The 115,343-nt window shown below is 42.1% G+C and carries 107 protein-coding genes, 2 tRNA genes, 2 pseudogenes and 1 CRISPR repeat array (2 of these 112 only partly in view); of the genes and pseudogenes, 53 read left to right on the top strand and 58 right to left on the bottom strand.

The genetic code is table 11. From position 1 onward, the window contains the following. The 4 genes from HWQ23_RS30855 to HWQ23_RS30840 form a co-directional block, all read left to right on the top strand. Positions 1-96 carry the 3' portion of a hypothetical protein gene (locus tag HWQ23_RS30855; RefSeq protein WP_292837266.1) on the top strand. The gene continues 441 nt to the left of window position 1, outside the view, so 96 of the gene's 537 nt are visible here — the last part of the coding sequence; its start codon lies off the left edge, out of view; its stop codon occupies positions 94-96. A 124-nt stretch (positions 97-220) separates the two neighbouring features. Then, on the top strand, positions 221-379 hold the full coding sequence (locus HWQ23_RS30850) for a hypothetical protein (RefSeq protein ID WP_292837264.1): 159 nt from the start codon (positions 221-223) through the stop codon (positions 377-379). A gap of 96 nt (positions 380-475) precedes the next feature. After that, positions 476-1,312, top strand: a complete 837-nt coding sequence (locus HWQ23_RS30845) for a CheR family methyltransferase (RefSeq protein WP_292837262.1) — start codon at positions 476-478, stop codon at positions 1,310-1,312. Between the two features lie 357 nt (positions 1,313-1,669). Then, the gene (locus tag HWQ23_RS30840; protein ID WP_292837260.1) at positions 1,670-2,449 is read left to right on the top strand and encodes a hypothetical protein; all 780 of its coding nucleotides are present in this window, start codon (positions 1,670-1,672) and stop codon (positions 2,447-2,449) included. 143 nt (positions 2,450-2,592) lie between these two features. Here HWQ23_RS30840 and HWQ23_RS30835 read toward each other — a convergent pair whose 3' ends face one another. The 5 genes from HWQ23_RS30835 to HWQ23_RS30815 all read right to left on the bottom strand — a co-directional run bounded on the left by HWQ23_RS30835 (position 2,593) and on the right by HWQ23_RS30815 (position 7,076). Further along, positions 2,593-3,195, bottom strand: a complete 603-nt coding sequence (locus HWQ23_RS30835) for a cytochrome c oxidase subunit 3 (protein WP_292837258.1) — start codon at positions 3,193-3,195, stop codon at positions 2,593-2,595. A gap of 97 nt (positions 3,196-3,292) precedes the next feature. Then, entirely contained in the window at positions 3,293-4,954 is a 1,662-nt protein-coding gene (gene ctaD / locus HWQ23_RS30830; RefSeq protein WP_292837256.1) for a cytochrome c oxidase subunit I, read from the bottom strand. A gap of 13 nt (positions 4,955-4,967) precedes the next feature. Further along, positions 4,968-5,888: a cytochrome c oxidase subunit II gene (locus HWQ23_RS30825; RefSeq protein ID WP_292837415.1), complete on the bottom strand. Its 921-nt coding sequence runs from the start codon at positions 5,886-5,888 to the stop codon at positions 4,968-4,970. Positions 5,889-5,961: 73 nt separating this feature from the next. Beyond that, positions 5,962-6,579, bottom strand: a complete 618-nt coding sequence (locus HWQ23_RS30820) for a DUF2231 domain-containing protein (RefSeq protein WP_292837254.1) — start codon at positions 6,577-6,579, stop codon at positions 5,962-5,964. Continuing rightward, a complete protein-coding gene (locus tag HWQ23_RS30815; RefSeq protein WP_292837252.1) occupies positions 6,576-7,076 on the bottom strand; it encodes a DUF2231 domain-containing protein in 501 nt (166 codons plus the stop codon). Before HWQ23_RS30815 ends, HWQ23_RS30820 begins: the two co-directional genes overlap by 4 nt. 1,032 nt (positions 7,077-8,108) lie before the next feature. On the opposite strand from HWQ23_RS30815, the gene HWQ23_RS30810 reads away from it, so the two are divergent. Together HWQ23_RS30810 and HWQ23_RS30805 are read left to right on the top strand one after the other, a co-directional pair. Further along, positions 8,109-8,681, top strand: a complete 573-nt coding sequence (locus HWQ23_RS30810; RefSeq protein WP_292837250.1) for a chemotaxis protein CheB — start codon at positions 8,109-8,111, stop codon at positions 8,679-8,681. A gap of 4 nt (positions 8,682-8,685) precedes the next feature. Then, the gene (locus HWQ23_RS30805) at positions 8,686-10,932 is read left to right on the top strand and encodes a hybrid sensor histidine kinase/response regulator (RefSeq protein WP_292837248.1); all 2,247 of its coding nucleotides are present in this window, start codon (positions 8,686-8,688) and stop codon (positions 10,930-10,932) included. 168 nt (positions 10,933-11,100) lie between these two features. On the opposite strand, the gene HWQ23_RS30800 is transcribed toward HWQ23_RS30805, so the two are convergent. Further along, positions 11,101-12,258, bottom strand: a complete 1,158-nt coding sequence (locus tag HWQ23_RS30800) for an extracellular solute-binding protein (RefSeq protein WP_292837246.1) — start codon at positions 12,256-12,258, stop codon at positions 11,101-11,103. A 355-nt stretch (positions 12,259-12,613) separates the two neighbouring features. On the opposite strand from HWQ23_RS30800, the gene HWQ23_RS30795 reads away from it, so the two are divergent. Continuing rightward, complete coding sequence (locus tag HWQ23_RS30795; RefSeq protein WP_292837244.1) at positions 12,614-12,982, top strand: hypothetical protein; 369 nt, start codon at positions 12,614-12,616, stop codon at positions 12,980-12,982. 342 nt (positions 12,983-13,324) lie between these two features. After that, on the top strand, positions 13,325-15,286 hold the full coding sequence (locus tag HWQ23_RS30790) for a di-heme oxidoredictase family protein (protein WP_292837242.1): 1,962 nt from the start codon (positions 13,325-13,327) through the stop codon (positions 15,284-15,286). Between the two features lie 133 nt (positions 15,287-15,419). Here HWQ23_RS30790 and HWQ23_RS30785 read toward each other — a convergent pair whose 3' ends face one another. The 5 genes from HWQ23_RS30785 to HWQ23_RS30765 form a co-directional block, all read right to left on the bottom strand. Continuing rightward, the gene (locus HWQ23_RS30785) at positions 15,420-15,566 is read right to left on the bottom strand and encodes a PEP-CTERM sorting domain-containing protein (protein ID WP_292837240.1); all 147 of its coding nucleotides are present in this window, start codon (positions 15,564-15,566) and stop codon (positions 15,420-15,422) included. A gap of 44 nt (positions 15,567-15,610) precedes the next feature. Beyond that, positions 15,611-16,744 carry an RNA-guided endonuclease InsQ/TnpB family protein gene (locus HWQ23_RS30780; RefSeq protein ID WP_334883169.1) on the bottom strand — a complete coding sequence of 378 codons (1,134 nt, stop codon included), beginning with the start codon at positions 16,742-16,744 and terminating at the stop codon, positions 15,611-15,613. A gap of 249 nt (positions 16,745-16,993) precedes the next feature. Then, entirely contained in the window at positions 16,994-18,220 is a 1,227-nt protein-coding gene (locus HWQ23_RS30775; RefSeq protein ID WP_292837411.1) for a nicotinate-nucleotide--dimethylbenzimidazole phosphoribosyltransferase, read from the bottom strand. A 126-nt stretch (positions 18,221-18,346) separates the two neighbouring features. Beyond that, the gene (locus HWQ23_RS30770; protein ID WP_292837238.1) at positions 18,347-19,084 is read right to left on the bottom strand and encodes a DUF2232 domain-containing protein; all 738 of its coding nucleotides are present in this window, start codon (positions 19,082-19,084) and stop codon (positions 18,347-18,349) included. A 13-nt stretch (positions 19,085-19,097) separates the two neighbouring features. Then, positions 19,098-19,799, bottom strand: coding sequence for a Crp/Fnr family transcriptional regulator (locus tag HWQ23_RS30765; RefSeq protein WP_292837236.1), 702 nt, complete (start codon positions 19,797-19,799; stop codon positions 19,098-19,100). Between the two features lie 647 nt (positions 19,800-20,446). Here HWQ23_RS30765 and HWQ23_RS30760 point away from each other — a divergent pair. Together HWQ23_RS30760 and HWQ23_RS30755 are read left to right on the top strand one after the other, a co-directional pair. Continuing rightward, positions 20,447-24,460, top strand: coding sequence for a hypothetical protein (locus HWQ23_RS30760; RefSeq protein ID WP_292837234.1), 4,014 nt, complete (start codon positions 20,447-20,449; stop codon positions 24,458-24,460). Between the two features lie 294 nt (positions 24,461-24,754). Continuing rightward, positions 24,755-25,408, top strand: a complete 654-nt coding sequence (locus HWQ23_RS30755; protein WP_292837232.1) for a sugar transferase — start codon at positions 24,755-24,757, stop codon at positions 25,406-25,408. A gap of 25 nt (positions 25,409-25,433) precedes the next feature. On the opposite strand, the gene HWQ23_RS30750 is transcribed toward HWQ23_RS30755, so the two are convergent. The 9 genes from HWQ23_RS30750 to HWQ23_RS30710 form a co-directional block, all read right to left on the bottom strand. Beyond that, positions 25,434-26,270, bottom strand: a complete 837-nt coding sequence (locus HWQ23_RS30750) for a carbohydrate ABC transporter permease (protein WP_292837230.1) — start codon at positions 26,268-26,270, stop codon at positions 25,434-25,436. Between the two features lie 46 nt (positions 26,271-26,316). After that, positions 26,317-26,658 carry a hypothetical protein gene (locus HWQ23_RS30745; protein ID WP_292837228.1) on the bottom strand — a complete coding sequence of 114 codons (342 nt, stop codon included), beginning with the start codon at positions 26,656-26,658 and terminating at the stop codon, positions 26,317-26,319. A 110-nt stretch (positions 26,659-26,768) separates the two neighbouring features. Further along, positions 26,769-27,047 carry a hypothetical protein gene (locus HWQ23_RS30740; RefSeq protein WP_292837226.1) on the bottom strand — a complete coding sequence of 93 codons (279 nt, stop codon included), beginning with the start codon at positions 27,045-27,047 and terminating at the stop codon, positions 26,769-26,771. A 287-nt stretch (positions 27,048-27,334) separates the two neighbouring features. Next, entirely contained in the window at positions 27,335-27,937 is a 603-nt protein-coding gene (locus tag HWQ23_RS30735; protein WP_292837224.1) for a 5-formyltetrahydrofolate cyclo-ligase, read from the bottom strand. Positions 27,938-28,009: 72 nt separating this feature from the next. After that, positions 28,010-28,954 (bottom strand): GDP-L-fucose synthase family protein, encoded by a 945-nt coding sequence (locus HWQ23_RS30730; protein ID WP_292837222.1) that lies wholly within the window; start codon positions 28,952-28,954, stop codon positions 28,010-28,012. Between the two features lie 24 nt (positions 28,955-28,978). Next, positions 28,979-30,058, bottom strand: coding sequence for a GDP-mannose 4,6-dehydratase (gene gmd, locus HWQ23_RS30725; protein WP_292837220.1), 1,080 nt, complete (start codon positions 30,056-30,058; stop codon positions 28,979-28,981). Positions 30,059-30,545: 487 nt separating this feature from the next. Continuing rightward, positions 30,546-31,304, bottom strand: coding sequence for an undecaprenyl-phosphate galactose phosphotransferase family protein (locus tag HWQ23_RS30720; RefSeq protein ID WP_292837409.1), 759 nt, complete (start codon positions 31,302-31,304; stop codon positions 30,546-30,548). A 112-nt stretch (positions 31,305-31,416) separates the two neighbouring features. Then, positions 31,417-32,559: a glycosyltransferase gene (locus HWQ23_RS30715; protein ID WP_292837218.1), complete on the bottom strand. Its 1,143-nt coding sequence runs from the start codon at positions 32,557-32,559 to the stop codon at positions 31,417-31,419. Between the two features lie 74 nt (positions 32,560-32,633). Then, positions 32,634-32,792 carry a hypothetical protein gene (locus HWQ23_RS30710; RefSeq protein ID WP_292837216.1) on the bottom strand — a complete coding sequence of 53 codons (159 nt, stop codon included), beginning with the start codon at positions 32,790-32,792 and terminating at the stop codon, positions 32,634-32,636. 100 nt (positions 32,793-32,892) lie between these two features. On the opposite strand from HWQ23_RS30710, the gene HWQ23_RS30705 reads away from it, so the two are divergent. After that, entirely contained in the window at positions 32,893-33,834 is a 942-nt protein-coding gene (locus tag HWQ23_RS30705) for an NAD-dependent epimerase/dehydratase family protein (RefSeq protein ID WP_292837214.1), read from the top strand. Positions 33,835-33,874: 40 nt separating this feature from the next. On the opposite strand, the gene HWQ23_RS30700 is transcribed toward HWQ23_RS30705, so the two are convergent. Then, on the bottom strand, positions 33,875-34,600 hold the full coding sequence (locus tag HWQ23_RS30700; RefSeq protein WP_292837212.1) for a Uma2 family endonuclease: 726 nt from the start codon (positions 34,598-34,600) through the stop codon (positions 33,875-33,877). A 376-nt stretch (positions 34,601-34,976) separates the two neighbouring features. Here HWQ23_RS30700 and HWQ23_RS30695 point away from each other — a divergent pair, with 376 nt between their 5' ends. After that, positions 34,977-35,111, top strand: a complete 135-nt coding sequence (locus HWQ23_RS30695; RefSeq protein WP_292837210.1) for a hypothetical protein — start codon at positions 34,977-34,979, stop codon at positions 35,109-35,111. A gap of 468 nt (positions 35,112-35,579) precedes the next feature. Here HWQ23_RS30695 and HWQ23_RS30690 read toward each other — a convergent pair whose 3' ends face one another. The 3 genes from HWQ23_RS30690 to HWQ23_RS30680 form a co-directional block, all read right to left on the bottom strand. Further along, complete coding sequence (locus HWQ23_RS30690) at positions 35,580-37,352, bottom strand: ABC transporter ATP-binding protein (protein ID WP_292837208.1); 1,773 nt, start codon at positions 37,350-37,352, stop codon at positions 35,580-35,582. A 68-nt stretch (positions 37,353-37,420) separates the two neighbouring features. After that, positions 37,421-39,100, bottom strand: a complete 1,680-nt coding sequence (locus HWQ23_RS30685) for an ABC transporter ATP-binding protein (RefSeq protein ID WP_292837407.1) — start codon at positions 39,098-39,100, stop codon at positions 37,421-37,423. A gap of 228 nt (positions 39,101-39,328) precedes the next feature. Further along, a complete protein-coding gene (locus HWQ23_RS30680; RefSeq protein WP_292837206.1) occupies positions 39,329-41,503 on the bottom strand; it encodes a DEAD/DEAH box helicase in 2,175 nt (724 codons plus the stop codon). A 513-nt stretch (positions 41,504-42,016) separates the two neighbouring features. On the opposite strand from HWQ23_RS30680, the gene HWQ23_RS30675 reads away from it, so the two are divergent. The 3 genes from HWQ23_RS30675 (at position 42,017) to HWQ23_RS30665 (ending at position 43,694) form a co-directional block, all read left to right on the top strand. Next, positions 42,017-42,454 (top strand): DoxX family protein, encoded by a 438-nt coding sequence (locus tag HWQ23_RS30675; RefSeq protein WP_292837204.1) that lies wholly within the window; start codon positions 42,017-42,019, stop codon positions 42,452-42,454. A gap of 23 nt (positions 42,455-42,477) precedes the next feature. Continuing rightward, complete coding sequence (locus tag HWQ23_RS30670; RefSeq protein WP_292837202.1) at positions 42,478-43,044, top strand: DUF2808 domain-containing protein; 567 nt, start codon at positions 42,478-42,480, stop codon at positions 43,042-43,044. A gap of 140 nt (positions 43,045-43,184) precedes the next feature. Beyond that, positions 43,185-43,694, top strand: coding sequence for a Uma2 family endonuclease (locus HWQ23_RS30665; RefSeq protein ID WP_292837405.1), 510 nt, complete (start codon positions 43,185-43,187; stop codon positions 43,692-43,694). Positions 43,695-43,697: 3 nt separating this feature from the next. Here HWQ23_RS30665 and HWQ23_RS30660 read toward each other — a convergent pair whose 3' ends face one another. Then, positions 43,698-44,276: a Uma2 family endonuclease gene (locus HWQ23_RS30660; protein ID WP_292837200.1), complete on the bottom strand. Its 579-nt coding sequence runs from the start codon at positions 44,274-44,276 to the stop codon at positions 43,698-43,700. Positions 44,277-44,572: 296 nt separating this feature from the next. Between HWQ23_RS30660 and HWQ23_RS30655 the strand changes: the two genes are divergently transcribed. Beyond that, the gene (locus HWQ23_RS30655; RefSeq protein ID WP_292837198.1) at positions 44,573-44,740 is read left to right on the top strand and encodes a DUF433 domain-containing protein; all 168 of its coding nucleotides are present in this window, start codon (positions 44,573-44,575) and stop codon (positions 44,738-44,740) included. 36 nt (positions 44,741-44,776) lie between these two features. On the opposite strand, the gene HWQ23_RS30650 is transcribed toward HWQ23_RS30655, so the two are convergent. The 3 genes from HWQ23_RS30650 to HWQ23_RS30640 all read right to left on the bottom strand — a co-directional run bounded on the left by HWQ23_RS30650 (position 44,777) and on the right by HWQ23_RS30640 (position 49,289). Further along, complete coding sequence (locus HWQ23_RS30650) at positions 44,777-45,118, bottom strand: XisI protein (RefSeq protein WP_292837196.1); 342 nt, start codon at positions 45,116-45,118, stop codon at positions 44,777-44,779. Then, entirely contained in the window at positions 45,106-45,522 is a 417-nt protein-coding gene (locus HWQ23_RS30645; protein WP_292837194.1) for a XisH family protein, read from the bottom strand. The genes HWQ23_RS30650 and HWQ23_RS30645 overlap by 13 nt, the downstream gene beginning before the upstream one ends. Before the next feature lie 95 nt (positions 45,523-45,617). Next, positions 45,618-49,289 carry an nSTAND1 domain-containing NTPase gene (locus HWQ23_RS30640; protein WP_292837192.1) on the bottom strand — a complete coding sequence of 1,224 codons (3,672 nt, stop codon included), beginning with the start codon at positions 49,287-49,289 and terminating at the stop codon, positions 45,618-45,620. A gap of 336 nt (positions 49,290-49,625) precedes the next feature. Here HWQ23_RS30640 and HWQ23_RS30635 point away from each other — a divergent pair, with 336 nt between their 5' ends. The 4 genes from HWQ23_RS30635 to HWQ23_RS30620 all read left to right on the top strand — a co-directional run bounded on the left by HWQ23_RS30635 (position 49,626) and on the right by HWQ23_RS30620 (position 53,365). Then, positions 49,626-50,027, top strand: coding sequence for a CU044_2847 family protein (locus tag HWQ23_RS30635; RefSeq protein ID WP_292837190.1), 402 nt, complete (start codon positions 49,626-49,628; stop codon positions 50,025-50,027). Further along, entirely contained in the window at positions 50,024-50,734 is a 711-nt protein-coding gene (locus tag HWQ23_RS30630; RefSeq protein WP_292837188.1) for a TIGR04283 family arsenosugar biosynthesis glycosyltransferase, read from the top strand. Before HWQ23_RS30635 ends, HWQ23_RS30630 begins: the two co-directional genes overlap by 4 nt. A gap of 85 nt (positions 50,735-50,819) precedes the next feature. Then, positions 50,820-51,593 (top strand): TVP38/TMEM64 family protein, encoded by a 774-nt coding sequence (locus tag HWQ23_RS30625; protein WP_292837186.1) that lies wholly within the window; start codon positions 50,820-50,822, stop codon positions 51,591-51,593. A 221-nt stretch (positions 51,594-51,814) separates the two neighbouring features. Beyond that, positions 51,815-53,365, top strand: coding sequence for a mercuric reductase (locus HWQ23_RS30620; protein WP_292837184.1), 1,551 nt, complete (start codon positions 51,815-51,817; stop codon positions 53,363-53,365). 842 nt (positions 53,366-54,207) lie between these two features. Here the strand turns inward: HWQ23_RS30620 and HWQ23_RS30615 are convergent. Further along, positions 54,208-54,465, bottom strand: a complete 258-nt coding sequence (locus tag HWQ23_RS30615) for a hypothetical protein (protein WP_292837182.1) — start codon at positions 54,463-54,465, stop codon at positions 54,208-54,210. Between the two features lie 204 nt (positions 54,466-54,669). Next, positions 54,670-55,533: an SDR family oxidoreductase gene (locus HWQ23_RS30610; protein WP_292837180.1), complete on the bottom strand. Its 864-nt coding sequence runs from the start codon at positions 55,531-55,533 to the stop codon at positions 54,670-54,672. A 988-nt stretch (positions 55,534-56,521) separates the two neighbouring features. Between HWQ23_RS30610 and HWQ23_RS30605 the strand changes: the two genes are divergently transcribed. Then, entirely contained in the window at positions 56,522-58,117 is a 1,596-nt protein-coding gene (locus tag HWQ23_RS30605) for a peptide ligase PGM1-related protein (protein ID WP_292837179.1), read from the top strand. 2 nt (positions 58,118-58,119) lie between these two features. Further along, the gene (locus HWQ23_RS30600) at positions 58,120-58,260 is read left to right on the top strand and encodes a hypothetical protein (protein ID WP_292837177.1); all 141 of its coding nucleotides are present in this window, start codon (positions 58,120-58,122) and stop codon (positions 58,258-58,260) included. Positions 58,261-58,458: 198 nt separating this feature from the next. On the opposite strand, the gene HWQ23_RS30595 is transcribed toward HWQ23_RS30600, so the two are convergent. Beyond that, entirely contained in the window at positions 58,459-59,262 is an 804-nt protein-coding gene (locus HWQ23_RS30595; protein WP_292837175.1) for an SAM hydrolase/SAM-dependent halogenase family protein, read from the bottom strand. A 113-nt stretch (positions 59,263-59,375) separates the two neighbouring features. On the opposite strand from HWQ23_RS30595, the gene pirA reads away from it, so the two are divergent. Next, positions 59,376-59,531: an arginine synthesis PII-interacting regulator PirA gene (gene pirA, locus HWQ23_RS30590; protein ID WP_292837173.1), complete on the top strand. Its 156-nt coding sequence runs from the start codon at positions 59,376-59,378 to the stop codon at positions 59,529-59,531. 166 nt (positions 59,532-59,697) lie between these two features. Here the strand turns inward: pirA and HWQ23_RS30585 are convergent, their stop codons facing one another. From HWQ23_RS30585 to HWQ23_RS30570, 4 genes and pseudogenes are all read right to left on the bottom strand, one after another. Next, complete coding sequence (locus HWQ23_RS30585) at positions 59,698-60,072, bottom strand: hypothetical protein (RefSeq protein ID WP_292837171.1); 375 nt, start codon at positions 60,070-60,072, stop codon at positions 59,698-59,700. 115 nt (positions 60,073-60,187) lie between these two features. After that, a pseudogene (locus HWQ23_RS30580) lies at positions 60,188-60,607 on the bottom strand (Uma2 family endonuclease); the annotation flags it as partial. Positions 60,608-60,971: 364 nt separating this feature from the next. Next, positions 60,972-61,427 (bottom strand): pentapeptide repeat-containing protein, encoded by a 456-nt coding sequence (locus HWQ23_RS30575; RefSeq protein WP_292837169.1) that lies wholly within the window; start codon positions 61,425-61,427, stop codon positions 60,972-60,974. A 307-nt stretch (positions 61,428-61,734) separates the two neighbouring features. Further along, a complete protein-coding gene (locus tag HWQ23_RS30570; protein ID WP_292837167.1) occupies positions 61,735-62,598 on the bottom strand; it encodes an alpha/beta fold hydrolase in 864 nt (287 codons plus the stop codon). A gap of 208 nt (positions 62,599-62,806) precedes the next feature. Here HWQ23_RS30570 and HWQ23_RS30565 point away from each other — a divergent pair, with 208 nt between their 5' ends. From HWQ23_RS30565 to HWQ23_RS30540, 6 genes are all read left to right on the top strand, one after another. Then, entirely contained in the window at positions 62,807-63,625 is an 819-nt protein-coding gene (locus tag HWQ23_RS30565) for a DUF1206 domain-containing protein (RefSeq protein ID WP_292837165.1), read from the top strand. Between the two features lie 33 nt (positions 63,626-63,658). Continuing rightward, the gene (locus HWQ23_RS30560; RefSeq protein WP_292837163.1) at positions 63,659-64,813 is read left to right on the top strand and encodes a glycoside hydrolase family 10-like protein; all 1,155 of its coding nucleotides are present in this window, start codon (positions 63,659-63,661) and stop codon (positions 64,811-64,813) included. Positions 64,814-64,825: 12 nt separating this feature from the next. After that, a complete protein-coding gene (locus HWQ23_RS30555) occupies positions 64,826-65,245 on the top strand; it encodes a DUF2358 domain-containing protein (RefSeq protein WP_292837161.1) in 420 nt (139 codons plus the stop codon). A 140-nt stretch (positions 65,246-65,385) separates the two neighbouring features. Continuing rightward, positions 65,386-65,622 carry a hypothetical protein gene (locus HWQ23_RS30550; RefSeq protein WP_292837159.1) on the top strand — a complete coding sequence of 79 codons (237 nt, stop codon included), beginning with the start codon at positions 65,386-65,388 and terminating at the stop codon, positions 65,620-65,622. Further along, positions 65,592-66,023 carry a type II toxin-antitoxin system VapC family toxin gene (locus tag HWQ23_RS30545; protein WP_292837157.1) on the top strand — a complete coding sequence of 144 codons (432 nt, stop codon included), beginning with the start codon at positions 65,592-65,594 and terminating at the stop codon, positions 66,021-66,023. The genes HWQ23_RS30550 and HWQ23_RS30545 overlap by 31 nt, the downstream gene beginning before the upstream one ends. Positions 66,024-66,066: 43 nt before the next feature. Then, a complete protein-coding gene (locus HWQ23_RS30540) occupies positions 66,067-66,468 on the top strand; it encodes a helix-turn-helix domain-containing protein (RefSeq protein WP_292837155.1) in 402 nt (133 codons plus the stop codon). Positions 66,469-66,473: 5 nt separating this feature from the next. Here the strand turns inward: HWQ23_RS30540 and HWQ23_RS30535 are convergent, their stop codons facing one another. The 3 genes and pseudogenes from HWQ23_RS30535 to uvrA all read right to left on the bottom strand — a co-directional run bounded on the left by HWQ23_RS30535 (position 66,474) and on the right by uvrA (position 70,015). Beyond that, positions 66,474-66,692, bottom strand: a complete 219-nt coding sequence (locus HWQ23_RS30535; protein ID WP_292837153.1) for a DUF4926 domain-containing protein — start codon at positions 66,690-66,692, stop codon at positions 66,474-66,476. A gap of 17 nt (positions 66,693-66,709) precedes the next feature. Beyond that, positions 66,710-67,048: pseudogene (locus HWQ23_RS33525) on the bottom strand (DUF6883 domain-containing protein). Positions 67,049-67,126: 78 nt separating this feature from the next. After that, positions 67,127-70,015: an excinuclease ABC subunit UvrA gene (uvrA, locus tag HWQ23_RS30525; protein ID WP_292837149.1), complete on the bottom strand. Its 2,889-nt coding sequence runs from the start codon at positions 70,013-70,015 to the stop codon at positions 67,127-67,129. 182 nt (positions 70,016-70,197) lie between these two features. Between uvrA and HWQ23_RS30520 the strand changes: the two genes are divergently transcribed. Together HWQ23_RS30520 and HWQ23_RS30515 are read left to right on the top strand one after the other, a co-directional pair. Next, entirely contained in the window at positions 70,198-70,965 is a 768-nt protein-coding gene (locus HWQ23_RS30520; RefSeq protein WP_292837147.1) for a Uma2 family endonuclease, read from the top strand. A 63-nt stretch (positions 70,966-71,028) separates the two neighbouring features. Continuing rightward, positions 71,029-71,757 carry a Uma2 family endonuclease gene (locus HWQ23_RS30515; RefSeq protein WP_292837145.1) on the top strand — a complete coding sequence of 243 codons (729 nt, stop codon included), beginning with the start codon at positions 71,029-71,031 and terminating at the stop codon, positions 71,755-71,757. On the opposite strand, the gene HWQ23_RS30510 is transcribed toward HWQ23_RS30515, so the two are convergent. The 4 genes from HWQ23_RS30510 to HWQ23_RS30495 form a co-directional block, all read right to left on the bottom strand. After that, entirely contained in the window at positions 71,754-71,939 is a 186-nt protein-coding gene (locus HWQ23_RS30510; protein WP_292837143.1) for a hypothetical protein, read from the bottom strand. The two genes, HWQ23_RS30515 and HWQ23_RS30510, sit on opposite strands and share 4 nt — an antisense overlap. 304 nt (positions 71,940-72,243) lie before the next feature. Further along, complete coding sequence (locus HWQ23_RS30505; RefSeq protein ID WP_292837403.1) at positions 72,244-73,299, bottom strand: serine/threonine protein kinase; 1,056 nt, start codon at positions 73,297-73,299, stop codon at positions 72,244-72,246. Positions 73,300-73,447: 148 nt separating this feature from the next. Beyond that, positions 73,448-74,341: an alpha/beta fold hydrolase gene (locus tag HWQ23_RS30500; RefSeq protein WP_292837142.1), complete on the bottom strand. Its 894-nt coding sequence runs from the start codon at positions 74,339-74,341 to the stop codon at positions 73,448-73,450. 138 nt (positions 74,342-74,479) lie between these two features. Then, a complete protein-coding gene (locus HWQ23_RS30495) occupies positions 74,480-76,120 on the bottom strand; it encodes a purple acid phosphatase family protein (RefSeq protein WP_292837140.1) in 1,641 nt (546 codons plus the stop codon). 937 nt (positions 76,121-77,057) lie between these two features. On the opposite strand from HWQ23_RS30495, the gene HWQ23_RS30490 reads away from it, so the two are divergent. From HWQ23_RS30490 to HWQ23_RS30470, 5 genes are all read left to right on the top strand, one after another. Next, a complete protein-coding gene (locus HWQ23_RS30490; protein WP_292837138.1) occupies positions 77,058-80,090 on the top strand; it encodes an Eco57I restriction-modification methylase domain-containing protein in 3,033 nt (1,010 codons plus the stop codon). Positions 80,091-80,181: 91 nt separating this feature from the next. Next, positions 80,182-80,421: a hypothetical protein gene (locus HWQ23_RS30485; protein ID WP_292837136.1), complete on the top strand. Its 240-nt coding sequence runs from the start codon at positions 80,182-80,184 to the stop codon at positions 80,419-80,421. A gap of 119 nt (positions 80,422-80,540) precedes the next feature. Beyond that, positions 80,541-80,855: a type II toxin-antitoxin system VapC family toxin gene (locus HWQ23_RS30480; RefSeq protein WP_365743311.1), complete on the top strand. Its 315-nt coding sequence runs from the start codon at positions 80,541-80,543 to the stop codon at positions 80,853-80,855. A 42-nt stretch (positions 80,856-80,897) separates the two neighbouring features. Further along, positions 80,898-81,269 carry a four helix bundle protein gene (locus HWQ23_RS30475; RefSeq protein WP_292837134.1) on the top strand — a complete coding sequence of 124 codons (372 nt, stop codon included), beginning with the start codon at positions 80,898-80,900 and terminating at the stop codon, positions 81,267-81,269. A gap of 45 nt (positions 81,270-81,314) precedes the next feature. Further along, positions 81,315-84,680: a helicase-related protein gene (locus HWQ23_RS30470; RefSeq protein WP_292837133.1), complete on the top strand. Its 3,366-nt coding sequence runs from the start codon at positions 81,315-81,317 to the stop codon at positions 84,678-84,680. Positions 84,681-84,772: 92 nt separating this feature from the next. On the opposite strand, the gene HWQ23_RS30465 is transcribed toward HWQ23_RS30470, so the two are convergent. The 5 genes from HWQ23_RS30465 to HWQ23_RS30445 form a co-directional block, all read right to left on the bottom strand. Then, a tRNA-Pro gene (locus HWQ23_RS30465) sits at positions 84,773-84,846 on the bottom strand. Positions 84,847-84,896: 50 nt separating this feature from the next. Continuing rightward, positions 84,897-85,262, bottom strand: a complete 366-nt coding sequence (locus HWQ23_RS30460; RefSeq protein WP_292837132.1) for a DUF1818 family protein — start codon at positions 85,260-85,262, stop codon at positions 84,897-84,899. A 56-nt stretch (positions 85,263-85,318) separates the two neighbouring features. Beyond that, positions 85,319-85,927 carry a hypothetical protein gene (locus HWQ23_RS30455; RefSeq protein WP_292837130.1) on the bottom strand — a complete coding sequence of 203 codons (609 nt, stop codon included), beginning with the start codon at positions 85,925-85,927 and terminating at the stop codon, positions 85,319-85,321. A gap of 23 nt (positions 85,928-85,950) precedes the next feature. Next, positions 85,951-86,187, bottom strand: coding sequence for a DNA-directed RNA polymerase subunit omega (locus HWQ23_RS30450; RefSeq protein WP_229550577.1), 237 nt, complete (start codon positions 86,185-86,187; stop codon positions 85,951-85,953). A 140-nt stretch (positions 86,188-86,327) separates the two neighbouring features. Continuing rightward, positions 86,328-87,461: an RNA-guided endonuclease InsQ/TnpB family protein gene (locus HWQ23_RS30445; protein WP_365743237.1), complete on the bottom strand. Its 1,134-nt coding sequence runs from the start codon at positions 87,459-87,461 to the stop codon at positions 86,328-86,330. A gap of 452 nt (positions 87,462-87,913) precedes the next feature. Between HWQ23_RS30445 and HWQ23_RS30440 the strand changes: the two genes are divergently transcribed. Beyond that, positions 87,914-88,333: a fasciclin domain-containing protein gene (locus tag HWQ23_RS30440; protein ID WP_292837126.1), complete on the top strand. Its 420-nt coding sequence runs from the start codon at positions 87,914-87,916 to the stop codon at positions 88,331-88,333. Between the two features lie 74 nt (positions 88,334-88,407). Here HWQ23_RS30440 and HWQ23_RS30435 read toward each other — a convergent pair whose 3' ends face one another. The 3 genes from HWQ23_RS30435 to HWQ23_RS30425 all read right to left on the bottom strand — a co-directional run bounded on the left by HWQ23_RS30435 (position 88,408) and on the right by HWQ23_RS30425 (position 91,662). After that, positions 88,408-89,868, bottom strand: coding sequence for a glycoside hydrolase family 13 protein (locus HWQ23_RS30435; RefSeq protein ID WP_292837124.1), 1,461 nt, complete (start codon positions 89,866-89,868; stop codon positions 88,408-88,410). Positions 89,869-90,118: 250 nt separating this feature from the next. Next, complete coding sequence (locus HWQ23_RS30430) at positions 90,119-90,886, bottom strand: SDR family oxidoreductase (protein WP_292837122.1); 768 nt, start codon at positions 90,884-90,886, stop codon at positions 90,119-90,121. 380 nt (positions 90,887-91,266) lie between these two features. Continuing rightward, positions 91,267-91,662, bottom strand: a complete 396-nt coding sequence (locus tag HWQ23_RS30425; RefSeq protein ID WP_292837120.1) for a hypothetical protein — start codon at positions 91,660-91,662, stop codon at positions 91,267-91,269. A gap of 155 nt (positions 91,663-91,817) precedes the next feature. On the opposite strand from HWQ23_RS30425, the gene HWQ23_RS30420 reads away from it, so the two are divergent. The 7 genes from HWQ23_RS30420 to HWQ23_RS30390 all read left to right on the top strand — a co-directional run bounded on the left by HWQ23_RS30420 (position 91,818) and on the right by HWQ23_RS30390 (position 97,729). Then, positions 91,818-92,123: a hypothetical protein gene (locus HWQ23_RS30420; protein ID WP_292837118.1), complete on the top strand. Its 306-nt coding sequence runs from the start codon at positions 91,818-91,820 to the stop codon at positions 92,121-92,123. A gap of 236 nt (positions 92,124-92,359) precedes the next feature. Continuing rightward, entirely contained in the window at positions 92,360-94,087 is a 1,728-nt protein-coding gene (locus tag HWQ23_RS30415) for a S8 family serine peptidase (RefSeq protein ID WP_292837116.1), read from the top strand. 45 nt (positions 94,088-94,132) lie between these two features. Beyond that, entirely contained in the window at positions 94,133-94,408 is a 276-nt protein-coding gene (locus HWQ23_RS30410) for a hypothetical protein (protein WP_292837114.1), read from the top strand. A 25-nt stretch (positions 94,409-94,433) separates the two neighbouring features. Continuing rightward, positions 94,434-94,631 carry a hypothetical protein gene (locus tag HWQ23_RS30405; protein ID WP_292837112.1) on the top strand — a complete coding sequence of 66 codons (198 nt, stop codon included), beginning with the start codon at positions 94,434-94,436 and terminating at the stop codon, positions 94,629-94,631. 34 nt (positions 94,632-94,665) lie between these two features. Then, entirely contained in the window at positions 94,666-95,955 is a 1,290-nt protein-coding gene (locus HWQ23_RS30400; RefSeq protein WP_292837110.1) for a glucose-1-phosphate adenylyltransferase, read from the top strand. A gap of 96 nt (positions 95,956-96,051) precedes the next feature. Further along, a complete protein-coding gene (locus HWQ23_RS30395; RefSeq protein ID WP_292837108.1) occupies positions 96,052-96,600 on the top strand; it encodes an AAA family ATPase in 549 nt (182 codons plus the stop codon). A gap of 121 nt (positions 96,601-96,721) precedes the next feature. Next, positions 96,722-97,729 carry a DnaJ C-terminal domain-containing protein gene (locus HWQ23_RS30390; protein ID WP_292837106.1) on the top strand — a complete coding sequence of 336 codons (1,008 nt, stop codon included), beginning with the start codon at positions 96,722-96,724 and terminating at the stop codon, positions 97,727-97,729. A gap of 144 nt (positions 97,730-97,873) precedes the next feature. On the opposite strand, the gene HWQ23_RS30385 is transcribed toward HWQ23_RS30390, so the two are convergent. The 3 genes from HWQ23_RS30385 to HWQ23_RS30375 form a co-directional block, all read right to left on the bottom strand. Then, positions 97,874-98,527, bottom strand: a complete 654-nt coding sequence (locus HWQ23_RS30385) for a glutathione S-transferase family protein (RefSeq protein WP_292837104.1) — start codon at positions 98,525-98,527, stop codon at positions 97,874-97,876. A gap of 57 nt (positions 98,528-98,584) precedes the next feature. Beyond that, positions 98,585-99,121 (bottom strand): peroxiredoxin family protein, encoded by a 537-nt coding sequence (locus tag HWQ23_RS30380; RefSeq protein ID WP_292837102.1) that lies wholly within the window; start codon positions 99,119-99,121, stop codon positions 98,585-98,587. A 245-nt stretch (positions 99,122-99,366) separates the two neighbouring features. Beyond that, positions 99,367-99,978 carry a peroxiredoxin gene (locus HWQ23_RS30375; RefSeq protein WP_292837100.1) on the bottom strand — a complete coding sequence of 204 codons (612 nt, stop codon included), beginning with the start codon at positions 99,976-99,978 and terminating at the stop codon, positions 99,367-99,369. Between the two features lie 189 nt (positions 99,979-100,167). On the opposite strand from HWQ23_RS30375, the gene HWQ23_RS30370 reads away from it, so the two are divergent. Both HWQ23_RS30370 and HWQ23_RS30365 read left to right on the top strand, forming a co-directional pair. Next, the gene (locus tag HWQ23_RS30370; RefSeq protein WP_292837098.1) at positions 100,168-102,321 is read left to right on the top strand and encodes an amylo-alpha-1,6-glucosidase; all 2,154 of its coding nucleotides are present in this window, start codon (positions 100,168-100,170) and stop codon (positions 102,319-102,321) included. Positions 102,322-102,343: 22 nt separating this feature from the next. Continuing rightward, positions 102,344-103,321 carry a DUF4351 domain-containing protein gene (locus HWQ23_RS30365; RefSeq protein ID WP_292837399.1) on the top strand — a complete coding sequence of 326 codons (978 nt, stop codon included), beginning with the start codon at positions 102,344-102,346 and terminating at the stop codon, positions 103,319-103,321. Between the two features lie 65 nt (positions 103,322-103,386). On the opposite strand, the gene HWQ23_RS30360 is transcribed toward HWQ23_RS30365, so the two are convergent. The 3 genes from HWQ23_RS30360 to HWQ23_RS30350 all read right to left on the bottom strand — a co-directional run bounded on the left by HWQ23_RS30360 (position 103,387) and on the right by HWQ23_RS30350 (position 107,170). Beyond that, positions 103,387-103,460 (bottom strand) — tRNA-Met (locus HWQ23_RS30360). A gap of 167 nt (positions 103,461-103,627) precedes the next feature. After that, the gene (locus tag HWQ23_RS30355) at positions 103,628-105,919 is read right to left on the bottom strand and encodes a peptidoglycan DD-metalloendopeptidase family protein (protein ID WP_292837096.1); all 2,292 of its coding nucleotides are present in this window, start codon (positions 105,917-105,919) and stop codon (positions 103,628-103,630) included. Between the two features lie 789 nt (positions 105,920-106,708). Next, positions 106,709-107,170: a tRNA (cytidine(34)-2'-O)-methyltransferase gene (locus HWQ23_RS30350; protein ID WP_292837094.1), complete on the bottom strand. Its 462-nt coding sequence runs from the start codon at positions 107,168-107,170 to the stop codon at positions 106,709-106,711. A gap of 436 nt (positions 107,171-107,606) precedes the next feature. Between HWQ23_RS30350 and HWQ23_RS30345 the strand changes: the two genes are divergently transcribed. The 3 genes from HWQ23_RS30345 (at position 107,607) to purB (ending at position 110,667) form a co-directional block, all read left to right on the top strand. Further along, entirely contained in the window at positions 107,607-108,623 is a 1,017-nt protein-coding gene (locus HWQ23_RS30345; protein WP_292837092.1) for a YihY/virulence factor BrkB family protein, read from the top strand. A 156-nt stretch (positions 108,624-108,779) separates the two neighbouring features. After that, positions 108,780-109,331, top strand: a complete 552-nt coding sequence (locus HWQ23_RS30340) for a DUF421 domain-containing protein (RefSeq protein ID WP_292837090.1) — start codon at positions 108,780-108,782, stop codon at positions 109,329-109,331. A gap of 40 nt (positions 109,332-109,371) precedes the next feature. After that, positions 109,372-110,667 (top strand): adenylosuccinate lyase, encoded by a 1,296-nt coding sequence (purB, locus tag HWQ23_RS30335; protein WP_292837088.1) that lies wholly within the window; start codon positions 109,372-109,374, stop codon positions 110,665-110,667. 81 nt (positions 110,668-110,748) lie between these two features. On the opposite strand, the gene HWQ23_RS30330 is transcribed toward purB, so the two are convergent. Then, the gene (locus HWQ23_RS30330) at positions 110,749-110,985 is read right to left on the bottom strand and encodes a type II toxin-antitoxin system HicB family antitoxin (RefSeq protein WP_292837086.1); all 237 of its coding nucleotides are present in this window, start codon (positions 110,983-110,985) and stop codon (positions 110,749-110,751) included. Positions 110,986-111,147: 162 nt separating this feature from the next. Here HWQ23_RS30330 and HWQ23_RS30325 point away from each other — a divergent pair, with 162 nt between their 5' ends. Next, positions 111,148-111,687: a DUF4126 domain-containing protein gene (locus HWQ23_RS30325; protein ID WP_292837084.1), complete on the top strand. Its 540-nt coding sequence runs from the start codon at positions 111,148-111,150 to the stop codon at positions 111,685-111,687. A 130-nt stretch (positions 111,688-111,817) separates the two neighbouring features. Here the strand turns inward: HWQ23_RS30325 and hemH are convergent, their stop codons facing one another. Beyond that, positions 111,818-112,984, bottom strand: a complete 1,167-nt coding sequence (hemH, locus tag HWQ23_RS30320; protein WP_292837082.1) for a ferrochelatase — start codon at positions 112,982-112,984, stop codon at positions 111,818-111,820. A gap of 93 nt (positions 112,985-113,077) precedes the next feature. Between hemH and HWQ23_RS30315 the strand changes: the two genes are divergently transcribed. From HWQ23_RS30315 to HWQ23_RS30305, 3 genes are all read left to right on the top strand, one after another. Next, positions 113,078-113,701 (top strand): class I SAM-dependent methyltransferase, encoded by a 624-nt coding sequence (locus tag HWQ23_RS30315; protein ID WP_292837080.1) that lies wholly within the window; start codon positions 113,078-113,080, stop codon positions 113,699-113,701. 196 nt (positions 113,702-113,897) lie between these two features. Then, entirely contained in the window at positions 113,898-114,416 is a 519-nt protein-coding gene (locus HWQ23_RS30310) for a DUF29 family protein (RefSeq protein WP_292837078.1), read from the top strand. A 5-nt stretch (positions 114,417-114,421) separates the two neighbouring features. Next, positions 114,422-114,943 carry a DUF29 family protein gene (locus HWQ23_RS30305; RefSeq protein WP_292837076.1) on the top strand — a complete coding sequence of 174 codons (522 nt, stop codon included), beginning with the start codon at positions 114,422-114,424 and terminating at the stop codon, positions 114,941-114,943. Between the two features lie 36 nt (positions 114,944-114,979). Further along, positions 114,980-115,343: direct repeats of the CRISPR family, unit length 37 nt; unit sequence GTTTCAATCCCTGATAGGGATTTTGATGAATTGCAAT (it continues 1,287 nt past the right edge of the window).

Here is a 115,343-nt window from a genome sequence, read left to right as displayed (position 1 = left end):
GAGATTAAAAATCTACGCTCTCAAGTCAGATTGCTAGCTGGGATTTCAATAACAGCGATCGGTATTTTAGTAGTAAGAGCCACTTGGTTAAACTGAAACCTATAAGTAGCACCGTGAGCAAATTTAATTGATTCAGCAAGCTATTTTAGGCGTAAAATCTACTTGAGTTTTACAGCAATCTGAAATTGTTTGTAAACATATTCTCTATTTCTTTCTTCTGGTGCCTCCACTGCGCGTAGCTTACTTATCCATAGAAGTAGGCGATTATTGTGATGATTTTTCCTTTATGACCTATCTGGGATTGCTATATAATCAATTATTAATTGATGCTAACGAGCAACTAAATTTAGTTATGGAAATTACCCAAAGTCCGGCATGATTATTTCAAAAAGCCCATTTATACCTGGGGTAATAATTATGAATTATGAATTATGAATTATGAATTATGAATTATGAATTATGAATTATAAATATTATGCCTTTGCCCAAACCGACCTTGGAGGACATCGAAATACATCTGCTCTTGGAAGGGCTGTATCAATACTACGGTTATGATTTTCGTGATTATGCTCTTTCCTCACTCAAGCGCCGCATTCAGGGGTTCATGCAATTAGAAGGGTTAGCAAATGTCTCTGCATTGCAAGAGCAGTTACTCCACAATCGTGCCTATTTGGAAAGATTTTTGCTTGCTCTGACGGTGAATGTCACATCAATGTTTCGTGATCCCAGCTTTTATAACACCTTCAGAAATCAAGTTATCCCCTTCTTACAAACCTATCCGTTTATTCGCATCTGGCACGCTGGATGCTCGACCGGTGAAGAAGTCTACTCAATGGCAATTTTACTGCAAGAAGAAGGACTTTACCACCGTTGCCGCATATATGCCACTGATATGAATGAGAAGGTATTACAAAATGCCAAAAGTGGTATTTTTTCTTTGAAACTAATGCAAGAATATACTCACCTTTATCTGAAAGCAGGCGGCAAGAAGTCTTTTTCAGAATATTATACAGCAGCTTATGATAACGCTATTTTTCGAGCATCTCTAAGAGAAAATGTTGTTTTTGCCCAGCATAATTTAGCAACTGACAGTTCTTTTAATGAGTTTAATGTCATCCTTTGCCGTAACGTCCTCATATATTTCAATCAGGTACTTCAAAAGCGGGTACACGAACTGTTTTATAATAGCCTTTGCACCTTTGGCATCTTGGGTTTAGGACGACAAGAATCTATCAGGTTCACCCCTTATGAGCAGTACTATGAAGAGATAATTAAGGGTGAGAAAATATATAAGAAAATTGCAGGTGCTTAAAATCTAGACCGTTTGAACCACTAGATGAACGTGATTGAACGTGAGTTCGACAAACCTCTCCCTGCTTTTACTACGCTTTCACCTGTCCCTCTCCGACTCAAAGAGGGACAGACTTGAACTTTAATTCAAGGCAGGGAGAGGTCTTTTGATTTAGGTGGATTTAACCGTAAAGATAGAGTGAGTGTAACTAAAAGTGTATTCAAATTAGCACTAAGTATTTTCCAGAAAAAATATTATGAGTAAAGTTACGATCGCTGTCAAAAGACAGTCTGTCAAACATTTTTAATTGTGTTCAGAAGACAGATACAGCGATCGCTTAAGGTAAATTACAGATTAAAGTCTTAAAGGAGATTGTCGATGCAACTTCTCGAATGTCCTCCTGTTGCAGTCATTGCTGGAGAAAATGCGGTTCAGGTTTCTCAACTACCTTCTACATGGCAAGACATTGCTAGAGGAAGCGCGAGTGTTGGACTTGACCATCCCCAAAGCTATGTTGAGATGGCACAGTTGTTCTTATATAAATTAGAGCATGGTGATGTTGACTTGTTTAGCGATCGCCCCCAACTAGCTCACTTGATACCGTCATTCTCGCAGCTATTTGCACAACTGGCATGGGAAACTCTAGAGTTTTTTGGGCAAGACTTTCTCAAACACAGCTATCCGAACTTTGCAGAAATTCTCCGTGATGTGGAATCAAAGGGAATCGAGTTCGCTGATGAAGTAAAAGTGGCTCGCATTGGTATAGATTTATTTAATGAGTTTGGTTGTGAACTACCAGCCAGCTTCTATCATGTGCATCTAGCACCAATTTACCGCGATCATGTTTTTGAAGAACGCGCCTTACGATTTGATCAGCGCGATATCGAACACAAACGCGCTTGGGATGCGATACTCCATGCAGGTAAGGTGTTTGCTATCCAGATGAAGGTGCAAAGTATTGCTTCTAAATACGGTTTTACTTATCAACACGGCTGCGGTTGCAACTCTCACCTATCTTCCATTGATGTATCTCGTGGCGCGTTTGAATATGAATTGAGTCCCGAAAAGCGTCAGCGATGGCTTCGCAGTTTCATTTGGACTGCTTGGTATGAGTATGCCTTCTTTGCGATCGTGCCAAATACGAGTTATTTAGTCTAATACCAATTTGAAAAAAGAATGGGACAAATACCATTTGTAGAGACGCGATTCATCGCGTCTTTACCCAAGGATGTGTTGCAATCATTAATTGAATTGGAATAAAGAGAAATAAGTAGAGGGAGAAGTTACTCCCTCATTCTTATTTATTGCCAAACATAGATGAGGATAAACAAAATAATCCAGATAATATCGACGAAATGCCAGAACAACGAAGTCGCATTCACGCCGAAGTGACCTGTGTCGTAATTGCCAGGAATGAACGATCGCACTAAAATTATCAACTGTAACAGGATACCTGTGAAAACGTGCAAACCGTGGAAACCTGTTAGTAGATAGAATGTACTACCAAATACCCCTGATGTGAACCCAAAAGCGAGGCCGTTCCATTCAATCGCCTGTCCAACTAAAAAGTAAGTTCCCATCGCCATTGTTGCCAACAGAAACAGGCGATATTTCACTAAGTCATGACGTTGAAGGGCGCGCTCTGCTAAGTAAATCACAAAGCTACTGGCAACAAGAATTACTGTGTTGATTGCCGGTTCTTTTACTTCTAGTCCAGTAACACCAGCTGGTAGCCAGTTAGGGGTTGTTGTTTTGTAGATCGCATATCCGGCGAAAAAACTCAGGAAAATGACGCTTTCTGAGAGGAGGAAGACGATGAAGCCAAACATCTTGTTGCCTTCTTCGTCGTGGGTATGTTCTGCGCCTGTGTGGTGCAATTCATGGGGATTGATATAAGTGTCCATTTTGCTGTTAGTTTGAGGGGAATTTGAAACGCAGAGGAACGCAAAGGGAAGCGCAGAGGGACGCGGAGGGTTTTTGCGTCTTCCCGATAGTTTGCGTTTATTCTGGGAGGTTGGCTGTTAAGGGTTCTGATTTGCCGTAGCCGTAGGGTTCGGAGATGATGATCGGGATTTCTTCAAAGTTTTCTACTGGGGGGGGTGAAGAAACTAACCACTCTAATCCAATTGCCCGCCAAGGATTAGCAGGTGCTTTCTCGCCTTGCATCCAAGAAATTACCATGTTGAATATGAAGGGCAAGGTGGACATTCCTAAGAGAAATCCACCGAGGCTAGCGATGACATTCCAGAATTGATACTCTGGGGCGTAGGAAGCAACTCGGCGTAGCATTCCTTGCAATCCTAATGGGTGCATGGGCAAAAAGTTGAGGTTGGTGCCAATGAAGGCTAACCAGAAGTGGATTTTACCCCAGCTTTCGGAGTACATCCGCCCGGTCATTTTGGGGAACCAGTGATAGATGGCAGCGAATAAGCCCATCGTCACGGTGCCGTAAAGGACGTAGTGGAAGTGTCCCACTACAAAGTAGGTATTGTTAACGTGGACATCAACGGGCACGGAGGAAAGCATAATGCCTGTGATGCCGGCGAAGACAAACATGATTAATCCGCCCAAGGCAAATAGCATCGGGGTATTTAGCCGCAGTTTACCGCCCCAAATAGTTGCTACCCAGGCAAATACTTTAATTCCTGTGGGTACAGACACGCACATTGTCGTCAGCATGAAAATCAACCGCATCAAGCCTGATGTACCACTGACGTACATGTGGTGTACCCAAACAATGCCGCTCACTGCTGCAATCAAGATGGATGAAATAGCAACTACTTTGTAACCAAATAAAGGTTTACGTGAATAAACTGGGAAGATTTCTGAGAAAATCGCAAAGACAGGCAGAATGATCACGTAAACCGCGGGGTGGGAGTAGAACCAGAAGTAATGCTGGAACATAACTGGATTGCCACCCTTGGCGGGGTCGAAAAAGGCGGTGCCAACAGTGAGGTCGAGTAGCAACATCACTGCACCAGCTGTCAGTGCAGGTAGTCCGAATAGCTGGATAATCTGGGCGCTAAACACTCCCCAGACAAACAAGGGCATCCGAAAGAAGCCCATTCCTGGGGCCCGCATCTTCACGATTGTGGTGACAAAGTTCACTGCCCCCATAATTGAGGATACGCCGGATATTGCCACCGCTAAGAGCCAGATAACTTGACCATTAATTAAGTTACCTGTGGGATTCTGGAGACTGACTGGCGGGTAAGACCACCAACCGGCTTGGGCTGGGCCACCAGGGACAAAGAAGCTACCCATCATCAGAATTCCGACTACTGGCACCATCCAAAAGGCGACGGCGTTAAGGCGGGGAAATGCCATATCTCGCGCCCCAATCATCAGTGGCACTAGATAGTTGGCAAAACCAACGAGGGAGGGAAATGTCCACAAAAACAGCATCACGGTGCCGTGCATGGTGAACATCCCGTTATAGACGGTGCGATCGACTAAATCTGATTCGGGTGTCATCAGTTCTCCCCGCATCACCATCGCAAAGATTCCGCCGACGAGAAAGAAGAAGAAGGAGGTAACGAGATACTGAATACCAATTACCTTGTGGTCAGTACTAAAGCTGAAGTATTCTTTCCAGTTACTTGGAGATTCGTGGTTAGGCTTCTCATTAGGTAGAAGAATGCCTTCAATAGGAACATTAGTCATGGTTACTTTCCTTTCAACCAGGTGAATTGACTAGAGTCGGTGCAGCAGGTGGAACTGTAACCCAACCAGTTTGGACTGATTGATTGGATGTTTGGGCATACTCAGAAGCCGCTTGATTCTTTGCTGGGGATGGCTTTTGGGTTGCAGCTTGGGCCAGCCACTGCTGATAATCTTCAGGAGATTCGACGACTACATTCGCCTGCATCGTCGCAAAGTATGTGCCGCTATATTGGGAATCGGTCAATCGGTATTGTCCGGGGCGGATAGGAGTAAATTCAAAGTCGATCGCATGGTTGGGAATAATATCCTGCTTGAGGCGAAATGCAGGAATATAGAAGCCGTGTAGAACATCTTGCGATCGCAGCGCTAAACGTATCCGGCGATCGCTCGGTAAATGCAATTCCGTACTGGTAATATCTTTTTCGGGGTAATGAAAAACCCACGCCCACTGTTTAGCTAGTACGTCGATTTTCTCAACGGATTCTGCTATAGCTGGTACATCTTTTGGTTCTGCATGAGCCGATTGCATTGCTAGCGGATTATGCAAGTGAACTAATTCTGATGGGCCTTGAATTCCCATTTGTTCGTAAACTTGATAGCTGTAACCCCCAATCCAAAACACCAAAAGAATTGGGATTGCTGTCCAGACAACTTCTAAGGTGACATTGCCATGAATTGGAGGGCCGTCGGTGAAGTCATCTTTGACTGCCCGATGGAAAATAACAGAATACATCAGAGTACTTGTTACTCCCAAGAAGATGAAAGCACCGAGGGTTACTAAGAAGCTAATCAAATCATCAATTAGTAGGGATTCGGCTGCTGCTTGCGGAGGAAGCCAAAAGTAAGCTTGTTTGCCGATCCAGAGACTACTAATAGTCACTGCGATCGCGCCTGTAAGCAGCGTCAAAATACTTAAAATCTTTTGGATTTTCATGGTCATTAGTTATTGGTCATTGGTCATTGGTCGATGGTTAGTAACTTTAAACAAAGGAATTTTGACAAATGACTTATTTGAGTGTTGTGTTGAGGTCTTGGTGCGATCGCAGCAAATTATCTGCTGTATTGTGTACGCCAAACTCAGCAGCCATTTGCGCCCCTAGTGTCCCGTGGACGTACAGAATGAACATGATTGCTATGCCTGCAAACAGATAGATCCATTGCACTTCTCTATCTGTCTGTTTATATTCTTGTTTGGCCCAAACGAAGCGCTGCCATGCTCTCCAGATGGTCAGGACAACAATCAGCGCTAATAAGAACACACCACCTACACCATGCCAAAGCATAGTTTCCATTGCCTGCAATCCCCAGGCACTTTTCATATCAGCTGCTGGTGTTGCCAACAGCATTTCGTAAAAGCCTGCTGCCACTGTGAAAAATGTGATGATGCTCGCAGCTAGCATGTTGTACCAGCCAACATCAAATAAGTTCTCACGTTCCACAGTAATTGCTAAAAATTTGAAGACCCATTTTTCAAAGGGGAACAGAACACCAACAATATCAAAGGTCATCCCAATGATGAACAAACCTATTGTCAGATGGACTAAGTTGGGATGAATGGGAATTGTGTAAGGTAATCCGTTTGCGCCTAGAGAGCCGCTCAATTGGTCAATTAATTCTGAGTTCATCGCAACAGACCATCCTTTACTGCTTCCACTACTGGCACTGTATGCAATCCATACACCCAAACAAGTTCATCTCCGAGATATACCTGCAAGCCAATTATCAAAGTCAAAATTAACCCGGCTCCCAAATAATAAATTGGTACTTTTTGCGGGTTGCGGGCACGAATTACATAACGCCAAGCTGTAATTGCCGTGATGATTCCCGAAAGTGACCAACCAATCAGCGTATGCAAATTCAGCACCGATTTAGCGAGGCTGTAAGGTTGTGCTAAACCCGCTTCAAACTGACCAAAAATGATCGCGACGAAGATGGCGATCGTGGCAACTACCATATTCCACCAACTCACCTCAAAAAGACTGGCTTTACCAGTAAAATAGCCAACTACATCGCAGAAAAAGGAAAACAATACCATCGCAATTACGAAGTGGACAACGATGGGATGAATCGTATCTGGATAGGGTAAATTGTGGTCGTTCAAAGATGTCAAATACTCAAGCATTGTATTCTCCTGGACATATCTACCGCACTTTGGTCAATCAATGCAAGGATTTTGGATTGCCAATTTTGGATTTTAGATTTATTCCGCCCCTGACGAGAGATAAACCAGAAGACCCTAATCCCAAATCTAAAATCCCAAATCTAAAATCGCTAGTCAAACTTCAATGATTCATGGATACTCACTAACATCACCACAAGTATCCATCCATAATTGACCAGAATCTGTTCAATATCTGCGCGGTGCAATACGCTTAATCATCTCTTAGCTTTTTGTAGACAAATATAGTAAACTTGCCTACATTGAATAAATTTGCTTGCGATTAATTTTTTCATACCAATAGTCTGCAACAGCAATTTTTGATGTAGCTAAACCAAATCGCTGTCGTTTGTTGATTTGCTTAACCTATCTTTTAGCTTAGGTAAATTTTTATGAATTGTCAAAACAATAAAGATTAAACTTTTAAAAGTCAATTATTTAGCAAATAAATATTTTCACAATGTATCGATTCTGTCATTAATGGAGATTTTAAAAAGCCTAAATATAATATTTAGATGTCAGGTAATTTACAATGATAAAATATTTAATTGTAATGCAAATGACAAAAATATTTAAAGAAGTCGTTCAAAGAAGTACAGTTTTGTAACGGGGATAAAGACAAGAGCCACAAAACTTAAAGCCGTCCTAGAAGGGCAGGGTTTTAGACCCATCTTTTTGATAATTTTGAGTATTTGGTATAAAAGCGAATCAAGGCAAGTTAGTAGCTGTGGTAGAACTGGAGAATGCTGAAAGAATGTTTATAAGCCATCAAGTCACACTAAGAAGATTGGAAAGTCTCAATTCATACTAGCCCTGGCGACTAGAAGTCGCGGCTATACAAACAAAACCCACCTCCGTGGGTTAAAAACCCTTGATTTTATCTTTAGTCCGCGGAGGTGATGAGAGTTTACGTAGTAAAGAATTACACTATTACAATACTTTTCAAACATCCTCTAAGATTAAAACCCACATTCTACAGGTGTGAAGACTAAACAAGTGTCATTTAAAATTGTGGTGATTGGTACTTCTTTGGGCGGATTATCAGCATTAAAAATTATCCTGGGGAACTTACCAGCAGACTTCCTAGTGCCGATCGCGATTGTGCAACACCGTCACAAGGAGTCTAACAATACACTCCTGGAGTTATTACAAGAATCCGCTTTGTTGCCGATTCGAGAAGTGGAAGACAAAGACGAAATACTATCAGGACATATCTACCTAGCTCCAGCAGATTATCACTTGCTGGTTGAACTAGATCACTTTGCTCTCTCGACTGATCAGCCTGTTTCCTATGCCAGGCCATCTATTGATGTGTTGTTTGAGTCAGCAGCCGATGTCTACAATGAGGAAGTCATCGGTGTAATATTGACAGGAGCAAATCAAGATGGTGTGCAAGGTCTTAAGAAAATAAAAGCACGGGGAGGGCTTACGATTGTACAGGAACCGGCCACAGCCCAGAGCGATATTATGCCAGAAGCAGCAATTTCTGCTGTTGCAGTAGACTGGATTTTGACACTCTCAAACATTGCTTCCCAAATGGTCAAGCTTTGTCACTCATCACGGAAATAAACCCATGCAGATGGAACCCAAAGTAAACATCCTCCTAGTGGATGATAAACTAGAAAATTTGCTAGCACTAGAAGCAATCCTAGAAAAACTAGGGGAGAATCTGGTGAGAGCTACTTCTGGGGAAGAAGCTTTGAGGTGTCTGCTGCATCAAGACTTTGCAGTAATTTTGCTGGATGTGCAAATGCCAGGGATGGATGGCTTTGAAACTGCAACCTTGATTCGCAATCGGGGGCGATCGCGTCACACTCCAATTATCTTTCTCACCGCTTTTAGCACCAGCGACCAAATGCTATTTAAAGGCTATGCCTTGGGTGCAGTTGATTATTTGCTCAAACCATTAGACCCTAATATTTTGACTTCTAAAGTCACAGTATTTGTAGAACTATTTAAGAAAACAGAAGCCGTCAAGCAACAAGCAGCGCAGCTGGTAGCTGTGAATGCAGAACTCAGGCAAAGTGAAGAACGATTGCGATCGCTGAGTACCTGTTCACCCGTTGGCATTTTTGAAATTGATACTGAAGGAGGCTGTAGGTATACTAATCCTCGGTATCAGGCAATTTGTGGCTTGAAAGCGGCAGAGAGTTTAGAAAAGAGATGGCTAGAATCTGTTCATCCAGAAGATAGAGAACGAGCAGTTACTAGTTGGTCTGTGTACATTTGTCAAGGTCACGACTACTCTGAAGAGTTTCGGTTTCAAACAGCTCACGGTAGCATCCGTTGGGTTCAGGTTCGCTCATCACCGATGCTTTCTGGTCAAGGAGAATTGCTGGGATATGTAGGCACCCTGGAAGATATTACTGAACGCAAACAAGCAGAAGAAGTCCGCGCTCAAGTGATTCGAGAACAGACGGCAAGACAGGAAGCAGAAGCAGCAAATCGGATGAAAGATGAGTTTCTCGCCGTTCTCTCCCATGAACTCCGCACACCCCTAACCTCAATGCTGGGCTGGTCAAAAATCCTCCGCTCGAAGAAACTTGACGACAAAGCCACTTCCCGCGCCTTGGAAGCGATCGAACGCAATGCTACATCTCAGATGCAACTAATTGAGGATATCTTAGATGTATCCCGGATTATCCGTGGTCAACTGCGGTTAAATGTCGCTGCGGTGAATCTGATCTCAGTGATGGAAGCAGCCTTAGAAGCAGTGCGTCCCCTTGCAGAACCAAAAGATATTAAGTTAAATACTGTCCTGGATACTTCGATAGGGTCAGTTTATGGCGATCCAGCCCGTTTACAGCAAGTTGTCTGGAACCTACTAACTAATGCGATTAAGTTTACCCCTAAGGGTGGCAGAGTAGAAGTCAGGCTATCTGCCCATTTTGGATTTTTGATTTCAGACTTTCCTGCGGAACCCTACGCGAACGGCGTGAGCGCTCAGTCGAAAGATTTTGGATTGGGTTCTGCTGGTAAAAATTTCGATTCAAACACTGATGAAAGCAGTAATCTAAAATCCGTCGTGGAAAGTTCTGATGGTCGGGAGCCGAGCCTCAGACTTCCCGCAAAATCTCAAAATCTAAAATCTCAGTACGCCCAAATTGAAGTTATCGATACGGGTATTGGCATCAGTTCCGAGTTTTTACCCAAAGTATTTGAGCGTTTCCGGCAAGCAGACAGTACCACAACGCGATCGCACAATGGACTAGGACTCGGACTAGCCATAGTTCGCCATCTAGTGGAACTGCACAAAGGTACAATTTTTGCCCAAAGTTTAGGCACAGGACAAGGAGCAACCTTTACTGTGAGACTGCCACTGCTACAAGATAATAGGGGTAGCAGGTGGAATGGACAAGCAGCAGGAGAAATTTCTTCCCCTGTGGCTTCGATGCCCCTTGCTGGATTAAGAGTTTTAATTGTAGATGATGAAGCAGATACCCGTAACTTTCTCAGTTTTATGTTTGAGGAGTATGGGGCAGTTACCACTGCGGTAGCATCAGTTGAGGAAGCGCTAGCAGTAGTTGAACAAGCAAAACCAGATATCCTGATTAGCGACATCGGCATGTCAGAGCAAGATGGTTATACGCTGATTCGGAAACTGCGCTCTTTGGAACCAGAAAAAGGCGGACGGATTCCGGCGATCGCTTTAACAGCATACACGCGAGAGGAAGACCGCCTAGAAGCGCTAAGAGCAGGATTTCAGCAGCATTTATCTAAGCCAATTGACCCCACTAAATTGATTGCTATGGTTGTGAATGTATTAAACGAAGAAGAATTCAAAATTCAGAATTCAGCAATCTTTGAGTGGGGGATTTAGCTCAAAGTGCGGTCTTCTCCCTACAGCCATTCTTTTAACGCTCATTCTACCGTAGGCGCTAGCCACGCGCGTGAGGGAGAACGGGAGACGCTAAAAGCGATCGCCCGACTCGTATATAATACCTTTCCCGTATTCTGAATTCTGACTCCTGAATTCTGAATTCTGATATTAAACCTTAATTTTGGCGAATAAAGACTCGTATTGTTTTATTGCTAATGGAGGTAAGGGAAGCAAAAATTCACTTTTATTGAAAACTTTGCGATCGCTCTCCAACAGACTCCATAATGGTTCTTGGATATCGGAAGCGGCAATATTTGTAGAAATTGGCGAATTACTTTTGGTCAGCACCGATATTTGTTTAGCTGTGCTTGATTGCCAACAAAAATCAATCCATTGATCTGATAAAGTACTCGTAGTAATACCTGCCGGACGTACCCACAAGTCTGCCCAGATTGCTGTTCCTGACTGAGGGATAACTGCGGCAAGTTCGGGATAACGTCCTAGAGCTGGCAGTACATCGCTTGACCAACCAACGGCTAGCCAAGTGTCTCCCATAATTAGAGGTTCCAAGTAGTTATTGGAACTGTAGAACTTCACCTGTTGATTTAATGTCTGTAATTCCTTTTCCAAGTCTGGTACTTGTTCAAGATTCTCTGTATTGTAAGATTTTCCTAGCTTCTTTAAAACCAGACCAATAACTTCTCGTGGTTGATTAAGTAAAGAAATGTGCTGCTGCATTCCATCGCGCCACAAATCACTCCAATCTTTGGGTGTCCATCCCAATTTTCGCAATTTGTCACGGTTATAAACAATCACCGTGCTACCCCACCGATAAGGCGCACCCCAGACCTTTCCTTGAGTGTCCAAGTTACCTTCGTCGTTACGCACTACCAGTTTCTTCCACCTTTCATCTAAAGCAGACCACTGCTTTAATTGGTTTCCCTCTAACTCTTGGAGTGGTTGAATCAATTTCTGCTCAATAGCTGCTTTTAGCCAGTAATCTCCCAATGTCATTAGGTCTACGTCAGCCGTTTTTTGACCTTGCCTAAAGGGTATAAAGCGGCTCCATCCCTGCTCATCGGTGGCTTTTGGTTTCTGCTGCCAATTTTGTAATTGCTGAAATAAATCCTGTATCTGTTCGACTGGAGCAAACTTTAACTGCACCTGGTGCTGCAAACCTTTGTGGAACTGATTCACCACCTGACCAGGTATAGAACCTTTTAATAACTGTACTTTTAGTTGCGTCTGCTTGTTTCCACCACAGCCAAAAAGCAGTTGTGAAAGTGCCAATGTACTTGTACCTAGCAAAAAAGTCCGTCGATCCATTGATTTGGGATTTGAGATTTTTGATTATACCTAATATTAAGCAGAGATTCATCAGAGGCTGACTAGCTGAAAAACTGGAGTTGGAAAATTATCGGTATTTTCTGTTGGTAATACCGATAAATCTGAGATTTGACTCAAATTAGGGAGTTTTTCGGCAAATCACTACCTAAAGATGAATTTTTCTCCATAAATTTCCTTAGTGGTACTTATAGTAAATCTTTACTTGTATTTAGAAATAATCATTTAAATGTCACATTTGCACCAAAAATTATCAATACTTAAATAATCCCTAAGTATAGTTAAGGTTGCAAGTAAATTGAATAACATAGAGAAAATGTACGGATAAAGGTATTAAATGGAGCCATTACAGCAGCAGATCCTGACTTTAAGCAAAAAACTGGATGCCCTCTGCCAAGTGATTGAGCAGCTTGATAGTAAAGTCACTCAAGCTTTCTCAGAGTGTTCTTTAGCGAATACACAAGCAAAAGATAATTATCAGGAAAATAGCGCAGTTGGTGGCTACCAGTTCAGACGTAACAATTTAAATCCAGAAATGGAACACAAGGATGTCTTGATAGATGGCATTTATCTAGATATGCATCGTCAAGGTGGAGATAACATAACACCAGAAATTCAAATACAACGACTGACAGCGCAATTAACAGCAGCATACAATCGCATTGCTGCTTTAGAAGAACAATTACTCAAAGAGAGAATTCATTAAATTTAGCCTGAGTTAAACGAATTAAAAAATGGCTGGAGGTAGCGAAAGCAAGCCTTTAGGTTCAATGTCGAGCGATCGCTTTATGGGCAGATATAATATAAGTATAAACAACTAATTAAGCGATCAAATTGATAAAAAATTAAACACACTATTACATATATTTACGTAAGAGTGTGATATACCTACCTATAGGCTTTTAGTCACTACCTCACAATGAAACAAAAAAACAAGAACCCTAAGACTAGTGTCTTTAGGATATTGTATAGTTCAAAAAACAAGATTTTCTTATTAATCTGCGTTTTTATCATTAGTGTTTTTGGCATCTTGTTATCAAATTGGTTGATGACAAGCCAAACAGCTTTCGCAAAAATTGACTTTTTGCAACCTGCTCCGACTCAACCGCTAGGCTATTACGACTATTTCGGCAAACTGCTGAGTCCTCAAGAAGCATCACAACTAGTTGTAAATAAGGGACTCGATCCTAATAACCCCATTTCCTATCAACGGGTAGGAGCAGTTAAAATTACTCAGGAATTAATCGCGCAAGGTGAAAATATATTCTTTAACCGTAAGATTGGCGACACATTTGGTTTGCAAGGCGTATTCGGTCTTGGGCAAGGCTCTGCTATTCTTGCAGAAGAATATGCTAGAGCAATTTATAATTTGCAAGGTCAGCCAACGAACAACTTACAAATTACCCTCTTGAAGGATATCCCCTTAGGTAGCCGGACTTTTATCAAAGGAACTGTGATTAATACAGGCTTAAAAGTGGACAAGGGAGGAAATATTGTAGGAAGTGCGCCTAATGGTGACTTTACCTGTGCAATTTGTCATGTAACTCTTTCCAAAGAAGGTAAACGTCTTCCGGGAGTCCCGAATAGCGAAATTGCCTTTCCCCTTTTTCTTGCCTTAGCGCCAAATTCAGCGGCTGCGTTTGCACGCGCAAAATTCAACCCCCTAGACCCACAATACCAAGGTAATGGCAAAACTATTATTGACAGTAAAGGTAATGTAGTAAGATTACCAGATCCTGAAAAATTTGAAAAAGCTTTTGATGATGCCTTATTAGGTTTACCTTTTGGTAATTTTGAGAGTTCACCAGATGGCATTAATAACACCACCCAAATTCCCAGTTTATTCACATTTAAGAATCAGCCTTATGGTGCAGATGGAACTTCGGCTGTTGGTCCCTTTGCTGGACTGACTTCTCTCACCAGCGCTGTCCATTCTTCAGAAATTAACTTGTTGGCAGCTGCTCAATTAAGTTCAAAAACTCTTGGTATTGACCCAGAAGTTTATATTGGTACATTTCTTCAGAATGCTGCCGTTCCAAGCCTACGTTTACCAGAAGGAGTGACACTAAAACCCTCGGAGTGGCTACGCAAAGTGATTGCACCGAATCCTATACAAGCAGAATTAGAAGACCAAATTCCTGCTCCTGGCACAGGAACTTATCCAAATCTGCAAGTCAATCTATTTACAAGCAACGGTTTGATTTTCAGCCCGAATAGTGGAAAGTCGGGCGATATTGCCAGTGGCTCTTTCTTATTTGCTGACAACGCTATGTCTGCTTTCCAAAATAGCTTAGTACCACCTGCTAACCAGACTTCGGACAACTGGCAAGCGTTGAACAGCAATTCTGTTAAACGTGGCGCAAAAATATTTGAGAAAGCCAATTGTGCAACTTGCCATATTCCACCCTTCTTTACTGACAACAAAGTTCATCCAATTGATGAAATTCGTACTAACCCAGCCCGTGCCCAGTCTCACTTGGCGCTGAATAAATTGTTAGTACCACCCAAGCTATACACTTTTAACACTCCTGTTCCCATACCTGCGAATGCTGAAGTGCTGGATTTACCAACGCAGGGTATTTCCGATACTCCCACAACTCTACCCAAAGGTATATTGCCAAAAGGCGGTTATAAAACTGCTTCCTTGCGTGGTCTTTATGTAAGCGCACCATATTTGCATGATGGTGGTGCAGCAGTACGGGCAGGAAGCCTAAAAGTTGACTCAAATGGTAGTTTCACAGTTGTTAACAAGAGTGGCTTAGGGCTTTCTGGCACTCTAAGCCTTGGTATACCCGCCGATGCAGCTAGCAGCTTGCGTGCCTTGCTTGATCGTGATCTTCGTGCCTTAGTTGTGAAAGCCAACAAAGCTAACCCTAGTTTAGTGCGTAGTAACCTTGATGGCACAGGTCATTACTTCTACGTAGATAGACAGGCTGGGTTTAATTCCAACCAGCAAACAGACCTGATTAACTTCTTGCTGGCACTTGATGACAATCCTGGAAGTTTTTAATAAACTTACGGCTGATATCCTATGTTAATACCAAGTCCTCTAGTGATATATCATGAAGGCGACTTGGTATTACTGTAAGAGTAAGATGGCAAGCGGATTCTAACGCAATCTAGATCGGAGATCCACTATGAACCTACAGATAAATCCCTTTGTGGGGCTTCTTCTCAAAAGCTACTGCTTGCTTTCGCTTTGTCCACCAGCCAAAACCAAGAGCAAGCAATGAGCCAGTTACTGTGTAGGGTTCGGGAACAGGACGTGGTATAACAGTGACATACTCCACACACTCCCCTTTCTTTCTTGAGTGTGGGCTTCTCAGCGACTCCTCTATGAGGACATTGACTGAGCTTTAAGATCGTGCGTCCCACGGTTCTTTATGTTTATAGCGGCGTTTAAATCCCTACACAAGCTCGTATGACATACGGGACAATTGTGAATCCTTTGAGATAGCGGCTTTATTACCTTAGTACCACAACTAGAGCATTCTTGACTGGTTCCGTTAGGGTTTACAGCTATTACTTTCAAACCAGCATTTTCGGCTTTGTTTGAAAGTATTGAAATAAATTGTCCCCAAGCTGCATCGTTCACACTTTTAGCCAGTCTAGATAAGCCAAGTCCTTTGATATTTAATTTCTCAACAGCTACTACGTCGTATTTATTCAGAAGAGTTTTAGCTGTTTTAAAATGAAAGTCTTTTCTAGTATCAGCAACTTTTTTGTGCTGAATACCTAATTTTTTAATAGCTTTCTTACGGCGATTAGACCCTTTTTTTCTTCTAGAAACACGACGCTGCGCTGACTTTAATTTACGTTCAGTATGCTTTAAAAACTTTGGCGCAGCAATTCTAGTATTATCAGATGCTACATAGAAATCTATTAAACCAACGTCAATACCAACAATATTATCAGCATCGAAATCAGGTTTAGTAGTTGGAACTGTTTTATCATCAAGACTTAAAGTGACATAATAGCCATCTGCTTTTTTAGTGACAGATACAGTTTTAATATCAAAGCAGTCTGGTATTTGACGATGAACAATCACCTTTACATCACCTATTTTTGATAGCGTAATTTTACTGGCAGTAAAATAATGGTGCTTAAACTGAGGGAAAGTGAATGTTTTATATTGCCCCACGCCTTTAAATCTAGGTCTACCAGATTTCTTCCCCTTAATATCACCTTTTAACCATCGTTCAAAAGTTATTTCAACTTTCTTGGGGACTTCCTGTAGCACTTGAGAGTGAATCTCTTTGTACCAAGGTCTATCTATTTTAAGTTGGGTCAGTGATGCTTTTTGACTGTAATAGTTAGGCTTATCTTTTAGTTCTGGCAAATAACAAATTAAGGGACATCTATCGATTGGACATTTATTCTGTTCATACCAGTCAAATCTCTGAGCAAGCAGATAGTTGTACTGATATCTCAACATTTCAAGTGTTTTATCAATCTTTTCAGCTTGCAGTTCAAATTGCTAGAAAGAAGCTCTGACGCACAGATATACAGATAAGTTAGGAGCTTCTGGCTTCCTGAGATCAAAAGTTCGGGAGACACGCAGATGCAATTTGAATGACGATTAGCTTATTAACTATTAATTTGCCTAAGTACGGCTTTGGTAAAATTGTACCGAATTGAGGGTTAAAATTTAAACCCATAACTTTACGCGCCTTCCCGCAGGTAGGAGCGCAGAGTTATGCAGAGAATTCGCTACAAATCAATGAGATGCTGTACTTAGCCGTTCAAGTTGGGCTTCAATGGCTGCCAAAAGTTGGTGTTGCTGCCAATCTTGGCTAAGATGGGCGGCTATGCAAGCGGCTCCAGCACCCATACCTTCTTTGACAAAACCCTGCTCATAAGCTCTCAGTTGGGGGTAACGAGAATCAGCAAAGCTCAGATGAGTTGCTAATAGGGGAGGGGTTCTTCCACTCTGAGTTAAGCTGCCTTTTCCTAAGCTGAGGGCTAAGTCAACTGTAGCCCCAGTAGGGTCTTCTGCCACCCAGCGAGTTGTGCCTACAACTACTGCTTCTGGTCGCCATGATAAAGTGTAAACTTGAGCGATCGCACTGATCAGCGCATAAACTGCCAGCATTTGCGTCCCACCAGCCAGCATTACACCACAACTACGACTAGCTGCGATCGCCATCCCAGCTACCACCACTTGCATGGGATCACCCACAGCAGCGACAAGTTTTAGAGGATCTATAGAATTTTTGATTTTAGGTCGCACCTTTGGTGCGCTTTCAGCGCAACTTGGATTTTGGATTGGAGATTGGAAGTTTATCTCCCTGTGTTCGCTGCTTTCGATCATCTTCTCCAGCCCAGATTGCACTAGTGCCCACTTTTGCGCGTGGTTACAAACAGGGTGGCTACTGTTAACTTTTCCGGCAGCTTCTATACCCAAACCAGTTAAGATTGCCAGGGCAGTTGTAGTGCCTCCGACGACGCACTCACCGACAATCAGATATCCCTGTTGGATATTGGCAGCAAGGCGTTCTCCCCAAAGTAGCCCTTGTTTAAACAAGTGGTGTACCGTTGTGATTTCCATAGCAGCACCTCCACTTAAACACTTAGCAGGAGCGCCACCCAAATCAATTACTGGTACAGCAGGAGGCTGGGGTAAACCAGCATTAAACAAATGAACTGGTATCTTGAGTGACTCAAATACAGCGCGAGAAATCAGCACAGGCGAAGCCCCAGCCGCTAATGGTGGTAGGGGATATTGGGCTTTATGTTCCGGGCCGTAATACAAAAACTCGGCATCAGCACAAGCGGTATATTTCCGATCTTCTGGAGTGCGACCAGCCGCCGAAATTCCTGGAATTAAACCAGTTTCAGTAAATCCTAAAACACAAGCAAATACGGGTAGATAACCACGATACCGTCGCAGCCATTCTTCACCCTGTTCTTTTTGGGTATAAATACGAATTTGGGCATTGGGCATTGGGCATTGGGCATGGGACATTGGGCATGGGGCATGGGGCATTGGGCATGGGGCATGGGTGATTAGTTAGGACTCATCATTTAACCAAAGACTAATGACAAATGACTAATGACAAATAACAAATGACTATCCTTCATAATCCATCAGGACTTCCACCCAGCGTGGTGCACGAGGAATAGGGTTGCCCAGGCGGTCAAAAAGGAACCATGCTGCTAGGTGTACCACAAAAAGGTAGATAAAGTTGTTGAGTACAATTAGAGCGATCGCTCCCACTTGAATCAAAAACACACTGGGACTCGCCAACAAACTCAAGCTAAAAAATACCCACTCAATGAACTCAGTCACCTGGGTAATCACATAAATCCACAGGTCTTCACCCGACAAAACAGACAGCAACCACAGCCGAAAAAAGACTCCCAAAGTACCCAACAGCGTACCCAAGGTGATAGAAACAATCCAGGGAACACGACGATACCACGTCGCTCCTAAAAGCACGCCCATGAACCCGTAGGGCATGACAAACAGCAAACTGCGGGCTGGCCCCATCAGTACCGTCAGCAGTAACCCGGAGGTGAGTGCTGCCATCCATGCCGCACGTTTGCCCCAACGCAGATAAACTAGAGCGATCGGCACCGGAAAAAATATCCGCAAAACTGGGCCTAAGGGAAAGTAGAAATTAATAAACCAAATTAAGCTAGCGGTACTGGCTAAAAATGCCGTTTCCACCATCCTCAAAGGCGCATCAGCCTTGAGTTGAGGAGGCATTAACTGCTGTTCTTTGTCTAACCAATGATTGTGGGGAGTTGGAGATTCAGGGGATGGATCTTCCTCCGGCTGATCTGGCAGAGAATCTAAAATACTCATATTTGACAAGTTATTAAACGATCATTCTTTCCAAGGCTGACAAATCGGGAATACAAAGAGTGTCTTGATCCCGTTTAATCAACCCTTTTTTTTCTAGCCTTGTCAACACTCGTGTCACCGTTTCCCGCGCCAGTCCGCTCAAACTACTCAATTCCCGATGAGGTAAATTGGGGATTTCGGTTCCTGTTTGCCCTTTTTTTCCCTGCCCTTCTGCCAAAAATAGCAATGTATCTGCCACCCGTGACTGGCTATCAGATTCCCGCAACCGCAATCGCCGATTTACTTGCCGTAATCGTCGTGCCATTAGTTGCGCCAATCGAACTCCTGCTAAGGGTTCTATTTGAAGTAACTTGACAAAATCCTGAGCAGGCATACTGCCAATTACCGTCGGGGCTAAGGTAATCACATCTGTGGATCTAGGTACTTCGTCTAGTGCCGCCATTTCACCAAACAATTCCCCTTTGCCAAGAATATTCAGCGTTACCTCTTTTCCTTCCAGATTGTAGGTGCGAATTTTTACCCATCCGTCCAGAATAAAATACACAGAACCGCCCCAGTCATTTTCGAGCAGAATCACCTGATTGGCTGGGTGAGTGCGGGTGACAAGATGGATGAGGGCTGATTCCACAGCGTTTTCTGGCAACCCTTGAAAAAAGGGAGCCGACGTGATCATCCAGGGATTAGCCTGTGCTTGCAAGCTATATCGGTCTTCCATTACGACATTTTTATTTAAGCTGCTATATACACACAACAAACAAGAGCGCCATTTTCAGCCTCAACTATCATTGCACAGCTCCCTTTCAAAAAGAAAACTAAACTATGCTACATAAGAAAGCGACAAGAACATTTTTCTAAATAATCTTTACCTATAAGTTTAAACGGGTAAAAGTTTTGCAAAAAGTAGTTTATAGCCGACGGTTGTATTGCTTCGGGGCTAGCTGCACTGCAAAGTTGATTAATTAAGAATATAAGCAAACAACATTAATGATACTAAAGGGAGTAAATTATTGCTCAGGTATTTTAGCGATTTTCAAAAATAGGCAACCAATGACCTGCAAAATTATGTACAGCATTTCCGAAATTCGTAGTTTTTTTAAACGCTCCAGGTAGCTGAGGGAAGCGCAGAGGGACGCAGAGAATATGAAATTCTGTAATAAGCTTCTCAAACAAACGTTGACTGAAGATTGCCACGACTTCCAGTAATCCATAACATAATGACAGTCATAACTCCAAGCAGCGGCTTTTGCCACTCAAAACTTCTCCTATGGTCGATGCTGCGCGTAGCAAGATCCCCATAGGGGTACGGTGATGTAAAGTAATTGCCACATTCGTTGACATACATTTATAGGTAAGGTAATAAAAGTGACTTTCAGTACAGATGAAATTCAAAAGCTGATCGCAGACATTGACAACTTACTTGCCAACGGTGGCAAGCGTCTGTCTAGATTTCTGTCTGGTCAGGCGCAAGAGCCTAAAGAAGTTTTAGAACGAATTCGCTACTTCTTGGTGAGGTTACAAGAAAAAGAAGCGTTAGAGAGCGGCATCTCAAATCAGTCTTCTGAAGAACCGCGTTCGCCTCTACTAACAAAATTACTTGATCAAGGTAATCAGTATCCACTACCGCAGCTCGAGCCTAGTCAAGAACAGAGTACTGTTGGGGCAGGACAATTAAAAAATGAATTTTCGAGATTGATCCAGCCATTGCGATCGGAATTAGAAGGGCTATTGCAAGAGCGAGCCACTCTCATACAAGAAATTCGGCAGCTAGAGCAAAGGCGATTGCAAAACTACTCCTTAGCGCAGCAGTTGACAAACCAGGATCAGATGATTAACGAGTTTTTACAGGTACTCATGAGTCGTCTTGTGCCAACTTTAACGCCACTGCTGGCACAGACGGGGGAAAATTCGGCCAGTTCTTCAGGAGTAACTAATCACGCCACCTCTGCAACTCAACCTTTTTTAGAATCACCAGACGGTGTGGAGCGGTTAACCCAGCTGGCCAGGGAGTTGGATCAACGCCTATTATCACTAGATGGCACGGTGAATGTAGTCTTTGAGGCGCTACAGCGCAACATTAATACCTATTATGAATCCCTGTCGCAAGCACTGGCAAGAATGCATAGCAAGGGGATGCAAGGCGAAGAGCTGATGGAGAGCTTTCTGAATAATTTCACCCAGCATTTGCAGCAACAATCCCCTAGTCCCCAGTCATCTTTGTTGGGGGTAGAATCTGAAACACTACCATCATCGGCTGATACAGCCGCGATCGCTGCTGAAGTTGCGCCCCAACCCTTGGAGCTTATACAGCCAGAAACTTCATCTTCACTCCCAATTAATTCTGAGCAACAGGAGACTACCCTCACAGAGGATTTAGATGCAGCGCTGTTGCAGCTTGGTTTACACCCGTCTCAATCTTCTGAAACTGCGACCGAATTACCGGAAGATATTTCTGCGTTAATTGGTGATGAAGTAGACCAACTTTACGCCAGTTTGTTTGGTACTGATGATGTTAATAATTCCAGCCTCGATCTTGACTTATCTGCTACAGCCTCCCCATCAACGTTGAACATCGCTGAGGGCGCACCTGTTCCTCCAATAGTGGATATGAATCTTTCAACCCAAGAGACTTTAGTAGAAACCACAGATTCATCATCACAGCCACAGTCAGAACTATTTTTTGAAGAGGATACTGACCAAGACTCGCCTGTTAGCTTGTTTACGCCACAAACAGACAGTTTCCCGGTGCAATTCGACACTCAGCCAGCTAGTGTTGATACAATTAATACCCTAACTGACCTATTGCCTGATACAGGTAGTGAGCAGCAACTCCTGGAAGTATCACCCTCTGTGGATAATGGCACAACTACAGCACCAGTTACTCCAGAAGTAGCAGAAATGACCTTGGCATTCCCCTACGGGGAAGTAAGCTACGCGCAGCCCAAGGTAGACAAGCCTACCTCTGCCAGAGAAGGTATCGCCACATCGGAAGTATTAATTAACGATGATCAGCCAGAACCGTCTTCAGATAACTACATTACTGCTTCACCCCAGGAAAACTTGCTTTCTGGTGAGTCAAATCAGGCTTCAGTTGTACCTGATATTTCTTTAGATGAGGAGCAGTTAGAGCAATTAGATCGAGATTTGGCTAATTTTGATCGGCAACTAAATTCTGAGTTGCAGCCAGATACTAACTTGAATATTTCCCCGGAAGTGATTGGTAACACTCAAGACACGATCCCCACAATTTCCCCTGAGCCGGAAACAGAAAATCTCCAAATAGCAGAAAATACCTCAACTGCTGCTTTCTCTAGTTTGGCAGTTCCCCAGGTAGAAACTGAAAAAAAAAAGGAAGTCACAACTCCTATTCAAGAAAGTTCTTTACCTGCAATTGGAAACTCCATCAACAATCCAGAAGTTTCGCCCAATGTTCTAGAATCAGTCTGGTATTTAGGAATTGATTTAGGTACAACAGGAATTTCTGCGGCATTATTAAATCGCTCAACTTTTGTTGTATATCCTATCTACTGGTCAGCAGAAAATCCGCCGGAAACAAGTTCGTTTCAGCAATCGTTTCGTTTACCAACAGAGGTTTATCTGCCTACAGCTTCTATACCCCACGGTGAAAATGAAAGTATCGAAGCACATGAGCAGACAGCACCTGCGGCTGTTGCCCAAGATAAAGTGCCCGATCGCTTGGCTACCACTCCTGCAACAGCGACAACAGCAGATCCGAGGACAAATAATCTCTACTCGGCGCAGTTGAAGCCCTATTTACAAGTAGCTATTCCCTACAAGAGTGAACGGCAAAAATGGGAACCTGTTTTGCAATTAAATGAATTTTCGGCAGGGCCTTTGATTTGGGTTGTGCGATCGCTCTCTAAGCTACTATTAACCCTCAAATCCGATCATACTAGTACTACCCCTAGTTTAATCGCTGCTGCTGTTGGAATCAGCGAAGAAAATTTCCCCGATATTATCAATAATATTGCTGGTGTAATTTGTACTTGTCCATCTAGCTGGTCGGAACAATACCGCTTTAATGTGCGGGAAGCTTTACTCACTAGCAAACTGATCCAACATCCGCAACAAGTCTTTTTTGTCGAAGAAGCGATCGCTAGTCTACTCCCAGAACTCGATGCTGCTAACGGTGAGCAAGTAAAATTAAGCGATAGTCAAGGTTCTCATCCGGCAAAAGCCAGCGAACATTCGATTGTTGGCAACACCCTTGTAATTAACATTGGGACAACAGCCACAGAAATGTTGCTGGTCGATATACCAGAAACATCGCTGCAATTGACATACAATGATTTCATGCTCCACAGTTTTGCCTATGCTGGCAAGGGAATTGAACAAGATATAATCTGCCAGCTGCTATTGCCACCTAAATCTCGGCAATCACGCCCCAAAACAGCAAGCGATTGCAAAACTGTTACCAGTAATCCTTGGCAATGGCAACCGTCAATTCCCGGTTTAGACCAAATGCATTGGCAGAGTTTAGGGTTGGAAGAATTAGAACTACCCAGAGTCGGGGAACCAGATATCATCGCTCGGATTCGCCTCCAGCAGCGTCTAGAAAGTTCTCTGCTGGGACAGGCGGTATTAGATGCCGCACTAGCCCTAAAACTGATTTTGCAACACCAAGACTCTTTTACCCTGGAATTGGCTGATCAGCAGTGGATTTTGCAGCGACGAGACTTAGAAAGCCAGGTATTTATCCCCTTTGTGCGCCGCCTGAACCGAGAACTCAACAAGTTATTGGTAGCTCGTGGCATCCCCACAGAAGCAATTAATCAAGCTATCCTGACTGGTGGGGTGGCTTGTATCGGGACGGTGAATCGGTGGCTACGGCAAAAACTCCCCAACACTAAGATTATTCAAGATTTATATCTCGGCGAAAACGGCGCTCCTAATTGCAGTCGGGTTGCCTATGGTTTGGCAATGCTGCCTCTACATCCCCAGATATTAGATATACCCAGGCAACAATACACTGATTATTTCCTATTTACAGAATTGCTGCGCCTGCTACCAGATAGACCCTTATCTTTCGGTGAAGTTATCCAGTTATTTGAGGGTCGTGGGATCAATACTCGCACTTGTCAGCAACGCCTGCTAGCTTTTTTGTCAGGTGAATTGCCTTCGGGTTTGATACCTTCAGTTACAGACTCTACCTGGCTTACCCAGAGTTCGCAAGAAAATCCCGACTATCAGGCGATCGCTACAGCACCACTTTTTGAAAAACAAGGGAGTCTCACTTATCGTCCCAATTCCCAACAACTGTTGTCTTTGCGTCGCTATCTAGATGCGATCAAGACTAGTAATCAGCAATCACTCGAAGAACCATATACGGTGAATTTCGCCTTAGAGGTTCCTCATTGAGATTAGTAGATCACGCTGGAAATATAGAGAAGGCGGCTTGCCTGGAAAACGAACCGCCTTTCTATTCCGATTATTCAGATTATTTTTATTTGATGGAAAAAATACTGTAAATTTACAATATACTACCTTAATTAAAAGATTCTGTAAACTTTGGGTTTTCGGTTTTTATATTGTTGGAATTTTATGTATGTTAGCACTCGGTAGTAGCGACAAAAGCAGTAAAAATCGCCTAAAAATTATGTCCATGTCTACACTACTCATGCAAAAAGTCCTGTTGTAGATAAGTTAGCCTTTGTGGATCATCTTTATGTTTATTCAGTTAATTGCTCGGAACAGCCTTTACACCCGTCAACTTTAAGCGTGAGAAAACGATTAATTGACATTGTAGGAGCCATTCTGGGGCTGATAATTACATTTATCGTCGCAATTCCCGTAGCAATTGTTACCTTTATACATGAGCCAAGTCCAATATTTTATTCCCAAATTCGCTGTGGTTTGAACGGAAAAACTTTCCGCATGTGGAAATTCCGTTCTATGATCGTCGATGCTGATAAACTCAAGCATTTGGTTGAAAACCAAGCCAAAGGTCACATCTTTAAATCTGTTGACGATCCTCGTATTACTCATGTGGGTAAATTTTTGCGGCGTACCAGCTTGGACGAATTACCCCAATTTTGGAATGTTTTGTTAGGCGACATGAGTTTAGTTGGTACTCGTCCACCTACTCTTGATGAAGTCAGCCATTACGATCTACACCACTGGGATAGATTGCGAGTCAAACCAGGCATTACCGGAGAATGGCAGGCTAATGGTCGTTCCAGCATTACAGACTTTGAAACCATTGTCAAGATGGATATAGATTATCAACGTAAGTGGTCTGTAACTTATGACCTAAGTCTGATTATGAAAACTATCTGGGTGGTATTGAAAAAGACTGGTGCTTATTGAATTGGGCATTGGGAGAAAGATTTTTTTATCCCTTGACGCCGCTACCAGTTTCCGTGGGTACGATGTAACGTTGTAAAAATAGAAATAGTAATAATACTGGGGCGATCGCAATCACTGAGCCAGCAGCTACCAACCGCCAATCAAGGGAAAATGTCCCTGCTAGCTTTGCGACTCCCAAGGGAAGAGTGTATAAATTTTCGTCTTGGATGACAATTAAAGGCCACAAAAAGTCACTCCAAGCACCAATGAATACAAAAATAGCTAAAGTTACCAGTGCTGGGCGAATTGCTGGTAACATTATATGCCACCACAAACCTAACTCCGAACTGCCATCCATCCGGGCGGCTTCTTCTATCTCTTTGGGGACACTCATAAAAGCTTGGCGCAACAGAAAAATGCCAAAGGCAGAAGCTAAACTCGGAAAAATCATTCCCAAATAACTATTTGTCAAACCCAACTGGACTGTCAAAATATACAGGGGAATCATCACGATTTGGAAGGGAATCATAATCGTGGAGACAATCGCTACAAAAATCCAGTCTCGCCCGACAAACGACAATCTTGCCAACGGATAGGCAGCTAAAGCGCAAAACAGCAGATTTAAGCCCACAGTTAGCACTGACACCAAAGTACTGTTATACAGGTATTGTCCAAAAGGTAGAGAGTTCCACACACTAGAGAAGTTATTTAGTGTCGGTGACGCAGGCAATAACTGTGGCGGCGACTGAAAAATATTTTCCGTAGGCGATTTCAATGATGTACTAATTAGCCATAGTAAAGGAAAGAGCATCAACAGTGCGATCGCTCCCAATAGCGCATACATTAGCAGACTTTGCGATCGTGATTTTTTCCAGTTCAGCATTTGATTTTGCAAATTTTATTTTGTAATTCAACAGGAATGTAAACACTCACGCTACTTGCTGTTTATTTTGAAAAATGTTTAAGGTATATTTAGCTCTAGTTTTAAGAATATTTAATTGGTCAACTTGTGCCAATAATCTATCTAAAGTTTCAGTTTCTTCATTTGATAAATGATTTTCAGAATTTTTGATTAATAACTCCTGTAATTGTATCTGAGCTTTGGGAGATAAAGAACTTTCTGCCAAAGCTTGCAACTCATCTAGATTTAAACCAATCAATAATTCAGAATCTACAGATAAGTTGGTTAGCTGTTGGTAAGTTTCTAAATCTAGCAGTACCCCAACTTTCTCTCCCTGTGCGTTAGTGACATACTGAACTGAGTCAGACATCGCTTTACTTGAGAATTTGATTGATTTTATGCTAACCTATCATCAAAAATTTGGTTAAATAAAGTAATTCACCTAATTCTGTTATTCAATTTATTCAGATATTAATATAATTAAGTTTTTTCACTTTCCGAACTCCCTAATTCTTCCAGAATATCAAAGAAGTCATTCATTATTTTTGCGTCAAATTCTTTTACATCACTCCATGTTTGACTATTGTGAATTATATCTTGTGCTTCATAATAATAAATACCAAAAGCCTTTTTTAAAATTTCAATTGATTTGGTTTTTGAATAATTACTCAATCTGAAGAACTTAATAACAGATTCTTTATCTGCGGATTCAGTCAACATATTATTCAGCTTTTCAGTTAGTTCATTATCTTTATCCATAGTTTATCTTCAATTGAGAAAAGGCATTGTGTTGCATAAATTGAAATATTATCAGATTTTTTGAGCCATTGCTTCCTGTTCAGTAGACGTAGTAGACGTAGGTTGGGTGGAGCGGAGCGCAACCCAACATATATCAGGATGTTGGGTTACGCAAAGCCTCCACCCAACCTACACCTACAATCGATATTTTGCAAGTTCGCTGTAAAGCCTCTTGCGAGAGAGATTCACACTTCCAACAGGCTCATGCTCTAGCAGTGTATGCCAAGGGGAAAACAATATGCCCTCATCTAAACGTTTGCGTTCTTCAAAGTCAAATTCCTCCGAGTCAATCCGGTTTCGGTAGAAACAGCTTGTAGTGGTTTATCCCAAGGTTCAATCGGTATTTGAGACAAATAGGCAAAATCAAAGACAATTCCGATAGTCGGCTTTGTCTGCCACTGCGGTAAACTGAGCAAGCGATCGTAATATCCACCGCCATAACCTAAACGATATCCTTGATAGTCACAAGCTACACTGGGGACGAGAATTAAATCCACTTCGCCCGGATCTAAGATTGGAGCGTCGGGGTGTGGTTCAATAATGCCATAAGCGCCGCTTTGGATAAAATCACTCGGTGTCCAAATATGCCAAGATAGGGATTTTTTATCAACGCAGCGAGGAAATCCCCAACGGTATTTGCTGTCTGCAAATAGTGGACTGAGGTCAGGTTCTTGACGAAAGCTGAAATAAGCAAGTATTGTTTTTGCTTGGATGAACAAAGTAGAGTTTTGTAAATGAGAGCAAATGCGATCGCTTTTTTCTCTCCACTCTCCAACGGACATTGATTGACGTGTTTTGAGTAGAGTACGGCGTAGTTCTGCTTTATTTAGTTGATAATTAACTTTGTCCATAAAAATTTATTGGGTCAAACAAATAAGCTGGGTGATGCCCAGCTTAAGTACCCTATACTCACGAGTACATCGTTATGTAGAGTGTTGACGATACCACTCAATGGTATTCTTTAACCCTTGCTCAAAGCTCACCTGAGCCGTGAAATTAAAGGCAAGCTTGGCTCTTTGAGTATCTAAACAACGGCGGGGTTGACCATTTGGCTTGTCAGTTTGCCAGACAATTTCACCCTTAAACTCCATCAAGTCGCAGATTATAGTTACTAAATTAAGGATGGAGATTTCCTCACCCGTCCCCAAGTTAACTGGTTCGGATTCGTTATAGAATTGAGTCCCCATAACAATCCCCCGCGCTGCATCTTCAGAATAGAGAAACTCGCGGGTAGGACTGCCATCACCCCAAACTGGAAGTTGCTTTTCTCTCTTAATTTGGGCTTCGTGAACTTTGCGAACTAATGCTGGAATAACGTGGGAACTTCCGGTGTCAAAGTTATCTTCTGGCCCATATAAATTTACTGGCAGTAGGTAAATCCCATTAAAACCGTACTGCTGGCGGTAAGATTGCAATTGGACTAAAAGTGCTTTTTTAGCAATTCCGTAGGGGGCGTTGGTTTCCTCTGGGTAGCCATTCCAAAGATCATCTTCTTTGAATGGCACTGGGGTAAATTTAGGATAGGCGCAGATTGTGCCAACACATACGAATTTTTGTATTCCAGCTTGATAGGCAGCGTGAATTAGCTGCGTACCCATAATCAAGTTATCGTAGAACAACTCTGCGGGTTTTTCGCGGTTTAGACCGATGCCACCGACATGAGCTGCTAGGTGAATGATTATGTCTTGCTGGTCAACTGCACGTTGGCTATTTTCCCAAACACGCAAATCCCAATCGTGCGATCGCGGTATTGTAATCTTCTCACGATCAGCCCCTGCTTTACAGAGTTGATCTATCACCTGACGACCTAGAAATCCCGACCCACCAGTAACCAGAATGCGTTGATTTTTTAGTTCTAAGGCGGTCATATTTTTATCCTCTGTGGTGCGAAATCAGAAGTGCAAAGCACCCAGTTCTTGACGAGTAGTAGCAATATCATGTGGAAATTGCGAACCATTTCCATTAGGTGAAGTGTGACCCAATGCTTGTAAGTCTGCTTCTACCATTAGGGAAACTAGTTCTTCAAAGGTTACTGATGTTGTCCAGCCCAACTTCTGCCGTGCTTTGGTAGAATCGCCAATCAATAACTCTACCTCAGATGGACGGAGGTAACGCTCATCAAACTCTACATAATCTTGCCAATTCAGATTCACATAATTAAATGCCAGTTCCAAAAACTCCCGCACCGAGTGAGTTTCACCAGTAGAAATTACGTAATCCTCTGCTTGGTCTTTCTGCAACATCAACCACATGGCTTTAACGTAATCCTTCGCATAGCCCCAATCTCGCTTGGCATCTAGATTACCCATATAAATTTTTTTCTGCTTACCAGCAACGATACCAGCCACGGCTCTAGTAATTTTGCGGGTTACAAAGGTTTCACCGCGCCGTGGTGACTCGTGGTTAAAAAGTATGCCGTTACAAGCAAACAAACCATAAGACTCACGGTAATTTATAGTTTGCCAATGGGCGTAAACTTTAGCACAGGCATAGGGACTGCGGGGATAAAAGGGCGTTGTCTCATTTTGAGGTATTGCTTGTACTAAACCGTACATTTCTGAAGAACCCGCCTGGTAAAATCGCACCTGAATTCCGGTACGCTGTTGGTAGTCTCGAATTGCTTCTAACAGGCGCAGTGTGCCCATTCCTACAGCATCCACTGTATATTCTGGTGAATCAAAACTGACTCTGACATGGGATTGAGCGCCCAGGTTGTAAATCTCTACTGGCTTGACATCTTCTAAAATCCGCCGCAACGTCGTACCATCGGTTAAGTCGCCGTAGTGTAGAAACAACCGTACTCCCTCTTTGTGGGGGTCTTCATAAATGTGATCGATGCGGTCTGTGTTGAAGGTAGAAGTCCGGCGAATGATGCCATGAACCTCATAACCTTTTTCCAGCAAAAATTCACTCAGATATGAACCATCTTGACCAGTAATACCAGTAATCAACGCTCGCTTTTGTTGCGTCATGCTCAATTATACCTTATCGTCTTTGATTAAAAAGTTACAGTCAATCTGATACAACCTAGCAGCTAATTGCTAAATTGCCTAATGGGAAACCTACGAGGTTTTGTTGTTAAGAGACTTATTTCCTAAGTATATTTAGCAAAAATTAATTTAACACGTCAGCCAAGCTGAGATAGATGAAGATTGTTTAATTATCTATATTTTTTTAGGTCAAGATTCTTTTTGTGTACGTTGTTTTTTGTCAAAACTTCATATATCTCTGGTTTTGTGAAGACTAAATAAAATAGGGATTTTAAATTAAACTTCTGGCAAAAATCCAAATATGAGCAAAACCAGCCAAGAATCCACACTTAAAGAGGTCTTAGCTAAGTAGAAAGGCACAAATATAGATAACTATAAGAAAGATGAACAGTCAGTTAGTCAGTTTTACAGGAAGAATTTGGTACTTAGGGGCAGTTAATGCCCCACAGAATCGGCCCTAAGTAGTTACTCAGTATGCCCCGTTATTTTTGGGCAGAATGACCACATCAACAGTTTTCAAGATGATCCATAAATCAAGCCAGAAATTCCTAAATTTCACATAATGCAGGTCTATTTGGACTCGCCGAGGGTAGGGAATGTCATTACGCCCAGACACCTGCCACAAACCAGTAATTCCTGGACGGATTGTTAAAATCTCATTAATGTGACAACCGTATTTTGGCAGTTCTTCTGCTACTAAGGGTCGGGGGCCGACTACACTCATGTCCCCTTTTAAAACGTTCCAGAACTGGGGAAATTCGTCTAAGCTAGTAATTCGCAAAAATCGACCAATTTTGGTAATCCTGGGGTCTTGTTTCAGCTTAAAACTGCTCTCAAATTCTTGTCGCAACTGGGGCGATGTTTCCATCATTTGCACGAGGACTTCGTCCGCATTGCTCACCATTGTTCGGAATTTAATACAATTAAACGCTTTATAATTTTTCCCCACCCGTTCGTGGACATAAAAAATTGGGCCTTGTGAGCTGAAAGCAATCAGCAAGGCCAAGATTAAGTAGACGGGGAAGAACAAAATTAACACCGACAGCGAAAACACTATATCGAATAGTCGCTTGGCAAACTCTCCGTTTAAACCCTGAAAAGATAAACCTTTGGGTTTAACTTTTGGCGTCTTTGTTTTTTGACCGCGTTTTAAGAAAGTACGCGTAGACGCTCTAGTGTCTTGCCGTACGCCTCGCTTGCCGGAGAGGAGTGAGCTCTGGGCAGTCATCATACTCCTTAATAATCCACACCACACATAGTCCCAATATTAAAGCCAAAATGAGGTGCTTCTGGGGGGAAATTGCCAAAAGCCTAAAAAAATAAGACATTAACCAAGACAATCATTCCAAAAACGGTCTTTTTTCGTTGCACTTGTTTACAAAGTCTAGATAACGAGCTGCAAAGATTTGCGGTGAAAACTGCGCGGCGTGCGATCGCATATACTCGGAACTGAACGAACCCTCATAGACTTCAAATTTTTCTACTGCCTCCACCAAAGCCGCCTCTGTTTGTGTCCTGAAGAATATACCTGTCCCTGTATCCACACAAGAACGGATATCTCGCACTGTTTCTAAAGCACCTCCTGCACCATAAGCAATCACTGGCGTGCCACAAGCCTGTGCTTCCACTAGGGCAATACCAAAATCTTCACAAGCTGCATACACAAAAGCCTTAGCCCTTGACATATATTTTTTTACCACATTATCGGGTTGCCATCCGAGTATTTGGATATTGGAGTTTGCCATCTCGCGAATCTTGATCATTTCATCTCCTGTACCAATTACTACTAATGGTCGTTTTAGCTGATTAAAAGCGTTGACAATCAACGATACTTGCTTATAACTCACTAACCGGGAAACTGTCAGATAAAAGTCCTCTTTCTCAGACAGAAACGGAAATTCCGCAATATTCACTGGTGGGTAAATGACTGTGGCTTCTCGCCGATAGCAACGCCAAATCCGCCGAGCTGTATACTGCGAGTTGGCAATGAAGTAATCAACGCGATTGGCACTCAATACATCCCACTGGCGCAAACGATGTAATAAATATCGCGTTACCCACCCAGGTAAACCACTACCCAGTTTGCTGTGGCGCAGATAATCAAAGGTCAAGTCCCAGGCATAGCGCATCGGGCTATGGCAGTAGCAAATATGCATCTGTTCGGAAGTGGTAAGGATTCCTTTGGCAACAGCGTGGGATGAAGACAGAATTACGTCATAATGGCGCAAATCCAGTTGTTCAATTGCCAACGGCCACAAAGGCAAGTATTTTTGTATACCGTTGCGGGCATAGGGAAAGTCCTGGAGAAACGTCTTGCCAATCTGACGCTTGTATAAATAACTTTCTCTATTGCTGGATTCAAAATCGATCAGGGCATACAAATCAGCATCAATATGATTCAAAATTTCTCGGACAACGAGTTCTGAACCACCGGTGGCTTTGGGTGTCAGCCACTCATGAACTAGAGCATATTTCAAGGGCACAGCTAACTTGAATAAATGGAAAATACAAAGGCCAACTTGATGACGTTAACTGAAGAGTTTCTCCTTGTGATTAATTAACGCGAAGCGCCCCAGATTAGCAGATAGGACGCAATCTTTTTCTCAGAGGTTCCAGATGGGTGCTGCAACCTGATAATCTCAGAATGGGGAATGGGGAATGGGGCATTGGGCATTGGGCATTGGGCATTGGGCATTGGGCATTGGGCATTGGGCATTCGTTATTTTCTCCTTGTCTCCCTGATCTCCCCCACTCCCTACTCCCCACTCCCCACTCCCGAGTCCCTTGACGACAACTGATATAGAAAGGGGAAATTTATGCGAATTCTAATTATGGGTGGTACTCGGTTCATTGGTGTCTATTTGACTCAACTACTAGTGGAACAAGGACACGAGGTGGTGCTGTTCAATCGTGGGAATCGGCCAGCACCTGCTTTACAGGGAGTAGGACAAATTATAGGCGATCGCACGGATGCTACTCAATTAAAAGCAAAATTATCACAAGAAAACTTTGATGTCATTTTTGACAATAACGGGCGGGAACTTACTGATACTCAACCACTGGCAGAAATTTTTCAAGACCGAGTGCAACATTTTGTGTATATGAGTTCTGCGGGGGTGTATCTCAAATCTGACCAATTGCCCCATGTAGAAGGTGATCGAGTAGATCCCAAAAGTCGCCACAAGGGTAAACATGAAACAGAAGCTTATCTGACTCAATTGGGATTGCCTTTTACCTCTATTCGTCCTACTTATATTTACGGGCCTCGTAATTATAATGAGTTGGAAGGCTGGTTTTTTGACAGAATTGTACGCGATCGCCCGATTCCCATCCCTGGAAATGGCTTGCATATCACACAGCTAGGTCATGTAAAAGACTTGGCAAAAGCTTTGACTCAGGTTTTGGGTAATAAACAGGCAATAGGGCAGATTTATAATATCTCTGGCGATCGCTTTGTCACTTTTGATGGTTTAGCCCGTGCTAGTGCTGTAGCGGCTGGCAAATCACCTGATGCTGTAAAAATCGTCCATTACGACCCGAAAAAGTTTGATTTCGGTAAACGCAAAGCTTTTCCGATGCGAGTACAGCATTTCTTTGCTTCGGTGAATAAAGCGCAAACAGAATTAAATTGGCATCCTGAATATGATTTAATTTCTGGGTTACAAGACTCTCTGGAAAATGATTATTTGGCTAATGCAAAAGACAAAGCCGAAGTAGATTTCTCTGTAGATGAGGAGATTTTACAAGCTGTTTCATAATCAGATTTCCGACTTCTCTAAAAAGTCGGGAATCTAAGCCTTATATTTCATCTGGATTAATACCCAATTCGCGCAATTTTGCTGCTAATTTATCAGCCCGTCGTCTTTCTTGTTCTAGCTGTGTAGAAATCCAATTTCCTCTTTCATCGTACCAACGTAACCACAAGCGATCGATACCTTGGTAAGCGCCTTGCCAAAGCCCCAAACCTAATTGTATTCCTGGCATCCACACTCTAGAAGTAGTTACATCTATTTCGTGATAACTATCTGCAACTAGTTGAAATGCTTGCAGCTTATCAGTGTAGCGGTCAAAAAGAATATAATAGGGAACTCTTAAAATTCGTTCATAAACTTCCCATTTGGTCGGTGGTTGGTTAACTTCTCTGAGAGTTTGTCCCAAGTCTTCTTTTTCTGTCCCTGGAGACAAAAGTTCTACCATTACGAAAGGCGCAACCCCTTCTTGCCAAATCACATAACTTAAACGTAAATCTCGCTGTTCATAAAGGCGGGAAACTCCAACCACTGCAAACCAATCTGGGCGTTTGTACCACAGTGGATGGTGGAGGTCATAATAGATATTTAAGTCAGAGGCAACCAATACCTGATCTGCTAGATATGTGGGAGGAGAGAAGGTATCGCCTAAAAGTCGGGGTTGCAAAATGTGAAATTCGTCAGGCAAGCCAGAGTCCTCCGGGTATTCACTGGGAAGATCATACATGGTAGGTAGGACTTCTTTGGGGGAGAGAGGCGGATCTGTTTGGTACATAAGGGGAATCTTGACCGACTAACTTTAAGTTAACGGATCAGGGTAAAGGTTTGGTCAAAGTCAAAAGAAAAAATATTTTCTTATACCTGGGAAAGATGCGATAAATTGTGTCTTTAGTTTTTTCTGGAACAGAAATGAAAATTTTATCTATTAGACCTATCCACAAATAAAGCTCAAAATAGCTGAAATCCTTACCTAGTAAGCTTTTTAGCTAAAATAAAACAATAATCTCTAAAACCCTCTCCAGGGCTAGGTTTCAGGCAAATAAAGTTCTCATTTCCGGATAGGTCTATTAGTCAGGCAAACCTTTTTTATAATTCAATAGGGTTCAGTTAAGGCTTAACTCTTTCTCAAAGTCAATTTTTTTAACGAAGATTTGCAAACACTGTACATCACTACTGCTTCAGTTGGACTCAGCCAAGCAGAGATTGAAAAAAGTTTCTACTCTGGTGATTTGTTTGCTCTCCAGACTGATGTTAGTGGATTACCTGCATATACTTTTCAGGGGTAATTAATACTAATTCGTGATTATAGCTAGTAAGTTGGGTTGAACAAAGTGAAACCCAACCTTTACAGAGAATTATCATGGGTTTAGCTATTGCTTTATTTATCCTACAAATAATTATGATGACATACTTATCAGCACTCATAATTAACTTAATTATTTAACTCGAATCCTTCTATATTTTCGTTGCTGATTCCCAAAAAATTGGTTGATTAAACTACCTATAGACCATATGTATAACGAAGATACTACCCTTCCATGTAAACCATCTTGGATTAGTTTTTCTATTTGATAACTCTTCTTAATACCTGTTTTAAAAAAGAAAGCAATTATAAAGGAGAGGGAAGCTAGAGAAAGGATGAAGTTTTCCATTTTATTTAATCTACGTTCCTAAGCAAGACTCAAAACGTAGCCTGAAAACATAATTATTTGGTTGAATTATAAAAGTTTTCGATTTACTGAATTTTGGGAAAACTAAACAAATGTCCCAAATTGTAGACCATATAAATTGGCGTATACACCCTGTTTAGCAATCAACTCTGCATGGGTTCCACGCTCAACAATTTTACCTTGCTCAACTACCAGTACTTGGTCGGCGTTAATCACCGTGCTGAGGCGGTGAGCAATGACAAAGCTGGTGCGATCCTTAAACAGCCGAGCAAGTGCTTCCTGAACTAGGGCTTCGGTACGAGTATCAATGCTGCTGGTGGCTTCATCCAAAATCAAAATTCGAGGGTTAATTAAGACCGCTCGCGCAATGCTAATTAGTTGTTGTTGTCCTTGACTCAGGCTAGTTCCCTGCTCTCCCAAACGAGTTGCATACCCTTGGGGTAAGCTAGTGATAAACTCGTGAACATTGGCAATTTGTGCTGCTTGTTCAATCTCTGCTTGGGTGGCATCTTTTCGACCAAAGGCGATATTTTCCGCAACTGTGCTACTTAACAATATCGTGTCTTGCAAAACTACCCCAATCTGACGCCTTAAACTTGCTTGTGTGACACGCCGGATATCAATATTGTCAACAGTAATCATACCACCCAACACATCATAGAAGCGCAAAATTAAGTTTATGATTGTGCTTTTCCCTGCTCCAGTTGCACCCACCAAGGCAATCATTTGTCCTGGTTTGGCAAGAAAATTAGCGCCCTTAAGAGCCAACTGGTTAGAAGCATAGCCAAATGTCACATCCTTAAACTTGACTTCACCCTGAATTCGTGGCATTTCTATTGCATCAGGCGCATTTTGCAGCAATGCAGGTTCATCCAATAGGAGAAAAATTCGTTCTAATCCAGCGATCGCTGATTGTGCTTGGGTGTAAAATTGACTAATAATTTGAATCGGCTGAAAAAATTGCTGAACGTAAATTAGGAATGAAGTTACAGTTCCTACTGTTGCTTCACCTTTTACTGTCAGATACCCCCCATAAACTAGCACCCCTGCTGTTCCTACGGTGTTAAGAAAATCAATTGAGGGTAAAAAGGCAGAGGTAATTGCTACAGCTTGTACATTCGCATCCCGATTCGCAGCATTGAGAGCATCAAATTGCTGAATATTATGTTGTATTCGATTAAATGCTTGTGCTTCCCGAACAATGTTAATATCTTCCTCGAACCTCGCTGAAAGTTGACCGATAGTTTGTCGCGTTACCCGAAATCTTGTTTTTGCCCATGAAGCAAACAATCCTGTGGCAAAAATCATCAAGGGTACAACTAAGTTGCTGATCAATCCCAATTGCAGGTTGAGCAAAAGCATGGCGACGATAATGCCAATTAAGCTAAATACAGTGCCAATAATTTGGGCGATCGCCATTCCAAATGTCTGCTCTACAGTACTGACATCATTCAACAAACGACTCATCAAATCACCCGATTGGCTACGATCAAAAAAGCCCAAGGGTAAGGTTTGAATTTTTGTGAAAATATCACGACGTAATTGACCCAAAAGACGCTGCATAATCCAGCCAATCTGTCTAATTTGACTTCTGATGATCAAACTACCAGTAACATAGACAACTGCTAGCAGAATTAATATCTGCATTAAACCCCGCCAATTTCCACGTATAATCAAATTATCAATTGACCAACCGACAATAAATGGGCCTGTGGCTTGACACATAGCACCAGCAATTACCAATCCCATAGTGATCAAAATATCTTGGCGATAAGGGAGATAGTATTGCAGAAATCGTCGCAGTGTTTGGTAAGAAGGCAAAGTATCTTTTGATCTAAAAATATTTTTGTTAATCACTTTAAATTCAATATTTCTACTAGAACTAGAACTCCATAAACCCGATTTATTTAAGAAACCGAGTTTATTTATTTAACTTGTGATTCTAAAATAGAACCGTATAAGGGACTTTGCAGCATCAACTCTTCATGGGTTCCCTGAGCAACTAGTTCTCCTCCATCAATCAAAAGAATCCGGTCAGCATTCTTGATTGTACTGATACGTTGAGCGATCGCAAATACTGTACAAGTTCGACTCTTCATTAATTTATCAAGAGATGCGTAAATTTGTGTTGCGGTTTTGGCATCGACCGCAGATGTGCTATCATCTAAAACTAAAATTCGATAATCAGTGAGAAAGGTGCGAGCGATCGCTATCCGTTGTTTTTGCCCTCCTGATAAACCTACCCCACGTTCTCCCACAATTGTTTCATAGCCATCTGGCAAACTGATAATAAATTCATGAATATGGGCAATTCTAGCGGCTTCTATGACTAGTTCCAAAGGAGCATTGGGTATAGCATAGGCAATATTATCGCGGATGGTGCCTGAAAATAGCCTCGTTTCTTGGAAAATCATCCCAATATGCGTGCGTAAACTATGAAGCGTAAAATCGCGTACATCATTACCGTCGATGCGAATTGCTCCCGTCGTCACATCGTAAAAGCGGGGAATCAGGTTGACAAGGGTACTTTTACCTGAACCTGTCTTCCCTAAAATTGCAATCAGTTCGTTAGGTTTGGTTTCAAAGGAAACGCCTTTAAGGGCATAATTAGTCGCCCCAGGATAGCGAAAAGACACATCCTCAAAGGTAATTCTGATACTGCTGGTGTGAAAAGGAATCGCCTGGGGGCGATCGCTAATTTCCTCTTCAGTATCAATTACCTCATATACTCGTTTAGCCGAAGCCGCCGCCTGGGCAATTCCTGCCGCAGCGAAGCCCAACTGAAAAATTGGTTGGAGAACCACAGCTAAATAGGAATTAAAAGCGACTAATTCACCAACCGAGAATTGTTTCCCAATAACAGCGCTACCACCATAACCAAGCACCCCTAGCGTTACTAAATTGTTTAACAAAAATATAAACGGGAAAAGATTAGAAATTGCCCAAATTGCTTTCAGGTTAGCAGCGATTACTTCCTGATCTCTGTGGTTATAACGTTCAATTTCAGCGTCTTCTCGAACAAAAGCTTTGATTAAACGAACACCGATCAGGTTCTCTTTCAAAACTGCATTTAGTTCTCCCAATAGCTGTTGTACCCGACCAAATAGCATTCCAGCTTTAGAGAAAAACCGGATCAATAAAAACGCGGCGATGGGTACAGCAGTTAGTGTAATTAATGCCAATTGCCAGTTCATGACTAGCAAAATTACAGTAATTGTAACTAAAGTCAAGAGGGAACTGATGACCTGAAGTAAAGTAGTACCAATGAAGGTGCGTATTTGTTCAATATCTCTGGTAATCCGCGTCAATAGTTGTGAAGTTGGGGCGCGATCGTGATAGCTGAAACTGAGGTTGTGAATTTTGTAGAAAATCTGATTTCGCAATCTGTAGGCGACTCCTTGAGCAACTGCTTCTGCCCAAAAACCCTGTCCAAAATTGGACACTCCTCTAGCGATCGCCACACAAATTAACAAACTGCCTGCTTGAAAAACAATATCTAAGTCTTTTTTAGCAATACCTTGGTCAATTCCCCACCGGAAAAGCTGTGGAGTCAAAGCATTGGCAGCAATCAAAAGCAACAAACTCAGCAAAGCACCTATACCCATCCACCGATACCCGTTCAGATATCCTAAAGCCCGTTTGAGTGATTGGATTTGTGAAGGAGAAGCGACATCTTTTTTAAGCAACGTTGTACCTCGTTTATTTTGTAATTAATTCTCTAAACCGTAAAATTTCATCTGCTGCTTGCTGATACCCACCTATTCCAATACTGCGTAGGTTTGTCCTAAAAAATAAAAATGTGACGAATATTTTTAACTGAGCAGTATTGCCACCTATTCTCTCCAGAGTGCTACTTGCTGTTTGAGTTCTCTCATATCTAAATAATCGCTAGCAAAAGCTTTTCGTAAAAGTGGATGAGGAATAAATCTATCATACTTTTGGATTTCCGGTGCTTCTGAAGTACTAACTAAATCTTCTTGGCTAATTCTTTGTTCACACAATGAAGCAATTTCATGATAAAGATATTTAAATTTATTCTTGCCTAATTTAATTGTTAAATAATAGGGATTTACTCCGCTAATACTTGTAATTTCCAATGATTCTCGACAGTAGGAGTTAAGTAATCTTTCTAAGGTGCGATAAGCAACCGTACCCATCCAGGGGAAAATACAGCATTTACCTTTTTCCAATTGTAAGATATTTTGTTGATCTAATCCAACCTGCTGCACTAATTGGCGAACTTTACGTAAACGTTGCAAAGCATTTTTTTGCAAGTAACTATATTCGACATTCTCAAATAGAACGTGCTGCATTCGTTGCAAAACTTTGGTATGAATAGTGCCACCACTACCACGCCAATAAATACTAGCTTTACCCTCGGCTTGTTTAACAAAAATAGCCTTATTTTTAAAGTCAACTTCTACGACTTCCCAACTTCTCCCAGCTAAACCAAATTGATTCCCAACAGCAGGCGGCGTGACGATACTGCCAATTTGCGTTGCACCTTGCTTAACAATATATTCTTGTTGTTCAGCAAAGACAGCATAAAACTGAAATTTTCTCACGATCTTTTCTCCTGCCAAACCCAGGATTAATTTACCTTGCTCAGTATGCTGAATATGACCAATATCAATTAAATAACGTAGCAATAATAGGAAATCTTCTTTGGAAATAGCAGCAAAGGGCGGCAGACTAAAAATTTGTTTAGCTAGTGCATTAGGTGAAATTTCCCCCGTTGCTGTTAAAATACTCATTGTTTGGTGATAAAGCAAACTCAAAGGATATTTAATCGGTCTGATTGGTTCAATCCATTCTTCCTCTAAATAAAGCTGAATGATAGCGATAGACTGCAAAAGTTGCCAGGGTATTTGCTCTGGTAGAGAAGCTTCTGGTAATGGTTTATCTTCGGCACAGATAAAGCGCATATCGGCAGCTTCACCTCTTCTACCACTACGTCCTAAGCGCTGTAAAAAGCTAGCTACAGACAAGGGCGATTCTAACTGAATAACTCGCTCTAAATGACCGATATCTATGCCTAATTCTAAAGTCAGAGTGGCGGCAGTAACAGCTGGATTGTTGGGTTCACGCATCGCATTTTCAGCTGCTTGCCGCAAGCTAGCAGATATACTGCCATGATGCACATGATATATATCTGGTAGTCCTTGTTTTGTGGCAATTTGTCGCAAAGATGCGATTACAGATTCGGTACGCGTCCGATTATTAGCAAATATCAGGCATTTGCGAGATTTGCTGAGGTTGAAAATATATTGTTCATCAGCTGTCGCCTCTGATTCATCTACTTCATCAGTAATATAAAAATGTTCTACAGCTAGTTTTATTTGACGTTTTATCCCGTCAGTTGGCGGTGTAATTACTGGCTTATCTGTTCCAGAACGCAACCACTCTTCAGCTATTGAGTAATCCCCAAGAGTCGCCGACAAACCAATACGGCGCGGTTGTTTTTGCGTCAACTTTGCTAAACGTTGTAATTGGCAAATAATTTGACAACCGCGTTCTGAACCCATAAAGGCGTGAATTTCATCAATGATCACAAATCTTAAATCACCAAATAAACGAAGTAGGTCGTTATTTTTGTTGATTAACAAACTTTCTAGAGATTCTGGTGTAATTTGTAAAATTCCTTGAGGATTCTTTAAAAGCTTGTTTTTTCGACTTTGAGAAACATCACCGTGCCAGTGCCAAACAGGAATATCTGCTTCTTTGAGTAAGTCGTTGAGGCGCTCAAATTGATCATTAATTAAAGCTTTGATTGGACTAATATATAATGCCCCTATAGTTGCAGCCGGGTTAGTATGTAATAGAGTCAAAACTGGCAGAAAGGCTGCTTCTGTTTTACCCGCAGCAGTTGCAGCAGTAACTAGCAAGTGAGCATCAGTGTCAAATATAACTTGACAAGCGGCAATTTGAATTGGTCGTAATTCAGTCCACTGGTGATGATAAATATATTCTTGGATGAAGGGTGCAAGTCGGCTAAAGGCATCGCTCATGTTTTTTATGAATAATTAGTAACAGGTAATGAATTGACTATTAAATTATTACTGATTATTTATAGTGTTTTCTAATTGAGGTACAGCTTAACCTAACCCCGATAAAGCTGTGCTTTATCTCCCCTGTCTTAACTCACACAGAGGGGTTGGGGGTGAGGTTTTGATATGTACTTCATGCACCTGGGAACCGCTTTATTACACCAATAAACTTGAAATAATATTATACTAAGCGACTTCCAAATAAAAAAATATCCAATTATTTATTGTGGGGTGGGCATCTTGCCCGCCTTTGGTTATTGGGCGGGCAAGATGCCCACCCCACAAGATTGAATAATTTATTTCTTGGAAATCCCTAAGCGACGTGAACATTAAAGAATCGCTCACATACCTGAATATGGGCTGTACGGTAATTATGCAAAAGTTTGTCAATTTCTCCTCCTATTGACTCAAGGCAGATTAACATTTATAAATGAAACTTAAGTAATAGGACAAGTATATAATCAGGCAAAACCCATGAATAAGTATAAGGAAATATTACGTGTTTTCCTTGCTATATCGATCATTGTGGTTGGAGTGACACACTTTATTGTTCCAGAAGAATATGTCAAAATTGTGCCGCCGCAACTTCCTTACCCTTTAGGATTAGTTTATCTCAGTGGCTTTTATGAAATTTTGGGTGGTATCGGCTTATTAGTCCCGCCTGTAAGCCAAGCTGCTGCTTGGGGACTTCTTGCTCTTTTTATTGCTGTTTACCCTGCCAATATTAACATGGCGGTTAATCTTATTAAAATTGAACATATACCAAATTCACCTTGGGTACACGTATTTAGACTTCCCTTTCAAGCAGTTTTAATTGCTTGGGCTTGGTGGTACACGAAATCTTCTGATTGGGAAAAACAAGCTTCTATCATTCCCAAATCACTGATTCCCAAAGGACTAAAATTGAAATAAGTGCGTTTTTTATATCTAAAGTTATGCGCGTTGCAACTTTGTTTGGGATAACACTCTCGTTAGCAATAAGTATTGGAGGAGTTCCCGTGAGGGTGACTCAAGCAGTGCAGCTTAGAGATGGTACTGTCTACTTTGTCGAACCGCCGAAACTTGTTAAAGCGACAACTACTTACAAAGATGTGAATGTTTGGGGCGCGACTTATTATTTTACTATTAATTTGCCGGAGAATGCTGGAGAACCTCTCCAGAAGGTAACGATCGCACAGAGGGAGGGAGCGGAAAACATCGACTACAATCTTAATGATACCCGCGCCTTTGTCGGAACAAGCGACCGCAAAGAATCTCGGCTAACACTAGGCGCAGTCACAGCAGAACGCGAGACACGAACAGTTAATGTGAATTTTGATCCGCCTGTAACTCCGGGACAGACTATTACAATCGCCCTCCGCCCTGTAAATAATCCCAGCTTTTCTGGTGTCTACTTATTGGGTGTGACAGCGTTTCCGGTGGGTGAGAAATCCCACGGCCAATTTCTTGGCTTTGGACGGTTTCAGTTTTACAGCAATAGGGGAAGCTGGTGGTTTCCATAGGGTGCATTACGTCAATATCGAAAAAGTAGAATTAGTGCGCGTATAAGGAAAGTGTTTTTATGAGCATCCCACCTGTAGACCAGCCTACAGAAGAAAAACTGGTAACTCTCAAGGATGTTTCTTAGGAGCAATTCAAAGGGATTGAGGCACAACTTCAAGACAACCGCAATGTCAGACTGTCTTATTTGTCAGGAATATTAGAAATTATATCGCCCATTGGAGATAAACATGAAAAAGTGAAAAGTACTGTTGGCTTACTACTAGAAGCTTACATGAAAGAGTTGGGCATCCGATTTTACAGACGTGGTGGTTTCACTCTAGAAGAACCTGGGTATGCTTCTGGCACACCAGATGAGTCTTACAGTATTGGTAGTGAAAGAGAAGTTCCTGATATTGTTATTGAAATTATCGTCACCAGTGGAACCATTAACAGGAAGGAGTTATACAAGTCTAAAAAAGTGCCGGAAGTTTGGTTTTGTAAATCTAATGAAATAAAAATATTCCGTCTTAGCGAGAGTGGCGAGTATGAAGAAGTTAACCGGAGTGGCTTTTTTCCAAATTTAGACCCCGCTTTACTACTGTGTTATATCGCAATGCCTGAGCAGTACGATGCTATTATTCAATTTGAGCAAGTGAACCGAAATCAATAATATTTATCTCCAGATTATTTGCAAATTTAAAATAAATCCTGGTAAAACATCTTCTCCTGATAATTCTTCTGGGGATGTTAATATTTCCACTGGTTGGCCAAGACGATAAATTTCTACCTGACGCATTTTGGGATTAATTAACCAACCTAATTTCACTCCATTATCGATATATTCCTGCATTTTCTCTTGCGTTTCTCTCAAAGTATCGCTTGGTGACATTAACTCTAAAACAAAATCTGGGGCAATTGGGGGGAACTTTTCTTTTTGTTCAGGTGTGAGTGCATCCCATCGCTCTTGTCTAATCCAAGCAACATCAGGAGAACGGTTTGCACCATTGGGAAGTTTAAAGCAGGTGGAAGAATCAAAGCAAATTCCTAAGTGAGTTTGGCGATTCCAAATTCCGAAGTCAACAGAAATTTCAAAATTACGATTTCCAGTTTCTCCGCCTGTAGGTGGCATGATTAGAAGTTCTCCGGCTGCATTGCGTTCAAATTTGACTTCCGGGTTTTCCCGACACAACTGATAAAATTGGTTGTCGGTGAGTTGGATGATGGGGTTTAAATTAATGGCGATCGCTGTCATAGTAATTATGTTGAGATAGTAATTTCTGCCGTGTTGTAGTATTACTGTGGCAGAAGTTTGCCTACTTTTTACAAGGGCTTAAACGGCTTAAGCCCCTTGTCTAGTTAATTAATTGAGATGGTAGCTGGATTTACGCCGTGTTGTACTAGTACAATATTCCTTAATGAATAGAGATTTAATTATGGTTCAAGCTACAGAGCATATTTACATAGTTAGGGATGATGCAATTCTGGGTGGTGAACCGATTTATTCGTGGAACACGCACACCTGTGAGAGCAATTGTAGAAACTTAGCGCATGGGAGTTGCACCGGAAGAAATTCCCCAAGGCTTACCACATATTACTTTAGCTCAAGTGTTTGATGCTTTGAGTTACTATCTTGATCACCAAAATGAAATCAATAGTTATATTCAGCGTAACCGAATTCCAGATGAGCTCATTGACCCGTTGCTTCAATACCTATGAGCCAAATTTTTATTAGCCTCTATTTGGAAATAATATTTAAACCGTTGCAAACTCAGTATATTTCCTCACTTCTGGAGGCTGAAAAGCCAAGACAATATCACTTGCAGGAACATTTAAACGCATTAACTCAGTTGCCATTCCTTCCTCAGTCAAATCTTCTTCAATGTAAAATTTTTCATTTTTAATGCGAATATAGACAGAAACTCCTTTAACTCTTTTCCCTTCTTTCCAACCAATATTGAACCACAAATATTGACTTCTGTCATCATCAAACATTAATACTTCATCCACATCAGCAACAGGAACTTGTGAAGAAATTCTTTGGTACTCTGTTAAAATTTGCTTGATCAGATTTTGATATTGAGTTAACTTGTCCATTTGATAATCTCCTGTTTATTCATATCAATAACCAATAGTGAGACTTGATATTTCGCTACAACTAATTGAATTGCAACTTTTTGAAAGAAATCTTCATAGATTATTTCTCCTATTGCCAAATATAATTCCTGTTCAGGATTTTCAAGAGAAAGAAAAGCTTTATAAATGAGATACTGACCTAATGCGGTTTCAAAATCACGCATCGGAGAATGGCTCAGAAAACTTTTAATTTCAATAACAATTTGTTTTCCTTCTCTACTCGCCGCAATGTTTTTTTCTCCAGCAAGATCGGCAAACAGTTTAACTTCTTCATATTTAATTGGATAAGGATCGGCTGTAATTATCCAACCATCGTTAATTAATGCGTTTTTAACCGCATCATGGTATAAATCTTTCGCTGGCATTTTCTCTCTGGCAATCCAGACAAAGTAACTATTAGGGCTAGTTAATATAATTGTACTAAGAGCAGTTATATTTGCGATAATTCATTCTTTAGAATTCACTTAGCTGGTTTGAGTTGTTTGAGTTTGAATAGTAGATTAGGCTGGAAAGTAAAATCAAGTGGTTCGGGTGGTAAACCAAGCTTAGTACGAAAATCCTTGTCATATTTTGCTTGTTCCCAATTTTTAGTAGATTTAATTTGTTCAACAATCAGGTTTTTCACACCTCTAAGGTCAGCAAAGCTGAGGTTAGCACCACTGAGGTTTGTAAAAAAGCTGAGGTTGGCACTACTAAGGTTGGCACCGCTGAGGTTAGCACCACTGAGGTTTGTAAAAAAGCTGAGGTCGGCACCACTAAGGTTGGCACCCCTGAGGTTAACACCACTGAGGTCAGCACCTCTGAGGTCGGCACCTCTGAGGTCGGCATTAGGAGCAATTAAGTACATTTGTTGCTTAGTAGGATCGAACTTCTCAGGAAACTTAGTTTCGTGAGTGTAAATAGCACCTTTGAGGTTGGCACCTCTGAGGTCAGCATCACTAAGGTTGACACCTCTAAGGTCAGCTTTGCTGAGATTGGCACTACTAAGGTTGGCAAAGTTGAGGTTGACACCACTAAGGTTGGCAGCGCTGAGGTTAGCACCACTGAGGTTTGTAAAAAAGCTGAGGTCAGCACCTCTGAGGTCGGCACCTCTGAGGTCGGCATTAGGAGCAATTAAGTACATTTGTTGCTTAGTAGGATCGAACTTCTCAGGAAACTTAGTTTCGTGAGTGTAAATAGCACCTTTGAGGTTGGCACCTCTGAGGTCAGCAGCACTAAGGTTGACGCCTCTAAGGTCGGCTTTGCTGAGGTTGGCACTGCTGAGGTTTGTCCAAAAGGAGAGGTTAGCACCTCTAAGATTGGCACCACTGAGGTCAGCACGGCTAAGGTTGACCAAGATGAGGTTAGCGCCGCTAAGGTCGGCATCTCTAAGTTTGGCATCAGGAGCAATTAAATACATTTGTTGCTTAGTAGGGTCGAAATTCTCAGGAAACTTAGTTTCATGAGTGTAAATAGCACCTTTGAGATTGACTTTGCTGAGGTTGGCACTGCTGATATCGGCACTGCTGATATCGGCTTTGCTGAGGTTGGCACTGGTAAGGTTAACTTTGCTGAGGTTGGCACTGCTGATGTCGGCACTGCTGAGGTTGGCTTTGCTGAGGTTGGCACTGGTAAGGTTAACTTTGCTGAGTTTGGCACTGTAGAGGATGGCATCGTTGAGGTTGGCATCACTGAGGTTGGCATCACTGAGGTTGGCATCATTGAGTTTGGCACCGTTGAGGTTGGCATCACTGAGGTTGGCACCGTTGAGGATGGTACTGTTGAGGATGGCACCGTTAAGATCAGCAGAACTGAGGTTTGCACGACTGAGGTCATTACGGCTGAAATCTTGGTTAGCTAGACTGTCACCAAGTCTTACAAGCGTTTCCAGTGCCTTAATTTTTTCCCGGCTGTACTCATTTCCTTTAACAGTATCGACTGTATGCCAAAGAATCCGTTTGGTAACTACAATACCCACAATTACAGACATAATCAGTGGAATAATTAAAACAAAACCAACGAACTTAAGACGATTATTTCGTTTTTGTTTAATGCTTACTTGAATAAACTCAATAGCCAAGTCAGATAATTTCCAGTCTTCAGCTTGTTGCTCATGAAAATCCTTTGCACTTCTCAAACGGTTTCCCTGAAAGAGGTCATCTTCTGCCTTTCCCCGATCTCGCCATTCAACAGCTGCCGCTTCAATTTTCCGCTTTTGTCGTAATATATCCCGATTTTCCTCAATCCACTGGCGCAATAGCGACCAATGGCGAATCAGTGCTTCATGGGCTACATCTATGACAGCAACTTGATCAAGACCTGACCCCTTCTTAAGCAAGCTACTGCTAACAATTAACTTCTCATCTGTTAACCGTTGAATTACGCTATTAATCACAACCTCTGGATACTGTAATGTGACGAAATCTCGTTGCAAAACCTGCTTGCGGGTATCTTCTGTTCCTTCTCCCAATTGTGTCAGTTCTAAAAAAATCCGCTTTGTTATCTGCTGTTCTTCAGGTAATAATGACTCATAAACTTCTGTAGCGCGTTTTTGAAGTGTTCCTCTGACCCCACCCAGTCGAGTGTAGGCATTAAGGGTTAAGCGTTCCTCAGTCCTTTGCTTCCATATTTCTGTCAGCGTGTACTGCAATAATGGTAAACTCACCGGAGAGCTTTCTACATCTACAATCATCTGAAGAATTAACTCAGGTTCGACTTCTAAGTTCACCTGTTTTGCAGGTTTGAAAATTGCTTTTGTTAATTCCTCTCGACTCATTGTTGTTACTGTCACCAAATTATCCTGAATCTTCTTGGCTAGTCCCCCATATTCCTGTTTAATACGCATGTCAAAGAAATCAACTCGCATCGTTATTACTAAGCAAAGTTTATTGTCATGTCTCTGCAAAGCACCTAGCAAACATTCAAAAAACTTCTGTCGTTTTGCAATGTCTTGACACAGGGTAAAAGCTTCTTCAAACTGGTCTACCACTAGCACAACGCGCTGAGTTTGCCTACCTGTAATTAACTGTCCTAAACCAACTGCACCTCTAGCTATTAATTCTTCAGCTTTTGCTAATTGAGATGCGCGTTCAATATCTGATAATTCTGATTCTACAAATGCCAGTGCTAAATTTTGTAAGGGGTTAATCCCTGGCCGAAATATTTTCAACTGCCAAGTATCGCTACCTGATAATCTGCGTCCTAACTTTAATTGATAAAGTAAACCAGCTCTGACAACACTAGATTTACCACTACCTGATGCTCCCAACACAGCGAGGAAATTACCCGATCGCACTTTTTCTAATAATTCGTCGGTTAATGCTGTTCTGCCATAAAATAATTTAGCATCTGCTTCTGTGCAATCAAAATATGACAACCCTTTGTAAGGACAAATAGCTGATATTTGTACTGTGGAGTAAACAGGAGAGGAATTCCATTTGCGAGTGAGATTAATTGCTTCACCAGAGTTAGCAAATATGGGACGCTGGGGGAACGGGTGATGTTCTTGATTGAGCAAGTCTACTAAGGTGTAGTTACTCACCCAACGGTCTTGTTTTGGTTCTAAACCTTTCAGCAGTGCAGCAGTGAGAACGCTGTGTTGGCTGTTAATCTCTTCAAAAGCTACTTCAAAATCACGAGAAGCCGCAATAAAACACCTGTCTCTGCCTTTACCCCGATCGCCTGGATCAGCCTCTACAAAATTTAGCACTTCTCCGCTATAGCAGCAATCCAAAATCACAATTTGTTGTCTTACCTCACTTTCTTGCAGCAATCGCCGCAGCCATTGTAGAGATAATCCCCAATTACCTGCATCGGGGTTGACTTCACTTGTCGCTAAAAAACCTTCCTGAATCCCTTGATTTTTCCGTAATCCATGACCAGAAAAATACAGCAGTGCTGTGTCTGGCGGCTTCCCATCTGGCTTAAACAATTGAACGATCGCTTTTTCTAACTGAGTTAAACTAACTTTAGTTTGCTTACCAATGCGAATCGTCTCATTTTCCTTGTCTTTGACTGCTGGGAGCCGCGTTACCCGAAGCTCCCCATATTGTTGTAAGATTTGAGCGATCGCTTCAGCATCGGCAGCTGGTGCGTTGAGACATTTTAAGCGGTCATACGTATTAATTCCCACCACCAAAGCGTCTCGACTCATCTTAGAAAGCCTATGATAGTTGTGCCGAATTATTTTCAGCTTATACAAGAAATTTACTGCATTTTCCGTAAAAATGTTTAGCACACTTAAGCCCTGGCGAATAGAATTCGCGGCTACACAGGCAAAGTCCGCCTCCGCGGACTAACAAAAACAAGGGGCTTAATGACTTGTTGAAACCCACGGAGGTGGGTTTTGTTTGTGTAGACGCGGTTTCTAACCGCCCATTTCACTTGTTAAAACCCACGGGGGTGGGCTTCCTTTGTCTAAACGCGGTTTCTAACCGCCCATTTCGCGTTAAATTGACTACACGCAATTCTTTTAGGCGAGATTTATCCCATGACTCAACTCACACCTATTCAGTTAGAAGATGGCACGATTATTTACATTGAAGCTACAGGTAATGTAGATGCTCCGCCAGTCATTACCGAAGTTTCTCCAGAGGGAGAGGAAGAAGCGCTAATTGATAAGGGATGGGATGCTGATGCTGCACAAAAACAGATAGTGCAAAATTTCCAAGCAATTGAAGGCACAATTCGAGCTTACACTGTTCATGCACTTAATGCTTTTAAAAAAATCCCTGTTGCTAATATTGATAAAGTTACTCTAGAATTTGGGATCAAAGTTGGCGGTGAAGCAGGTATACCTTACATAACTAAAGGCACGGCTGAAAGTAATCTTAAGGTAACGGTACAGTGTTCATTTCCTGACCAACTGGAAAAGAAAACTCAGCAATCATGAGTCAGAATATTGGCGCTGCTAAAATTTCGATTATTATTCCGGCTATTAATGAAGCAGGAAATATTAAAGAAGCAATTGCGACAACTCAACAGAGCATAAATATAGAAGTCATATTAGTAGATGCTGGCTCAAAGGATGGCACAGTAGAAATTGCTCAATCATTAGGTGTCAAAGTTATCTCATCATCTCTCGGTCGTGCTGTGCAAATGAACGCGGGTGCTTTAGCGGCTAGCGGTGAGATTCTGCTATTTCTCCACGCAGATACCCGTTTGCCAACGGGGTTTGATGAGATGATTCGCACAGTGCTACAACAACCTGGGATTGTGGCTGGTGCGTTTAACTTGCGGATTGATGCCTCACTTTTAAGTTTACGATGGGTGGAGTGGGGAGTAAATATGCGATCGCATATTTACCAAATGCCCTATGGCGACCAAGCAATTTTTTTAACAAAAGCAGTATTTCAGCAAATCGGCGGTTTTCCTGAATTGCCCATCATGGAAGACTTTGAACTCATGCGTCGTTTAAAACGCACCGGACGCATTGTAATTATTCCCACACCAGTTGTTACCTCAGCCCGTAGATGGTTGCAAAAAGGAGTATTCAAAACTACGCTACTTAATCAAATAGTAATTATTGCTTATTTACTCGGTGTTTCACCTAAGCGAATTTGTCGCTGGTATCGCCGAGAAAAATTTAAGAGGGTTTAAGCTATTTCTGATGTAGCTAGTATATCTTAGGGTATTGGATTTAAGCTTTTAACGGATTTAAAAATTCCTCTTACCCGTGCAAGTTATGAACAAGCAATTTATAGTAAATCGATTTAATCCTGGAGATTTGCGGAAGTTTTTTAGATTGATTGTATTAATATTACTAGTACTTAGTTTTGCTTTTTCATTAAACACACACCCAGCTTTGGCACAAGAATCTGCAAATCCAAATTCTTTCAATCCCCAAGCTATTTTACGCGAAGCCTTGCAGTGGATTGATAGCCTTGGTACGGTGGGAATTATAGCTTTTATTGCCGTTTATATTATCGCTACCGTTGCTTTTTTCCCAGGTTCTATTCTCACCTTGGGAGCTGGTGTGATTTTTGGTACAGTTTGGGGTTCTCTCTACGTGTTCATTGGTGCAACCTTTGGTGCTACTGCTGCTTTCCTTGTGGGACGTTATTTAGCAAGGGGCTGGGTTGCTGGTAAAATCGCAGATAACAAAAAATTTGCCGCGATTGATCAAGCTGTTGGTAGAGAAGGATTAAAAATTGTCCTGTTAACGCGACTGTCTCCCATATTTCCTTTCAATTTATTGAACTATGCTTTTGGCATCACGGGAGTTTCACTTAAAGATTACTTCATCGGTTCTGTAGGTATGATTCCCGGAACTATTCTGTATGTTTATATTGGTTCCCTTGCGGGTAATCTGGCCATGATTGGGACTGAGGCTCAACCTACCAACCCGACTTTACAATGGGCAATTCGGATTTTGGGTTTGATTGCTACAGTCGCTGTGACAGTTTATGTAACCCAGATTGCGCGGAAAGCTTTGGAAGAAAAGATAACTAGCAATTAAAATGCTAAAGATAAATTATCCATTGCTGAAACCTTTATACAGGAAAGCTTTAATAGTATCTGTCAATTCCAGACGGACAAAACAGTTTAAAGGCTGTATTCATTGTTAAATAAGCATTAAAAATAAAAGATTGAGCCGCCTAAATTTATAGGTATTCTTAATTTTGAATACCGCAAAGGCGTTGACTTGAGCATTTTTAATTCTCAAATGAGGTTCCACTAATGACCAATTCAGAATTCGAGAGAGTCACAGTTCGCCCAATGGATGAGTATAACCAAAAGTTGGTGTCTTACGTCCATCCGCCAAATTGGGTTAATCCTCAACCCGCAGATGTTTACGATTTGGTAGTAATTGGGGCTGGTACGGCGGGATTAGTCGTGGCGGCGGGTGCGGCGGGTCTGGATTTGGGTTTAAAAGTGGCGTTAATTGAAAAGCATCTCATGGGTGGGGATTGCTTAAATCTTGGTTGCGTACCATCTAAAACTATTATTCGGTCTGCCCGCGTCGTTGGCGAAATCTGGAATGCTCAAAACTTAGGAGTTAATATTCCCCAACATAATATTGATGTTGATTTTCCTAAAGTCATGGCCAGGATGCGGCGGGTTAGGGCTGGTATCAGCCATAACGACTCGGCTGAACGCTTCTCATCGTTGGGTGTCGATGTCTTTTTGGGTAGCGGTCGATTTGCAAGTAAAAATTCCGTGGAAGTTGGCGACCAAACCCTCCGGTTTAAAAAAGCTGTAATTGCGACTGGCGCAAGAGCTGCACAACCCCCGATTCCGGGAATTGAAAAGGCGGGTTATCTAACTAATGAGACGGTTTTTTCCCTAATTCAACGACCGGAACGTTTGGCGGTGATTGGTGGCGGCCCCATTGGTTGCGAATTAGCGCAAGCTTTCGGGCGCTTGGGTTGTGAGGTGATACTTTTTCATAGCGGTTCTCATCTTCTGAATAAAGAAGACGCCCAGGCGGCTGAAATTCTCCAAAAGGTTTTGATTAGCGAAGGAATTCGCCTGGTGTTGAATTCCAAGTTGGAAGAAGTGGTAACTGTCACCGAGGGGAAACGGCTTTACTTTTCCTCCAATGGTCATCGAGATTCGGTGACAGTAGATGAAATTTTAGTCGGTGCGGGGCGATCGCCGAATGTGGAAGGTTTAAATTTAGAAGTAGTGGGTGTAGAATACGACAAGCGCGAAGGTGTGAAGGTAAATGATTATCTCCAGACGACGAATCCCAAAATTTATGCAGCTGGCGATATCTGTATGAACTGGAAGTTTACCCATGCTGCTGATGCCGCAGCGCGGATTGTGATTAAAAATACGCTGTTTTCTCCCTTTGGCTTAGGACGCTCGAAACTCACTAATCTGGTGATGCCTTGGGTAACTTATACTGACCCAGAAATTGCCCATGTAGGGTTGTATGAACACGAGGCGCAGAAATTGGGTATTGAGGTGACGACAATCAAGATACCTTTTAATAGTGTAGACCGAGCGATCGCAGATGGTGAAGAGTCGGGATTTCTCAAAATCCACCATAAAAAAGGGTCTGATGAAATTATCGGTGCAACTATTGTCGCCAGTCACGGCGGTGAGATGATATCAGAAATCACTACGGCAATGGTAAATAAGATCGGTTTGAGTAAGTTAAGCAGTGTGATTCATCCTTATCCTACTCAAGCCGAAGCTATTAAAAAAGCAGCTGATGCTTATCGTCGTACACTGCTGACATCAAATACCAAAAAAATATTGGGATTTCTGACAAAGTTATCTTGACCAAAATCAGTTATTAGTTATCTGACTGTTCACTGTTGACACTCACCGCACCTTTAGGCGCGGTGATTCTTGGTTCAGCTAGTCCACTTAAACTCCCCAACTGAAGCGACTGGCGTGGGTTGGGGGGATATTCCGGGGCAAAGTATCACTAACACCAAGCGTATTGACTAATAAGTAATCGGACAAAAATATTTACAGTCATTGCGATCGCTCCCGCAATCACATTGTGTAATTAATTCAGGACTTACGCATTGACAATAAATACCAAATAGGTATATGTGAAAAACCACATCTTTCGTAGGGGTAAAGCGCATTGCTTTACCCCTACAGCATCGTCAATTTACGTAGTTTACCGCCGTAGGCATCGCAGGATAATTAACAAAAGCCTGAAAACTTCCGGGAGCATCGTTAATTCACATCATGATGCATTTGTACAGTACGTAAGTACTAGGATTTATGAATATTTCGACTACAGCGTTTAAGAACGGTTAAGCGAGGAATTTAAAAGCCAGGAAGCCGGCGATATTGTCGATCAAATGTCGTGAGGATTGCAGGTAATCGGCCGGGATGCGATTGACAACAGCTGCTTTGCGTCTACGCTGGGGGATTATTGGGAGGAATGTTAGGTACGATCGCTACTGTCTGGGCTTATTTTCTGCAATGAGGATTAGAAGTAGCGATCGCTGTAGGCACTAGTACCGCAAGGCGGAAGTCAAAAGTCAAAAGTCAAAAGTCAAAAGTATTATGGAATAACCTATGAGAGGGATTTGAAATGGTTGCTCTATTTACGCCGTGGCCTACTAGTCTGGTATGACAAATGACAAAGGACAAATGACTAACTTTTACAATTCTGATGCCGTATCTGGAGCAACAATTTCGCCAGTACCCAATTGTAGTATCAAGTCCTGCTCAGTAATCAATCCGCTGAGTTCTTTCACTTGTAAATTCATTTCTTCACAAGCTTGTCTGAGTTCTCGTGCAAATTTGTTGAGGTCTTGACCATAGCCACATTGATAAGCAGCAGTTTCAATTCCTTGCTTGGCATTTGCTCTAGCACAATCTACTAGTTCCGTGCCATGCAGTGGTGTAGGAGATGCCATAGACGTAGTTATTATTTCTTAAATGTTTGCTGCTAGATAGAGTACCAATATTTTAACATTAACTCATCCCTCCAATGGAAGACAATGAGGGTAGAGTTTAGAGTTAGGAGTTAAAAGTTAAGAGTTAAAAGTTAAGAATATATTGTTTCTAATTCCTAACTCCTAACTCCTAACTCCTAACTCCTAACTCCTAACTATATTTACTTAGCCATTGACAACATCTCCACCATTGACATGTAACACTTGTCCAGAGACATAAGAACTATCATTAGAGGCTAAATATACGTAGCTAGGAGCAACTTCTTCTGGTTGTCCGGCTCGTTCCATTGGTACTTGCTTACCAAAAGTTTCAACTTTCTCTTCGGGAAAAGTTGAGGGAATTAAAGGTGTCCAAATTGGCCCTGGCGCGACAGCATTAACGCGAATTCCTTTTGAAACCAAATTTTTTGATAAGGAGCGAGTAAAGGCAACGATCGCACCTTTTGTAGAGGAGTAATCTAGTAGTTGTGGACTACCTTTATAAGCTGTTACCGATGTGGTATTGACGATAGAACTGCCTGGTTGTAAATGCTTGAGTGCAGCTTTAGTCATGAAAAACATCGAGAATATATTAGTGCGAAAAGTTCGCTCTAGTTGTTCTTTGGTGATTTCCTCGATACTTTCTTTAGGATGTTGTTCGGCGGCGTTGTTGATCAGAATATCAAGTTTGCCAAACTCACCAACTGTTTGTTGTATAGCTTGCTGACAAAAACTTTCATCGCCAATGTCGCCTGCAATGGTTACTGCACGACGCCCTTGTTTTTCTACCAAATCTTTTGTTTCTTTGGCATCGTCGTGTTCATTCAGGTAAAGAATCGCCACATCTGCACCTTCTTTAGCAAATGCGATCGCTACAGCACGACCAATACCACTATCTGCACCCGTAATCAATGCTACTTTATCTTGTAACTTGCCACTACCCCGATACTGAGCATCATCTGCCTTGGGTTTTGGCGTCATTTCTGATTCAACCCCTGGTGCTTCTTGTTGCTGTGGCGGTTGTAATTTTTGTTCTTCTGAGTTAGCCATAGGTTTTGTTTTGGTAATTGAATATTGAATATTGAATTGGGCATTAGCGATTATTAAATAACCACCCTCTGCCTCTTCCTGATTCCAAAAGTAAACCTTGGATCGGAAATTCAACCCAAGGTTTATTTTTTGCTTTGGCTCTCATTAGCCATTTGCAATTTTAGGCGGCTCTACACCGAATGTTTGCCAAACGTACTTATTGCTGACAACTATACGTAGCTGACATTATTTATCCTCACATCTGACGACTAAAAACAACTAGACAACTCTCATCTGATGAAGAGTTTATCCTTTTGATCTGCTTTCAAGTTAACTATTATGTTGCTGTAGTTTATCGCTCCCTAGAGGGAAAGCCAGCTAAAATTTGCTCAACCTTAAGGCATAAATTAACAATTCAAAATTCATGCATTTAAAATTGTTGGATTAAAGACATTTTGCCTACGGCACGCTATTCGTGAACAGATTCTTATTTAAACGCTGACTGAAACTGAGGCTACGTGTAATGGTTGGGGTCTTAAACCCTTTAATTTACAATAAATTCAAGAAATAAGAGCTACTTAATTAGTTTATTATGATATGTTCCGGTTCAATAATCGTGCCGTTTTGGATAAATAAAAATATAGATTTCTACTTTCTTCCTTGGTAATTGTAAAAATACGTAGAATCATGCTATTGGAATCGTATTTGATTTTTGTTCGCGCAGCGTGGCGTAGCCATAATTATCTACGTAGGCGGGGAGTGGGGAGTAGGGAGTAGGGAATAAGGAATAAGGCTTTTCGAGTTGTACCGAGCTTTTTCAGAAATCAAATATTAGTCCTATATCTACTGTCGTTAATATTAATTTAGGTTGATATTTGTATAGCTGCCTTCTTGCAAATTAAATTTATTGCAAAAGTACCTGAATTTTTACGTCGGGACTATACCTCCAGACTAATCTTCCAAAAGGCTGCGTGGTGCGCTACATTGAGATCATTAGAGGGCAGGGGTTATGGCAACACTAAATATTTCCGAGTTAGAGCAGGTTGAAAAGTTTCGCGACTTACAATTAACTCTGAGCGAACGCTGGAAAACGAGCGAGTCATTTGACAATAGTGAAGCGGATATTTTAATTATTCCCTCCCTAAGTCTCGACCAGCGCGAACTCCAAAAGATCGAAGGCTGCGAACATTATGAAGAAAGATTACTATTTTCCTTAATTCGGTTACAGAATCCCCGGACGAGGCTAGTTTATGTAACATCTGTACCTCTGCATCCTAGTATCATTGATTATTATCTGCAACTGTTGCCAGGAATTCCCTTTTCTCATGCTCGCAATCGCTTGCTGCTACTTTCTACTTACGATTCCTCCCTTAAGCCTTTGAGCCAAAAGATTTTAGAACGCCCCCGTCTGCTAAAGCGGATTCATCAATCTTTGAGGCTAGACAAATCATTTATGATCTGCTATAACTCTTCGCAATGGGAAGGGGAATTGTCTGTAAAATTGGGTGTACCACTGTATGCTGCTGCACCAAATTTACAGATTTGGGGGACGAAAAGTGGCAGTCGGGAAATCTTCAAGGAAAGCGGAGTACCACATCCAGATGGCAGCGAAAAAGTTTGGAACCACACAGATTTGGCAGAAGCTACTGGTGATTTGTGGGAACGACAGCCAACATTACAACGGGTAGTGGTAAAACTCAATGAAGGCATTTCTGGAGAAGGAAATGCATTGCTGGATCTTAGACCGATTGAACATCTCGCACCAAGCAAAGCTACTCATGCTCAAAGGGTAGAAGCAATTAGCGATCGCTTCTCAACAATGCGCTTTCAAGCAAAACAAGAGAGTTGGGAGAATTTTTCCGGAAGAATCGGGGAATTAGGGGCAATTTCCGAAGCATTTGTGGATGGGAAAATTAAGCGATCGCCCAGCGTCCAAGGACGGATCACACCCACTGGCGAAGTGGAAATCCTTTCAACCCACGACCAAATTCTTGGAGGCCCAGACGGTCATATTTATCTTGGTTGCCGCTTTCCGGCTGATGAAAGCTATCGATTGCAATTACAGCAATTGGGACTACAAGTTGGCAGAAAGCTAGCAGAGAAAGGCACTTTAGAGCGATTTGGCGTAGATTTTATCGCCGTTGATCAGGGTAACAAAGAGTGGGATATTCAGGCGATCGAAATTAACCTGCGTAAAGGCGGCACAACTCATCCATTCATGACCCTGAAATTATTAACGAACGGTCGCTATGACCTTTCCACGGGTTTATTTTATAGTCAGCAAGGTCGTCCAAAATACTACATTGCCACTGATAATCTCCAAAAAGAGCGCTATCGGGGATTATTGCCTAATGATTTGATGGATATCATCGCTCACCAGAGACTACACTTCGACAGTGGTACTGAAACGGGCACAGTGTTTCATCTTATGGGTTGCCTTTCGCAGTTTGGCAAGTTAGGATTAACCAGCATCGGTGATTCCCCGCAACAAGCACAAGACATTTATAACAAAGTTGTCAAAGTTCTGGATGAAGAAACCCGCAGCGAAAATCATGATTTCTCGGCGTTTTCAGATTATTCCTTTCCCGTGGTTTGGGATGAATAGAGGTGAACTACTCAGAAAAAGCCTACGGCTGTTCGGCTTTGCCGTTCCCGAAGGGTAGTCTGAGCTTCTGTGCGATGTTCGATAAATATCTTGAGGAAGTTTTCAGGCTTTTCTTAATTATCCTGCGATGCCTACGGCGGTAAACTACGTAAATAAGCTGTTGCGCCTTTAATTTGCACTAATATTTTTTCAATATGATTGTGGGGTGGGTCGAAAAGCCCGCCCTGATAAACCTGGCAAGGAACCAAACTTTAAAACCTTCCCCCTGGACATCTGCCAACTGTGGAAAGAGGATATAAGTTTGATGTTTCTCTTGATGTGGCACTCACCAGGTGCGGTATTTAAGTTAGTATAACTTGAAGCGTTTCTTGCCAATCTAACTGCAACTTTGAGTGAGCATTGCCGCTATTAATGGCAATTTCTACCCAGCCGTGACTGCCAACTAAAGCTATTATCTCTCCAACCTTGACATCACTGTAAGTTTCACAGCCTGGTATACTCAACCCAACAGTTTGCACATACCAAGTTTTGCCTTGTACGTAACTTGCTGGAATGTTGCTCACTAAGTTGCCAAAATTGTCAATATATTGAATGCAACCCACTACACCAGTGGTTGTCTGTTTGCACTCCCCTATATCCAGTTTTACCAAACTTGCCGGATCAATTTCTTGTCCTAGCTGTTTGAGGGAGACACCACTAGCAAGATTAGCTCCCACTGGTGCAAAGATATCTCTACCGTGAAAAGTGTTGCTTGGTTGAGGAGTTCGCCAATAGTTAAGATTTGTGAGTTCGACGGCACAGGTCGCTGGACTTTGACTCAATACCCCGCTAAAGATACCATTATCTGGGCCGACGAGAAACCCTTGAGCAAATTCTACTGCGATCGCTCGTCGCTTGCTTCCCACACCCGGATCTACTACTGCCACATGCACTGTCCCAACTGGGAAATAGGCGTAAGCATTCATCAGGCAAAACCTGGCTGCTTTGATGTCTTGTGCCCCAATTTGGTGCGTTAAGTCTACCACCGCCAGTCTGGGGTTGATTTGGGCTATGACTCCCTTCATTATGCCTACATAAACATCGCGATCGCCGAAATCGCTCAGTAAAGTCACGAGTGTTGGTTGACCGATCTGGCTCTTGGACATATTTTTGTCAAATTAATTATATAAAAAGAATATTTTCTGTAGCAACAGTTACAAAATATGTGCTATGTTAAGAATACAAGACATAAAGCGAAAAATTAAAAAAGGTAATCACTATGAGTCAAAATAGACTACAAAGTGTGAGCAAAGGACAAGAAGCTCACAGAGCGAATATTCAAAAAAGCCTAGAGCATCGCTTGGAAGTAGCCAGAGCAAAGGGCGACGAAGAACTGATTCGTCAACTAGAAGCTGAGATGAGGTATTCCAGCTAAATCAAGTTTTCATTGTTCATAGTTTTGTTGTGTAACCCGCTACGGCGGGTTTTTTGTTTTCAGGGGGTTTCCTGGCAATTTCGCTCTGACAGCGTTTTTCAATTAATTGAATTACCCACTCCCTAGTACAGACGCAATTAATCGCGTCTCTCCCCATTCCCCATCTTTACACTTCCGGCTCAACACCCAAGGCTCGTAACTGTGCTGCCAAGCGTTCAGCCCGTTGCAGGGCAGTTTCTTTAGCTTCTCGCTCTTGTTCGGCTCGTAAGCGTTCTTGTTCGGCTCGTAAGCGTTCTTGTTCGGCTCGTTCTGCACCAGTAGGAATCATATTCCCTGTGGCGTCACACCACCTAAGCCAAACATCCCGCTTACCTTCATACGTACCTTCCCACAAACATAAACCTAGCTCAACTTCAGTCAGCCATTGCTCACTCATAGGTATGTATTGCCGCCCTCGCAACTCGTACATCTGTAGAACTTCACCACGAAGTTGCCGAGTTGGGTCAAAGATAATGTAAGTAAGTCGGTGAGAATAAATCAAACTAGATTAAGTAATGTAAAAAATCTTGAGATTAGTTCGTAGTGAGGACTTTAGTCCTCAAATGATGGCTGAAGCCCTCACTACAAACCTTGAATTATTCACACCGCTCTACTTAGTACATTACCCGCATCCTGGCATACTCTAAGATTTTCCGTCCTGTTTCATTGCCTTCTCGATTTGAAACAATTTCAATTACCACCTCTGGCGGTTTACCAAAGTCCCAGAAGAAATAAGAGCGATGCCGTTTTTCCCACCAGTTTTCAGCTACTTGTACATCCAGGCTCAAGAATACATCAGGTACAATCGGCGGTTGCTTGCTACTGGGAAACAACCCCACATTGGCGGCCACGAGAAACCCTTGGGCATTACTTGCGCCGTTCCAAGAACTGTAAAGGGTTTCTGTTAGTAGCCGTTGTTGTTTTTCAGATGGCAGATTATCCAAGGGTTCATCGTCCTCTGTTACCAAATGACTAACATCTGGTAACAAATCTTCTGGTAATAAGCCAGCGTCTGTTAAGGTGATAGATTCACTCATAAGGAATTCTGGGGATAGCAGCTTAATTCTATTGTGGCAGCAGGATCAATTCACTTCACGCCAGCAGTAGATTTTCTACACCTACTGTTGTCGTAGTTGCTACCTGGATAATCCTACTGTATTCACATCTGTAACCCGATACAGATTAGGAAGAGGATGATTTTTGCGTGGATATCGGCTCAATTTTCATAAAAAACCCCCTCTGCTTTCGTCATAGTAAAGTGATTACAAGGCAGAGAGGATTCATTTTTTATTTTTGTATAGGCAAATTTTAAGGAGAATGCTGGCAAAAAACCAGTTTCTCTGATTTAAAGCCTGCAAAAACCTATCTTGTGTTTATTTTAACCTGCCTACTCAGTTCAGCCTATTTCCAATCAGGAATCTCGGCATCTTCTCCACCAATACCGATTCCAGTGTTATATATTTTCGCATCCGTGAGGTTGAGATCATTCATTGATGCTTGATACACATTAGAATCGTTAATCGTAGCGCGAGTAAAATTTACCCCGTTGAGATTGGTTTGCTTCAAATTCACATTGGTTACATAAGCCGATGTTAGGTTAGCACCTGCCAAGTTTGCACCAGTTAAATCAGCACCTTCGAGGTTAGCCCCTACAAGGTTGGCTCCTTGGAGCTTCGAGCCTCTCAAATCAGCACCAATTAAATGAGCGCCACTGAGGTTAGCTCCCGATAGATCACACTTGACACATTCCCCAGTTGAAAGCAGCTTTTGTAAGTCCTGCGGATTCCCGGCTCTAACCGAGCTAGTGAAAAATAGGGGAGTTGCTAAGGCCATGGCCGCTAATAGCTGGAGTTTCATAATTTTCCCCCTTAAATAATCAAGTTGCGTCCGTTCTGTCCCTCACGACTCTATTATCTCACTAAACTTCGTGAGGTCAATCTATCTATGCCCTCAGAAGTTGGTTGCGATCGCAAACAGCTATCCTAGAGAAGGAAAAAATGTCATTTCTTCTGTTTTTTGACGATTTTTAGTCGATAAACCTGCCAATGTTAAATCACTGTTAAATCTTTTTAAAAGCTTGGACTACTCGCCAGAGATTGTCTATTTTTACAAGTATTTATACTTTATCTATTGATTTCATAACATATTAGCAAATAGTCTTAGGTTAAGTCTTGAGAAATTCTCGCATATACTGATTGACCAACTCAGGCTGTTCTTGCTGCACCCAATGGCCACAATTAGGAATGTATTTGATTTGAAAGTCCCTGACATAGGCTACGGTGTCGTAGGTTAGTTCCTTGCCGAGTGCAGTGTCATTTTCTCCCCAAATCATCAGCGTTGGCACTTCTAGAACGCCCCAATTTGGATTTAGCATTCTCTGTTGAAAAATATTGCGGTAATAGTTCAACATTGCTGTAAGGGCACCGCGTTTTGCAGCAGCATCTTTATAAGCGCCAATATCCGCTTTAGTGAAAGCACTCTTGTTAACTGCTGTACCTTTAAAAGCTGTTTCAATAGCTTGGTAGTCTGAAGATTGTAAAAGTAATTCTGGTATCCACGGTAGTTGAAAGAAGAATATGTAGTTGCTACGTAGCAACTGTTGGGGAGTGCGTAACCCTTGGGCAAATTTGGCAGGATGAGGCAGGTTAAGGATAATTAATTGCTCTAGGATTTCCGGGTGAGCATAGGCAAAATTCCAAGCGATCGCACCACCCCAATCATGTCCAACTAATACACATTTTTGGTATCCTAATCCCTTAATTACTCCCTGAATATCTTTGACAAACTCATCCATTACATAAGCTGATTGCTCATTTGGTTTATCACTATCATTGTAGCCACGTAAGTCAAGGGCGACGACTTTAAAATCTTGGGCAAATTCTGGTATTTGATGCCGCCAAGAGTACCAAAACTCAGGAAATCCATGCAACATCAACATTAAGGGGCCTTCGCCTTGGGTAACGTAGTGTAGTTTTACCCCATTGGTAGTTATATATTCGTGTTTCCAAGAACTTTCTATTAGAGACATAATTAATCTAAATTTAGCATTATAAAACACTAAATAGTAATACTGTACTTAATAAGTGTAATATTATTTTGAGCAGCCTCACATCTATTAAAAGACAGTATTACGATAGTGATTTTTTGGAAAAACATTAGACAATTTGCCCTGAGGTAGATGCGAATCGTGGGTAAATTTTGGTAAAAGGTAGATATAATAATTCTCTCCAACTACCATGACACAACAGTTGACAAACCATGCTTCATTGTGGGTTGAGCGACTGGGGCGATTTGGCTATGTTTCCAAGGGAGTAGTTTACGGTATAGTTGGACTACTGGCAGCACAAGCGGCTTTTGGTAGGGGTGGTAAAACAACTGATACCCAAGGCGCTCTCCAAACAATCGTCAACCAGCCATTTGGTAAATTTTTGCTGGCTTTAGTTGCGGTTGGCTTGATTGGATACGTAATCTGGCGTTTTGTACAGGCAATTAAAGACCCAGAAAATAAAGGTAATGATGCCAAAGGTTTGGCAGTGCGAATTGGTTACGCAGTTAATGGCCTGATTTATGCAAGTTTAGCCTTAAGTGCTGTACAAATCGTTATGGGTACAGGTAGCGCTAAAAATAGTAGTGATTCTACTGAAGATTCGACAGCACGTTTGCTTTCTCAACCCTTTGGTGAATGGTTAGTTGGAACTGTGGGGGCGTTTGTAATTGCTCTAGGTTTCTATCAGTTTTATCAAGCTTTTAGTGGCAAATTTCGTAAAGAACTCAATTTAACTGAGTTAAGCAACACACAAGTCCAATGGGTAATGAGGATTTGCAGATTTGGTTTAGCGGCACGGGGTATAGTATTTTCCATTATCGGCCGGTTTTTAATTAAAGCAGCAAGACACTCGAACGCCGCTACCGCAGAAGGTTTAGATGAAGTATTACAGACGCTAGCGCAACAGCCTAACGGAGCATGGCTTTTGGGTATTGTGGCACTAGGTTTAGTTGCCTATGGGATTTACACAATAATACAGGCGCGGTATCGTCGGTTAGTCAATATTTAGATGTTGCAGTGCCGAGAATTTCAATTTATAGAAATGGCAATAATAGAAACCCGTGGTATTTGGCTGACAACTACTGATAGTAAGGTTCTCAGGTCAAAGCAACGCATTGCTGAGGCGATGGATTTCCTGGCCGAGACGGGATTTAATGTGGTGTTTCCCGTTGTTTGGAATAAAGCAGTAACTTTATATCCTAGTCAAACAATGCAGCAGACATTTGGAGTCGAAATTGACCCTATGTCTGTAGGCCGTGACCCTTTAGAAGAGGTGATAATTGAGGCGCGGCGAGTTGGGTTGAAAGTTATTCCTTGGTTTGAATACGGTTTTGCCAGTTCCTATAATTTGAATGGTGGTGTACTTTTACAGAAAAAACCGGAATGGGCGGCGCGTGATTGTAATGGTAACTTACTTAAGAAAAACGGCTTTGAATGGTTGAATGCGCTCGATTCACAGGTGCAGGAATTCTTCTTGAACTTGGTGCTGGAAGTTGTAAAGAATTATGATGTGGATGGTGTTCAAGGTGACGATCGCTTCCCTGCATTACCCTGTGAAGGTGGCTATGATCTGGGAACTGTCACCCGCTATCGCCAGGAATTTGATCGCAATCCGCCACAGAACCCCAAGGATAGACAATGGTTACAGTGGCGTGCAGATATTCTCACTGACTTCTTGGCGAATCTCTACCGGGAGGTGAAAGCCGTGAATCCTAACTTATTGGTAGCGATCGCACCTAATATCCATGATTGGGCATTCCAGGAATATCTGCAAGACTCGCCCACATGGCTGAAGCGGGGAATAGTTGATATGATTCAGCCGCAGATTTATCGCCGTGACTTTAGGAGTTATTCTGCGATCGCTGATAAACTAGTAAACCAGCAGTTCACAGATGCGACACTGCCGAAGTTAGCACCGGGAATACTGATGAAGCTTGGCTCTTACTGCATTAGTCCAGAATATCTGGTGCAGGCAATTGAATACAATCGTCAACTTGGGATTCAAGGAGAGGTATTCTTTTTTTACGAAGGTTTGCGCGAAAATAACAATAACCTAGCTAAAGTTTTGCGAAATGGCCCCTATGCTAAGTCTGCATCATTTCCCACTCTGTCAGATTTGAGTGCGGGTAGCGTGAGTCACAAGGGGACATCTTCTATTTGGCGAGGAGTAGAAAGGTTGTTCAAAAAGATTTTTTAAGGAAAAATGCGCGTGGAATCTCAATTATCGGTGGAACGGGTAATTAATACTTTAAAAGAAGATTTACCAACCCTATTTGAAAAAGATATTTCATATCACATTTATGCAGATGATATCTACTTTAAAGACCCGGTAAATACATTCAAATATAAATTTAACTATCGGATTATATTTTGGACTTTGCGATTTCATGCTCGGCTATTTTTTACCCAAATTTACTTTGATGTGCATGAGGTTTATCAGTCAGCCGAAGATACGATTTTAGCCAAGTGGACAGTGCGGGGAGTGTTACGCGTTCCTTGGAAAGCAGGTTTGCTTTTTAATGGCTATTCAACGTATAAACTTAACCAAGATAATTTGATATACGAGCATATCGACACTTGGGATCGTAAACCAGGGGAGATTTTACGGCAGTTTTGGCAAAGAGGATAAATGGCTAATTAGCTATTAGATAATCATTTTTTATGCGAAGAATAATTAAGATTGAAATAGGTTGTTAAATTTAGTTGAAATAACCTCTAATTTTTAAGTAAGATAATGATAAGCTGGTGATAAAAGTTAAGGTTCTAAAAATGGAGAAAGCAGTAAAGTTAGAAGAAGCTCTTGAATTAGTAAAGCAGCTTTCACTAGTAGATAAAGTACGCTTGATTGAGCAAGTCGCACCTCAAATTGAAAAAGAGTTGACAATGATTCAGCCGAAACGGCGAAAGTCTTTGAGAGGGTTGTGGCGAGGAAGCAATATCAGTGAGTCAGACATTTCAGAAATTAGAGAGCAAATGTGGGTAAACTTCCCTCGAAAGGACGTTTGATGTCTAATTTGGTAACGGATACCCATGCTCTGATTTGGTATTTAGAAGATAGTTCGCGTCTTAGTCCTGCTGCTAACCAGGCTTTTGAGGAGTGTGAACGCGGTGCAATTGTTATTTACATTCCAACAATTTGCCTTGTAGAAATTGTTTATTTACAGGAAAAAGGACGTATATCAGAGGATATGAAGTCTCAGCTAGATGCTGCATTAATAGCTGGGAATAGTGGGATGATTCTAGCAAATCTTACAGATGAAGTTGTTACAGCATTGGCAACAATACCACGAGACAGTGTTCCTGATATGCCTGACAGAATTATTGCAGCCACTGCTAAATATTTGGGTTTACCCCTAATTAATAGAGACACTAGAATGCCTTTATCTGGGGTAGCTATAATCTGGTAGGATAAAAATCTTTGTAATTGGGTATGACAAAGACTACTGGAAAATGACCTTTATTTTTAACTCAGACATTTACAGCCAATTGCTGTCTCACCATCAACCTCGGATTATCAAGACAGAAGAGGAAAACGAGAAGTTTTTAGAGACTGTTGAAGAACTGCTTTCTCGTTCTCATCTGACTCCTGAAGAAGATGCTTTGCTGGAATTATTAGTAAAACTGATTGAGGATTTTGAAGATAAGCACTATCAGCTTAATTCCTCAACACCTTTTTCAAGACTCTTGCATTTGATGGAAGCTAGGAGTTTGGAACAAGCTGATTTGGTAGAAATTCTGGGTTCGAGTGAGATTGTTACTAAAATCATGAATAGCGAACTAGAAATCACTAAAAAACAAGCTGAAGCTTTGGGTAAGTTTTTTCATGTTGAGCCAAGCTTGTTTATTTGTTGATTTTGTTAAACCAATAAAGTTTTACCACCAATTGATTGATGATATAAAGTCATTAGCTGCCTAGCATTTAAAGTTTCTACGGCATAAGCTTTTCCTGTTAAGTCGCTGAATTCTACTTCAAAAACTCCAGGTTCATATTCTTCTACAATCGTTCCTACTTGACCGCGATACAATCCCAATTCTGGTAAGTCTTCGGTTAGGGCAACCACATCTAATAATTTCATAGGTATTACCTCATTGCTTAGATTACATAACAGGTGACTAGGCGGAGGAAGCCTTCATTATTACGCACTATCCAAACGCTTTGAATAATTGCTTGTTTATCTGAACGATTCAGGGGAAAATCTATGATATATTTTTGACCGTATGGATTCCTTTTACCAGGGATAGCATCATAATTTTAATTTGCTACTGCTTGTAAAAGGATCGCTTGTAATTCTTCTGCATCATCTAAATTTAAGTCTAGTGCAGATTTAAATACACGGGCTTTGTGTTTTCCCTCTGGATGTTCTGGGTTGAGACAGTAACCCGCGATTTTATCTATTTCAACGATAGCGCATTCACGGTTAGGAAGTTTCATAATACGTTTGGTACACAACCTTCTCCGCTTTTTTCACCTGGATATGACCTGTATGCAATGTACCCTAATTGCAAAAGACTAAGATTTCACCGCCGGATACTGCTTTAAAACTTGCTTTAAATATTGCCCAGTATAAGACCTGGGATTTTTTGCAACTTCCTCCGGTGTACCCACAGCAATCAATTCTCCCCCTTTGTCGCCACCTTCTGGCCCCAAATCTATCACCCAATCAGAACAACGAATTACATCTAAGTTGTGTTCAATTACTAATATTGAATTGCCTTTATCTACCAATCGTTGCAACACATCTAACAATTTGTGAACATCGTAAAAAGATAACCCTGTTGTCGGTTCATCAATTAAATAAAGTGTCTTACCTGTGGCGCGTCGAGATAGTTCTGTTGCTAATTTTACCCGTTGTGCTTCACCACCAGATAAGGTTGTCGCAGGTTGTCCTAGTTGGACATAACCCAACCCAACATCAAATAAAGTTTGCAAACGCGCGATCGCTTTGGGAATATTCTGGAAAAAGTCCAAACTTTCTTCAACTGTCATTCTCAAAACATCAGAAATAGACTTATCTTTGTACTTCACTTGCAATGTTTCGCGGTTGTATCTTGCACCTTTACAAATTTCGCATTGCACGTAAACATCGGGGAGAAAGTTCATTTCAATAACATTCACACCCTGTCCGCTACAAGCTTCGCAACGTCCACCTTTAACGTTGAAGGAAAATTGTCCGGGTTTGTAACCCCTAGCTTTGGCTTCTACTGTTTGGGAAAATACATCTCGAATGGCATCGAAAATTCCTGTGTAAGTTGCAGGGTTAGAACGTGGTGTGCGTCCAATTGGGGATTGATCGATAACGATCGCTTTATCAATAGCATTTAATCCCTGAATTTTCTCTAAATGTCTGGGTAAGGGAACTTTCTTAGTTAAATGGTGTTGCAGAGATGGGTACAGTAATTCGTTAATCAGCGTAGATTTGCCAGAACCAGACACACCAGTGATGGAGACGAGTTTACCTAATGGAATGTCTACATCTATATTTTGTAAATTGTTGCGATGGGCATTTTTAATTCCCAAACTGCGCCCATTTCCTTCTCGGCGTTCTGCTGGAGTGGTAATTACTCGCCTTCCTGATAAATAAGCCCCCGTCAAGGAATCTTCTGCTGCTAATAACGCCTGAAAATCACCTTGGGCGACAATATTTCCGCCGTGAATTCCTGCACCAGGGCCAATATCAACTATGTAGTTAGCGGCACGAATTGTTTCTTCATCATGCTCAACGACAATTAATGTATTACCCAAATCGCGCAATTTAACTAAGGTTTTCAGCAACCTGCCATTATCTCGTTGATGCAAACCAATACTCGGTTCATCTAAAACGTAGAGAACTCCTGTTAACCCAGAACCAATTTGCGTTGCTAGACGAATTCGTTGAGCTTCGCCACCAGAAAGGGTCATCGCCGGACGGTCAAGGGTGAGATAATCTAAACCTACATCCAACAAAAATTGCAATCTTGCTTTGATTTCTCTGAGTACTAAATCAGCAATTTGCAACTGCCGATCGCTCAACTTGAATTGCTCAATTCTCTCCCGACAATCCCGAATCGATACCCCAGTCAATTCTAAAATTCCATATTGTCCCAGCTTTACTGCTAAGGCTTCCGGTTTTAACCGTTTTCCCTGACAAACTTCACACGGTTGATCAATTAAATACTGCTCTAATTTTTGCTTAACTAATTCAGAGCCACCCTCATATTGTCGTTGCAAAATGGGAATAGCACCTTTAAAACTCTGCTTCCTCTGTGCCTCTGCGGTTCGTTCATCTTTCTCTCCATACAAAACAATTTGCTGCTGTTCTTCTGTCAGCTTGCTCCAATTTGTCTGTAACTCAAACCCATAGCTCTGCCCTATACTATAGAGTAATTCCAAATAATAAGAATTATCTTTTTCTGACCAAGGCGCGATCGCAGCATAAAGTGGCGCTTCCGGGTCGGGTATGATCAAGTCTGGGGCAAATCTCCTTAAAGTCCCGATTCCATGACAGTGCGGACAAGCACCATAAGGCGAATTAAACGAGAACAATCGCGGCGATAGTTCGTCCATTACCGCCCCATGTTCTGGACAAGCAAAGTTTTCCGAAAATACTAATTCTTCTTCTTTTTCTTGTCCGTCGTCAGCAAGCAAACTCACAAGAATGGTCGCAATACCACCCGATAGTTTCAGACACGTAGACAGGGAATCAACCAAACGCTCTTGGATACCATCTTTTTTCACCAGGCGGTCAATTACGACTTCGATGGTGTGGGTAAAATTTTTATCCAATTCAATCGAATCTGAGAGTTCGCGTACCTCGCCATTGATCCGCACGCGGACAAAACCTTGGGATGCCAGACTTGACAAAAGCTTACGGTGTGTGCCTTTTTTACCCCGGACAACGGGTGCAAGAATTTGGAAGCGGGTGCGATCGCTTAATTCTATAATCCGATCGCACATCTCATCGATTGTCTGGGGTGCAATACAGCGATCGCATATCGGACAATGGGGTTCGCCAGCCCGCCCAAACAACAGCCGCAAATAGTCGTAAATCTCTGTCACCGTACCCACGGTGGAACGCGGGTTATGAGAGGTTGATTTTTGGTCAATGGAAATTGCGGGACTTAAGCCTTCAATCGCCTCCACATCCGGCTTATCCAACTGTCCTAAAAATTGCCGTGCGTAGGCGCTGAGGGATTCTACATAGCGACGTTGCCCTTCAGCGAAAATGGTATCAAATGCTAGGGAAGACTTACCAGAACCAGAAACGCCAGTGAATACGATTAGGCGATCGCGCGGCAATTCCAAGTCAATATTTTTCAGATTATGCTGCCTAGCACCCCGAATCCGAATCGTATTCTGGCTGTTGTGGCTGGGGTGCGGAAGATGTCCATTCAAGGATGCTGCTAGCTGTTTGTCTGACATATTGGGCGGCAAAGAAGGAGTTTCTGATGAAACAGTCCTTAATAATACTATCTTTAATCGGTTTATTGTAGAACAATAGTACTGTTTTAGTTAGTTATAATTCCAGATTCATGCCGCAGACATACTTAAGAGTCTGCTAATTTGGAAGCATCCCGATTAAATATCCTTCTGAGGGCGAAGCTATGGTATCGCAAATCCAACCGCCGACCCAGCCAGAGGTCATCTACCCAGATAGTGACGGACAACCAGTGGCGAATAATACTATACAGTTTGGCTGGATTGTAGAAATTAAGCAGAATATCGAGTGGCTATTTACTGAAAATCCAAATGTTTTTGTCGCCGGAGATTTATTTTGGTATCCAGTAGAGGGACGCAACAAAATTGTTAACGCCCCAGATGTGCTGGTGGTATTAGGTAGACCAAAAGGCGATCGCCTGTGCTACCAACAATGGAAAGAGGAGGGAATTGCACCACAAATTGTGTTTGAAATTCTCTCTCCGAGCAACACCCAAACTGAAATGGACAAGAAATTACTTTTCTATGACCGCTATGGCGTGGAAGAGTACTACATATACGATCCTGATCGGAATAATTTGCGTGGATGGTTGCGTAGTGAAGATGGGTTAGATGTCATCCCCCAAATGGAAGATTGGGTGAGTCCTCGGTTAAAAATTCGGTTTGCTCCATCACCAGAGGGTTTACAACTATATCGCCCTGATGGAGAACCGTTTTTAACTTATACAGAAATTTCTCGCAATGCCGAGCAAGAACGGCAACGGGCTGAACAAGAACGGCAACGGGCGGAACAAGAACGGCAACGGGCGGAACTTGCAGAACAAGCCAGAAGAGATGCCATACCCCGATTATTGCAAATGAATTTGAGCATCGAACAGATTGCACAAGCTTTGGGATTGTCAGTGGAAGAAGTGCAAACGCTTGCTCAGGAGTAACGCCGTGTGCAATTTTTTAATCGAACCATTAGAAATTGAAGTTGTACTTGAGATATTCTGATTATGCTAGCCAATGCAGCCACCTATCAAGTTACCTGGGAAAAGTTACCTGATGATTTTGTTTTAGACAACGAGCCAGTGGATAACATTAATCAACCACTCTTGGCTGCGGTTTTAACAGAAAGCTTGGAACTTGCTGGCAGATTACCCGCCGATGCTTTAACCATCACTAACTACGGGATTTGCGCCACCTTGAATAATCGATTTGTGGTCAAAGCACCAGATTGGGGATATGTATCATCTATTCGAGTCTCACGAGAAGAAGTGAAGCGTAGTTATACCCCACGACTGCAAGGTGAGATTCCGGTAATTGTGATGGAATTTCTCTCAGATACTGAGGGTGGAGAGTATTCGAGTAAACCGACCTATCCCCCAGGTAAATGGTTTTATTATGAGCAGATTTTACAAGTGCCAAACTATGCCATTTTTGAACCAGAGGGAGGAGTGTTAGAAGTTTATCGGCGAGATGATTTAGGACATTATGAACTGCAAACACCGGATGCAAATAATCGTCACTGGATTGCCGAAATGAACTTGTTTTTAGGCGTATGGGAGGGAAGCCGAGAAAACCGCACAGATTATTGGTTACGTTGGTGGGATGACAACGGCGAACTATTACTGTGGGGTTTGGAGTTAGCAGCAAAAGAACGGCAAGAGAAAAACGCTGCTCAAGAGCGTGCAGAGAGATTAGCCGCTCAGTTAAAAGCGCTGGGAGTGGAACCGGAGGTTTAACTCGGAACTTCGACCTTTTTACTCGACCATTGGTATTCGGAACTCGGAACTTTCACCTTTTTGCTCGACCATTGGTATTCGGAACTCGGAACTTCCACCTTTTTGCTCGACCATTGGTATTCGGAACTCGGAACTTTCACCTTTTTGCTCGACCATTGGTGTTCGGAACTCGGAACTTCCACCTTTTTGCTCGACTATTGGTGTTCGGAACTCGAAACACCGAGTTCATAACTTGAATTGCGTCTTTTCATTATCAAGCGATGTCTACGACGGACTACGCCTACGCCTTTTACTCTACATTTAAGCTTAGAATCACTTGAAAACCGTTGTAATCCTTAGCTGAATGCGGGCTAAGGGAACTCCAAGAAATAAATTACTACTACTTGTGGGGTGGGCATCTTACCCGCCCAGTTTATATGGCGGGCAAGATGCCCACCCCACAAGAAATAATTGAATATTTTTTTATTTGGAAGTCCCTAATTAATCTTAATGTCCAGTATTTTGTCGGCAAGCGTTTAAGTCAAAACTTTGGCATTCTGTAGCTTTCAGCAGTTGCCTGACTGCACCACCAGGCTGACAACTCATCAAAGTTGCCCCCAGCGTAGCCAGTGTAACAACAGTGGCTAGTCCCAGCGCTGTAACTCGTTTTCTAGGTTTGATTGTACTGACTAAAGTATCTATCCCAGTGGCGCTACCAACAACCTCAATTTGCTTAAGTGCTTCCAAAGCAAAAGATGCATTAGCATAGCGACGTTTCCGGCTGGGTTCTACCATTCTCATCAACCACAACCGAAAATTCAGACTGATGTGAGGAACTAATTTCTGGAAATTAAAGCGAAAGTTATCATCAATTAATTTCCCAATCTCAACAGAACGGGTATTAGTAAGTAAGCAAATCAGCGTTGCTCCTAAACTATATAAATCTGATGCCTCAGTCAGGGAATGACCAAACTGTTCTTCTGGTGGCATAAAACCTGGCGTTCCTGCTACAAAGCTGCTAAAAGCTATTTTTGCACCCTGTATCCTAGCCAAACCAAAATCAACCAGATAAGCATTTAGTTCTTGATCAACCAAAATATTCTCTGGCTTAATATCCCGATGAATAATTGGGCTAACTTGCTTTTGTAGGTAAACTAAAATTTCTAAGATTGACAGAGCAATTTGCTTAATTTCTTCAGGATGAAAGCTGCATCTTATACCCAAAGATGGCGCATTTTTATATTCCTGCACCAAATAAAAAACTCCTGGCATTTCAAACGAATCTACATAGCGAGGGATGCGGGAATGATTCAGTTGTTGCAAGATTTCAATTTCGCGCTGGTAGGCTTTCACACCTGACAAATCAGCACTCGCACGAGTAAAACAAAACTCTTTAATCACTACCTGTTGATTAGAGTTGAGGACATTAGCTAAGTAAGTAATGCGTCCCCCTTCTCGGTTGCGTCCTAGTTCGCCGATAATTTGATAGCCTTGTTGGGAAAAATCTGGATGGTGGCTTAAGGGAATTACCCTTTTATGTCCATTATGCACATCAAGCTCCATTATAAACTGCATACGAGTTTGATTCTGTCAAGGTGCAATTAAAAAATTAAGATCCACTCACCCAGATTGTTAGCCCCATTTTTACCCTAGCTGGGACAAGGCACATCGGCAGAAAGCGTCTTTGCGTTTGCGTCTTGGCGCGAAATAATCACCTTTGCGCTAGCCAATCAACAATCTGGGCATTGACAACATCTGGAACCTCATCGTGGGGACAATGACCGGCATTGGGAATGGGAACAATTTTGATTTCTTTGCCATTCTCACGCGCCTCTTCGTAAATCTTTGCCCCGGTAATTGGTGTCCAGGGATCATCAGCACCCCAAATTATTAACAGAGGACGTTCTACTTTTGGCAATAGTTCCTCTGGACTTGGGCCAGGAGGTGCTGTAAGAATGGAGGCGAAAACTTGTTGCGCTCCTGGGTCGCAAGAGGGAGTATAAAGTAAATCGACTAATTCATCGGTGACGGCTTCACGATCGCGGTAAACTTGGTAGAGGGTACGGCGAATTTGGGCTTTTTGGCGGATGCGGTTATAGACAAATTTACCTGTAATTGGCGATCGCACAAACCGATTAAAAGCTGCCATCGCAATCCGTAGCGGCGGGTTCAATTCGTGGGGACGATGACTCAAACCACCCGCAGAGTTAATTAAAATACCACCAGCAGCAATTTCTGGATGTTCTACCAGTACTATCAAGCTCAAAAGTGCGCCGATGGAGTTGCCAATAAATACAGCAGGTTCGTGTATATGTGCTGTGCAGAAATCTTTCAGCAGTTCCACCCAAACTTCCACACCGTAATCAATGGGCGCTTTATCAGAACCACCAAAACCTAAAAGGTCTATGGCAAATACCTGGTAGCCAGCATTAGCTAAAACTGGGATATTTTTGCGCCAGTGTCCAATGGAAGCACCAAAGCCGTGAACCAGTACCAGAGGGCGTCCTGTACCCATGACAGTATACTGAATTTTGTAGCCGTGCCAATTCCAAAAGAATTTTTCAAAGGCGTCTTGGGTTGCAAACTGCTGTGTAGTTACAGTCATTAATAAGATTTATAAAGTCTTTCTTCAGTATAGTAATGTTCTTCCTCGTTTTCCTCGTTCCCATACTCCGTATGGGAATGCATTAATTGAGTCTCTGACTCAATTCTGACTCAATATTAACGCCGTTCTACTTATTCCCTATTTCAACTTAAATTCATCAAACTTCAATACTTCCGAATCAGGCTTGCGGGTATCAAAACGATAACTACTTATCGTGCCCGTCGCCGTATCAAAGATACTGAAAACCGTAATATCATTACTCGCAATATAAGGCATCGGCTTTTGATCTTCACCCAGCAAGGGAGAAATTGTTGGCACTATCGGTTCTAAACCATTGGGATCACCAAGCTTAACATAATCCTCTTGATATCCAATTGGCACTTCTCGCTTTCTGTCACCCCAAGCAGCGCCGTAACTATTGCCCACATTAGATGTTTCCAGAAAGTGCATTCCACTGGAAGTAACAAAGCGGTTCCACAAATGGGAATGCCCATAAAATACCAATTGCACATTAGCTGCTTCTAGTATTGGGACAACATCGCGGATAATATAATCTGCATCTTTCGGGTACTCATAACGCACTGCTTTAATATTATTATCATCCCGTTCAATTATTTGAACTGGTTCTGTATAAGCAGGAACTATATTATCACCCAGAGTGTGGGGCGGATGATGAAACATCACAACTTTGTATTTTGCTTGTTTAAACTCAGGGCTGTTGAGTTCTGCCTCTAGCCAATTGTACTGCTTGCTGCCTTTAGCAATTGGCTCATAAATCAGCTGTCCATAACCCCAATCTTCAGGATTATTTAAATCCTTTTCTGCTTCTCGATATCTACCTATACGCTTTCCATCTAAGCTGGGAGTGCGCCACATATTCGTAGCGTACAGTACCACCAAACGCACATCACCAAAGCTGACTGCATAATACCTTTTTCCACCCTCTTTACTTTTTGGTAAAGAGAAAATCTCTTCGTAGGTATTAGTATTAAAAGAATTATCTATTAAAGATTTATCCCGATACATTTTTTGAGCAACGGCACGGGGAATTGTATCATCAAATTCATCATTTAAACTTCTCGTCCTGGCAAATCGCCCCATCACCTCATGATTGCCAATGCAAGTAAACATGGGTGCGTGTTGAATTATTTGTCCACCAGTGTAAATTGTCTTTATACCGTCGTGCGTCATTTCATATTTAGCACGACCTTGTAAACCGGGAAACAACGCACCACCACTATTATCATCAAACCATTCTGAGGCGCGATCGCTAACATTGACCAAATCACCAGCAAACCACACGCCATCAACTCGTCCAACCGTTTCTACCACCTTTTGCAGATTTGCAGATGTCATCGGCTTTAACTGATGGTCAGAGGTGAGTAAAATTTTTAATGGTGTATCCGGTTTTGGAGTAGCTGCGAGGCTAAAAACATCACTGTTAACACTCTCGCCGTCTTCTCGCAGACTCGTAATGCGATAGTTTACCCGCACACCAGGAGTTAACCCAGTCACCTCAGCTTCATGTCGCCAAATGTCGCGCTGGACGGGTTCTTGATAAACTTGGCCGTCTTTGGTTTGGTTTGCAACTCTTGAGTGTTGGTCTTCACGCGTGCGACTGAGTTTGGTAATATTTGCCTTAGCAGTTTGTTTGAGATTTTCGCCGTAGGTTACTGTATGATTAACACCAGGAAACTCAGTAAACCAAACTACTCGCACTGAGGTTTCAGTTGGCAGTTGCAAAAATGGGTCGGTGAGTAGTTGGGGTGCTGATGTCATAATTGTTTGCTCAAATGAACGCACACTTACCAGAGTAAAGCATATAACAAGCACAAGCATAGCCACTGAGAAAATTTTACGGCTGCTTAAGCGTTTGAGCATGAGTAACATACCAAATTTTGTCGGGTGTCCGTGACTTAAGGCAATTTTATTATTACTCCCTTCCCGCTACAAGCTTACCTTCCTCCTTTTAAGAAGATGTTTGAAAAGTCCTCTTATCGGTAGCAAAAAGTTCTCGATCCCCCTAAATCCCCCGATAAATTGGGGGACTTTGATTCCGGTTCCCCCTTTTGAAGGGGGGTTAGGGGGGATCAATGAGTGCCTAAAACTACAGCCAACCACTTTTTAAACAACCTCTAAGATAGGACTTACGCAAAATATCTCTCAAACACTGATTTCTCTGTGTCCTCTGCGTCTCTGTGGTAGCCTGCGGCAAGCCGCTTCTCTTCGAGAGGCTTCGCCAATGCGTCTACGTTATTCCGTATACTTGTGCGTAAGTCCTATAAGAAACAAGCTTTAAATCTTACTCCCCTTCCCTTGTAGGGAAGGGGCTGGGGGTTAGGTCTGTATTTGACTCAACCCAGAAGCGCTATAGTTTCAGCATTACGCTTCATCTGTAGGATTCTCCAGTTTTCGTAAAGTTTTAGACCATATTTTTATTAGTCCAGTAATTACACTGGACAAAAGATCACATAAGTCAATTAAATTTAATTTGTATCTTTGTTTAAAGATACTACTTCTATAAATATCTCATTACAGATTAATTGTTTTTAATTTAGAGGTATAGAACAATTTAAACGCAGCAGATTTTTATCTGACTAGCGGCAATTTTTCTTACTTTCAAAACTTTGTAAATACTGTGATGTGTAAGCTTCATGGTCAAAGTTTACTGTGCGGTTTTTGCTAAAAATATAAAAATAGTAAAAGTTTTATATCTATGTCTGTATTACAAGTGCAAGAGTCTGTCTTGAATTCACTCCAAAATCTTAAAAGTCTTGATGCACTCAAAAGATTATTTTGGAGTAAATTGAACTATGAACGAGTGAATAAAGAACTTTCTCATCGAAAATTGACTGATGCAGTTACTAACCAACTTGTAGATGCTCCCTTATTATTGGCCTCTGGTGGTGCTAATAATACTTTTCACATTATTTATGCACATTTGCAATCAGAAGAGTTGTCAAGACAAAGTGAAAGAACAGTTGTCGATGCTCTTTTGAAAGAACATCCTTATGCACTATTTGTCTTTTCTAATAAATTGCGATCGCAGTGGCACTTTATTAATGTCAAATATGATAACAACGTTGAAAAACGCAAGCTATTTCGCCGCATTACCGTTGGAGAAGGCGAACAATTACGCACAGCCACAGAAAGAATTAGTCTGTTAGATTTAGAAAAATATTCTCATGCTTCAGTCTTAGAAATTCAGACACTTCATGATGAAGCATTCGATGTTGAAGCTGTCACCCAAGAATTTTTTAGAGAATATCGGAAAACTTTTGAAAAAGTTGAAGAATTAATTGACTGGAACACAGAGAAGGAACGTAAACGGTTATTCACCCAAAAGTTATTTAACCGTCTAATGTTTATTGGATTCATCCAGAAAAAAGGTTGGCTAAAATTCCAAGGAAGTATAGATTATCTATCAGCTTTGTGGGAAGCTTATCTAAAAGATGATAGTACATCAAATAAGAACTTTTATAAAGATCGACTTTCTCACCTTTTCTTTTTAGGATTGAATAATCCCCAACAATATGATATAGCAAATATTAATAATGGTGGGTTACTTAAAGACCTGATTGGTCATGTACCCTACCTCAACGGTGGTTTATTTGAACAAGATGAAGATGACAACGACCAGCAAATTATAGTTTCAGATGAATGTATAGACAGTATAATTCATAATCTATTTCAACGTTTTGCTTTTACCGTTACTGAAAGTACGCCGCTAGATGTAGAGGTAGCGGTTGACCCAGAAATGCTGGGTAAGGTCTTCGAGGAACTCGTAACAGGGAGGCATGAATCTGGCAGTTATTATACTCCTAAACCGATAGTTTCGTTTATGTGTCGTGAGGCTTTGAAAGGGTATCTCAAAACCCAGGTATTAGGAGAAGCAAGCGATAGTATATCAGAATTTGTTGATGAACATCATCCAGATAAGATTAAGAATTCAGAAGCGATTCTAGAAGCATTGCGCCGCGTCAAGTGTTGCGATTTAGCTGCTGGAAGTGGTGCTTATATACTGGGAATGCTTCATGAATTATTAGATTTGCGTCAATGTTTATTTGCTAACAAAGGTCTAGATTCTAATACTGTCTATCAGCGGAAGTTAGATATTATTGAAAATAATCTTTACGGTGTAGATATTGACATTTTTGCAGTCAACATTGCTCGGTTAAGGTTGTGGCTATCGCTGGCTGTAGAGTATGAGGGGGATAATCCGCCACCACTACCAAACCTAAAATATAAAATTGAAGTTGGAGATAGTTTGATTGCTCCAAGTCCTGCAACTACAGGAGTAATTAGACATGAGTTTATCAACCAATTTTGTCAGAAAAAAGCTGAATATATGCGGACTCATGAAGGGGGTAAGAAGCAGAAGCTAGAGCAACAAATTAATGATTTAAAAACTCAAATTGCATTAATTACTCATGGTAGCACTCAGGTCGCAGGATTTGATTGGGCTGTAGAGTTTGCAGAGGTATTTGCAGATGGTGGTTTTGATATTCAGGTAGCGAATCCGCCTTATGTGAGGCAAGAATTAATTAAGCACTTAAAGCCGACACTACAAAAAGTTTATCCGGCTGTTTATACTGGGACGGCTGATTTATATTGTTTCTTTTATGCCCGTGCTTTGCAACTTTTAAAATCAGGTGGGATGTTAGCCTTTATTTCTCCTAACAAGTGGTTTCGCGCTAAGTATGGGGATAAGCTAAAAAAGCATATTGCTGAAACTTGTCATATTCACAGTATTACAGACTTTGGAGATTTACCTGTTTTCAAGAGTGCAACTACATACCCAATGATTTTTATAGCTAAAAATAATAAATCAGCTAGAAGTTTAACTACTTTTACTCAGGTTAAATCTTTAGAATCTCCTTATCCTGATGTTTCAGCAATAATTAGGGAAAAAGGACAACAATTACAGCCTACATATCTAAATGGTTCAAATTGGACTTTAACTGATACCTCTTCTGCTAACCGACTTAAAAAGATGGAAGAAGCAGGTATTCCATTGGGTGAATATATCAAAGGTAAAATTTCTAGAGGTGTACTCACTGGTTTTAATAAAGCATTCGTTATTGACGGTAAAAAACGAGCAGAATTAATTTATGAAGACTCCAAAAATGCTGAAATAATTAAACCTTTAGTAGAAGGAAAAGATATTCGTAAATGGTGTATTGACTATCAAGATAGATGGTTAATTTTTACAAGGCGCGGCATTAATATAGATGTCTATCCCGCTATAAAAGCACATTTGAGTAATTGGCGTGCCCAATTAGAAGCAAAACCTCAAAATTATCCTTCAAATCAAAATTGGCTAGGTCGTAAATCTGGTTCATATAAATGGTATGAAATTCAAGATAATGTTGCGTATTATTTAGAATTTGATAAACCCAAAATTCTTTATCAAGAAATTTCTACATATCAATCATTTACTTTAGATTATACTGGTAAATATGTTAACAATAAAGTTTTTATAATTCCAACAGATAATTTATATCTATTCGGAGTATTTAACTCTTGCTTGGTATGGGAATTTTTACAAAATACCTGTTCCAAATTATCAGGTGGCGCTTTGGCGATGCAAACTCCTTATGTAACTAAAATACCCATTCCCAACGCTTCCACTACAGAACGAGAAGCAATATCCCAACTAGTCCAAAAATGCCTAGATGCAAAAGGCGTTAACTGTGAAATATGGGAGAAAGAAATAGATGAACGAGTCGCCGCCCTGTATGGCTTGTAGGACAATAGACTAGAATTAAACTCAATAGGGTTAACCCTAACAATTGCAGATAGTTACGAAGATGTCCTAACTGTATAAGGTTAAAAAAATCATGCAAGCAGCTTTACGTATCACAACTAAAGTTTTACCAGGAAACAAAATAGAAATAGAACTTCCAGAAGCCGAGATTGGTGACACCGTTGATGTATTTGTGATTTTGCCAGAAAAGCCTAAAGTAAAACGGCGTTCTGCAATAGAAATTATAGAAGAAGTTCACGCTAAATGCACACCAAAAAGTGCTGAAGAAATAGATAGACAGCTGCAAGAGGAACGTAATTCATGGGACAGCTAATACTTCCCTCTTCTGGCGTTATCTATATAGACACACCAGTAGTAATTTATAGCGTAGAGTGGAACCCTGATTATTATTCACTGCTGCAACCACTATAATTAAAGTTTCAGACAGGCGAAATTCAAATTATTAGTAGTGAACTCATATTGATGGAAGCTTTAGTTCTTCCTTTGAGAAACAATGATACTTTTTTACTCAATGCTTACGAAGAACTGCTGTTATCGGAAAATATGCAACTACTTCCTATCAGCCAACCTGTGCTAAGACAAGCTGCAAGTCTCCGGGCTACTACCAACCTGAAAACACCCGATGCTATTCATGCAGCTACAGCCTTATCTGTTAATTGCAACCAGTTTATAACTAACGATAAAGGCTTTCGTAATGTCCCAGGCTTACCAGTTATTATCCTCAGCGAAATCTTAAATAATTCATAGTTCATAATTCATAATTCATAATTTAAGGGTGTGAGTGTGAGTGTGAGTAATAATAACTTTGTTTCAATTGATGAAAGAACGAAAAAATTTGCAATTAGGATTATTAAAGCTTCTTGCTTTCTCGACGAGAAACCTGGGGTTTGCCGGACTTTAAGTAAACAATTGTTAAGGAGTGGAACTTCGGTAGGTGCTAATGTTCGAGAAGCTCAAAGTGCTGAATCTAATGCTGATTTTATTCATAAGTTACAGATTAGCTTAAAAGAGTGTAGAGAAACTCAATATTGGCTAGAAATATTAATGGAATCAGAAATGGTACATCCAACAAAATTTAACCCCTTACTACAAGAAGCTAATGAAATCGGCAAAATACTAGTCGTTTCCATCAATAAGCTAAAGCAAAAACCCAAATCATAAATCATAAATTATGAATTATGAATTATAAATTATGAATTATGAATTATGCATGATATTATAGATAACCGCAATCAAAAATTAGTAGACCAAATCAACTGCATTCTCGACTCATCAACAGCAGCCCATTTTGCGGTAGGTTACTTTTTCCTTTCTGGCTTCACCGCCATTGCACAACGCCTCACGAATATTAAAGAACTACGCCTACTAATTGGGAACACCAGCAACCGCGAAACCGTCGAACAAATCGCCCAAGGATATCGGCGACTAGAATTAATTGCAGATAAACTTGAAGCTCAAAAATATCCCAAACGCAGTGAAGAAAAACGGATGGCTAACGATACAGCAGCCAATATCCGTTCTAGTATAGAACTAATGGATCAAACAGATGAAGCTGAAACACTGGTAAAAAATCTCGTGCAGATGATTGAAGAAAAACGGCTTCATGTTCGAGTTTACACCAAGGGAACTTTACACGCCAAAGCCTATATTTTTGACTACGGTACTATCTATGATGGCAAAGGTAGAGCCTTAAAACGTACAGAAAAAGGTATTGCTATTGTTGGCTCATCTAATCTTACCCTTTCCGGTATCACCCATAATACTGAACTCAATGTCATAATTCACGGAAACGATAATCATACAGAATTAACCAACTGGTTTGAAGAATTATGGAACGAAGCGGAAGATTTTAATGAAGCTTTGATGCGCGAAATGAAACAATCTTGGGCGGGTTCTCCAGTGCGTCCCTATGATGTTTACATGAAAACTCTCTATAGTCTAATAAAAGATAGATTAGAAGATACCACTCCAAAAGACTTGATTTTAGAAGACGAAATTACTAAACAATTAGCAGATTTTCAAAAAGTTGCTGTTAATAATGCTATTCAAAATATCCGAGATTATGGTGGCGCTTTCGTTTCTGATGTAGTCGGACTAGGTAAAAGCTTTATTGGGGCTGCAATTGTCAAACGTTTTGAACAAACAGAACGCGCCCGTCCTTTAATTATTTGTCCTGCACCACTGCTAGAAATGTGGGAACGTTACAACGAAGTTTATCAACTAAATGCTCGTGTTCTTTCAATGGGAATGCTGAAAGAAGATGATGAAAGCGGTTTCAAAGTTTTATTAGATGATTTCAAATATAAAGATAGAGATTTTGTATTAATTGACGAAAGCCATAATCTCCGAAATCACACTACTCAAAGATATAAAATAGTAGAAACCTTTTTAGCCACAGGTAAACGTTGTTGCTTATTAACAGCAACTCCCCGGAACAAAAGCGCTTGGGATATCTACTACCAACTAAAACTATTTCATCAAGATGACAAAACAGATTTACCGATAGACCCTCCCGACTTAAAGCAATACTTCCAGTTAGTGGAAAAGGGCGAAAAGAAATTACCAGAGTTACTATCTCATATCCTGATTCGTCGTACCCGCAACCATATCTTACGTTTTTACGGCTTTGATGCCCAAACCCATCAAACAGTAGACCCCGCTAACTTCCGAGAATACCTTGACGGAACCCGACGCGCTTACGTGATTGTCGGTGGTAAACATCGATTTTTCCCCAAGCGAGAACTAGAAACTATTGAATACAGCATCGAGGACACGTACCAAGGGCTTTATCAAGAATTACGCCAATATTTAGGCATATCTCGCAAGCGTCAACTGGCTAAACCACTAGTCAACGAACTTAGCTATGCTCGTTATGGGTTATGGAATTATGTTTTAAAAGACAAACAAAAACAAGAGCCTTATAATACTTTACAACGCGCTGGCGCTAACCTGCGAGGACTAATGCGGGTGCTATTATTTAAGCGCTTTGAGTCGAGTGTTTATGCTTTTCAAGAAACTATTCAAAAATTATTGATAGTCCATGAAAGGTTCCTAAATGGACTATCTCAAGGATTTATTCCCGCAGGAGACGAAGCGCAAATCTTGCTATCAGTAGATTATAACCAAGCTGAAGAACAAGATTTGATAGATGTATTACGTCGGGTGTCTGGTAAATATGACTTGGCGGATTTTAATGGAGATAAATTACAACAGCATATTGAGCATGATATTAACATACTCAAAAAAATTCAGGCGTTAGTTGAACCAATTGCACCTGATAAAGATGCCAAATTACAAACTCTGATAAATTGGTTAGATAAACCTATACTCAAAGATAAAAAACGGCTGATTTTTACCCAATACGCTGATACTGCTAAATATCTGCATGAAAATTTAAACCCACAAGGTAAACAAGATGATATTGATGTTATTTATAGCGGAAGTAATAAGAATAAAACTCGTGTAGTTGGCAGATTTGCACCGAAAGCCAATAAAGAATATAAATTTAAGCCAGGTGAGTCTGAAATAAATACGCTCATTGCTACCGATGTATTAGCAGAAGGTTTAAACCTCCAAGATGGCGACCTCATCATAAATTATGATTTGCATTGGAACCCAGTAAAACTAATTCAACGTTTTGGTCGCATTGACAGAATTGGTAGCGATAAAGATGTAATTTATGGATACAATTTTTTACCTGAATTAGGTATTGAACGTAATTTAGGCTTGAAGCAAAAGCTCAAAAACAGAATTCAAGAGATTCATGACTCTATCGGTGAAGATGCTGCAATTCTTGACCTCACGGAACAATTAAATGAAGAAGCTATGTATGCCATTTATGAGCAACAGGGGAAACAGTTAAGTCTTTTTGATATGGAAGGTGAAGAGGATTTTTTGGATTTAAATGAAGCTGAAGAAATTCTCAGAAAATTACAGAAAGAAGGCCCAAATGAATTTGAGCGGATTGCTAATTTACCGCATGGTATTCGTACAGCTAAATTCTCTATGCAGCAGAAGGGGACATACGTTTTTTGTGAAGCTTCAGACCCCAATCGACCTGAAATCAAAGGCTATCAGCAGTTGTTTTTATTAGACGATGAGGGAAATATAGTTTCTAGGGATATCCCCCGCATTCTGGGTGCAATTAAAGCTGATTCTACTACTCCCAGCTTAACAGTTCGCAAACAGCATAACTCTGCTGTGATGCGTGTCAAATGTCAATTTGCAGAAGAAGTGAAGCATCGCCAAGCAGAACGGGAATTTAACCAGCGTTTGACTCAGGGACAACGGTATATTCTCCGTGAACTGAGAATATTTTTTAAATTAATTACAGACGAAGAAGTAAAGGGTCAAGTTAATATTCTAGAAAAAGCGTTTCGCAGTTCTATGATTCAAGTAATCAACCGAGAGTTAAATATACTGCGGCGTAATGGTTTCATCGGTCAGGAATTATTTAATCAATTGGTGCAAATTTACCGTCAACATAATATGCACGAATGGCTAAATAATAATAGTTTGCCTACGCTGTCTGTGCCAATTCCAATTATTATTTGTAGTGAAGCTTTGGAATGATTTTATGCTAAGGATTTGGTATCCTCTGGCAGACATCATTGAAAAACCTGCTAATCATTTTAAAAAGGCTAGCAGGCATGGCTTATCATCAATCGGAGCGGCGGGATTCGAACCCACGACCTCCACTACCCCAAAGTGGCGCGCTACCAAGCTGCGCTACGCCCCGGTCAGAATTATTATCATACAGCAAAACTTTAGGATAATCAAGAGGCAAGCTTAAAAAACCTTGAGCATCCCAGTAGCTTGCAGTAAATCTGGAACAGCTGAAGCATCCCATTTACCTTCTACACATCGCCCTGTATTCAAGATGAAGCGCAGACTGTAAGCATGAGAATAGCCTTCTACCTCCATCCATAATAAATCGCTTTCGGCTTCACAAGCAATTTTTTCCTCTTCCATCAATTCAGTTGCGAGTTGCTTAATGGTGTCTGCTAACTGTGCTAGTAGACGGCAAAAATCATTCAACTCGGCTTCGGTTAACTCAATTGCCCAATCATCTGTACCCACTAAACCTTTAAATTCAGGTGCGTCGGGGTTCCAGCCAATACGCCAACCAAATCCGCTTTTGACAACGCGTTCCATAAAAAGTTAGGAGTTAACAGTTAGGAGTTATTGATTTACAACTGATAACTCTCTCGTTACCTCAGTAGTTCGGCACCTCCTCGTTGGGGTGGCTGTGGGGGAGTGGATGTATTAGGGCTGGGTGTGGTGTTGGGGCTAGGGGGTGGGGTATTTTGGGAAGTGGGATTAAATATGTTGACTAAGACTTCCACTAGGGCATCTCGTTGGCTGCGGGTGAGACGGGTGATGGCTTTGCGATCGCCTTCTATCGGATTTTCCCGCAATGAATCATTCCCTGGATAGCTAGTATCATACATAATTTCATTCGCACCCAGGTAATCAGCTAAAGTCAGCTTCCAATCCAAACGATAAATTGGGGCCCGCCCTTTGGTATAAATGTGATATCTAATCAGGCGATTTATCAAGGTGTTGTTTTCGGCAACTTTCCCATTTTCTTTGCTGATATACTTATTTTCCCGTGGTAAATCTGGCAATTGTTGATATACTTGCTGCCAAACATCGCTAGGAGTGATTCTCTGAGCGATCGCAGCTTGGATGCTAAATAAATTTCTATCTATTGATTTACCCGCCCCTGAACCCAAAACAATTACACCCACTACCATTAAGGCAGTGAGTGTCTGCCAGGGCTTGAGTAGGGGTTGAATGAACGATAAATGTTTGCTCATCCTACCTTCTCTAAAGCCTTTTTTTATAATTCACCGATTATTTCTGGCTGAGTCAACTCATCGGACATTTCGATAATTGCCCTTAGCACTGGCTTCATCATCACATCTTCGTTACTTTCAAAGTCTTCATAACGCCGACGTTTAGCACGATTTGCCACCTGAACCGTAATGCGGTAACGATTTGAGGCTGCACTAATCAGATCCTCAGCACGGTGCATAATCTGAGACTGAGTTGTCTCGAACTTAGAACGCTTTAGCATAATCAGTGGTTCTTGGGGTCATTCCCCAGTGTAACAGTACTGTTGACACTCCCCATCTTAGGAGTACCTTGAAGATGGGGATTCTACATTCACTCTAGTTACTTGCTCTACCAGGGTTCCCCCAAGTAGAGTAGAGGTCGCTAGTCCTGTAGCGTTACTTCCGGTCTGCCCGACCGTAGTTTTTTACCAATATTCAGAATGTTAATGCTTGCATTATGATCTCTGTGCAAAACACAGCCACATTTACAAACATGAGTGCGGACTGACAAAGATTTTTTAACAATCACACCACAACTACTGCATTTTTGGCTTGTATATTGTGGAGAAACAGCAACTACAACAGTTCCAAACTTAGTCGCAAAATACTCTATCCATTGACGAAATAGAGTCCAACCCACATCATTAATGGACTTTGCAAGACAGTGATTTTTTACCAGACCTTTCACATTTAAATCTTCATAAGCTACGAAGGCATTAGCCTTGCATACGCAGCGTCCCAGTCTCTTGGAATGCTCATTACGTTGCCTACTTACTCTTAAATGCTTCCTTTGATATCTCGCTCTTGCTTTGCGTCGTTGATTTTTTCCTTTCTCCTTTTTGTAAATTTGACGCCCGGCGTGTTTAACTGACTTTTCAGCTTTTCTCAAAAACCTTGGATTGGGTTGGTGGTGTCCGTTGGAATCAGAGTAAAAATGCTCTAAGCCCACATCTATACCAATCTCGCCATCACCTGTTCTTGGCTCTAAACTAACTTCTATATCCAAGCAGAATTGGATGTAAAAGCCATCTGCACGTTTAACAATTCTGACTCGCTTAATGGACTTAATTGGATATGTGTGAATATCCCACTTACCCAACAACTTGAGTTCACCAATACCTTTTTTATCAGTAAATGTGATTCGTCTTTTAGTTGGATGTATTGACCATCCACAGGTCTTATACTCAACCGAACGGTTATCATGTTGGAACTTGGGATAACCCTTTTTGCCTGATCTTCCTTTTTTGCAATTGTCGTAAAATCTTGATATTGCTGTCCACGCCCTTTCAGTTGCAGACTGACAAGCCATTGAATTTAATTCTTCGGCAAATACAAACTCTTTACGCAGTGCTGTAGAGTAATTGTTTAAGGCTATTTTATTAATTTTGGACTTCAGGAGTGCATCCATCCAATAGCGGATAGCCTTATTCCTGATGAATTGAGTAGTCCGAATAGCTTCCTCAATAGCAATGGTCTGTTTTTTATTGACTACTGCTTTGTACTCTAATACTAACACTGCTTTACCACCTCCTTACTTGTTTTGTTATACTCTAACTATAGAGTATTATTTGGAGTATAACAAGTGGCTAGACAAAGAAAAATGCAGTTTAATGTGACTGAAGAGGAGTATCAAATTATCAAGGAATACTCGGAGAAAAAACAACTATCTATGGCTGAAATCCTTAGAGATTATATTAAAACCCTTACGTTGCCGAACAGAAAATAGCTCCACGACTCATACATCTGTTCTCTGTCTTACCTGCGGTAAAAATTGATTACAGATGTAATCCTCAATCGTAACCTGCAATCCCCACCGTATAGACGGATGGGGTATTACGGTGTTCTGATAAATCTGCTGCTGTGTGTTTAATCGCTAGTAACCTCTCTGTTGATAGAGGTTGAGAGTGTTTTAGTCACTTTATAAGTTAAGTTACTTATAATATTACCTGACTAAAGTCACACACCCTTATGGCTGACCTTGTAGAAACTGCTATCAACGCCGGAAACTTCAATACCCTAGTGAAGGCTGCTGAAGCTGTAAATCTCATCGAAATTCTAAAGAGTCCTGGTTCTTTCACACTATTTGCACCAACTGACGAAGCCTTTGCCAATCTGCCAGAGGGAACTTTAGATTCGCTACTACAAGATATCCCCAAACTCAAGAAAATTGTAGCCTATCATATCGCTAGTGGGGATGTTCGCTCTGACGACTTGGTACAGATTAATGAGGCAGAGACAATTGAGGGGTCAATTGTAGCGATTGAATCTGCTGACGGTAAATTTAAGGTGAATAACGCCAATGTCGTCAAAACAGATATTCTGGCAGACAATGGCGTAATCCATATTATTGATGCGGTGTTGATGCCTGCGATCGTGGCAGGAAGTTAAGGGCATTGGGCATTGGGCATTGGGCATTCGTTATTACTCCCCTGCTCCTTGCTCCCTTGCTCCTTTGCTCCCCGTTAGCCTACTCCCAGAATGCAGCCACTGCGTGCGGGAACACTCAATGACAACTGCTGAGTTTCTCCTTCACCATTCCACTTAACTTCAGCATCGCCATATAACACTTTGTTGGGTTGAGTACGCAAACTGGGGATATCTGCATTCGCTGTTGCCAAACTTGTGCCAGCATTGACGGCAATTATCAATTCTTCTGTGCCTATTCGCGCAAAAATATAAAGTTGCCCTTGAGCATAGAGGACTTGGTAATCACCTGTACGCAATGCTGGGTAAGTTTGGCGGAGGGCAATTAATTGACGGTGAGTATTGAGAATTTCTTCCTCCCACTTGGCTTCTAAAGGAAAGCTACGACGTGAGTCTGGATCTATACCACCAGGTAAACCAACTTCATCACCATAGTAGATGCTGGGGGCACCGGGAAAGGTAAGCAGTAGCAGAGTTGACAATTCTACGCTGGGTTTATCGCCGCCTGCAATGGTCATCAATCGGGCTGTATCGTGACTTGCGAGCAAATTGAGTTGAGTTAGCTGAATTTCCCAAGGGTAAAGTTGCAGTACTTCTTGGATTTTGGTGGCGTACTCGGTAGCAAATAAGGGTGGGTAGGGTTGATAGTCGCGGCCTTGTACTTGTTCTAAGACTACGCGATCGCCGGCCGCAAAGGCAATTGTCGGCCCAGTAAATAGATAATTCATCACCCCGTCAAATTGTGTTCCATCCAACCACTGGCGGGAATCTCCCCAGACTTCGCCGACAATGTAAGCTTCGGGATTGACTGCCTTAACGCGATCGCGAAATTCCTGCCAAAAGCCAGGAGTTTTTATTTCAAATGGTACATCCAATCGCCAACCGTCGATGCCGAATTTAATCCAATATTCGGCAATTTCCATAATATATTCTCGTACTTCGGGATTATCATGGTTAAATTCTGGCAAGGCACGATTTCCCACCCAACCCCCGTAGTTGGCAGGCAATTCACCAGTGTATGGTGATAGAGGCCAGCTTTCTATTTTGAACCAATTTACCCAAGGCGAATGGGGGCCATTCTCTAGAACGTCATGGAAAAAGAAAAAGCCACGACTGGAATGGTTAAACACCCCATCTAGAACAACTTTGATATTCCGTTCATGGGCTGCATCGAGCAATTCTTTAAAAGCCTCGTTACCCCCTAACATCGGGTCAACTTGGTAATAATCGTGGGTATGATAGCGGTGATTACTGGCGGATTGAAAGATCGGTGTGAAATAAATCGCGTTAATCCCCAAATCCTGGATGTAGTCTAATTGCTCCATGATGCCCCACAAATCGCCGCCTTTATAACCTTGAAGTGTTGGCATAGCGTCCCAATCTTCCCAACGGGCTTCACGCAGCAGCCGTTTGCGCGGCTGTTTGCTTCTGGCAAAGCGGTCTGGGAAGATTTGGTAGAAAATCGCGTGCTTCACCCAGTCTGGTGTTTGAATTTGCATGAATAAGTTTTTGTACCTTCAGAAGCGATCGTTGCAAATACTAGCTTCTTTATGGATCTTACTTATGATAGAAAATCTGTCATTTCTCAGTAGTCATTAGAGGATGTTTGAAAAAGACATCTCCGAAAATGAATGTAGAGACGTTGCAATGCAACGTCTCTACAAGGGTTTCAGGTAACGCATAATTAATTTCTGGAGATGTGTAAAGTATTGAGCGATCGAGATCAATACTTTAGCAGGTCGCTACCTGCTAAAGATGCGACCCGCCAGTAACATCAAGGTATTGACCCGTCACCCAACGGCTGTCAGATGAAGCGAGGAAGGCAGCCGCATCTGCAACATCGCTGGGTTGACCGACTCGACCCAGTGCTGATAGACTGGCTGCAAGTTTCTGTGAGGCTTCGTCCGAAAGTATTTCTGCATTCATCTCCGTGTCAATAATGCCGGGAGCGAGTGAATTAACCGTGATGTTGCGTACCCCAAGCTGTTTAGCAAGTAGAAGAGTGAGGGTGTTGATGGCTCCTTTGGTAAGACTATAGGCAGCCACATCAGGAAAGGCAATGCGCGTCACTCCAGAGGAGAGGTTGATAATCCGTCCACCGTCTCGCAGTCGGGGGAGTGCCTGCTGGATCAGGAAGAATGGCGCTTTCACATTGACCGCAATCAGTTCGTCGAATATTGCCTCGGTTGTTTCCTCAATAGTTACTCTGGGAGCAATCCCAGCATTGTTAACCAGGATGTCAAACTGATTCGTGCCGATTTGCTGGTTCAGTGCAGCGTCCAGTGCTTCGTAGAGCGCATAGACATTTGCCAGGGTGCCTAACTCTGCCTGGACTGAGAAAGCGGCTCCGCCATTCGCTTTAATCTCTTGGACAACGGTGTTAGCAGCATCGGCATTCCGCCCATAGTGAACGGCAACAAATGCTCCATCTTGAGCAAGCCGCAGGGCGATCGCTCTACCAATACCACGACTCGCACCCGTCACCAGGGCAACCTTGTTCTCCAGTAATTGACCCACTTCAAACTCTCCTGTGCTGTATCAATTGCACTTTGCAGATTTGCTTAGGTCGATTATAACTTGCACGATTGCAATCAGAATTGGCAATAATAGTAGACTAATTTGCATTTTTGCGACTGTGATGCTATGTCGCAAATTAAGAATTATGTTAGCGCCACATAAAGCAAGTCCGCGTATTTTTATCTGCAAAGATGCAAGCTACGCTCAGGGCAACGCCCTGAGCTTGCCGTTCGCGCAGCGTCTCGTAGGAGCATCATTAAGCTGAAAAACATCTAAATTGCATAACCTAATTAAACCTAACTCTTGTGGGGTGGGCATCTTGCCCGCCCTAATGGGAGCAAGTTAAATGTGGAACAGCTTACAAATTACGCCTTGCGGTACTAGGCGGTTTTAGCATTTTCATCTAATGTTTGGGCTGCACTAGCTTTCAAACGGCTCGACCTGATTTTGCGAATACGTTCGCTATTGCGAACACCTCCGCCCATCTCATATTCACGGCTGTTTTTGCCGTACTTGATAGCAACCACCATTAGCATCTTCTCTGAAAGACTGCTTAAGTTTTTCTCCATTTCTTCAATCTCAGTTTTAGAAGAGTCAATCACAGACAGAGCGGTATTATAAACATTAATTTTTGTACGTAACTGCTCAATTGATTCAAGGAGTTTTTCGATATTATAATTCTCATCAAATTTGATGCTGGGAACAATCGATTTAAGTCCAGTGGATCTTAACTCAGCTTTTTCTAGAATGCGGGAGGTACGTTTTCTCCGAGACATAAATTTACTCCTTTAAGATGCTTCTAGAACTAGCTTGCCTCAATTGAACTGCATTCCGGTTCAGCAGAACGCGCAATTTTTTTAATAAAATTTTCAAGCCATAGCAGTAATTCCTCGGAATTTAATTACTAGATGTTGGTCTTTATAGAAATAATATGTTTAAGTTTGATAAAAGCTTGAACGTAAACCGCTCCAGCTTGAATGTAGACCGCTCCAACTTGAACGTAGACGGTTTCAGCTTGAACGTAGACCGCTCCAGCTTGAACGTAGACGGTTTCAGCTTGAACATAGACGGTTTCAGCTTGAACGTAGACCGCTCCAGCTTGAACGTAGACCGCTCCAGCTTGAACGTAGACGGTTTCAGCTTGAACTTAGACCGCTCCAGCTTAAACTTAGACCGCTCCAGCTTAAACTTGGGAGCATCCCAATGCAAGCAAGAACATGTTTGTCATTGCGAATGAAGCGACAGCGTAGTGAAGCAATCCCATATCTTGCGATTGCTTCACTCCACTACGTTGCGCTCGCAATGACAATTTATAACCTGGGTTTGATATAACTTGCACATTTGGGATGCTCCCTTAAACTTAGACCGCTCCAGCTTAAACGTAGACGGCTTCGTTTGCATTAATGCTAAAGCGACTTCTCCTGCTAAAGTTACTATTTTGCTTTGGGCTAATAAATAAAGTTTGAGGTAAAAATGAGGCACGAAAAACTTTCTCCCGGACTACTTTTGGCATTTCAAGACTATCAAAATGAAGGAGATCAAGCTTTAGTTCAACACAAAAAATCGCTTGGTATTATTGCCCACAAAAGCCCAGTCAAACCTACTAAGAGCGTCGTTTTTATCTACTGCGACCATGATGCAGACTTGAGCTATCTCTCACAATATAATATTGAAGTCAATCAAAGCTCTGGGAGTGTGCGGACGGCTTTCTTACCAATAGATAGTTTAGATGTTTTATCCGAAGAAGATATTATCCAGCGCATTAAGCCATCACGCAAACTTCATTTGAGGATGGACACTGCACTAGAAAAAGTCAACCTGCCGGAGTTCAAGAACCAAACCGGACTGACTGGTAAAGGAGTAATCATCGGCATTATAGACAGTGGCATTGATCCGAAACACCCCGCCTTTGCTGGACGAATTTTACACATTTGGGATCAAACACTGCCAGGGCCAGGAGTAACGGAGGGCGGCTATGGGGCAGAATTTACCGGAGCGCAACTGATAATTTCTCAAGATACTGGCGGTCATGGTACTCACGTTGCTGGGATTGCCGCCGGTGCCGATGCTAACTATGGCGGAGTTGCACCAGAAGCAGAATTAGTTGTCGTCAGGTCAGATTTACAGGATGCCCACATTGCTGATGGCGTTCGTTACATTTTCCGAGTTGCTGGAGAGTTGGGACGCGCAGCAGTGGTGAATATCAGCTTGGGTGGACACGCTGATGCCCATGATGGTAGCGATTCTTTATCCAAAGTCATTAACGCCGAAAGTGGCCCTGGAAGAATTGTTTGCTGTGCTGCGGGTAACGAAGGAAACGATAACATTCATGGACAAGCGACGATACCCAGTGGACGCACTCGTGGTATGCGCTTTAATATTCCTTTGAATCAAGTAGGCATAGTTTGGTTAAATGGTTGGTATTCCAAAGACAGCGAATTAGAAGTGTCGCTACGGAGTCCTAACGGTTTTGTTACCCCCTTCCAAAAAATAATTCCTGACGGTAATGCCGCACAAGATTACCAATTACCAGATGCGCGGGTGCAATTAGTGACACCAGGGCCAGATAAAGCCAACGGCGACCATAATTTATTGGTGCAAATACGTGGTATTGACCCCTCGCCAGTAATCGGAGGAGTTTGGCAGCTGCGAGTCCGCAACACTTCTTCAACTGACACACGTTTAGATGTGTGGACACTAGATGACAGTTCCTCAGTGTTTTTCACAGGTAAAAGTGTGAAAGATGCAATAAAAATTGGTTCGCCAGGAGCCGCCAGCAGTGCAGTTACAGTTGCCGCCTATACTACTAAAGCCACGTACATAGATATTGATCACCAAGTGCGAGAAATGGGTTTAGAATTGAATACTATTTCGGAATTCAGTAGTGAAGGGCCTCTGCGGAATGATGGACAGAAGCCGGATGTAGCAGCACCAGGAGCAATGATTGTTTCCACGCTTTCCGCCGATGCAAGTTTTGACCGTTCATCGATGATTAATTCCAAGTTTGTGGTTCAGGCTGGTACGAGTATGGCGACACCGTTGGTTAGTGGGTTAGTGGCACTGCTGTTGCAGCGTGATCCCAAACTTGATCCGGCTGCTGTGAAAGACTTGCTACGTAAAAATAGTGCTATTCCCGGAAAACCCGCAGGCACATTTGATCATAAATGGGGTTATGGAGTGATTAATACCTTAAATCTCTAATTAGACTCACAAAGATGGATATTATTTTGTACAAAGGAATTGCTGATGAATTATCAAAAGCTAGACGCTGCTCTTGCTACAGCCCTGAATGATGTTCAAGATTCAGAAGAAGCGAGTTTGGCGGTTTTCATCCATACTGAACCAATTTTAACTTCTGCTGCAATTGCTGTTTTAGAAAGTTTCGGCGTGAGTGGTGTTACCAGTGGCAAAGATATTTTCACGGCAACACTGTCACCAAATGCGATTTCCCAGTTGTCAGAGGCAGCTTGGGTGAAGTATTTGAAGCGATCGCAGCAATTGCGTTTGCTAAATCAGAAGTGAAGTTTAGGTAACTTCAGTGTTTGATATGATGCACCAAAAACAATTCTCTGTTCATTTGTGGGGTGTAGCGATCGCTCCTCAACTTTTCATGCCAATTAATACAATTGTTCTAGTTAGGAAATTATTAGGCAGCACTATCCATCACCAACAGCATTCTAGAAAATTCATTTCCCAGAATCATCTGATTCCCCCTTACAAGCTGCCACATACAGTCCTAAACTGAATATGAGAGTTGAAAGGCAGTCGGGAGAAATTTTGTGAAGAAAGTATTATCAATCATTCTTGGTGGTGGCGCGGGTACGCGTCTTTATCCCCTAACCAAACTCCGTGCTAAACCAGCAGTACCAGTAGCAGGGAAGTATCGGTTAATCGATATCCCTGTTAGTAACTGCATAAATTCCGAAATATTCAAAATCTACGTCCTGACACAATACAACTCAGCTTCCCTGAATCGTCACATCGCCCGCACCTACAATTTTAGTGGCTTCAGCGAAGGCTTTGTGGAAGTGCTAGCCGCACAGCAAACGTTAGAAAACCCCAACTGGTTCCAAGGTACAGCCGATGCTGTGCGTCAGTATCTATGGCTGTTGGAAGAATGGAATGTAGACGAATATCTGATTCTCTCAGGGGATCACCTCTACCGCATGGATTACCGTCTGTTTATCCAGCGTCATAGAGAAACGGGTGCTGATATCACTCTCTCAGTCATCCCCATAGACGAGCGCCGCGCCTCAGATTTTGGTTTAATGAAAATTGACGATTCTGGTAGGGTAGTTGACTTTAGCGAAAAACCTAAAGGCGAAGCCTTAACCAAAATGCGCGTCGATACTAGTATTCTGGGATTGACAAAAGAACAAGCCCAATTACAGCCATACATCGCCTCAATGGGGATTTATGTCTTTAAAAGAGATGTTTTGATCAAGTTGTTGAAAGAATCTTTAGAACGGACGGATTTTGGTAAAGAAATTATTCCTGATGCTTCTAAGGATTACAACGTTCAAGCTTATTTATTTGATGACTATTGGGAAGATATTGGAACAATTGAGGCATTCTATCATGCCAACTTAGCGCTGACTCAGCAACCCCAGCCACCCTTTAGTTTCTACGATGAAGAAGCGCCAATTTATACCCGCGCTCGTTACTTACCTCCGACTAAACTTTTAGATTGCCACATCACCGAATCAATTATCGGCGAAGGTTGTATTTTGAAGAATTGCCGCATTCAACATTCAGTTTTAGGAGTGCGATCGCGGATTGAATCTGGCTGCGTCATCGAAGAGTCTTTGCTTATGGGTGCAGATTTTTATCAAGCTTCTGTAGAACGGCAATCTAACGTAGAAAAAGGTGACATTCCCGTAGGTATTGGTACTGACTCGCTCATTCGCCGTGCGATCATCGATAAAAACGCCAGTATCGGTCACGATGTCAAAATTATCAATAAAGATAACGTGCAAGAAGCTGACCGCGAAGCTCAAGGTTTCTACATCCGCAGTGGCATCGTTGTCGTGCTGAAAAATGCTGTAATTCCTGATGGAACGATCATTTAAGAGACGCGATTAATCGCGTCTGTACAATGAGTAGAGACGCGATTAATCGCGTCTATACAAGGAGTTTACAAACATCCTCTTAGGAGTTAGGAGTTGATGACTAAAAATTCTGATTACTCCTCACCCCTAACTCATAACTGCTCACTTTTATTGCTGATTGGTCTTCCGGGTAGTGGTAAGTCAACTTTGGCTAAACAATTACTGGCAGAATGCCCCCAGATGTCGCTGATTTCTACGGATGCGATCAGGGGGCAATTGTTCGGTTGCCAAGCGATTCAGGGTTCGTGGCTGCTGATTTGGCACGAAATTGAGCGGCAATTTCAGCAAGCAATTTCTACAGGTAATATAGCAATTTTCGATGCCACCAATGCCCAGCGCCGTCATCGTCGTGAAGTCATTGCTTTAGCCCGCAACTTGGGCTTTACCCACATTCGGGGGATTTGGGTGGATACGCCAGTTTGGCTGTGTTTAGCACGCAATAAAAGGCGATCGCGCCGGGTTCCAGAAGAAATTATTTTGCGGATGCACCGTCAACTCCGGGATGCCCCCCCAAGCCTGGAAGACGGACTAGACAACCTGATCCGCTCATCAGAAAAATCGGAGTACGGAAATTGCGATCGCGCGGTGAGGAAGAACCACACTTGATTTTCTATATTGTTTGTTAATTTAAAATCAGATTCTTTTAGCTTGGCACTATACCGGGCAAACCACAATTCTCTGAATCTTAAAAAAAAACATAACGGGAATTTCTATAGGAGGCTGGTAGATGGCTGCAACCGACTTCAAAGACTATTACGCTATTTTGGGAGTTAGTAAAACTGCCAGTCCAGAGGAAATTAAACAAGCCTTTCGGAAACTAGCACGCAAATACCACCCTGATGTTAATCCAAACAACAAACAGGCAGAGGCACGCTTCAAAGAAGTTAGCGAAGCCTACGAAGTGGTGTCAGATCCAGATAAACGCAAAAAGTATGACCAATTCGGTCAATATTGGAAACAAGCTGGTGAAGGTTTCCCATCTGGCGGCGTTGGTGCCGATATGGGTAACTTTGACTTCAGTCAATACGGTAATTTTGATGAATTCATCAATGAGTTGTTAGGACGTTTTGGTGGTGCTACCCCTCGTGGTGGGCGACAAAGTTACTCACAAAATTACTCTTACCGCCCTCCTACAGGTGCGCCAAGTGGTTTTAACGGCTTTAACGATTTTGGGTTTCAAGATGCAGGTGCGGCTACTAGCCAGGATAGTGAAGCTGCGATTTCTCTAACTTTTGCTGAAGCATTTAATGGTGTGCAAAAGCGCTTCAGTTTAGGTAACGAAACAATAGATGTCCGCATCCCATCTGGGTCTAAAAGTGGTACTCGCTTGCGCGTGCGCGGCAAAGGTCAAATCAACCCGATGACTCAACAACGTGGGGATTTGTACTTAAAAGTCGAACTTCTGCCGCACTCGTTCTTCCAAATGGAAGGCGATAATCTTGTTTGTGAAGTGGCAATCACACCAGATGAAGCGACTCTGGGAGCGTCTATTGATGTACCTACACCCGATGGTTCAGTTAATGTCAAACTGCCTGCGGGAGTGCGTTCTGGTCAATCCCTGCGTTTACGTGGCAAAGGTTGGCCTCTCGGCAAAACTGGACGCGGCGATCAGTTGGTGAAGGTGGCGATCGTTCCCCCAAAAGACCTCAGCCAACAAGAGCGGGAATATTATGAAAAAATCCGGGCTATACGCACTTATAATCCCCGTAGTCATTTGCAGCAAGTCAAGCTGTAAATATTTTGGATTGTAGAGACGCGTTAGCAAAGCGACAGGTTAGCGTAGCGGGGCGTTGGCGATCGCGTCTGTCTGCGACACGCTATTCGCGTTCGTAGAGAAGCCCAGTGGAGTTTCGCGTCTCTAAATTAATTAGGTTTGAATTTACTGTGCCATTCTCGCCACGATCATAGACTTAAAAGCTTCTATTACCTCCGGTGTAGCCTCGGTAGCTTGCCACGTTGGACGTGCTACTAAGCGATCGCACCAAGCATTTAATTTGGGATAGTCACTTAAGGAAATGCCTACACTTGGCAACACATCTACTACAGTTCCAGCCACAACTTCGGCGAGAGTCAGGTTGTGACTAGCAAAGTAAGGGCGATCGTCTAATAAATTTTCAAAAAACTTCAGCACTGTAGCAATTTTTTGCTGTGCCTTCTCGATTTTTTCTGGATCTCCTCCAGGCAAGCCGAGAAGCTGAGGTAGAAAGGTAGTGGCTGCTGGCAAAAGCTCATTCACAGTTACCAGTTGTACCATGCGGGCGATCGCTAAATCCTTGCCATCTTTAGGCAACATCGCAGGTGTAGGATATTTTGCCTCTAAATAGTCCAGAATTGCTAAAGATTCTACTACATTCAAGCCGTCATCTACCAATACTGGAATGTGATGGAAGGGGCTAATTGCTAAAAACTCTGGTTTAAACTGCTCCCCATCCAGTTTTATCTCTACTAATTCAAACTCAAGTCCTTTTTCCAGGAGAGTAATCCAAACGCGGCGCGAGTTGGGAGAAAAAGGTTGGTGATAAAGGGTCAGCATGAGAAAACCTCACAGCTTTATAACTAGGGCGGACATTGCCAATTTTACACCTTATACTCAATTTAATTGTTCTAACAATGTCTCAACACTGGCATTGTGATCCAAAAAAGAAAATAAATGCCAGTAGCGGAGTTTTCCTTCTTTATCTAATACAAACTGTGCTGGTAAAGGCGCTCCCAATGCTTGTCCTACTTGATAGGTACGAAACACTCGACAACTGGGATCACTCAGCAACGGCATTTTTAAACCTAAATCCTTCACAACTATTTGACTCTGCCGTTCATCGGTACTAGTAATCATTAAAACTTCTATACCGCGATTTTTAAATTGTTCGTAGTTTTCATTCAAAGCTTTGATGTGAGGAAAACAAAATGGACAATATTGCTTTTCGGTAAAGATGCGAGTCAAGGCGAGTAACACTGGTTGCTTGCCTTTATAATCAGACAATTTTACTAAAGTTCCGTTGGTAATATCTGGCAGTTGAAAGTCTGGTGTTCCTACTCCCAACCTAAGTTTATTGCTAGCTGGAACTGGTAAAAAGTTGCGGAAGAATCGCTCATTTAATAAGCCACTAAAATCAGTTGAAGTCAGCATGATACAATTTTAGATTTTGGATTTTAGATTTTGGATTGTCAAAGAGTTATTGGTAGTCGCTTTTTGGCGCTTAATCTGTCGGAATAATTGTTCAAACTGGATTATTTAAATACTATTTTATGAGAAAACCACAGATAGATACGGAGGTTAACACTGTTTAATGTGTATCTCTGTTAATCTGTGGTTTTCATTGATTTTGCTCTCAATTCCAACAGGATGGATTAGAGTTTGCTAGCTAAGGAAATTTAGACGGCAGAGAAGTAGACTTTAGACTTCACTGGGTCAGGGTTCATTGTCTTGTCACCAGGTTGCCAACCAGCTGGGCAAACTTCGTCGGGGTGAGACTGAACATACTGAATTGCTTGTAATGTCCGCAGGGTTTCATCAACGCTGCGACCAAAAGCTAGATTATTGATAGTGGCGTGCTGTATGATACCATCTTTATCGATGATGAACAAACCACGCAAGGCAATGCCTGCTGCTGGGTCAAGAACGTTGTAAGCGGCACTAATCTCTTTCTTGATGTCGGAGACTAGAGGATAATTCAGGTCGCCAACGCCACCAGATTTACGATCTGTTTGAATCCAAGCGAGGTGTGAGAATTCACTATCAACGGAAGCCCCAAGGATTTCCGTATTAATTTTATTGAATTCTTCGTGGCGATCGCTAAATGCTGTGATCTCAGTGGGACAAACAAAGGTAAAGTCTAGTGGGTAGAAAAACAGGACGACATACTTACCGCGATAATCGGAAAGTTTGATTGTCTTGAATTCCTGATCTACCACAGCCGTTGCTGTGAAATCGGGAGCTTGTTGACCAACGCGGAGGCTTCCTTCGGTTCCGTAAGTAAGGGACATTAACCTAATTCTCCTTTATTTGTTTAGTAGCGTTAGAATTCGGGTCAAGTAAAACTCACCCATCCACGCTCTCACCCTTTCGGGTTCAGTCAGTCCCCTAGGTCGGGCTAACCCTCCTTCAGGGCTGACTCACAGTTTAATTACGATCTGTTACGACTATATCATACTCATAACGATTTTGAGTAGCAAATGCCTGATTTAGATACAAGAGAATGGTTGCTTACTAATGGCTTGGGAAGTTTTGCCAGTGGGACAGTTTCTGATGTCCGCACGCGCACTTATCATGGTTGGCTGTTTGCCGCGACAAACCCGCCTTCTGGGCGGACTCTGCTGTTTTCGCACCTAGAAGCTAGCTTGGAAGTATTAGGCAGGGTTGTGGCACTGGGGACAAATTTTTGGGGTAACGGTCAGATTGAGCCGACAGGCTACCAACTGCTACGTTGTTTTGATATTAACCCAGTTCCAAAATGGATTTGGGGTCAAGATAACTGGCAGTTAAGTAGACAATTGGTGATGCCTTATGGTTTGGTGGGCACTGGGGACTGGGGACAAAGGGCACAAGGGGGGATAAGCAATGCCCCATCCCCCCTTGTGCCCAATGCCCACCCCCAATTTTGCGATCGCATTTTAATCCAGTATCGCTACGAGGGAAGTCATCCAGCGATTTTACGGCTGCGACTGTTGATAGCAGAACGTGACTTTCACCACCAGCAGACTGCTAGCGCCAAATTACACTTCTCACAATTGCTAGGGGAACAACAAGTCTGTCTGCAAGCAATCAATTCTGGGCATTTCGGTATACCTTGGCAGTTGCGCTGGACACAAGGAAATTATCAACCAGATGCAGTTTGGTATTGGCATTATGGATTGCCTGAGGAGACGAAACGGGGATTAGGCGACAAGGAAGACCTCTACAGTCCTGGTTACTTGATAGTCACACTCCAACCAGGAGATGCAGTGACTCTAGAAGCACGAGTAGGTTTTCCCGACTCAATGCTAAGTGTTCTCACCCCCAAAACCTTTGCAGAAGCCGTGGAGGCAGAGCAAAACCGGCTCTCACAGATTTTTGGATGGACAGAGAAAGACAGAGGGGCCCAAAAGACAAATCAATTCAAAATTAAAGAACTCCTGCCTTCTGCCTCCCCTTTCCCAATGCCCGCTCCCGACTCCCGACTCCCGACTCCCGACTCCCCACTCTGGCAACAACTACTCAAAGCAAGCGATCAGTTTATCGTCTATCGAGCCTCAATTGCTGGCCCCACGGTCATTGCTGGTTATCACTGGTTTAATGACTGGGGACGCGACACCTTAATCGCCTTACCAGGGTTGGCACTAGTTCCACAGCGCTTTGACCTGGCAAAAGGAGTATTGCAAACTTTTGGGCATTATTGTCGCTACGGTTTGATTCCTAATGCATTTCCTGATGTCAATGGCGAACCAATTTATAACAGTATTGATGCGGCGTTGTGGTGGATTGAAACTTTAGGACTTTATTTAGAAGCTACCCAAGACTGGGAATTTTTGGCAGAGCAATTCCCCGTAGTACAGCAAATCTACAAAGCATTTGTCGGTGGTACACATTTCAATATCCAGGTGGATGCTACTGATGGGCTAGTTAGTTGGGATGCTCCTGGTGTAGCCCTCACCTGGATGGATGTGGTAATTGGGGCACACCCCGTCACTCCGCGTTACGGTAAGACAGTAGAAATCAATGCGCTGTGGTATTCTGCTTTATGTTGGCTGAGTCAGTGGGCAGAACGATTGAGCCAGCTTGAGTATGGTTCGCCAGTGCGTCTGACTAAGCAAGCACAGCGTTATGCTCAACAAGCACAACGCGTAAAAACCTCGCTGCAAAAGTTCTGGAATCCTCAGCTAGGTTATCTGTACGATACTATTGAGCCGGACGATCGCCGGAATTTTCAAATTCGTCCCAATGCCGTTTTGGCGCTGTCGCTGCACCATTGTGGGTTTTCTGAACAACAAGGGTGTCAGATATTAGATTTGGCAACTACCAGCTTGCTGACCCCCTATGGTCTTCGCAGTCTCGATCCAGGAGATCCCGAATACAAAGGGAAATATGAGGGCAACTCAGAGCAACGCGATCGCGCTTATCATCAAGGCACTGTTTGGGCTTGGCTAATTGGGCCATATATTCGGGCTTGGCAACGTTTTTATCCACAGCGATCGCTGCCTTTTGATTGGCAACCCCTGCTAGATCACTTCCTATCTGATGCTTGTCTTGGTTCTATTTCTGAGATTTTTGATGGCGATTCACCTCATACACCCAGAGGTGCGATCGCTCAAGCTTGGTCAGTTGCCGAAGTCATCCGCCACATTGAATAGTGCTGAATCTACCAATCAACTCATGAGCGAAGAACGAGAAAGAGCCGATAATGATTCCCCGTGGAAAGAAATCCTAGAAGCTTACTTCCCCCAAGCAATGCAATTTTTCTTTCCGCAAACAGCAGCACTAATTAATTGGGAACGTCCCCACGAGTTTCTTGATAAGGAATTTCAACAAATAGTCCGCGAAGCAGAACTTGGTAGAAGATATGCAGATAAATTGGTCAAAGTCTGGCAAATTCAAGGAGAGGAAATTTGGCTGTTGATTCATGTCGAAATTCAGGCAAAATCGGAAGATAATTTTGCTCAAAGGATGTTTTCCTACAACCTGCGAATTTTTGACAAATTTGCTAAACCAGCCATTAGCCTAGCAATTTTGTGCGATGCTGACTCGACTTGGAGACCAAATCAATACAGTTATAATTATCCCGATTGTGGTCTGCATTTTAGATTTGGAACCGTCAAACTGCTCGATTATCAAAATCGATGGACAGAGTTAGAAAAGAGCGATAATCCCTTTGCGACGGTGGTAATGGCACATTTGAAAACCCAGCAAACTACTAAACAGCTGGGAGAAAGGAAAACGTGGAAATTTAGTTTAATTCGGCGATTGTATGAACAAGGGCTGCAAGAAAGGGATATTCGTAATCTCTATCGTTTTATCGATTGGGTTATGATTTTACCAAAAGGATTAGAAGCAGAATTTTGGCAGGAGTTTAAACAATTCGAGCAGGAGCGTACCATGAGTTACATTACCACAGGCGAACGCATTGGCTACGAGCGAGGGAAGGAGGAAGGACAACAGGAACAAGCACAAACACTTGTATTACGACAGCTACAAAAACGGGTAGGAGAGTTACCACAACAGGTTCGAGAACAGATTCAGGGTCTTTCTCTAGAACAATTGGAAACACTCGGTGAGGCTTTGTTAGATTTTAGTGCGATCGCTGATTTGCTCAACTGGCTACAAACTCATCAAACAGTTAGCGCTGAGTCCTAACTATTAGAGGTCAAAGTTACTCTATCTTAACTCCACTTATCTCTCACTACTTATAAATTTTGAAGTGGCTCAGGTCGGAGTTGAACCAACGACCCCAGGCTTATGAGTCCCGTGCTCTAACCAACTGAGCTACTGAGCCATGTTTTTCCAAATCATTAATTAGTATAGCATATAAATTTGCTCAATACTAGCCACTTTTGCAATTTTGTTATAACTTCCATCCCTGTTGAGGTAATAGAAAGTAAAAGAGGGAGGTTAACTCCCTCAACTACCAAGGCAATGATTTAGTTACAGACTACTCAAGAATTACAGGCGATTTGGTAGGAAGGCTATTGGGTTAACAGCACCCTTACCTGATGGATGAATTTCAAAGTGGCTGTGTGGGCCAGTGCTGTGACCAGTGCTACCCATTAAAGCAATTGTTTCTCCTTGATGCACCAGTTGACCAGGTTGCACCAGAATCTTGCTGTTATGACCATAGCGAGTCATGCTGCCATCGGGATGACGAATATCGACGAGGTTGCCGTAACCACCATTATTCCAGCCAGCTTTTTCGATCGTACCGTCAGCCGAGGCGACAACTGGCGTGCCAGTGGAGTTAGCAACGTCAATTCCCTTGTGCAATCTACCCCAGCGCCAACCATAACCAGAGGTGAGAGTACCCTTCGCCGGCCATGTGTAAGCTAGGGATGAGCTAGATGGAGGGGGTATAGTTTCGTCAATTTGTCTGGGAAGATATTGATCCACTGCTGCCAAAGGTGGTATTGGCATCTGTGGAGAAACTGTAGTTCCCCGCATTTTTCCTAAGGAGTCTGAGGCATTTACTCTTCCAGCAGGCGTTGCTACCCTTACCCTTGTGCCAGATGGATTGCTAGAGGGAGTCCACTGACTAGCAGAGCCTAGATTGGGCAAGAAATCTGGGTTTACTGGCTCGTTAGCCGGCATAGTAGCACGATATTGGGACTTAATTGGTTGAGGGCTATAGTTACGTCTAATAGGTGTAGGAACTGGAATTTGTATCGCTGCTAGATTATTCGGTGAAACTGCGGCGTTGGGTACAGTGAAATTATTCGGGCTAGAAACAGGAGTGAGCATCGCAGCATTATTAGTTTCGCTAGCTGCTGGCACAATTAAGTTTCCAGACTGTTGAGCGCGATATTTCTGCTGTAACCTCTGAATTTCCGCTTGTAAGCCCTGCAAACGGCCATTATTGTTATTGTTTACCCTCGCTACCCTATTTGTTGGTGTTTTAGGCTGTTGCATTTCTACAAAAGCTTTTGGCGCTGGAATGTCACCACCGACGCCATAATAAGTACCAGCAGTAGGGGCTGTTTGCTGGTCGTTGGCACTATTTCCCTGAATCTGAACAGTTACCGGTGTAGGGACGGCAACGCTACTGTTGTCGGCAATAGTTGGTGATTGTGAAGTAGGTAGATATGAGTTGGCACTACCAACATTGACAGTGGAAGTGGCAACATGAGGAGTATTGCTGGACTCTACAAAAGTGGGGTTACTCGCTACAGTTGCCTCAACTTGAGCAGCAGGAATAATCAGTTTTTGACTAATTTTCAGTTCATTTGGATTATTGAGGTTATTTGCCTTAACTAGTTGTGATACTGAAGTCTTGTATCTGCTGGCGATCGCTGCTAGTGTATCTCCAGGCTTAACTTCGTAGGCTCTATGAGTCGAGGACGCAATAACTCTAGCTGGTACAAATCCAGTCGTCTGTGTCTTCTGTTTTAACCTCGATATCAGGTTCGCTTTGCTTGCATCGCCAGAAGTGTCCGACTGGACTAATGCAGTCTTCTCAACGACAGTCTGCGGCTGCACCAACCCCATATCAGCTTGTGATAAAGTTTTGGTTTCCCCAGACCGCAACTGCGCCAAACTTTTTCTTAAACGGTTCGATTTTTCTTGTAAGCGATTTAGTGCGAACTCTTGTTGCGCCTTAAGTTGTGCATTTATTTCACTGTTGGCTGCGGTTGACGTTGCCACTGTTTGTGGCTTGGCAGTTAGTGATGCATTAATACTACCAACACCATCAGCACTATAGTCAGACAGATTATTGACTACTGGGAAACTAGTTTCCGCTAAGGTATTGTTCAATCCCTGTGCCACTTGGGGCTTCAGGTGAGTGGAATTTTTATAAACTGCTGTTGGTTGGGAAAACCTTTCTGATGCTGGAACTTGCAAAGACATTCCACTTGCCGCAACTTGCCATTTAGCTTCAAGCCCAGGCACTTGTGAAACTGCCGTTGGTTCCACGATAACAGGATTTTCCGGCACGCTCGCTGATGAGACTGCTTGGGACTCCAGCTTTGTGGAGGCGAATTTCACCTTAGTGTCACGAACAGCAGGAATCGCTGAAGTTGCCTTTTGGCTGCCTACAGGCACCGCTGCTTGGGCTTGATCGCTTTGTCGAGTCACCAAAAGGCTGGTTGCTCCCATAGAGATTGCCAAGCCAATCATGGCAGCTTTTGTCCGCACCCGGCGGTTAACTTTTGGATTCATTACATTTAGCAGTTCTACCGGGGCATGATCATCACTAGGGTTATTGTTCAACACAGCTTTTACTCTCTTTTTCAATGCTCGTTTCAAAGACGACCTCCTATGATCACTAGCGCTTAACTGACCTCGATTTCTCAGTTGGATACTAGTCAATGATTTAGATCACAACGAACGATAGATCAAGATCACATTCACCAGAGATGCTTACGCAAGATTAACCTGCTTCTCTGATTTAGACAAGTTCACCCGTGTTAGCAAAATTTCAAGTTTGCTATGTTTACTTGTCCGAACCACTCCTAACACCACTTAGGACGTTTTACTCTTTACCATTGTCCGCGCTTGTCTTGCGTCAATCGCGGGGACTGGACAAATTATTTGCCAAGCCCATAGTCGCTGTTGAGAATTAAATTGCTGCGACTTCTGGAAAAGTGATGCCCCCTGCTGTAGATATATTCAACATATTTCTACCCAATCCGTCTTCTCAACAGGAGACTTTACGTTGATTATTCCCTAAAAAACAACCCTATCAACTATCGGCTACTTTTAGGTTGCTTTCTGGCATACATTTGAGCTATTTTGGCTCAAATCTATAACCTGACTCGGCTTTAGTGGTTTTTCCCTCCAATGTAGGATGTGTCAAATTCATCAAAATCTATCATTCAAATTTGACAATATCCGAAGTTTTATATACAAATTTCTTATAACAACCTTCCTCTGCTTGTAAGTATCTTCCACTACAATTTGGTAATCAATCCAATTATATGTATATTCTTTGACAAATTATTTCCGTAAGCAATCAAATTTTCTAGTCACAAATAACTCGCCTAATCGATTTCTGGACATACCATAAGTATATATACTTGTAATGGAGATAAGCAACTATTCTAAATAGCCTAACTGACGACGGGTTTCAAATAAGCCAATTGCCACACTCACTGACAGATTCAAGCTGCGAACCCCCGGTTGGCTCATGGGAATATACAGGGTAGCATCGCAATCTGACAAAATTGCTGGTGATAAGCCAGTGGTTTCACTACCAAACAGCAGCCAATCATCAGGTTGAAACTGAAAGTTTACATAATTACAATTTCCACCAACCGTATAACCCAACCATCTGCCTCCACGCTCCTGATGTACGATTTTAAAAGCTTCTAGCGATTGGTGATAGTGCAGTTTGACATAAGGCCAGTAATCCAAGCCAGCTCTTTTAAGGTAGCGATCGCTAATTTCAAATCCCAAAGGCCCCACCAAATGTAACTCTGTACCCGTAGCTGCACAAGTACGGGCAATATTACCTGTATTAGGAGGGATTTGTGGGTTAACTAAAACTACCTGAGGCATTATCCGTATAATTTACGTATTGTATAAAAAAATTTATTGTCCATGTTAAATCTACCAAAAGGTAGAGGCGATTCATAGCTTTTGTTAATAATAATCAACCATCCTCCATCGATTAGATTTTTAAAACTAAGCACAAACTCTCCTAGAGCAATGCCTGAGAGGATATTTGGCTAAAATCAGGAAATATTAAGTTTTATGTAGAAAAAGTAGGGAGTGGGAGCCGGCAACTGCTCTTATAGCATTAAAAGGTTGTCACGTTGAAGAAGAATTCAGGAGCGTGGAGGCTTTGCTCCTGACTCCTGAATTCTGTTTTAATCAAATTCTAAATTCCTCCTCTAGGAAGCTTGACAAACTCCCTTGGGTGGATGCCTCTAGTTATGAAATAAGTATCCAATATATCAGGAAGTAAGCGACATACCCTAAGGAGACTGATTGGATGAATTTGCAGGCGATTTGGAAGTTGTTACAAGAGACATTCAAAGAATGGAGCGAGGATAAAGCCTCACGGTTAGCGGCGGCGTTAGCTTATTACACGATTTTTTCGATTGCACCGTTGTTAATTATTGTAATTGCGATCGCAGGGGCAGTATTTGGAGAAGAGGCGGCAAGGGGTCAAATCGTTGGAGAAATTCAAGGTTTAGTCGGCCGAGATGGCGCAGAATTTATCCAAACAGCTATTCAGAATGCTAATAAACCAAAGACAGGAGCGATCGCTTCTATCATTAGTGTTGTAGTTCTACTAGTAGGTGCTACTGGTTTATTTACCGAGTTGCAAGATTCCCTCAACACGATTTGGGAAGTGAAGCCGAAACCCGGACGCGGCGTAAGTAACATGATTCGCCTACGCGTTTTGTCCTTTGCAATGGTGATAGGTATTGGCTTTTTACTTTTAGTTTCTCTGGTAATTAGTACGGCATTAGCAGCATTAGTAACATTCTTTAGTAACTTGGTGCCAGGTGTCGATTTTCTCTGGCAGATTCTCAATTTCATCCTCTCTTTTGCCATCACTACGTTCCTATTCGGACTCATTTTTAAAGTTCTACCAGATGTCGAAATTGGTTGGAGTGATGTTTTAATTGGAGCCATGCTCACTTCCTTTTTGTTTTCTATCGGTAGATTTTTGTTAGGACAATATTTAGGTAATGGCAGTTTTGGTTCAGCCTATGGTGCAGCTGGTTCACTGGTGGTAATCTTAGCTTGGGTTAACTATGCCGCACAGATTCTTTTCTTCGGTGCAGAGTTTACCCAAGTTTATGCCAGAAGGTACGGTAGCGGCATAACCCCAAGTAAACATGCCATACCTTTATCTGATAACACAAAATATAATGGCACGAATCCAACGGGGGAATCGTCCACTAATAAAAAGCCTTCTTCTAGCTTGATTAATCGCTTCTTCCAGTCTTTCAAAAAGTCCAAGCGCTTAAAACAGAGAAAAAAAAATCAGCGATTTTGATTCCTGATTGGTGGGAATTCAGGGTTGTAAATCTGATAGATGTTGAAGTATTTAACTTCTAATAAAAGTCAGTTTTATGAAATAAGACCACAGATAAATAACCTGATACTGGATTTTTTCCAGAAATGTATTGAAAAAGGAAGAAAATCAGTGGGAATGGAAAAATGGTTTTTTATCAATTGGCAGGCAATCTTTATTCCTAGCATCAGCATACTTGAGTTGATTATCCGCGGGTCGCTGGTCTATTTAGCGCTATTTTCAGTGTTACGCTTGCTTCCTAGCCGACAACTAGGAACACTAGGAATTACTGATTTACTCGTAGTTGTATTATTTGCTGAAGCTGCTCAAAATGCTATGGCCAGTAATTATACATCGATTACTGAGGGCGCTATCCTGGTAGGAACCGTGATTTTTTGGAGTTACTTGCTGAACTGGTTAGGCTACAAAATACCCCAGTTCCAACGTTTTTTGAATCAGCCACCACTGCTACTGGTAAAAAATGGTCGGATGATTCAGCGTCATTTGCAACGAGAGTTAATTACAGACGATGAGTTGATGAGCAAGTTACGTCAGCAAGGTGTGGAATTTTTAGCTGATGTAAAGTTTGCATATATGGAGGCTGACGGTAGGATTAGTATCATCACCTTTGATTCAAAAACTAGTTCCGTCCCTGAGCAAAAAGCAGCACTAAAAAGTGAACTACATTAATTAAACTGTAGAATATGACGGTTGTATTCTGTGCCTAACTGTGATTGAGCGTTATACTTTGCCCGAAATGGCTAATCTATGGAGTGAAGCCTATAAACTAAAAACTTGGCTGCAAGTCGAAATTGCTGTTTGTGAAGCTCAAGCTGAACTGGGTTACATTCCATCTGAGGCGGTTGAGGAAATTAAAGCTAAGGCAGATTTTGACCCCGATAGGGTGCTGGAAATTGAGGCTGTAGTCCGCCACGATGTTATTGCATTCTTGACAAATGTCAACGAATATGTAGGTGATGCCGGACGCTATATTCACCTGGGTTTAACTAGTTCGGATGTTTTGGATACAGCTTTAGCATTGCAATTGGTTGCCAGCCTGGATATATTATTGCAACGTCTGGAAGATTTGATTCAGGTAATTCGCCAAAAAGCACGGGAACATCGTCACACGGTGATGGCTGGCCGATCGCATGGTATTCACGCTGAACCGATCACTTTTGGTTTCAAGCTAGCTGGCTGGTTAGCAGAAGTGTTGCGACACCAAGAACGCCTGAGAATACTCCACCAAACTATTGCCGTGGGCAAGATTTCTGGTGCGGTGGGAACCTATGCGAATGTTGAACCGCGTGTAGAAGCGATCGCTTGCGAAAAACTCGGACTCCAAGCCGATACGGCCTCAACGCAAGTTATTTCCCGCGATCGCCACGCCGACTATGTGCAACAATTAGCTTTGGTAGCGGCATCCATCGAACGTTTTGCTGTAGAAATTCGCAATCTTCAAAAAACAGACGTTCTGGAAGTTGAAGAATTTTTCGCCAAAGGTCAAAAAGGTTCCAGTGCAATGCCACACAAGCGCAATCCCATCCGTTCGGAACGGCTAACGGGAATGGCGCGCCTTGTCAGAAGTCATGCCGGTGCAGCTTTGGAAAACGTTGCTCTTTGGCATGAGAGGGATATTTCCCACAGTTCTGTAGAACGGGTGATTTTGCCAGATGCTTGCACTTTGACGCATTTTATGTTGGTAGAAATAACCGACTTGGTGAAAAATCTGTTGGTCTATCCTGAGAACATGGAACGAAATCTCAACTGCTATGGCGGCGTTGTGTTCAGTCAACAAGTGCTACTTGCTTTGATAGACAAGGGAAGCAAGCGAGAAGAAGCTTATGCGATCGTTCAAGAAAGCGCTCACGCCGCTTGGAACAAGCCAGAAGGTAATTTCCAGGACTTGATTAGCAAAGACCCGCGTGTTACCCAAAAGTTGTCCCCAGCAGAACTAGAGGTATGTTTTGACCCCCAGCAGCATCTGAGGCATTTAGAAGAGGTTTACCAAAGGTTGGGTATTTAGGATTAATTTGCTGGTAGTGAGCGCTTAAGCGCTTACTACTAATTTGTTATCCAAAAAATACGCAAACGCTTTGACGTTAATTTAACTAGCATACAAGCACAAGCTTTTTTCAACCAACGAATTAAGGCTTTGTCCCTCTTTCTTTGCAATAAATACAATTTTTTTGTGTAAATCAGGGTCGATTCTTAGCATGAATTTACCTGAGAATGGCTTATCAGGCTTCTCCCCACGTTCTCTACAAAAATCTAAATAATCATCCACTGAATCAGAAAAAGCTTGCTTTAGTTCGGCTACGCTACTACCTTGAAAAGTAATCACGTCCCGAATATTAATTACTGTTCCGTCGAACTCACGTTAAGATACCAAAAATCTTAAGTATTCCATTGCTGAAGACTGTCTGTTGGATGCTGGAATTTTTGCCAAGACTGGGTAGTATAAATAACAAATATCTACTTATTTATTAGTGCTTCGAGTGACTTGATGATTGAAATCCTAGCCACACTTTCAGCTTCTGCGGCAGCAGGAATGAGAATAGGTACACCTCTGCTGATTATCGGACTGTTGCAGGGTGATAACTTGTGGTCACAAGTTCCAATTTTATCTCACATTTCTCCACCAATCTTATTACGCTGCCTCATTTGTTGGTCTTTAGTTGAATTATTAGCCTCAAAAAAGCTATGGGGGCAAAGATTGCTCCAGCTGATTCAGTTATTCATGTCTCCCGTCGTGGGCGCAATTATGGGGTTAGCAGTAGCTACCGCAACCTCCCCGCCAAGCTGGGTCACTGCCTTAATTGGAGGTTTGTTAGCTTTGGTACTTCAGCTAGTGCAAGTTGGTTGGTTCTATCGCTTACGTGGCTTACCGTTGTGGGCAGTCTTTCTTCAAGATACCTTGTGTGTTGCTCTAGTACTTTTTGCCTTTGATGCTCCCTGGCAAGGAGGATTAATTGCTTTAATACTGCTCTGGTTTGCAGTTCGTAGCGCGAAGCAGTGGTATGACTGGTATTGGCAGAAAAATTAGGAACTAGCACTTCTGCCCAAGGAGGGGACGTAAGACCAAAGTCTTCTGGACGTAAAAAATCCACAAAGACAGAGGCAGTCCCCAATGAGTTGGGAAGCTTACACCGTACCGTAAGGTCGGTGTAAGTAGTTCACTGCAAAATTCCAATCATGTGCAAGAAGCCGTGACCGGTAATCAGTTCGATGATTAAGGCAATGAAGCCCAGCATGGCAATCCGACCATTCCATACTTCAGCGCTAGTAGTCAGACCCCATTCCCAACGCTCTTGGGGGTACATTTTCACCCTTTTTTTCATTTGGGCAGCTTGCGAAAGCTTGAAGCTGGGATTTTTCAGCGCATCAATCACTAAGTCTGCAAGTGCATTAATAAACACTGGATGGGTATTGGGAGCAGGAACGCGACGGAAGTTGTGAATTCCTGATTCTTCTGCTACTTCCCGATACTCAATATCAATTTCTTGTAGTGTTTCAATATGCTCTGAGACAAAACTGATAGGCACGACAACCAAATCTTTCACACCTTGTGCGCCTAGTTCTTTGAGGGCATCCTCAGTATAAGGTTGGAGCCATTCTACTGGGCCGACGCGACTTTGGTAAGCTAAGGTGTGGACATTGGGTCGATTGAGCGTCTGCATAATCAAGGCAGTACATTCTTCAATTTCTTGCTGGTAGGGGTCGCCAGCCTCTTCAACGTAGCTTTTAGGAACGCCGTGAGCGCTGAAGAATATATGAACCTCATCTGGATTAGGAAACTGTTCGAGTTCTTGGGCTACGAGTTCCGCCATTGCTTGAAGGTAGCCTGGTTCTTTGTACCAGGAAGGAATGACGGTGTAATCAATGGGTTGAAGTTTTGGGTCTTCTTGCCAAAGCTTTTCTAAAAGTCGGAAGCTGGAACCACTGGTACTGATAGAAAACTGGGGATAGAGTGGTAAAATTACCAGATGTTCTATATTATCTTGGGTGATCTGTGCGATCGCTTCTTCTGTATAGGGATTCCAATAACGCATTCCCACGTAGATATTGGCCTCTTGTCCTAAATGACTCAACTGTTCTTTTAAAGCTTCTCCTTGGGCTTCTGTGATCCGCCGCAGTGGGGAACCACCACCGATTTGCTTATAATTCTCTTGAGATGTTCTGGTTCGCCGTGAGGCAATAAACCAGGCTAGGGGCTTTTGCAACCAGCGAAATGGTAGGCGAATAATTTCCGGATCGGAAAATAGGTTGTACAAAAACGGCCCGACATCCTCTAGCTTATCGGGGCCACCGAGATTGAGTAATAAGACGCCTACACGACCCATAGCAGTTACTTTCCCCCAATCTTTTCAGGTTTTTTACTAATGTTAACAATATATCTTTATTAAATATAAAGCTTAATAGCAAGGAAATATGCAATGGCAACAATTTTAAGAGATTGGAGTTACCGCTATCAGTGGTTATATGATGGTATCTCTCGTTTAGCAGCCTTAAGTGTAGGTGGTGAAGCCCGTTTTCGGCAACTTGCTTTGCAAGGCTTAACAATTCACTCAGATACTCAGGTCTTAGATTTATGTTGTGGCAGTGGTCAAACAACGCAGTTTTTGGTAAAACTTTCACAAAATGTAACAGGATTGGACGCTTCACCCAAGTCTTTGCAACGGGCGCGGCAAAATGTACCAGAAGCTTGCTATCTCGAAGCTTTTGCCCAGGAGATGCCATTTGCAGATAATCTGTTTGATGTGGTGCATACCAGCGTTGCATTACACGAAATGCAGCCTCAGCAATTGCGGAAAATTATTAATGAAGTTTATCGGGTGCTGAAGCCAGGAGGGGTGTTTACGCTGGTGGATTTTCACGCTCCTACGAATCCGATATTTTGGCCTGGGGTGTCAGTGTTTTTGCTGTTGTTTGAGACGGAAACAGCTTGGGAACTGTTGAAAACTGATTTAGCTAAGTTGTTAACTGAGACTGGGTTTGAAGCGAGTAAGCTAACTTTGTATGCAGGCGGTAGTTTGCAAGTGATACAGGCTCAGAAGTGAACAATATTGCTTTATTAATAGTAGGTAAGATCCCCTGCTATTAATAAAGTATAGGTGATTGTTATAGCGGTTCTCGACCCTTGTGAGGTACAAGAACCCCACCCCCAACCCCCTCCCCGCAAGCGAGGAGGGGGCTATGAGATTAATAAACGCTATATATTGAAATTAGCATGATGAAATTTTGAGGTTAATAAAAATGACACAGGAATTAATAGACCTCAGAACTTGTATCCAGGAAGGGCGTTACGCAGATGCGTTGGTAATTGTAGATGAATTAGAGGGCATGAGTAAACAAGCTATTCTGCGGAATATTCAAGCTTATTTAAGAATTCTGCTGATTCATTTGATTAAGAACCAACTAGAGCAGCGATTAACAAATTCTTGGGTTGCTTCTATTCGTAATTCACTTATAGAAATTAAGAAACTCAATCTCAAAGACAATAAAAAATACTCTTATATCAATTTAAACGAATGGGATACCTATATTGAAGATGAAATAGAAGTAGCAGTGCGTGATGCCAGTGTGGAAGTCTTGAATGGAATGTACAATGAATTTCAACTGGCTGGAATGGTGGATAAAAACCAGATTATTCAGACTGTTTTGAAGTTGTTGGCGCTAACTTATTCTTATTCAGTTAAGGAGTTACCCGCAGTTGTGGCTGAAAATTTAATTCAGCTATTCGGTGGAGAAGATTGGAAAGCAGGTAGGCGGTAAAACAAATGACACAAGAACTAATAGACCTCAAAAAAAGTATTTTGGAAGGACGTTACGCAGATGCCTTGGCAATTGTAGATGAATTAGAGGGAATGAGTAAAAAGGCAATTCTGCGTCAGATTAAATCGTTTTTAAGAATTTTAGTGATTCATTTGATCAAGAATAAACTAGAACAGAGATTAACAAATTCTTGGGCTGCTTCTATTCGCAACGCTATCCGCGAAATTAAAGAAGTGAATCTTAAAGATAATAAAACATCTTATTATGTCAATTTAAATGAATGGGAAAGTTTGATGGAGGAGGAAGTTATTGAAGATGCGATCGCAGATGCCTGCGATGAAGTCATGAATGGCAAATTTACTCGTTCTCAGTTGTCAGCGATGCTAGATAAAAGCCAGATTTTGACTACAGCAAATAGTTTACTGGCTTTAACATACACTTATTCGCCAAAGGAGTTACCAGCGATTATGGATGATTATCTTATTCAGTTAGCTGGTGGAGAAGATTGGAGAAATCGGGAAAAATAAAGTTTCAATCTCTTTAGCCTTTCTGGTTCTAGCTTAGTTTCAATCCCTGATAGGGATTTTGATGAATTGCAATTCAACAAAGAATAAACGTTGGTGTAGCCACTCTAGTTTCAATCCCTAATAGGGATTTTGATGAATTGCAATATTGTCATTTAAATCCCAATCCTCGGCAACTTCAAAGTTTCAATCCCTAATAGGGATTTTGATGAATTGCAATGAGAAAGTGCTAGTAATCTGAGCCTGAGCATCAGGGTTTCAATCCCTAATAGGGATTTTGATGAATTGCAATCGGCGATCGCATTATCTCCCCCTTCACCCCTAAGCTGGTTTCAATCCCTAATAGGGATTTTGATGAATTGCAATCCGACGGACTATCAAGCATTGCCCACGACACATCCCA

The organism is Nostoc sp. JL33 (assembly GCF_017114985.1).
In the GTDB taxonomy this organism is placed as follows: Bacteria; Cyanobacteriota; Cyanobacteriia; order Cyanobacteriales; family Nostocaceae; genus Nostoc.
The sequence above is the reverse complement of the archived record's forward strand: the minus strand, read 5'-3'. Positions and strand labels throughout refer to the sequence as shown.

Excerpts from the sequence above, each read along its gene's own strand:
- HWQ23_RS30845 (WP_292837262.1), top strand. The coding sequence starts at position 476 with ATGCCTTTGCCCAAACCGACCTTGGAGGACATCGAAATACATCTGCTC.
- HWQ23_RS30840 (WP_292837260.1), top strand. The coding sequence starts at position 1,670 with ATGCAACTTCTCGAATGTCCTCCTGTTGCAGTCATTGCTGGAGAAAAT.
- HWQ23_RS30835 (WP_292837258.1), bottom strand. The coding sequence starts at position 3,195 with ATGGACACTTATATCAATCCCCATGAATTGCACCACACAGGCGCAGAA.
- ctaD (WP_292837256.1), bottom strand. The coding sequence starts at position 4,954 with ATGACTAATGTTCCTATTGAAGGCATTCTTCTACCTAATGAGAAGCCT.
- HWQ23_RS30825 (WP_292837415.1), bottom strand. The coding sequence starts at position 5,888 with ATGAAAATCCAAAAGATTTTAAGTATTTTGACGCTGCTTACAGGCGCG.
- HWQ23_RS30820 (WP_292837254.1), bottom strand. The coding sequence starts at position 6,579 with ATGAACTCAGAATTAATTGACCAATTGAGCGGCTCTCTAGGCGCAAAC.
- HWQ23_RS30815 (WP_292837252.1), bottom strand. The coding sequence starts at position 7,076 with ATGCTTGAGTATTTGACATCTTTGAACGACCACAATTTACCCTATCCA.
- HWQ23_RS30805 (WP_292837248.1), top strand. The coding sequence starts at position 8,686 with ATGCAGATGGAACCCAAAGTAAACATCCTCCTAGTGGATGATAAACTA.
- HWQ23_RS30800 (WP_292837246.1), bottom strand. The coding sequence starts at position 12,258 with ATGGATCGACGGACTTTTTTGCTAGGTACAAGTACATTGGCACTTTCA.
- HWQ23_RS30795 (WP_292837244.1), top strand. The coding sequence starts at position 12,614 with ATGGAGCCATTACAGCAGCAGATCCTGACTTTAAGCAAAAAACTGGAT.
- HWQ23_RS30790 (WP_292837242.1), top strand. The coding sequence starts at position 13,325 with ATGACAAGCCAAACAGCTTTCGCAAAAATTGACTTTTTGCAACCTGCT.
- HWQ23_RS30775 (WP_292837411.1), bottom strand. The coding sequence starts at position 18,220 with ATGCCCAATGCCCAAATTCGTATTTATACCCAAAAAGAACAGGGTGAA.
- HWQ23_RS30770 (WP_292837238.1), bottom strand. The coding sequence starts at position 19,084 with ATGAGTATTTTAGATTCTCTGCCAGATCAGCCGGAGGAAGATCCATCC.
- HWQ23_RS30765 (WP_292837236.1), bottom strand. The coding sequence starts at position 19,799 with ATGGAAGACCGATATAGCTTGCAAGCACAGGCTAATCCCTGGATGATC.
- HWQ23_RS30750 (WP_292837230.1), bottom strand. The coding sequence starts at position 26,270 with ATGCTGAACTGGAAAAAATCACGATCGCAAAGTCTGCTAATGTATGCG.
- HWQ23_RS30745 (WP_292837228.1), bottom strand. The coding sequence starts at position 26,658 with ATGTCTGACTCAGTTCAGTATGTCACTAACGCACAGGGAGAGAAAGTT.
- HWQ23_RS30740 (WP_292837226.1), bottom strand. The coding sequence starts at position 27,047 with ATGGATAAAGATAATGAACTAACTGAAAAGCTGAATAATATGTTGACT.
- HWQ23_RS30735 (WP_292837224.1), bottom strand. The coding sequence starts at position 27,937 with ATGGACAAAGTTAATTATCAACTAAATAAAGCAGAACTACGCCGTACT.
- HWQ23_RS30730 (WP_292837222.1), bottom strand. The coding sequence starts at position 28,954 with ATGACCGCCTTAGAACTAAAAAATCAACGCATTCTGGTTACTGGTGGG.
- gmd (WP_292837220.1), bottom strand. The coding sequence starts at position 30,058 with ATGACGCAACAAAAGCGAGCGTTGATTACTGGTATTACTGGTCAAGAT.
- HWQ23_RS30720 (WP_292837409.1), bottom strand. The coding sequence starts at position 31,304 with ATGACTGCCCAGAGCTCACTCCTCTCCGGCAAGCGAGGCGTACGGCAA.
- HWQ23_RS30710 (WP_292837216.1), bottom strand. The coding sequence starts at position 32,792 with ATGCCCAATGCCCAATGCCCAATGCCCAATGCCCAATGCCCAATGCCC.
- HWQ23_RS30705 (WP_292837214.1), top strand. The coding sequence starts at position 32,893 with ATGCGAATTCTAATTATGGGTGGTACTCGGTTCATTGGTGTCTATTTG.
- HWQ23_RS30700 (WP_292837212.1), bottom strand. The coding sequence starts at position 34,600 with ATGTACCAAACAGATCCGCCTCTCTCCCCCAAAGAAGTCCTACCTACC.
- HWQ23_RS30685 (WP_292837407.1), bottom strand. The coding sequence starts at position 39,100 with ATGGGTATAGGTGCTTTGCTGAGTTTGTTGCTTTTGATTGCTGCCAAT.
- HWQ23_RS30680 (WP_292837206.1), bottom strand. The coding sequence starts at position 41,503 with ATGAGCGATGCCTTTAGCCGACTTGCACCCTTCATCCAAGAATATATT.
- HWQ23_RS30675 (WP_292837204.1), top strand. The coding sequence starts at position 42,017 with ATGAATAAGTATAAGGAAATATTACGTGTTTTCCTTGCTATATCGATC.
- HWQ23_RS30670 (WP_292837202.1), top strand. The coding sequence starts at position 42,478 with ATGCGCGTTGCAACTTTGTTTGGGATAACACTCTCGTTAGCAATAAGT.
- HWQ23_RS30660 (WP_292837200.1), bottom strand. The coding sequence starts at position 44,276 with ATGACAGCGATCGCCATTAATTTAAACCCCATCATCCAACTCACCGAC.
- HWQ23_RS30655 (WP_292837198.1), top strand. The coding sequence starts at position 44,573 with ATGGGAGTTGCACCGGAAGAAATTCCCCAAGGCTTACCACATATTACT.
- HWQ23_RS30650 (WP_292837196.1), bottom strand. The coding sequence starts at position 45,118 with ATGGACAAGTTAACTCAATATCAAAATCTGATCAAGCAAATTTTAACA.
- HWQ23_RS30645 (WP_292837194.1), bottom strand. The coding sequence starts at position 45,522 with ATGCCAGCGAAAGATTTATACCATGATGCGGTTAAAAACGCATTAATT.
- HWQ23_RS30640 (WP_292837192.1), bottom strand. The coding sequence starts at position 49,289 with ATGAGTCGAGACGCTTTGGTGGTGGGAATTAATACGTATGACCGCTTA.
- HWQ23_RS30635 (WP_292837190.1), top strand. The coding sequence starts at position 49,626 with ATGACTCAACTCACACCTATTCAGTTAGAAGATGGCACGATTATTTAC.
- HWQ23_RS30630 (WP_292837188.1), top strand. The coding sequence starts at position 50,024 with ATGAGTCAGAATATTGGCGCTGCTAAAATTTCGATTATTATTCCGGCT.
- HWQ23_RS30625 (WP_292837186.1), top strand. The coding sequence starts at position 50,820 with ATGAACAAGCAATTTATAGTAAATCGATTTAATCCTGGAGATTTGCGG.
- HWQ23_RS30620 (WP_292837184.1), top strand. The coding sequence starts at position 51,815 with ATGACCAATTCAGAATTCGAGAGAGTCACAGTTCGCCCAATGGATGAG.
- HWQ23_RS30615 (WP_292837182.1), bottom strand. The coding sequence starts at position 54,465 with ATGGCATCTCCTACACCACTGCATGGCACGGAACTAGTAGATTGTGCT.
- HWQ23_RS30610 (WP_292837180.1), bottom strand. The coding sequence starts at position 55,533 with ATGGCTAACTCAGAAGAACAAAAATTACAACCGCCACAGCAACAAGAA.
- HWQ23_RS30605 (WP_292837179.1), top strand. The coding sequence starts at position 56,522 with ATGGCAACACTAAATATTTCCGAGTTAGAGCAGGTTGAAAAGTTTCGC.
- HWQ23_RS30595 (WP_292837175.1), bottom strand. The coding sequence starts at position 59,262 with ATGTCCAAGAGCCAGATCGGTCAACCAACACTCGTGACTTTACTGAGC.
- pirA (WP_292837173.1), top strand. The coding sequence starts at position 59,376 with ATGAGTCAAAATAGACTACAAAGTGTGAGCAAAGGACAAGAAGCTCAC.
- HWQ23_RS30575 (WP_292837169.1), bottom strand. The coding sequence starts at position 61,427 with ATGAAACTCCAGCTATTAGCGGCCATGGCCTTAGCAACTCCCCTATTT.
- HWQ23_RS30570 (WP_292837167.1), bottom strand. The coding sequence starts at position 62,598 with ATGTCTCTAATAGAAAGTTCTTGGAAACACGAATATATAACTACCAAT.
- HWQ23_RS30565 (WP_292837165.1), top strand. The coding sequence starts at position 62,807 with ATGACACAACAGTTGACAAACCATGCTTCATTGTGGGTTGAGCGACTG.
- HWQ23_RS30560 (WP_292837163.1), top strand. The coding sequence starts at position 63,659 with ATGGCAATAATAGAAACCCGTGGTATTTGGCTGACAACTACTGATAGT.
- HWQ23_RS30550 (WP_292837159.1), top strand. The coding sequence starts at position 65,386 with ATGGAGAAAGCAGTAAAGTTAGAAGAAGCTCTTGAATTAGTAAAGCAG.
- HWQ23_RS30540 (WP_292837155.1), top strand. The coding sequence starts at position 66,067 with ATGACCTTTATTTTTAACTCAGACATTTACAGCCAATTGCTGTCTCAC.
- HWQ23_RS30535 (WP_292837153.1), bottom strand. The coding sequence starts at position 66,692 with ATGAAATTATTAGATGTGGTTGCCCTAACCGAAGACTTACCAGAATTG.
- uvrA (WP_292837149.1), bottom strand. The coding sequence starts at position 70,015 with ATGTCAGACAAACAGCTAGCAGCATCCTTGAATGGACATCTTCCGCAC.
- HWQ23_RS30520 (WP_292837147.1), top strand. The coding sequence starts at position 70,198 with ATGGTATCGCAAATCCAACCGCCGACCCAGCCAGAGGTCATCTACCCA.
- HWQ23_RS30515 (WP_292837145.1), top strand. The coding sequence starts at position 71,029 with ATGCTAGCCAATGCAGCCACCTATCAAGTTACCTGGGAAAAGTTACCT.
- HWQ23_RS30505 (WP_292837403.1), bottom strand. The coding sequence starts at position 73,299 with ATGGAGCTTGATGTGCATAATGGACATAAAAGGGTAATTCCCTTAAGC.
- HWQ23_RS30500 (WP_292837142.1), bottom strand. The coding sequence starts at position 74,341 with ATGACTGTAACTACACAGCAGTTTGCAACCCAAGACGCCTTTGAAAAA.
- HWQ23_RS30495 (WP_292837140.1), bottom strand. The coding sequence starts at position 76,120 with ATGACATCAGCACCCCAACTACTCACCGACCCATTTTTGCAACTGCCA.
- HWQ23_RS30490 (WP_292837138.1), top strand. The coding sequence starts at position 77,058 with ATGTCTGTATTACAAGTGCAAGAGTCTGTCTTGAATTCACTCCAAAAT.
- HWQ23_RS30485 (WP_292837136.1), top strand. The coding sequence starts at position 80,182 with ATGCAAGCAGCTTTACGTATCACAACTAAAGTTTTACCAGGAAACAAA.
- HWQ23_RS30470 (WP_292837133.1), top strand. The coding sequence starts at position 81,315 with ATGCATGATATTATAGATAACCGCAATCAAAAATTAGTAGACCAAATC.
- HWQ23_RS30460 (WP_292837132.1), bottom strand. The coding sequence starts at position 85,262 with ATGGAACGCGTTGTCAAAAGCGGATTTGGTTGGCGTATTGGCTGGAAC.
- HWQ23_RS30455 (WP_292837130.1), bottom strand. The coding sequence starts at position 85,927 with ATGAGCAAACATTTATCGTTCATTCAACCCCTACTCAAGCCCTGGCAG.
- HWQ23_RS30450 (WP_229550577.1), bottom strand. The coding sequence starts at position 86,187 with ATGCTAAAGCGTTCTAAGTTCGAGACAACTCAGTCTCAGATTATGCAC.
- HWQ23_RS30440 (WP_292837126.1), top strand. The coding sequence starts at position 87,914 with ATGGCTGACCTTGTAGAAACTGCTATCAACGCCGGAAACTTCAATACC.
- HWQ23_RS30435 (WP_292837124.1), bottom strand. The coding sequence starts at position 89,868 with ATGCAAATTCAAACACCAGACTGGGTGAAGCACGCGATTTTCTACCAA.
- HWQ23_RS30425 (WP_292837120.1), bottom strand. The coding sequence starts at position 91,662 with ATGTCTCGGAGAAAACGTACCTCCCGCATTCTAGAAAAAGCTGAGTTA.
- HWQ23_RS30420 (WP_292837118.1), top strand. The coding sequence starts at position 91,818 with ATGTTTAAGTTTGATAAAAGCTTGAACGTAAACCGCTCCAGCTTGAAT.
- HWQ23_RS30415 (WP_292837116.1), top strand. The coding sequence starts at position 92,360 with ATGAGGCACGAAAAACTTTCTCCCGGACTACTTTTGGCATTTCAAGAC.
- HWQ23_RS30410 (WP_292837114.1), top strand. The coding sequence starts at position 94,133 with ATGAATTATCAAAAGCTAGACGCTGCTCTTGCTACAGCCCTGAATGAT.
- HWQ23_RS30405 (WP_292837112.1), top strand. The coding sequence starts at position 94,434 with ATGATGCACCAAAAACAATTCTCTGTTCATTTGTGGGGTGTAGCGATC.
- HWQ23_RS30395 (WP_292837108.1), top strand. The coding sequence starts at position 96,052 with ATGACTAAAAATTCTGATTACTCCTCACCCCTAACTCATAACTGCTCA.
- HWQ23_RS30390 (WP_292837106.1), top strand. The coding sequence starts at position 96,722 with ATGGCTGCAACCGACTTCAAAGACTATTACGCTATTTTGGGAGTTAGT.
- HWQ23_RS30385 (WP_292837104.1), bottom strand. The coding sequence starts at position 98,527 with ATGCTGACCCTTTATCACCAACCTTTTTCTCCCAACTCGCGCCGCGTT.
- HWQ23_RS30380 (WP_292837102.1), bottom strand. The coding sequence starts at position 99,121 with ATGCTGACTTCAACTGATTTTAGTGGCTTATTAAATGAGCGATTCTTC.
- HWQ23_RS30375 (WP_292837100.1), bottom strand. The coding sequence starts at position 99,978 with ATGTCCCTTACTTACGGAACCGAAGGAAGCCTCCGCGTTGGTCAACAA.
- HWQ23_RS30370 (WP_292837098.1), top strand. The coding sequence starts at position 100,168 with ATGCCTGATTTAGATACAAGAGAATGGTTGCTTACTAATGGCTTGGGA.
- HWQ23_RS30365 (WP_292837399.1), top strand. The coding sequence starts at position 102,344 with ATGAGCGAAGAACGAGAAAGAGCCGATAATGATTCCCCGTGGAAAGAA.
- HWQ23_RS30350 (WP_292837094.1), bottom strand. The coding sequence starts at position 107,170 with ATGCCTCAGGTAGTTTTAGTTAACCCACAAATCCCTCCTAATACAGGT.
- HWQ23_RS30345 (WP_292837092.1), top strand. The coding sequence starts at position 107,607 with ATGAATTTGCAGGCGATTTGGAAGTTGTTACAAGAGACATTCAAAGAA.
- HWQ23_RS30340 (WP_292837090.1), top strand. The coding sequence starts at position 108,780 with ATGGAAAAATGGTTTTTTATCAATTGGCAGGCAATCTTTATTCCTAGC.
- HWQ23_RS30325 (WP_292837084.1), top strand. The coding sequence starts at position 111,148 with ATGATTGAAATCCTAGCCACACTTTCAGCTTCTGCGGCAGCAGGAATG.
- hemH (WP_292837082.1), bottom strand. The coding sequence starts at position 112,984 with ATGGGTCGTGTAGGCGTCTTATTACTCAATCTCGGTGGCCCCGATAAG.
- HWQ23_RS30315 (WP_292837080.1), top strand. The coding sequence starts at position 113,078 with ATGGCAACAATTTTAAGAGATTGGAGTTACCGCTATCAGTGGTTATAT.
- HWQ23_RS30310 (WP_292837078.1), top strand. The coding sequence starts at position 113,898 with ATGACACAGGAATTAATAGACCTCAGAACTTGTATCCAGGAAGGGCGT.
- HWQ23_RS30305 (WP_292837076.1), top strand. The coding sequence starts at position 114,422 with ATGACACAAGAACTAATAGACCTCAAAAAAAGTATTTTGGAAGGACGT.